The sequence below is a fragment of the Dysgonomonas hofstadii genome, from assembly GCF_014196915.1.
Classification (GTDB): Bacteria; Bacteroidota; Bacteroidia; order Bacteroidales; family Dysgonomonadaceae; genus Dysgonomonas; species Dysgonomonas hofstadii.
Map to the genome: position 1 here is coordinate 288358 of NZ_JACIEP010000003.1, position 115343 is coordinate 403700.

79 protein-coding genes and 3 pseudogenes (2 of these 82 only partly in view) are annotated in these 115343 nt (G+C 39.0%); 33 read left to right on the forward strand and 49 right to left on the reverse strand.

The genetic code is table 11. The features are described from left to right. Together GGR21_RS05575 and GGR21_RS05580 are read right to left on the reverse strand one after the other, a co-directional pair. Positions 1-3467, reverse strand: partial view of a SusC/RagA family TonB-linked outer membrane protein gene (locus GGR21_RS05575; protein ID WP_183306197.1) — the 5' portion only. The gene continues 49 nt to the left of window position 1, outside the view; 3467 of the gene's 3516 nt are visible here — the first part of the coding sequence; its start codon is at positions 3465-3467; the stop codon falls past the left edge of the window. A gap of 548 nt (positions 3468-4015) precedes the next feature. Further along, complete coding sequence (locus GGR21_RS05580; protein ID WP_183306198.1) at positions 4016-5878, reverse strand: outer membrane protein assembly factor BamB family protein; 1863 nt, start codon at positions 5876-5878, stop codon at positions 4016-4018. Between the two features lie 561 nt (positions 5879-6439). Between GGR21_RS05580 and GGR21_RS05585 the strand changes: the two genes are divergently transcribed. The 12 genes and pseudogenes from GGR21_RS05585 (at position 6440) to GGR21_RS05635 (ending at position 20629) form a co-directional block, all read left to right on the forward strand. Further along, positions 6440-7606: an exo-beta-N-acetylmuramidase NamZ family protein gene (locus tag GGR21_RS05585; RefSeq protein ID WP_183306199.1), complete on the forward strand. Its 1167-nt coding sequence runs from the start codon at positions 6440-6442 to the stop codon at positions 7604-7606. Positions 7607-7763: 157 nt separating this feature from the next. Further along, complete coding sequence (locus tag GGR21_RS05590; RefSeq protein WP_183306200.1) at positions 7764-9236, forward strand: sodium:solute symporter; 1473 nt, start codon at positions 7764-7766, stop codon at positions 9234-9236. An 11-nt stretch (positions 9237-9247) separates the two neighbouring features. Then, positions 9248-10714, forward strand: a complete 1467-nt coding sequence (locus tag GGR21_RS05595; RefSeq protein ID WP_183306201.1) for a glycosyltransferase family 2 protein — start codon at positions 9248-9250, stop codon at positions 10712-10714. A gap of 80 nt (positions 10715-10794) precedes the next feature. Further along, the gene (locus tag GGR21_RS05600) at positions 10795-11745 is read left to right on the forward strand and encodes a DUF4922 domain-containing protein (RefSeq protein WP_183306202.1); all 951 of its coding nucleotides are present in this window, start codon (positions 10795-10797) and stop codon (positions 11743-11745) included. 42 nt (positions 11746-11787) lie between these two features. Further along, complete coding sequence (locus GGR21_RS05605) at positions 11788-13086, forward strand: SpoIID/LytB domain-containing protein (RefSeq protein ID WP_183306308.1); 1299 nt, start codon at positions 11788-11790, stop codon at positions 13084-13086. A gap of 10 nt (positions 13087-13096) precedes the next feature. Further along, positions 13097-13597: pseudogene (locus tag GGR21_RS21020) on the forward strand (MFS transporter); the annotation flags it as partial. A gap of 561 nt (positions 13598-14158) precedes the next feature. Further along, positions 14159-14974: pseudogene (locus GGR21_RS21025) on the forward strand (MFS transporter); the annotation flags it as partial. Positions 14975-14990: 16 nt separating this feature from the next. Next, entirely contained in the window at positions 14991-16226 is a 1236-nt protein-coding gene (locus tag GGR21_RS05615) for an exo-beta-N-acetylmuramidase NamZ family protein (RefSeq protein WP_183306203.1), read from the forward strand. Positions 16227-16245: 19 nt separating this feature from the next. Further along, positions 16246-17415, forward strand: a complete 1170-nt coding sequence (locus tag GGR21_RS05620; protein ID WP_183306204.1) for an acyltransferase family protein — start codon at positions 16246-16248, stop codon at positions 17413-17415. Beyond that, positions 17412-18272 (forward strand): BadF/BadG/BcrA/BcrD ATPase family protein, encoded by an 861-nt coding sequence (locus GGR21_RS05625; protein WP_183306205.1) that lies wholly within the window; start codon positions 17412-17414, stop codon positions 18270-18272. Before GGR21_RS05620 ends, GGR21_RS05625 begins: the two co-directional genes overlap by 4 nt. Before the next feature lie 94 nt (positions 18273-18366). Further along, complete coding sequence (gene murQ / locus GGR21_RS05630; RefSeq protein WP_183306206.1) at positions 18367-19191, forward strand: N-acetylmuramic acid 6-phosphate etherase; 825 nt, start codon at positions 18367-18369, stop codon at positions 19189-19191. 160 nt (positions 19192-19351) lie between these two features. Continuing rightward, entirely contained in the window at positions 19352-20629 is a 1278-nt protein-coding gene (locus tag GGR21_RS05635) for a 3-keto-disaccharide hydrolase (RefSeq protein ID WP_183306207.1), read from the forward strand. A gap of 143 nt (positions 20630-20772) precedes the next feature. Here GGR21_RS05635 and GGR21_RS05640 read toward each other — a convergent pair whose 3' ends face one another. From GGR21_RS05640 to GGR21_RS05720, 17 genes and pseudogenes are all read right to left on the reverse strand, one after another. Further along, positions 20773-22074 (reverse strand): DUF3472 domain-containing protein, encoded by a 1302-nt coding sequence (locus tag GGR21_RS05640; RefSeq protein WP_183306208.1) that lies wholly within the window; start codon positions 22072-22074, stop codon positions 20773-20775. Positions 22075-22187: 113 nt separating this feature from the next. Beyond that, entirely contained in the window at positions 22188-22661 is a 474-nt protein-coding gene (locus GGR21_RS05645; RefSeq protein WP_183306209.1) for a hypothetical protein, read from the reverse strand. 56 nt (positions 22662-22717) lie between these two features. After that, positions 22718-25183 (reverse strand): phenylalanine--tRNA ligase subunit beta, encoded by a 2466-nt coding sequence (gene pheT, locus GGR21_RS05650; protein WP_183306210.1) that lies wholly within the window; start codon positions 25181-25183, stop codon positions 22718-22720. 251 nt (positions 25184-25434) lie between these two features. Beyond that, complete coding sequence (locus GGR21_RS05655; protein ID WP_183306211.1) at positions 25435-26514, reverse strand: family 43 glycosylhydrolase; 1080 nt, start codon at positions 26512-26514, stop codon at positions 25435-25437. 190 nt (positions 26515-26704) lie between these two features. Further along, complete coding sequence (locus GGR21_RS05660; RefSeq protein ID WP_183306212.1) at positions 26705-27703, reverse strand: DUF4973 domain-containing protein; 999 nt, start codon at positions 27701-27703, stop codon at positions 26705-26707. 19 nt (positions 27704-27722) lie between these two features. Further along, positions 27723-29810 (reverse strand): RagB/SusD family nutrient uptake outer membrane protein, encoded by a 2088-nt coding sequence (locus tag GGR21_RS05665; RefSeq protein ID WP_183306213.1) that lies wholly within the window; start codon positions 29808-29810, stop codon positions 27723-27725. 13 nt (positions 29811-29823) lie between these two features. After that, positions 29824-32901 carry a SusC/RagA family TonB-linked outer membrane protein gene (locus GGR21_RS05670; RefSeq protein ID WP_183306214.1) on the reverse strand — a complete coding sequence of 1026 codons (3078 nt, stop codon included), beginning with the start codon at positions 32899-32901 and terminating at the stop codon, positions 29824-29826. 24 nt (positions 32902-32925) lie between these two features. After that, a complete protein-coding gene (locus tag GGR21_RS05675; RefSeq protein ID WP_246348000.1) occupies positions 32926-34281 on the reverse strand; it encodes an IPT/TIG domain-containing protein in 1356 nt (451 codons plus the stop codon). A 170-nt stretch (positions 34282-34451) separates the two neighbouring features. Further along, positions 34452-35102, reverse strand: a pseudogene (locus GGR21_RS05680) (3-keto-disaccharide hydrolase); the annotation flags it as partial. A gap of 325 nt (positions 35103-35427) precedes the next feature. Further along, positions 35428-36855, reverse strand: coding sequence for a Gfo/Idh/MocA family oxidoreductase (locus GGR21_RS05685; protein WP_183306217.1), 1428 nt, complete (start codon positions 36853-36855; stop codon positions 35428-35430). A 24-nt stretch (positions 36856-36879) separates the two neighbouring features. Next, a complete protein-coding gene (locus GGR21_RS05690) occupies positions 36880-37704 on the reverse strand; it encodes an FAD:protein FMN transferase (protein ID WP_183306218.1) in 825 nt (274 codons plus the stop codon). A gap of 9 nt (positions 37705-37713) precedes the next feature. Next, the gene (locus tag GGR21_RS05695) at positions 37714-37956 is read right to left on the reverse strand and encodes a hypothetical protein (RefSeq protein ID WP_183306219.1); all 243 of its coding nucleotides are present in this window, start codon (positions 37954-37956) and stop codon (positions 37714-37716) included. Further along, complete coding sequence (locus tag GGR21_RS05700) at positions 37956-39239, reverse strand: Gfo/Idh/MocA family oxidoreductase (RefSeq protein WP_183306220.1); 1284 nt, start codon at positions 39237-39239, stop codon at positions 37956-37958. Before GGR21_RS05700 ends, GGR21_RS05695 begins: the two co-directional genes overlap by 1 nt. 164 nt (positions 39240-39403) lie before the next feature. Then, positions 39404-40513 carry a glycoside hydrolase family 88/105 protein gene (locus GGR21_RS05705; protein WP_183306221.1) on the reverse strand — a complete coding sequence of 370 codons (1110 nt, stop codon included), beginning with the start codon at positions 40511-40513 and terminating at the stop codon, positions 39404-39406. A 534-nt stretch (positions 40514-41047) separates the two neighbouring features. Beyond that, positions 41048-42070: a family 43 glycosylhydrolase gene (locus GGR21_RS05710; RefSeq protein WP_183306222.1), complete on the reverse strand. Its 1023-nt coding sequence runs from the start codon at positions 42068-42070 to the stop codon at positions 41048-41050. 2 nt (positions 42071-42072) lie between these two features. Then, positions 42073-44091, reverse strand: coding sequence for a hypothetical protein (locus tag GGR21_RS05715; RefSeq protein WP_183306223.1), 2019 nt, complete (start codon positions 44089-44091; stop codon positions 42073-42075). A gap of 22 nt (positions 44092-44113) precedes the next feature. Beyond that, the gene (locus tag GGR21_RS05720; RefSeq protein ID WP_183306224.1) at positions 44114-45064 is read right to left on the reverse strand and encodes a glycoside hydrolase family 43 protein; all 951 of its coding nucleotides are present in this window, start codon (positions 45062-45064) and stop codon (positions 44114-44116) included. A 247-nt stretch (positions 45065-45311) separates the two neighbouring features. Between GGR21_RS05720 and GGR21_RS05725 the strand changes: the two genes are divergently transcribed. The 3 genes from GGR21_RS05725 (at position 45312) to GGR21_RS05735 (ending at position 52071) form a co-directional block, all read left to right on the forward strand. Further along, on the forward strand, positions 45312-49310 hold the full coding sequence (locus GGR21_RS05725) for a hybrid sensor histidine kinase/response regulator transcription factor (RefSeq protein WP_183306225.1): 3999 nt from the start codon (positions 45312-45314) through the stop codon (positions 49308-49310). A 525-nt stretch (positions 49311-49835) separates the two neighbouring features. After that, positions 49836-50411 carry an NfeD family protein gene (locus GGR21_RS05730; protein ID WP_183306226.1) on the forward strand — a complete coding sequence of 192 codons (576 nt, stop codon included), beginning with the start codon at positions 49836-49838 and terminating at the stop codon, positions 50409-50411. A 34-nt stretch (positions 50412-50445) separates the two neighbouring features. Further along, positions 50446-52071 (forward strand): flotillin family protein, encoded by a 1626-nt coding sequence (locus GGR21_RS05735; RefSeq protein WP_183306227.1) that lies wholly within the window; start codon positions 50446-50448, stop codon positions 52069-52071. A 36-nt stretch (positions 52072-52107) separates the two neighbouring features. Here GGR21_RS05735 and GGR21_RS05740 read toward each other — a convergent pair whose 3' ends face one another. Further along, positions 52108-52776 carry a Pr6Pr family membrane protein gene (locus tag GGR21_RS05740; RefSeq protein WP_183306228.1) on the reverse strand — a complete coding sequence of 223 codons (669 nt, stop codon included), beginning with the start codon at positions 52774-52776 and terminating at the stop codon, positions 52108-52110. Positions 52777-52943: 167 nt separating this feature from the next. On the opposite strand from GGR21_RS05740, the gene GGR21_RS05745 reads away from it, so the two are divergent. Beyond that, positions 52944-53672, forward strand: coding sequence for a YebC/PmpR family DNA-binding transcriptional regulator (locus tag GGR21_RS05745; protein WP_183306229.1), 729 nt, complete (start codon positions 52944-52946; stop codon positions 53670-53672). A gap of 98 nt (positions 53673-53770) precedes the next feature. Then, on the forward strand, positions 53771-55027 hold the full coding sequence (locus tag GGR21_RS05750; RefSeq protein WP_183306230.1) for a type IX secretion system plug protein: 1257 nt from the start codon (positions 53771-53773) through the stop codon (positions 55025-55027). A gap of 380 nt (positions 55028-55407) precedes the next feature. On the opposite strand, the gene GGR21_RS05755 is transcribed toward GGR21_RS05750, so the two are convergent. From GGR21_RS05755 to GGR21_RS05770, 4 genes are all read right to left on the reverse strand, one after another. Further along, on the reverse strand, positions 55408-56583 hold the full coding sequence (locus tag GGR21_RS05755; protein ID WP_183306231.1) for a class I SAM-dependent methyltransferase: 1176 nt from the start codon (positions 56581-56583) through the stop codon (positions 55408-55410). Beyond that, complete coding sequence (locus GGR21_RS05760) at positions 56580-61067, reverse strand: translocation/assembly module TamB domain-containing protein (RefSeq protein WP_246348002.1); 4488 nt, start codon at positions 61065-61067, stop codon at positions 56580-56582. The genes GGR21_RS05755 and GGR21_RS05760 overlap by 4 nt, the downstream gene beginning before the upstream one ends. A 448-nt stretch (positions 61068-61515) precedes the next feature. After that, positions 61516-62175: a suppressor of fused domain protein gene (locus GGR21_RS05765; protein ID WP_183306232.1), complete on the reverse strand. Its 660-nt coding sequence runs from the start codon at positions 62173-62175 to the stop codon at positions 61516-61518. Positions 62176-62274: 99 nt separating this feature from the next. Beyond that, positions 62275-64056: an ABC transporter ATP-binding protein gene (locus GGR21_RS05770; RefSeq protein ID WP_183306233.1), complete on the reverse strand. Its 1782-nt coding sequence runs from the start codon at positions 64054-64056 to the stop codon at positions 62275-62277. Between the two features lie 316 nt (positions 64057-64372). Between GGR21_RS05770 and GGR21_RS05775 the strand changes: the two genes are divergently transcribed. The 8 genes from GGR21_RS05775 to GGR21_RS05810 all read left to right on the forward strand — a co-directional run bounded on the left by GGR21_RS05775 (position 64373) and on the right by GGR21_RS05810 (position 69982). Beyond that, positions 64373-65155, forward strand: a complete 783-nt coding sequence (locus GGR21_RS05775; RefSeq protein ID WP_183306234.1) for an ion transporter — start codon at positions 64373-64375, stop codon at positions 65153-65155. 188 nt (positions 65156-65343) lie between these two features. Then, entirely contained in the window at positions 65344-65967 is a 624-nt protein-coding gene (gene recR / locus GGR21_RS05780; protein WP_183306235.1) for a recombination mediator RecR, read from the forward strand. 9 nt (positions 65968-65976) lie between these two features. Then, the gene (locus tag GGR21_RS05785) at positions 65977-66414 is read left to right on the forward strand and encodes a hypothetical protein (RefSeq protein WP_183306236.1); all 438 of its coding nucleotides are present in this window, start codon (positions 65977-65979) and stop codon (positions 66412-66414) included. 21 nt (positions 66415-66435) lie between these two features. Further along, positions 66436-66891, forward strand: a complete 456-nt coding sequence (locus GGR21_RS05790) for a BT0820 family HAD-type phosphatase (RefSeq protein WP_183306237.1) — start codon at positions 66436-66438, stop codon at positions 66889-66891. A gap of 128 nt (positions 66892-67019) precedes the next feature. Next, positions 67020-67547 (forward strand): GNAT family N-acetyltransferase, encoded by a 528-nt coding sequence (locus tag GGR21_RS05795; RefSeq protein WP_183306238.1) that lies wholly within the window; start codon positions 67020-67022, stop codon positions 67545-67547. Next, positions 67544-68107 carry an L-threonylcarbamoyladenylate synthase gene (locus GGR21_RS05800; RefSeq protein WP_183306239.1) on the forward strand — a complete coding sequence of 188 codons (564 nt, stop codon included), beginning with the start codon at positions 67544-67546 and terminating at the stop codon, positions 68105-68107. The genes GGR21_RS05795 and GGR21_RS05800 overlap by 4 nt, the downstream gene beginning before the upstream one ends. Before the next feature lie 8 nt (positions 68108-68115). Beyond that, positions 68116-68691: a pentapeptide repeat-containing protein gene (locus tag GGR21_RS05805; RefSeq protein WP_183306240.1), complete on the forward strand. Its 576-nt coding sequence runs from the start codon at positions 68116-68118 to the stop codon at positions 68689-68691. 13 nt (positions 68692-68704) lie between these two features. Beyond that, entirely contained in the window at positions 68705-69982 is a 1278-nt protein-coding gene (locus tag GGR21_RS05810) for an O-acetylhomoserine aminocarboxypropyltransferase/cysteine synthase family protein (RefSeq protein WP_183306241.1), read from the forward strand. A 76-nt stretch (positions 69983-70058) separates the two neighbouring features. Here GGR21_RS05810 and GGR21_RS05815 read toward each other — a convergent pair whose 3' ends face one another. From GGR21_RS05815 to GGR21_RS05910, 20 genes are all read right to left on the reverse strand, one after another. Next, positions 70059-72938: a PD-(D/E)XK nuclease family protein gene (locus tag GGR21_RS05815; protein ID WP_183306242.1), complete on the reverse strand. Its 2880-nt coding sequence runs from the start codon at positions 72936-72938 to the stop codon at positions 70059-70061. 705 nt (positions 72939-73643) lie between these two features. After that, positions 73644-73910 (reverse strand): hypothetical protein, encoded by a 267-nt coding sequence (locus tag GGR21_RS05820; protein ID WP_183306243.1) that lies wholly within the window; start codon positions 73908-73910, stop codon positions 73644-73646. Continuing rightward, positions 73894-74154: a hypothetical protein gene (locus GGR21_RS05825; protein ID WP_183306244.1), complete on the reverse strand. Its 261-nt coding sequence runs from the start codon at positions 74152-74154 to the stop codon at positions 73894-73896. The genes GGR21_RS05820 and GGR21_RS05825 overlap by 17 nt, the downstream gene beginning before the upstream one ends. A gap of 173 nt (positions 74155-74327) precedes the next feature. Further along, entirely contained in the window at positions 74328-74987 is a 660-nt protein-coding gene (locus GGR21_RS05830; protein WP_183306245.1) for a hypothetical protein, read from the reverse strand. Positions 74988-75005: 18 nt separating this feature from the next. Then, entirely contained in the window at positions 75006-77300 is a 2295-nt protein-coding gene (locus tag GGR21_RS05835) for a hypothetical protein (protein ID WP_221232929.1), read from the reverse strand. Between the two features lie 24 nt (positions 77301-77324). After that, positions 77325-78077 (reverse strand): hypothetical protein, encoded by a 753-nt coding sequence (locus tag GGR21_RS05840; RefSeq protein WP_183306246.1) that lies wholly within the window; start codon positions 78075-78077, stop codon positions 77325-77327. 353 nt (positions 78078-78430) lie between these two features. Then, complete coding sequence (locus tag GGR21_RS05845) at positions 78431-78892, reverse strand: bactofilin family protein (protein ID WP_183306247.1); 462 nt, start codon at positions 78890-78892, stop codon at positions 78431-78433. A 15-nt stretch (positions 78893-78907) separates the two neighbouring features. Beyond that, entirely contained in the window at positions 78908-79513 is a 606-nt protein-coding gene (locus GGR21_RS05850; RefSeq protein WP_183306248.1) for a porin family protein, read from the reverse strand. A gap of 10 nt (positions 79514-79523) precedes the next feature. Beyond that, positions 79524-79928, reverse strand: a complete 405-nt coding sequence (locus GGR21_RS05855) for a hypothetical protein (RefSeq protein ID WP_183306249.1) — start codon at positions 79926-79928, stop codon at positions 79524-79526. A gap of 17 nt (positions 79929-79945) precedes the next feature. After that, entirely contained in the window at positions 79946-84298 is a 4353-nt protein-coding gene (locus GGR21_RS05860; protein WP_183306250.1) for a T9SS sorting signal type C domain-containing protein, read from the reverse strand. Positions 84299-84314: 16 nt separating this feature from the next. After that, positions 84315-84740 carry a hypothetical protein gene (locus GGR21_RS05865; protein ID WP_183306251.1) on the reverse strand — a complete coding sequence of 142 codons (426 nt, stop codon included), beginning with the start codon at positions 84738-84740 and terminating at the stop codon, positions 84315-84317. 12 nt (positions 84741-84752) lie between these two features. Continuing rightward, on the reverse strand, positions 84753-85190 hold the full coding sequence (locus tag GGR21_RS05870; protein WP_183306252.1) for a hypothetical protein: 438 nt from the start codon (positions 85188-85190) through the stop codon (positions 84753-84755). A gap of 36 nt (positions 85191-85226) precedes the next feature. Then, complete coding sequence (locus GGR21_RS05875; RefSeq protein ID WP_183306253.1) at positions 85227-86249, reverse strand: FimB/Mfa2 family fimbrial subunit; 1023 nt, start codon at positions 86247-86249, stop codon at positions 85227-85229. Continuing rightward, complete coding sequence (locus GGR21_RS05880) at positions 86242-87633, reverse strand: fimbrial protein (RefSeq protein WP_221232931.1); 1392 nt, start codon at positions 87631-87633, stop codon at positions 86242-86244. Before GGR21_RS05880 ends, GGR21_RS05875 begins: the two co-directional genes overlap by 8 nt. A 44-nt stretch (positions 87634-87677) precedes the next feature. Next, positions 87678-88178, reverse strand: coding sequence for a hypothetical protein (locus tag GGR21_RS05885; RefSeq protein ID WP_183306255.1), 501 nt, complete (start codon positions 88176-88178; stop codon positions 87678-87680). 54 nt (positions 88179-88232) lie between these two features. After that, positions 88233-90692, reverse strand: a complete 2460-nt coding sequence (locus GGR21_RS05890) for a Calx-beta domain-containing protein (protein ID WP_183306256.1) — start codon at positions 90690-90692, stop codon at positions 88233-88235. 14 nt (positions 90693-90706) lie between these two features. Continuing rightward, the gene (locus GGR21_RS05895) at positions 90707-92605 is read right to left on the reverse strand and encodes an OmpA family protein (protein ID WP_183306257.1); all 1899 of its coding nucleotides are present in this window, start codon (positions 92603-92605) and stop codon (positions 90707-90709) included. Between the two features lie 9 nt (positions 92606-92614). After that, a complete protein-coding gene (locus tag GGR21_RS05900) occupies positions 92615-93223 on the reverse strand; it encodes a DUF3575 domain-containing protein (RefSeq protein ID WP_183306258.1) in 609 nt (202 codons plus the stop codon). A gap of 30 nt (positions 93224-93253) precedes the next feature. Further along, positions 93254-94261, reverse strand: coding sequence for a hypothetical protein (locus GGR21_RS05905; RefSeq protein ID WP_183306259.1), 1008 nt, complete (start codon positions 94259-94261; stop codon positions 93254-93256). Between the two features lie 165 nt (positions 94262-94426). Next, positions 94427-95695 (reverse strand): FimB/Mfa2 family fimbrial subunit, encoded by a 1269-nt coding sequence (locus GGR21_RS05910; protein WP_183306260.1) that lies wholly within the window; start codon positions 95693-95695, stop codon positions 94427-94429. 617 nt (positions 95696-96312) lie between these two features. On the opposite strand from GGR21_RS05910, the gene GGR21_RS05915 reads away from it, so the two are divergent. Next, complete coding sequence (locus GGR21_RS05915; RefSeq protein ID WP_183306261.1) at positions 96313-97194, forward strand: helix-turn-helix domain-containing protein; 882 nt, start codon at positions 96313-96315, stop codon at positions 97192-97194. 321 nt (positions 97195-97515) lie between these two features. Here the strand turns inward: GGR21_RS05915 and GGR21_RS05920 are convergent, their stop codons facing one another. The 5 genes from GGR21_RS05920 to GGR21_RS05940 form a co-directional block, all read right to left on the reverse strand. After that, positions 97516-98787 (reverse strand): site-specific integrase, encoded by a 1272-nt coding sequence (locus GGR21_RS05920; RefSeq protein ID WP_183306262.1) that lies wholly within the window; start codon positions 98785-98787, stop codon positions 97516-97518. 356 nt (positions 98788-99143) lie between these two features. Beyond that, positions 99144-100529: a DUF1080 domain-containing protein gene (locus GGR21_RS05925; RefSeq protein ID WP_183306263.1), complete on the reverse strand. Its 1386-nt coding sequence runs from the start codon at positions 100527-100529 to the stop codon at positions 99144-99146. A 14-nt stretch (positions 100530-100543) separates the two neighbouring features. Continuing rightward, positions 100544-101458 (reverse strand): sugar phosphate isomerase/epimerase family protein, encoded by a 915-nt coding sequence (locus GGR21_RS05930; protein ID WP_183306264.1) that lies wholly within the window; start codon positions 101456-101458, stop codon positions 100544-100546. 301 nt (positions 101459-101759) lie between these two features. Next, positions 101760-103334, reverse strand: a complete 1575-nt coding sequence (locus tag GGR21_RS05935; protein WP_246348003.1) for a DUF6377 domain-containing protein — start codon at positions 103332-103334, stop codon at positions 101760-101762. 312 nt (positions 103335-103646) lie between these two features. Further along, positions 103647-104159, reverse strand: a complete 513-nt coding sequence (locus GGR21_RS05940) for a 5' nucleotidase, NT5C type (protein WP_183306266.1) — start codon at positions 104157-104159, stop codon at positions 103647-103649. 229 nt (positions 104160-104388) lie between these two features. Between GGR21_RS05940 and GGR21_RS05945 the strand changes: the two genes are divergently transcribed. The 7 genes from GGR21_RS05945 to GGR21_RS05975 all read left to right on the forward strand — a co-directional run. Continuing rightward, positions 104389-105138, forward strand: a complete 750-nt coding sequence (locus GGR21_RS05945) for a DeoR/GlpR family DNA-binding transcription regulator (RefSeq protein ID WP_183306267.1) — start codon at positions 104389-104391, stop codon at positions 105136-105138. Positions 105139-105372: 234 nt separating this feature from the next. Next, positions 105373-108201, forward strand: a complete 2829-nt coding sequence (locus GGR21_RS05950; RefSeq protein ID WP_183306268.1) for a TonB-dependent receptor — start codon at positions 105373-105375, stop codon at positions 108199-108201. A 27-nt stretch (positions 108202-108228) separates the two neighbouring features. After that, positions 108229-109458: a DUF4876 domain-containing protein gene (locus GGR21_RS05955; RefSeq protein WP_183306269.1), complete on the forward strand. Its 1230-nt coding sequence runs from the start codon at positions 108229-108231 to the stop codon at positions 109456-109458. Between the two features lie 9 nt (positions 109459-109467). Next, positions 109468-111060, forward strand: coding sequence for a DUF6850 family outer membrane beta-barrel protein (locus GGR21_RS05960; protein WP_183306270.1), 1593 nt, complete (start codon positions 109468-109470; stop codon positions 111058-111060). A 32-nt stretch (positions 111061-111092) separates the two neighbouring features. Beyond that, positions 111093-113288 carry a HEAT repeat domain-containing protein gene (locus tag GGR21_RS05965; RefSeq protein ID WP_183306271.1) on the forward strand — a complete coding sequence of 732 codons (2196 nt, stop codon included), beginning with the start codon at positions 111093-111095 and terminating at the stop codon, positions 113286-113288. A gap of 41 nt (positions 113289-113329) precedes the next feature. Further along, positions 113330-114196 (forward strand): hypothetical protein, encoded by an 867-nt coding sequence (locus GGR21_RS05970; protein ID WP_183306272.1) that lies wholly within the window; start codon positions 113330-113332, stop codon positions 114194-114196. Between the two features lie 14 nt (positions 114197-114210). Beyond that, a protein-coding gene (locus GGR21_RS05975) for an APC family permease (protein ID WP_183306273.1) crosses the window boundary here: on the forward strand, positions 114211-115343 show its 5' portion. 166 nt of this gene lie beyond the right edge of the window; the window shows 1133 of its 1299 coding nt (coding positions 1-1133); the start codon lies at positions 114211-114213; its stop codon lies off the right edge, out of view.

Genomic DNA, 115343 nt, shown 5'->3' on the forward strand with positions numbered 1-115343 from the left:
CCTGTACCGGTACGTCCCAGGTTATAGTTTGATGTATCGAACATGGAATAACCGGATTTTGCTTCAGGATCGATAGGTAAACCTCTCAGATTGTCAAAAGTGAAGAAGTTTTCGAGAGAAACATAAAAGCGTGCTTTTGAAATATACGCTTTTCTCAAGAGAGCCGTTGGAAGAGAGTATCCGAATGTTATATTCTTTATTCTCAGATAAGACATATCCAGCAAATAGCGGCTTTGTATCTGAAGGCTGTAGTTTGTATTGCCTCCTCCGTTGTTCCATGCACGTGGATAGAAAGCATCGGTACGGTCGGGACGCCAGTAGTCTCCGGCGATCGCTTGCGGTATTGCTCCGTCGGCAGCACTGAATCCCGGTATTGCCAGCTGGCCAGCTCCCCACATGCTGCGTTTTCCTATTCCCTGGAAGAATATGGAAGCATCGAAACCTTTATAATCCGCTCCCAGACGGAAACCATATTCGTAGCGAGGAGTTGTATTTCCGATTACCTCACGGTCACCCGGATCGCCAAACGTACCTTTACCCGGAGTAATATATCCGTCTCCATTCAGATCTACAAACTTAACATCTCCCGGACGGAATATTACAACACCACCTCCATCTTCGAAATAAGTCTGATAGACCGGATTATCTCCTGCCAGCATATACGAACGCTTGGATGTTCCGTCAATAATAATTGTTACTTTCTGAAGGTTGCCATCAGCACCTCTCACGAAATCTTCTTCCTGATACAAGCGGTCTGTTCTATATCCCCAAACATCTCCGTAACGGGCGCCTGTAGCCCATCCGTTGCTAATCAACCTGTTTTCCCAAGCTGTATTCTGGTCTGCTCCACGGGTAACATGTGTAACCGCATCGGCAAACGTAACTAATCCGTTTATAGATAATCCGTTACTAAATCTGTGGTTGAAGTCTAAAGATATTTCCCATCCTTTGGTACGAAGGTCACCATAATTACCCTGAGGTACAGCTACACCAAATGTTTCGGGTAGAGCATCTCCGGCAATAATCATATTTTTGGTATCGCGCTGAAACCAGTCTACACTTAATCCTACCCGGTCTTTCCAAAAACGGAAATCGGCACCTATATCCAATGTTTCTATACGCTGCCATGTAATATCCTGTGAAACAGCTGCAGGCGGCCTGTAACTCATTGTTACACCATCGGAACCCAACCATGTGGTTTTTTCCACAGTAGCCAGAGTAGGAACATAGAGTGAGTTTGAAACACTCTGGTCGCCGATACTACCCCATGATGTTCTTATTTTAGCAAAACTTAATACAGATTCTATCGGTTTCATAAATTTTTCGGACGACATGATCCAACCTCCTGAAAAAGAAGGGAACCACCGCCATCTGAGATGTTCAGGGAAAACAGAAGTACCATCATACCGTAAATTGGCTTCCAGCAAATATTTACTGTCGAATGCATAGTTAACACGGCCAAAGAAACCGAGTTGTCCATTCCAGTTTGCAGTGGAAGAAACTTTCTGCGTACCTGTTGCGAAATTAAATTGAGGATTTTCATAATCCATAAGGTCTAATTTCTCTGCATAATGGCTTCTCCAGTCATTTGTAACCCTGTTCATACCCGCCATGAACTTGAAAGCATGCGGATCTCCTATTTTCAGATTATAGGTTGAATATACATTAAAGTTATGGCTGTTTTTCCTAAGTGAATTGCGTGATATATAGCTTGTCTGCCTATCTGTAGGGCTTCCGCTGGCAGGGAAAGTTATCGTATTAAACATATATGCCGGCATACCTCCGTCAGTAGTCACATTACCTTCATCATCCACATATACCTGATTTCCGTCAGCATCCTTCCACAATACAGGAGAATACCATGCATCTCCGGCTGTAAATTTTGGTATAGATGCATCTGTAGCATCTTCTTGGGTATAATATGTGTAGTCGAATTCAAGATTCCAGTTTTTGGTAAAATTAACTGTTGCACCCAGATTTACGTTCGTATAGACATTGCGAAGGCGTGATGTTGTTGACGCTTCCAGTTCATAAGCCGGATTCCTAAGATTGTTTCCGTGTTGATCCTGTACACCAACCGGCATTAAACTGCCCCAGCGATATGCATATAGCCACGGGTCTGATGTAGTCGAGCCTGTGCTCGGATAACGCTTAACACGATCAGAATACATGGCGCCTCCCCGTATTGTCAGGTATTTGTTAATTTCGCTGGACAAACTCAATGTTACATTGTATCTTCTGAAATCATCTGTTTTGGCGGGTTTAGTCATACCACTCTGATCGAGTAATCCCAGTCCCAGATTATAGCTGACTTTTCCGCTTTTACCGTTCACCGACAGATTGTGTGTCTGTGTTGGAGTCCATTCTTTTACCAGAGCATCTACTGCATTATATGTACGTATTCCCAGTTTGTTACCTAGTTCATCCATATACCAGTCTCTACCATAAACTACAGGATCACCTGCTTTTACGGTTTTTCCGTATTTTTCAACCCATTCTCTGGATTTCTGAATACTTTCGGCTGTCATTTTCCACATATTTCCGGTAGCCCCCGTATTCGGATTCTCAGGGTTACGGCTTGTCCATGCATCCCAGGTATACTGTAGTCCGTCTATCGTCGCCATTTCCAGATCCTTAGCCCTATTTTGCCATGAAACGTTCCCCGAGTATGTTACGCTTACCGATTCAGCTTTGGCACCTTTCTTTGTAGTAATAAGTATTACACCAAATGCAGCTTTAGCACCGTATATAGAAGAAGCCGCAGCATCTTTCAATACTGATATATCTGCAACGTCATTCGGATTTACAAGCTGTAAACTAGGAACCTCTACGTTATCAACTAGAATCAATGGATTTGAACTTCCATTGGGAGAAGAAACCTGGCCGCGTATTCTCATTATCGGATCAGAACCTATTTCTCCTGATGGCACTGTGATATTCAAACCCGGAACTGTACCCTGAAGCCCACGCCCGACGTCGGCTATCGGTCTGCTTCCTAAAGTTTTATCTACATCAACAGAGAATACTGCCCCTGTCAGGTTTTCCTTTTTTTGCGCACCATAACCTACAACCACAACTTCATCCATCACTTTGGAGTCTTCCTGCATAGTTATATTTATAGTCTTGTTCGTTCCCACTCTGCGTGTAACAGTGGAAAATCCGATATATCTGAATTCCAGTATATCATCAGATGCTGCATTTATTGTATAATTTCCATCTACATCAGTAAGTGTCCCTTGTGTTGTTCCTTTTACGACAACACTAACGCCAATTAATGGCTCTCCCTTCGAATCTACTATTTTCCCTTTGATTAAGATTTTTGTTTGTTGCTGCTCTAAGGTATTCAGGTTTTTTGATTCGGCATCATTGGCATAGGTATTACCCATGGATGAACAAATCAACCCAATAGACAACAGACAAAGAATCTTCTTTGATAGTGTTTTTCTGTGTTTCTGCGAGTTATTCATAATACTTTGTTTATTAATTTATACTTTTTACAAGTAGATACAAGTGATTGAGGTTATTGCTTATTTTACATCAATTGTATTATAAAAATCCGGTCTTTTCTATATAGCAAAACCATATATCAGGCAGTTGCTTTACTGTCTGATATATGGTTTACAGAAATAGAAATTTGGGACGAAATAATATTTTCTATTATTTGTCCTTTTAAAAATATAGATTTTGTTACTCTCTCTCTCTCTCTCTCTCTCTCTCTCTCTCTCTAAGAAAACACAGTTAACTTCCAAATTTTCAGAAGAAAAAATGAAGTAAAATAACTTATAATTTTGTGTATTCTTAGACATAATCGCTATTTATTTTTTATAATAATTGATATTTTAATATCAAGTTCCGGTTTCAATAAAATTGTATCATAAACATTTTAACATAAGAAGACTTTTGACGTTTAATTAAGGTTTAAGGTATTTTCTTCATATAGATTATTTTTTTAATAGGTTTTACAAATATCTTTTAAATGTGTCCGTATTTTTATACCGAATAAGAGTTATCCTGTTTACTTTTCCTGATTGAATAATAAACCGACAATGCCTTCACTTGACGTGAATATACATGACTGGCCGTTTATTGGGACAACTGTGTTTACCAATGAATTGCCAACTTTGTGTTTCCATTTCATTTTTCCTGTTTTTGCATCCAATGCAAATATGATCCCGTTTTTGGTACTGCCAAAAACAACATTATTTTTTTCCACAGGCATAGACGGGGCATGATCGTATCCATAAGACACGTTTTGCGACCATATTTTTTGTGGTTCGTTACCCAATGCCGAGTAACAGACTACGCTATCCTGCATTGTTTTACTATATATTCTAAGATGATCCTCTGACAAACCGATAGTTTCCCTTACCATAGACTCTTTAGTACGCCAGACAGTTTCTCCTGTTTCTATATTTATAGCTGTCATAACCCTATCAGGAGCTGTAAAGAATACTTTTCCATGAGCTGCTACCGGCCAGACTGCTGCCGGAGAGAAATGCATACGGGTAAGGTCGCCATTCCATTTCCATAACAGGCTACCGGTATATTTATTTAGAGCATACATATAATTATCCCATGCACCAAAGATCACCTTATTGTCATATATCAATGGTTTGGTTTCTATATACCCTTTTACTTCACTGTATTCCCATACCAAATCCCCATTATATATGTTTATTGCTCTCATTGTATGATCGCTGGCTCCGATATATGCGATATCTCCATCAATAGAAACTGCTCCCAACACAGCTTCTTTAGCAAGATATTTCCAAATGAGGGAACCGTTATTCGCATTTATTCCATATATATATTTATCGGCTGAACCAAAAACAACAATATTTTTGGCTACAGCCGGAGTTCCTACTATGCGGTTATCCGATTTATAGTTCCAGATTATTTTGCCGTCTCTTAACGACAGACAGGAGAGTTGCCCGGTATCATCCCCCACATATATCTTATCTTCATATATAACAGGGGAAGAATAAATTGTATTCCCAATCCTTGTTATCCATTTTGCCTTTACATTGGGATATATTGTATTAACTGAGTCAGAAGGACGTCCATAGGTACTATTATCTTCCGTATAGTATTGTTTACCTAAAGTATAACTACCCCATTTTATTGGAGACTGATTTATTTTCTGTTCATATACTATTATAGAATCCTGATTAATTTCATATATTGAATATCCTCCCACCTTATCTGATTTATCTCTCAGATTTGAGCGGTTAATAAAGGCAGGTATTCCGTCATAAAAGAAAAGTCTGTTGCTATGATAATGCCCACCGAGAACCGCCTTTACATTATATTGTCTGGCTAAATCCGTTACTTCATACCAATTGTCTACATCACCATCTTGTAATGGATAATGAGTGACCAATATAAAAGGAGTACCCGGGTTTGCTGATGAAAATTCATTCCTGAGCCATGCTATATCCTGTGGCGCTACATGTCCGTCCATCATCCGTATTATCGGCCCTGTATTGAATCCCAGAAACATATATCCGTTATATTCAAATTTAAACCTGTCACTCCCGAAGATATGGCCAAAATCTGTAGCACCCGATTCACTCCATTTGGTTTCGTGATTTCCGGCTATAGCATAGTATTTAATATTTAAATTATCGAGTAAGTCTTTTGCTTTTTGCAACGACAGCCGATCACCTTCTTCTGTCAGATCTCCTGTCACAAGGACAAAACTAAGTCCGGGTGCTTCATTTATCTGGGCGACAGAACGCTTCAGGTCATTATAAGCCAAGGTATCCCTATTCAGGTGAGTATCTGTTATAAGAGCAAAACGAAAGCTTTGTCCCCATGATGCTTCACACAGGAAAAGGATTATTATAACTAATATTATATGACGTGAAAAGTTCTTCATAGACAATACTCTTTACAATTGATTATATAGACTAACACTTTTCTTTATGAGCTATACAAATGTATAAGAATTTTATATATCTTTTTTGAGTCATTTGTTTATTTTAATATATATTATATATAATTTGAACATTTTAATTATTATGAAAAAGATGCAACTGCAGCAAAATGAGAACTAATTATCTGTTTATAAATATGTTATAATTAAATACCCCTTATTAATCGTAAAATACATATCATTTTAATTAATTATTAAATAGTTATTTTTAATTTTATTAACCATAATATCAACAATACACTCAGCGGAAAGCATCAAGAAGAAGGTTAATCGCGATAGGGATTCAATCCTGGCTGCATCAAGAATATTTTTAAAAGATTTTAATATTTAATTTATGTATATGAATACAAATAATAGTTAATTTAATATTTTTGAAGATATCTTTTGACTGTTATTCAAATATATCGTTTTATATTTGTTCTTAATAAACTGGATAAATAATTCACTAAACACTCGATAAATGACCTGCATCTACGAGAATCGAGCAAAAATAATAGCTTTACTATGAAAAGAGCAATCATTTTATTTATTCTGACAACAATATCAATTATACTTTCGGCTCAAACCAGTACAATAAAAACAGGAGCTGAACAAACTGATCTTTATTTTCCACTGCTGAAAGGAAAACGTATAGCCGTAATGTCTAATCATACAGGCATGATACAAGATAAGCATCTGGTAGATATATTTGTTGAAAATAAACTAAATGTTGTCGCTATTTTTTCACCTGAGCATGGTTTCAGAGGAAATGCCGATGCAGGAGAACATGTAGCCAGTTCTGTAGACAAAAAAACAGGAATCCCTATCAAGTCTTTATATGACGGAAAAGATAAAAAGCCTAGCACCAGATCGATGGATATGTTTGATATACTTGTTATAGACATACAGGATGTAGGATTGCGTTTTTACACCTATTATATAACTATGGTAAGATTGATGGATGCTTGTGCCGAATACAACAAAAAAATGCTTATTCTGGATCGGCCTAATCCAAACGGACATTACATTGACGGTCCTATATTGAACATGAAGTACAAATCGGGTGTAGGATGGCTGCCAATACCGGTTGTACATGGTATGACCATGGGTGAACTAGCCCTGATGACAAACGGAGAAAAATGGTTGCCAAATAATCGCAAATGTGATCTCAATGTTATAAAATGTGCTAATTATACACACCAAACGCTCTATCAGTTACCGATTGCACCCTCTCCTAACCTTCCTAATATGAAGTCAATATACCTTTATCCTTCAACTTGCCTGTTCGAAGGCACTCCTGTCAGCCTTGGCCGGGGTACAGACTTTCCTTTTCAGGTGTACGGGCATCCAGATATGAAAGGTTACAGCTTCTCATTCACACCACGGAGTGTAGCGGGGGCAAAGAATCCACCCCTTTTAAACAAATTATGCCACGGAGTTGATTTAAGGAATGTAACAGATGAAGAAATATTCGCCAAAGGCTTTGACCTTTCATATATAATAGATGCATATAATAATCTGAATATAGGAGATAAATTCTTTACTTCATTTTTCGAAAAACTTGTAGGAGTAGATTATATTCGCAAAATGATAATAGAAGGAAAATCAAACGAAGAAATAAGAAAGATGTGGCAGGGCGATGTTGAAAAATTCAAACAGCAGCGCAAACCATATCTTTTATATGAAGAATAATATAAATCAGTAGTCAAAGGAGTCAAGTAGTTATCAGTTGCTTTGCAACTTAGTAGTAAAGTAGAAATAATACCACTTCACTACTCTAACTACTAATGAGTGAAACGAATGATAACTACTTGACTCCTTTGACTACTCTAACTACTAAAAAAAAAGAATGAATCCGGCTTTAGTGCTCTTAATCATAGCGTTCTACTTTGCTATACTATTTGCCATATCATACATCACAGGCCGCAAAGCAGACAATCAGGGCTTCTTCACGGGAAACCGCAAGTCGCCGTGGTTTGTCGTGGCTTTTGCCATGATAGGATCGGCCATATCGGGAGTGACATTTGTTTCTGTTCCCGGAATGGTTGCAGCCAGTGGTTTTTCCTATCTTCAGATGGTAATGGGATTCGTTGTAGGACAAATGATTATCGCCTTTGTACTGATACCGTTATTCTACAGGATGAATCTCACCTCAATTTATGAATATCTTGAAAACCGCTTTGGGATAGCATCATACAAAACAGGAGCATGGTTTTTCTTTATATCTAAAATGCTGGGAGCTGCTGTAAGGCTATTCCTTGTGTGCATCGTATTGCAATTACTGGTTTTCGAACCATTGAAAATATCATTCTTTATTAATGTAATATTCACAGTTGGACTTGTTTGGCTATATACATTTAAGGGCGGCGTGAAATCACTGATCTGGACAGATTCTTTGAAAACGTTCTGTCTGATTGTTTCAGTAGGCTTATGTATTTATTATATAGCATCCAATCTGGGGCTTAATTTTTCGGGAATGTTCTCCACAATTAACGAAAGCAGTTATTCCAAGACATTCTTTTTTGACGATGTGAATGACAGGAGATTTTTCTTTAAACAATTTCTGGCAGGTATTTTTACCGTTATTGCTACTACCGGACTCGATCAGGATATGATGCAAAAGAATATGAGTTGTAAGAATCCTAAAGACTCGCAGAAAAACATGGTAATCAGCGGCGTATTACAATTATTTATAAACCTGCTGTTTCTCATGCTTGGAGTACTACTTTATATTTACGCGACTAGAAATAGTGTTGCTATTCCCGAAAAAAGCGATGAACTATTCCCCATGCTTGCCACAGGAGGATATTTTCCTATGATAGTAGGCATATTATTCATCATTGGCTTGATCTCGGCGGCTTACGCTGCGGCAGGATCGGCACTTACAGCTCTTACAACATCATTTACTGTCGATATACTGGAGACAACTAAAAAACAAAAGACAGATGCCGAAATAGCCAAAACCCGTAAGCGTGTGCATATAGGCATGGCGGTTGTTATGGGATTGGTAATTATTATCATCAATTTACTCAATAATACTTCTGTGATCGATGCCGTATATATCCTCGCCAGTTATACTTACGGCCCTATCTTAGGCCTGTTTGCCTTCGGCATATTCACAAAGAAATCCGTAAAAGATAAATATATACCACTGGTGGCAATATTGGCCCCAATAATATGTTTCATATTCGACAAAAACTCGGAAGCATGGTTCGACGGATATAAATTCGGATACGAGATACTAATAATGAATGCTGTTTTGACATTCATTGGTTTACTTTTGCTAGTCAAGAAAAAAGAGATTACAATAAATACAAAATAACCTATTTAAAGATGAAAATTAATTGCTTTATACCCTTCCAAAATGTGAGTCAGGTACAGGAAACCGTTACTTCACTAAAGAGTTCGGAACTTGTAAATAAGATATTCCTGTTAACTGATAACGGCTGCAAAGATACTATTGCCGGTTGCGAAGTGATCGATATAGATTCGATCCGTTCTACGGCTACAATAAAAAAGATTGCCGCGAAAGCCGATGCGGAATATACACTGATTTATACTAAATCAGATCAGCTACGCATGGGGATGTTCGCCTTCGACCGGATGTTGCAGATAGCGAAAGATTCGGGTGCAGGACTAATATATGCCGATCATTACCAGATATCGGGAGGAGAAAAGAAAAATAGTCCTGTAATCACTTATCAAAAAGGAAGTTTACGCGACGATTTCAATTTTGGATCAGTGCTTATTTACAAATCCGAAGTATTGAAGCACGCAGCTTCGGAAATGGATAAAGAATATCAGTTTGCCGGTATTTACGATCTCCGTCTCAAAGTTTCGCAAAAAGCCGGACTGGTACACATCAACGAATACCTGTATACTGAAATTGAGAATGACAGCCGCAAAAGCGGTGAAAAGATATTCGATTATGTCGATCCTAAAAACAGGAATATGCAGATAGAAATGGAACAGGCTTGTACCGACCACTTGAAGAAAATCGGCGCATATCTGGCTCCTCAGTTCAAAAAAATAGAATTCAAACAATCGAATTTCGAATACGAAGCTTCTGTGATCATTCCCGTGCGTAACCGTATACGTACAATTACCGACGCTATACAGTCTGTATTGAATCAGAAAACAAACTTCAAATTCAACCTTATTGTCGTTGATAATTATTCTACCGATGGTACTACCGAAGCCATCGATAAATTCGCTTCGGATAAACGTCTGATACATGTCATTCCCGAAAACAAAGAACTAGGTATTGGTGGCTGCTGGAATGCAGGCGTGCACAATCCTAAATGTGGAAAATTCGCCGTGCAGCTCGATAGTGACGATGTATATTCCGATGAAAACACACTACAAAAAATTGTAGATGCATTCTACGAACAAAATTGCGCTATGGTAGTAGGCACATACATGCTTACTAATTTCGATATGGAAATGATACCTCCGGGCATTATCGACCATAAGGAATGGACACCAGATAACGGACGCAACAACGCCCTGCGTATCAATGGATTGGGAGCACCACGTGCATTCTATACCCCATTGTTAAGGGAAATAAAAGTACCAAATACAAGTTACGGTGAAGATTATGCATTGGGGTTATATTTCTCACGTGAGCACCAGATTGGGCGCATCTACGATGTGTTGTACCTATGCCGTCGCTGGGACGACAATTCCGATGCATCACTGGATATAGTGAAAATGAACGCACACAATACTTATAAAGACAGGATACGTACCTGGGAATTGGAAGCCCGTATCGCTTTAAATAAAAGCAAACAGGTAAATTAATGTTAGCAATGTGAAAGGGTGAGAGTTCAAAAAATACTACTCATGACTTGGCTCTCACCTTTTTATTTTTAATGGTAAATATGAATTTATTATCAAAAGACATACAAGATTTATTCGACTCGCAACTACAGGAGTGGCCTCTTGCAAAAGCCAATTTTGAAGCCTTGAAAGGTGTGGAGTCAAAGGATTTCGATTTCAGTGATTTCAAGATAAGGGTACAGTTCAATCCGGCACGCATACAATCTTCTGCGGCAAAGGTCGATACCAAATCCATACAGGAGCGCAAGTGTTTCCTTTGCCCACAAAATTTACCGGCTGAACAAAGAGGTGCTCCATTCAAAGACGAATATCAGGTATTGGTCAATCCGTTCCCGATATTTCCGGTGCATTTCACAATACCTGCCTATCAGCATATCGATCAGTTGATTTTCAACAGATACGGTGATATGCTCGATCTGGCAAAAGAAATGGACGGATATACCATATTTTATAATGGGCCTAAGTGTGGGGCTTCGGCACCCGACCATGTACATTTTCAGGCAGGTATAAAAGATTTTCTTCCAATAGAAAAAGAGATACAAAAAGTAACAGGAGGAGAACTTCTGTATCAATCAGATGCATTAAGTGTATATACAATCAAAAATTATCTGAGAAACGGATTCTTACTGGAAGCTGAAGTTAAAGAAGAGAGCATCGCATATTTCCAGAAAATATACAACCTATTGGAAATTAAAGATGGAGATAAAGAGCCGATGATGAACATACTTACATGGTATAACAATAATAAATGGCATAGCATCGTTTTTCCTCGTAAAAAACATCGTCCGGATTGCTTCTACGCCGAAGGAGATGATAATCTGCTGATAAGCCCCGCTGCCGTAGATTTAGGTGGCGTTTTCATCACACCATTGGAAAAGGATTTCAAGAAGATCACAAAAAATGATATAGAAAACATCTTAAAGGAGATATCTATCAGTGATGAGAAAATGCAGAAACTAAGTGAAAAATTAAAAGTGAAAAGTGAAGAATGAAATGCTTTTAATCTTGAAACTTGAAATTTTGAAATATAGAAAATTATGGAACCAAAGGTAACTGTTGGCGTTTTGTGGAACAAAGAGATAAAGTTTGTACTGAATACAAATTATTCCTGCTTAGGAAAAAGTATTCAGGGAGAAAACTCTGTAGTATTTGCTGACGGGCAAATCTTATGGAACGGTTCCTTATGTAAAGAATTAGTATTTGAATCACAAGATGCCGACGCTTCATTTACCATTAAAGATGTAGTTATAGGTATCGGTTTCCACTGGGAAAGAAAAGAAGACCAGCAATTTCAGGGAGCGCTGAAGCTAATCGTGGAAAACGATATGATAACAGCTATTAATTTGATTGGAATAGAAGGCTATCTGACGAGTGTTATCTCCTCAGAGATGAGCGCAACGGCGTCTCTCGAACTATTGAAAGCACACGCTGTAATCTCACGGAGTTGGTTGCTTGCCCAGATAGAAAAAAATAAAGAGATTCGGACTAATGAAGAAACATATACGACTTTCACCGAAAACGAAAGTGAAAGAATCCGCTGGTACGACCGCGAAGATCATATTAACTTCGATGTATGTGCCGACGATCATTGCCAGCGTTATCAGGGAATAACAAGAACTTTTTCAAATATAGAAATTGTAAAACAGGCCATTGACGAAACCCGTGGACAGGTCTTGAAATCGGGAGAAAAGATATGTGATGCACGCTTCTCTAAATGTTGCGGCGGTGTTTTCGAAGAGTTCCAGAATTGCTGGGAAGATACAAAATTACCATATCTGGTCAAGCGAAGGGATAGCGAAAATTCGATGGATATCCCCGATCTTACCAAAGAATTAGAATCTGATCAATGGATAACCTCACGTCCCGATGCATTTTGTAACACACAGGATAAAAATATACTCGGACAGGTACTCAATAACTATGATCAGGAAACCACCGATTTTTTTCGTTGGAGTGTGACTTATACTCAAAAAGAAATATCTGAACTGGCATACAAACGCTCTGGGATCGATTTCGGCACTATAGAAGAACTAATTCCGGTAGAAAGAGGAACATCCGGAAGGCTAACAAAGCTAAAAATCGTTGGATCTAAAAAGACAATGACAATTGGTAAGGAGCTGGAAATACGCCGTACACTATCCACATCACATCTTTACAGTTCAGCTTTTATTATCGACAAAAAAGATGATAAATTCGTCCTGACAGGAGCCGGTTGGGGGCATGGTGTCGGCCTTTGCCAGATCGGTGCCGCCGTAATGGGAGAAAAAGGTTATTCTAATGATAAGATACTCCTGCATTATTATGTGGGTGCAACTATTGAAAAACAATACTAAAGATAATACAATGAAAGAAAGCAAAAAATCGCCGTGGGCATGGATACCGAGCCTCTATTTGGCAGAGGGATTACCTAATGTCGCCGTTGTCACCATATCGGTAATAATGTATAAACGCATGGGAATATCCAACACAGATATTGCTTTATATACAAGCTGGCTTTATTTACCCTGGGTTCTTAAATTTTTATGGAGCCCCTTTGTAGATTTATTAAAAACAAAACGCTGGTGGATTGTAACAATGCAATTGCTGATTGGTGCCGGATTTGCAGGCATTGCTTTTACCATACCCGTACCATTCTTTTTTCAGGCGACACTAGCGTTATTTGCTTTGTTATCTTTTAGTTCTGCTACACATGATATTGCCGCAGATGGATTTTATATGCTTGGCCTGAATACTAACGATCAGGCTAAATATGTTGGGATCAGAAGTACATTTTTTCGTATAGCAACTATCATGGGACAAGGTGTCCTTATAATTCTAGCGGGATTCCTTGAGAGTCATACAGGGTACGATCCGATTAAAGTAAATATTGATGCATCTCCTCAGTACACTCAATCTTCATTATATATTCCTCAAATAGAAAATATCACATCGAAAGAGGGGGATATACATTTTATAATGGATAGACAGGATGTGCAAATCGGCACACAAATCATTAATGAGGATAGTTTAAAATTGATAATCAATAAAGTAAAACAAGCTAATCTCGAAAATGGATTTGTTATAAAAGAGAGTGCAAAAAAGGATGAAAAAGACGGATGGTGGAAAACAAATGTGTCAAAACCATTTGGTAATTGGATAAAAGAGAATTTCGGGGAAAAAAGATATTTTGAAAAAACAGATCAGGCCGGAAATATTGCTGTCGCTGCTGTCTGGTTATCACAACAACCGGAACAAGGAAAGGGTATTGTATTGAATACCACAATGAATAAAGGTGATAACAATATAAAGCTGATTGAAGGTGATAGATTCTCATTTAATGAAAAGAACTGGAACAAACCCGCATATCTGATTTTTCAGTTAGATCCTAAATTAAAAACTGCTAATAATGCAGAATATAAAGGGTTATCTGGAAATATTCCATTTGCTTGGTCTATTACATTTTTTGTTTTGGCGGGATTATTTATATTTTTCAGTTTTTACCATAGGGTCGCTTTACCTAAGCCGGCATCCGACAAACCGCATTCCCATATTACGGCAAAATCAATTCTTAAAGAATTTGGTACTACATTCGTTACATTCTTCAATAAGCCACAGGTTGCAACAGCAATATTCTTCATGCTCACATTCCGTTTTTCAGAAGCCCAGCTATTGAAACTTATAAATCCATTTTTATTGGATCCACGTGACATTGGCGGACTCGGACTTACTACGGGTGAGGTTGGATTTGTATATGGAACTATTGGTATTATAGGTTTGACAATAGGTGGTATAATCGGAGGGTTTGCAGCAGCAAAAGGTGGGCTTAGAAGATGGATATGGCCTATGACAATGAGTATGTTACTTACAATAGCAACATTTCTTTATTTAAGTTTTACACAAACAGATAATTTAGTAATAATCAACATTTGTGTCTTTATAGAACAATTCGGGTATGGATTCGGATTCACGGCCTATATGCTCTATCTGATGTATTTCTCAGATGGAGAACATAAAACATCCCATTATGCATTTTGTACAGGGTTTATGGCATTAGGCTTAATGCTTCCGGGTATGTTTGCCGGATGGCTGCAAGAGCAGTTGGGATATAATCATTTCTTCATCTGGGTGATGATATGCAGTATTATACCGATTATAGCTGTGGCATTACTAAAAATCGATCCTAACTACGGAAAGGCAAAAGAAGATATAGAAGAAAAAGCGGAAGCTACTAAAAATGAATAAACAAAAACAACATAACATGAGAAGACCATTAATAATACTATCGGTACTGTGTCTTTTATCCCTATCGGCTTTCAGCCAGAAGATAAAGATAAAAACGGGTATTGAAGTATTAAAGGAGCAAAAGTTCAAAGCGCTGGAAGGAAAACGTGTGGGATTGATTACCAATCCAACCGGGGTGGACAACAGCATGAAGTCGACGATCGACATCCTGCACGAAGCCCCTAACGTCCGGCTCGTTGCACTCTTTGCTCCCGAACATGGTGTCAGGGGTGACGCCCATGCAGGAGACCATGTAGAAAATGTAACCGACCCTAAGACAGGGCTTCCTGTCTACTCTCTTCACGGAAAAACCCGTAGACCGACTCCTGAAATGCTCAAGGATATTGATGCCCTTGTGTATGACATTCAGGATATTGGCTGCCGCTCGTTTACTTACATCAGTACGATGGGGCTGGCCATGCAGGCTGCAGCCGAGAACAATATCGAATTTATTGTTCTCGACAGGCCGAATCCTTTAGGAGGATTAAAGGTCGAAGGTGGTTTAGTTGACGATAATTTTATTTCCTTTGTAAGCCAATTCAAAATACCGTATGTATACGGATTGACCTGCGGGGAATTAGCCTTGCTACTCAACGGTGAAAACATGCTGGACAAACAGTGTAAACTTCAGGTAGTGAAAATGAAAGGATGGAAACGCAAAATGATTTATGAGCAAACAGGACTGCAATGGATTCCGTCTTCCCCTCATATTCCACAACCGGTTTCAGCTGTGTTCTATCCCGTATCGGGTATATTGGGTGAACTGGGATATATGTCTATCGGTGTAGGCTACACGATTCCTTTCCAGATGTTCGCTGCCGAATGGGTGAAAGCAGAAGATCTGGCCGGAAATCTTAACAGATTGCGCCTGCCCGGACTATATTTCAGACCGATGTACCTGAAACCGTTCTACTCAGTAGGACAAGGGAAACAGCTCGAAGGCGTACAGGTTCACATTATGGATTACGAAAAGGCCCACTTATCCGAGATTCAATTCTATGTGATGCAGGAAGTCGCAAACCTGTATCCGGATAAGGCCATATTCAATAATGCGAACGACAAACGTTTCAGAATGTTCGATCAGGTTTCGGGTAGCGATTTTGTAAGGCTTGAGTTTGCAAAAAACAATAAATTTGACGATATTCGAGAATTTTGGTATAAACACACAGAACCTTTTAAGAAAGTATCGAAAAAATACTATCTCTACAAATAAAACCTGAAAAGTTGGCATTATGGAAAAGAAACCAAGCAGCAGACTTTTGTCTCTTGATGTACTGAGAGGTATAACTATAGCAGGAATGATCATGGTAAATAATCCGGGATCGTGGAGTACTATATATGCGCCACTAGGGCATGCCCAATGGCACGGACTTACTCCAACCGATCTGGTTTTCCCTTTCTTCATGTTCATTATGGGAATATCAACATTTATCTCCTTACGTAAATTCAATTTTGAGTTCAACAAACCCACTTTGTTGAAGATACTAAAGAGAACTGTTGTTATTTTCCTCATCGGACTAGGATTGGGATGGCTATCACTATCTTTCCGCACATACCATCAGTTGTCAGGCGAAGAACTTGGATTCTTTGAACGCTTTTTCAGAGCCATTACAAACTTTGAGCATATCCGGATACTAGGCGTCATGCAACGGCTGGCTATTACTTATGGGGCTACGGCACTTATAGCCATACTGGTTAAGCATAGATATATACCATATATCATTGTAACCGCCCTTATCGGATATTTTCTGCTCTTACTGTTTGGAAACGGTTTCGAATTCAGCGAAAATAACATAATATCCATATTGGACAAAGCCATACTGGGAGCAAACCATATGTATGTGGATAGTGGCGTAATACTCGACCCTGAGGGACTTTTAAGTACCATTCCGGCTATTTGCCATGTACTTATCGGATTCTGTTGCGGCGAGCTGTTATTGTCCACCAAAGACAATTATGAACGTATCACACGACTATTTATTACAGGGGCGATACTTACATTCCTTGGCTTTTTGTTGAGTTATGGTTGCCCTATTAATAAAAAGATATGGTCGCCTACGTTTGTACTGGCTACATGTGGGCTGGCTTCTACCCTATTGGCTTTATTGATATGGATCATCGACATCAAAGGTCATAAGAAGTGGAGTGTATTTTTTGAATCATTCGGAGTAAACCCTTTATTTATCTATGTAGCCGCGGGAGTATTCTCTGTGCTTTTAGGTAATATTCTGTTTACTTACGATGATTCCATTATCAGTTTAAAAGGATTCTTATATAAAATCTGCATACAGCCATATCTGGGCGATTACTTCGGTTCGCTGGTGTTTGCCCTGCTGTTTGTCGGATTCAACTGGGTGATTGGAAACATATTGTATAAGAAGAAAATCTATATTAAGATATGATAATATTAGCTGACGGAGGGTCTACAAAGGTCGACTGGCGTTTTGTAGACGGAGATAAAGAGATTAAGCAGGCTTCGACCAAAGGCGCAAATCCTTTTTTCCGCACCCGCGAAGACATTAGCGAAGAAATACGGACTACCATTAAACCTATGCTTAACGGGCATAGAGTGGATTCAGTCCATTTCTTTGGCGCGGGATGTGCTTCTCCCGAGAAAAACCAGATTATAATAGACGCCATTACTGACAATATAAAAGCTTCACAGATCGAGGTCGACAGTGACCTCTTAGCTGCGGCCAAAGGTCTATGCGGCTCGAATAAAGGTATAGCGTGTATTCTGGGTACAGGATCTAATTCCTGTTACTATGACGGAGAAAAAATTGCGGACAATGTATCTCCGCTAGGGTATATTCTGGGAGATGAAGGCAGTGGTGCTGTCATTGGCAGACTATTTTTAGGAGCTTGCCTAAAGAATCAACTGACAAAAGGTTTAAAAGAAAAATTTCTGCAGGAATTTGATCTTACACCGGCTCTTATACTCGACAAAGTGTATAAGCAGCCTATGGCAAATCGTTTTCTGGCAAGCCTTTCACCTTTCCTTATCAATAATATTGAAGATAAAACCATTCAGAATCTCATATACGGCGCATTTAAAGATTTTTTTATGAAAAATGTGATGCAATACGATTATATGAACAATGAAGTGCATTTCACAGGCTCGGTAGCATATCATTACCGCGATATTTTAAGGAAAGCAGGAGAAGAATTAAATATAAAAGTTGGAAACATTGTACAATCGCCAATGGAGGGACTCATCAAATATTATGGGACGTTATTGGCGGTGACAAAAGATCTGTAGTTAATGGAGTCAAAGTAGTTAAGCCGGTAAAATTAACACCCCTTTAACTACTTTGACTTCCCTGGCTACTTTAACTACTATTAAATAATAAGAAATGACATTTGTTAAAATCACGGAACAATCCTCATTGTATGATAATCTGGAAAATAAATCCGTATTAGAATTACTGACCGACATCAACAAAGAGGATCAGAAAGTCGCATTAGCTGTAGAGAAAGCCATACCCCGGATCGAAGAACTTGTATCACAGATAGTTCCCCGAATGCAACAAGGCGGACGTATCTTTTATATGGGTGCTGGTACAAGCGGACGTCTGGGGGTATTGGACGCATCGGAAATTCCTCCTACATTCGGTATGCCAAACACTCTGGTTATAGGACTTATAGCAGGAGGTGATACAGCTTTGCGTAATCCTGTTGAAAAGGCCGAAGATAATCTGGAAGCAGGATGGAGAGACCTGCAGGCATACAACATAAACGATAAAGATACCGTAATAGGTATTGCAGCTTCGGGCACAACACCTTATGTTATAGGTGCATTGCACGAAGCACGTAAGAACGGGATTCTCACTGCATCAATTTCCAGTAATCCGGATTCTCCTGTTTCGCAGGAAGCTGATGTTGCCATAGAAATGATTGTAGGTCCCGAATTTGTTACTGGTAGTTCCCGGATGAAATCTGGTACAGGGCAAAAAATGATCCTGAACATGATTACCACAACCACAATGATAAAGCTGGGACGTGTTAAAGGTAACAGGATGGTAAATATGCAATTATCTAATGCTAAACTTGTGGACAGAGGCACACGTATGGTATCAGAAGAACTTGGACTGGATTATGATCAGGCTAACAGGCTTCTTTTATTGCACGGCTCTGTAAGAAAGGCTGTTGATGCATATCGTGAAGAAAACAGATATTGAAATGTTAATTAACTATTAATTATAACTAAACAAGCATTTAAGTACTTTCTTAATTGTATTTTTATGTATCTTTACTGTATCTATTTACATACTTAATAGTATATAAATGCTCAAAAAGAATAATTTACATAAAACCTAAGTCTAACAAAATTAATTAATTATGAAATTAACTTTTAAAAATCTGTTTGCATTTTGTGCTATTGCGGCAGTTTCATTTTCGTCATGCAATACAGGAGGGCAACAAAATACCCTGACTGAACAGGAGAAAGCTGACGGCTGGCAATTGCTATTCGACGGCCAAACAATGGCCGGCTGGCGCAACTACAACGACACTGTAATGACACAATCGTGGCATGTTGTCGATGGATGTATCCAGGCTAAAGGCGATGGTGACGACGCCAACGGTTATATCGTTACGGACAAACAATTCGAAAACTTTGAGCTTTACTGGGAATGGAAACTTTCGAAAGGAGGTAACAGCGGTATGCTATACCATGTAGTAGAACGCCCTCAATTTAAAGTACCTTATGTTACAGGTCCTGAGTATCAGTTGATAGACGAGCCAAATTTCGAAATCGCACTTGAGCCTTGGCAACGCCTGGGCGTAGACTATGCTATGTACCTGCCCGATACGGCAAAAATGAAAGTGAACCCTTATGGGGAATGGAATAATTCGAAAATAGTTTTCGACAACGGCCATGTGGAACACTGGCTGAACGGAGAGAAAATACTTGAATTCGAAGCATGGACAGACGACTGGTTTGCACGTAAGAACAGCGGCAAATGGGAAAATGCCCCTGAATACGGATTAGCTATGAAAGGCGTTATGTGTCTGCAGGACCATGGCTATCCTGCATCGTTCCGCAATATAAAAGTGAAAGAACTTCCCCGTAAGACTAAAGAAGTTGACCTGTTCAACGGAACAGATCTTACAGGATGGGATGTTTACGGAACAGAGAAATGGTATGTGAAAGACGGTCTACTTGTATGCGAAAGCGGCCCGGACAAACAATACGGCTATCTGGCTACACGTGAATATTACGATGATTTCGACCTGACTGTGGAATTCAAGCAGGAAGCAGACGGTAATTCTGGTGTATTTATCCGTTCGTTCATCGAAGAAGGTGTGAAAGTTAATGGCTGGCAGGTAGAAGTTGCTCCTAAAGGACACGGAACAGGTGGTATCTATGAATCTTATGGTCGTGGATGGATCGCCGAAATCACAAAAGACAAAGAAGAATTCCTTAAAGTGGGTGACTGGAACACAATGCGCATTCTTGTACAGGGAGATAAAGTAACCACATGGCTTAACGGCAATGAAATGATTTCCCTTGAAGATGAAAAAATCGGTAAGGGACAAGGCCGTATAGCTCTTCAAATTCACGATGGTGGCGGCATCAAAGTATTGTGGCGCAACCTGAAACTGAAAACTTTATAATATAGTAGTCAAAGGAGTGAGAGTAGTTAAAGATGTTAAAATCATAATAATGACCACCTTAACTACTAATAAAAATAGAAAAGAGAATGGCCATCACGGTTATTCTCTTTTTAATTGTTTTAATCTTAAAACCTATTATTAACTTATTTCGTCGGTAATTTCTTTAAATTAATTTTCGGACGGTCTTTTTCGTTTGCTGTCCGTTCGAAGGTTGCCCTTAAAATAGTATTTTCATCAAAAAAACCACAGTTTTGTAGGAAGAAACGGTTATCTTCCATCCCACCTTTATAATCCTGCCGCACTCCTGCCCCTGCCGTAGCATCATAGGTAAACCGGCCTTGTGTCAGCGAAATCCATTTACCTTTCGTGGTTACAGCCCACTGGTTACCGAAATAAACTTTACGGGTAATAAAGCCCTGATCGGGACTGAAGTTTTCAAGGAAAGAGTGCGCCCCTTTATACCATGTATCGGTTTTTGGACGGAGGAAACTGGCTATCAGTCTCCAGCGGTTTTCATCCGTGGCAAAAAAATAGGATGTAAATATCGTATTGCCTTTCCCATCGGGACGAATGCGGGTAAGGAATTTGTATGTTACTCCCGCTTTCCACATATATTTCAGATAGCTTTGTCCACCTGATCCTTCATTGCCGAATTCACCGATATGAACGTCTTCTCCTCTGGCTAATGTCTTTATCTGGTATTCTTCGGGAATTTCTTTCGGATTATGGGTTTCATAAGGACTCCATACAGAGAATAAGACTCTACGCTCAGTCTCCTTGTTGACCTGCATACCAAAATAACCGCCACTAAATCCGTTTGACATGAAGTACGAACCTATTACATCATTCCCTTCAGGGACAGTAACTTCATTGTAGAAATATTCAATATCTGTTTCTTTAGGTAATTCATATTTCATGTGCACAGAGGGACCACGACGCCCCCAGTAATGAGAGAAGTTACGGACGAAATATACAGGCTCTTTAGCTGAAGTTCCGCTAACGATAACTTCGGATATGCTTCCGAACGATTTGCCGGACTTCTCTAATCCTTGTATGTCTACTCTTACATATCCGGCTTTCTCGATTTTGACTTTCCCTGCCGGAACAACTGACCATGTCTCACCTGATATGTTTATTTCATTAGTCATTCCAGCAACAGACACTTTCACTTTTGAGTTGTCCTTAGCTTCGTTCTTTGTCCTTAGAGCAACATTCAGCTCACCGGGATTAGATAACTTAAACCAAAGGGAAAATACTATTTCTGGTTTATCCCATGCCGTTATACCGTTTTCTCCGATAATATCCGGAATTCGTTGCCCTGACGTGATGTATGTATTTCCTGTAAGAGGAATACTCACAATATTATCATCTGACAATGCTACTGTTTGTGCTGTCGAACCAAATGAGAGTAAAAAACAAAAAAATGCGAAAAATAATTGTTTCATTTATATTAGAATGTTTAGGATGATCGTTTGAACAAAGCAAATGTATAAAAAAAGAGAATGGGTGATTTGCTCATTCTCTCTTTCTTTTGTCTTATTTTGTTTTTCGGAAAGTTTTATTCTATAATTTCAGCATCTAATATACTCCGTATATCCTCTTTGACTTTCATACTTTCGAATTTGAATCCGCCATAAACCATTAAATAAAGAAATATCAACATACCGAATGGAGTCAGATAAATAATATCAAAGCCCCCTGTGATCATTGTTTTGGTCGAAACTATGGTAGCAAATAGTAGGAAACAAAAACAATATATGGAAAAGATCAGGACAAAACGGTGCAATCTCATTCTTACTCTTACCCTTGTGCCTGCATTATCCTCTGAAATATAGCCTTCGATTATGGGAGAAAAAGAGTTGCGATAGCTAATTATGCGTTTTATACTAAAGGCTGCATCTTTAGATCCCCTGCTTACATAATCGTACCGACCATCAGAATTTATTCTGATCAAAGCGTCATCAGCTGATAATATGGTTCTGTAGGTAATATCCTCTATGGGAAGTAGTTTTTTTATGTTCTTCGTTTTCATAGTATTATAGAAGAAAAGGCTCTTATTTCAAGAGCCTTCTGTTATATAATTATTTCTTATCTCAACTGTGCTCCCAATTCGCTTTCTAACGACTTTTGTATCTTCTGCATTATAGCGTCGATCTGCTTGTCATTAAGCGTTTTCTCTTCATCCTGCAATACAAAATTCACCGCATACGATTTCTTACCTTCAGGCAGGTTCTTACCCTCGTAAACATCGAACAAAGAAACGCTCTTCAATAACTTACGCTCGGCTTTATATGCGATTCTTTCAATCTGGTCGAATTGGATATTCTTATCCAACAACAAAGCCAAGTCCCGCTTAACTGCAGGGAATTTAGACATCTCACTGAAAGTGATACTATGTTTTTTTATCTCTTTCATCAAAGCATCCCAATTCAATTCGGCAAAGTATACATCTGTGTTTATATCCTGTACTTTCAACAGCTTCTTAGCCACAACACCGATTGTACCCAGCGACTTGCCTTTTCCTTTTGCCTGGATGTCGACTGCAGCACTGTATAGTTCATTTGAGAATTGCACATAATCATATCTGCTTTCGGGTATACCCAGACGGGTAAGAATATTTTCTACATAGGCTTTCAACTGGTAAACCGATGTTTTTTCATCCTGTGCCGCCCAACTATTACTGATATTGTTTCCGCTAAGCCAAAGTCCGAGATGATATTCCTCGCTGTATTCACGGAGTGTTTCACCTTCTACTTTTTTATCTGCATCGTAGAAATAGCAATTGCCAAATTCGTAGAACTTAATATCAGGATTCTGACGGTTACGGTTATGGGCAATACTCTCCAATCCTCCATAAAGTAAGGTTTGGCGCATTACGCTCAGGTCTGTACTCAGCGGATTCATAAGATGTACACACTGCTTTACCGGATATAGCTCCGATTCGACATAATATGATTCTTTTGTCAGTGAGTTGTTCATTATTTCATTAAATCCGCTTCCGGTCAATTGCTCGGAAATCAGATTCTGTAAATCATAACTCTTATCCGTAGGTGACTGATAAGATAAACTCGACATAAGAGTTTCGCCAATCTCCACATTGTTATAGCCATATATACGTAAAATATCTTCTATTACATCCACATCGCGCAATACATCTACACGATAGGTAGGAATAGCAAGTGTAAGGCTATCTTCGGTTTCTTTTTCTATAACTACTTCAAGGCTTTCGAGGATAGATTTTACCGTATTTTTCTCTATTACTTTACCTATCAGTTTATTTATCTTATCGTAAGTAACTTCTACCACAGGCTTTTGTATCGGATCAGGATATACATCCTGAATTTCACCTGTGATTTTACCTCCTGCTATTTCCTGAATCAGCAATGCAGCGTATTTCAATACATACATCGTATCATTCGGATCGCAACCCCGTTCGAAACGGAACGACGAATCGGTATTTAATCCATGACGACGTGCAGTCTTACGAACCCATGTCGGATTAAAATAGGCACATTCAAGGAATATATCGGAAGTGTTTTCCGTTACACCTGAATTCAATCCTCCAAAAACGCCTCCGATACACATTCCCTCTTTATCATTACAGATCATCAGGTCACGATCGCTAAGTGTGCGTTCTACTTCATCTAGTGTTGTAAATTTGGTACCTTCCGGCAAAGTTTTTACAATAACTTCTCCTCCTGAAATATAGGCCACATCAAATGCATGGAATGGATGACCGAAACCATGAAGCATATAATTGGTAATGTCCACTATATTGTTGATAGGGCGTTGTCCGATAAGCGTCAGTTTGTCTTTTAACCAATCAGGACTTTCCGTAACTTTTACACCCTTTATAGTAAGTCCTGCATAGCGTGGACAGGCTTCCGTATTTTCTACCTTTATAGTAATAGCTTTACCCGGATCATCTATTTTGAATTTCTCAACAGACGGCAGTTCCAATTTAGATTTTAATCCATTCTGCTTCAAATAAGCATATAGGTCACGAGCCACACCATAGTGTGAAGCACCGTCAATCCGGTTGGGCGTAATGTCTACTTCAAGCACATATTCGCTCTGTATATTGTAATATTCCTTAGCTGGAGTACCTACTTTAACATCGGCAGGCAATATGATAATTCCGGCATGACTTGCACCCATTCCTATTTCGTCTTCGGCACAGATCATTCCGAAAGATTCTACTCCTCTGATCTTCGATCTTTTGATCTTAAACGGTTCTTCTCCCGAATAAAGTGTTGTTCCAACTACTGCTACCACTACTTTTTGTCCGGCAGCTACATTGGGTGCCCCGCAAACGATTTGTAACGGTTCTGCTTCGCCCACATTTACAGTAGTCACGTGCAAATGATCTGAATCGGGATGATCAGTACAAGTAAGCACCTCGCCTATCACCAATCCTTCGAGTCCGCCTTTTATGGTTTCCACTTCTTCTACTCCCCCAGTTTCGAGACCAATAGAGGTTAAGGCTGCCGAAGTTTCTTCCGGAGACAGATCGAAATCGAGATAATCTTTCAGCCAATTGTAAGAAATATTCATACTACAAGTTCAGTATTATATTATTGTTGTTATTTATTTTCAAAAAAGTCTGTCAAAAATACAAAATATATTTCATTCGGCTGTAAAATAATTATCAATCTAAATATATTATAATAGCATACAGTCTTTTCAAGGCCAAGATAACGGGGATTAGGAAAAATAAAAACAGGCGCAGAATCATCTGCGCCTGTTTTATTTAAGTCTGTGTTTTAGTGGAAGAATCCTCTTTTATCGATTATCTGAAAAAAGCGTTAAAAGAAAACCGGAATTGAATTCACTGAATGTGACGGAGTACCATTGCCTACGATCGGCCATCCGTCATTATCCCAATCAACTCTGTCCAACATTAGATTACGGTGATTGCTTCCATTGTCAATAAAAGCATGGTAAAGAAACCAGTCTACTCCTTTATCATCTGTTATAATTCTCGAATTATGCCCCGGACCTCCAAATGTGTCGTTGCCTTTTATGACTATAGGCTGGAAGTTTGTCGGATTCCATGCATTAACAGTTTTCATATCTACTCCCGTCTTGCTCAAATATGGGCCTTCCAGACTTTGTGATCTTCCAACCATTACTTTATATGAGCTGTTCATACCTTCGCAACAAGCTCCTGTAGATGTAAACAGATAGTAGTAATTACCTCTCTTGTGAACATAAGCAGCCTCAAATGATCTACCGGCAATTAGTGTTTTTTTAGTCAGGTCTTTCACAGCCATACCATCTTCCGTCAATTCGGTCATGTATATCCCATAGAAACTACCCCAGAATAAATAACGCTTGCCATTTTCTTCGAAGAAACATGGATCAATTGAGTTGTGAACACCTATTTCCGAACTTACAAATAGTTTTCCATTGGAATTTCCAACAGGTGGGACAAATGGCCCCTGTGGTTTATCTGATACACCTATACCAATACCACATGTAGCACCTCCACCCCATTTAGATATAGAATAATACATCACATATTTTCCATCAAAATAGTTAATATCAGGAGCCCACATTCCGGTATCGTTCACTTTATCGTCCGTGAAGTCGGGCCTTTCAGTAAAAACCTGGCTGGAAGAATTTCCAATACGATCCCAGTTTATCAAATCGGTAGATTTGTAACCTCTCACAATCCCTGATGTTACATACATATAGAATTCTTTCCCCATACGGATAACTGTCGGATCGGCATAGCTGCCTACTACGATAGGATTTGTAAAAGACGATTTGTCTCCCTGTTTTAATGTTTTTGTATACTCTTTCGATTGAGCAGGGCTTTTGCCTGAACACAGACATAATGCAATGATAACAAAGAGTATATGATATATTAATACTTTTTTCATAATCTTCTTCAGCCATAGGCTGTTTGTTTCTTTAAATATAATTGAGTCGGTCTTTATTTGTATCTTTTCTTTGCAGATAGGACAATAAAAATATTTTTCGTATTTGTTCCTTCACAGGCATCTTTTGCAAAATTGATATGGGGCTACCATTTTTACAGATAACCCCATACAATCTAAAAACAGGTTGCTACTAATCCCATTCAATCTGCTGATCCTCGTCAGGAATCAATGTATTCAATCTACGCTCCATTCCCATGGTTCCACTCACCGAATATTTAATAGGAGTACCCGGGGTAGAGGTATAGTCTTCGAATGTATAACTTAAACCGATATTAATAAATATTTTTTTCAGATAAACTTTTGTTTCATCCATCGATTCGTCCATTGTATAATATGGTTCTCCGGTGGACTGGAAATTAATCAACGGATTATCGCTATAGACTTCCAACTTCTTTTTCTGGATATCAATTCTTTCATCCGTAAATTTGATATATATCTTATACATTTTACGATCGAGATAGTCCTCATCCCTAAGACCTGCATAAAAGAAGATTGTCTCCTCATCCACCACATAAGTTTTGATCTGCGGCATGGTCAAAGCTGTTTCTGTATCGGGTAACAGAAACATTTTCATTAAAGTCCCACTATATTTACCTGAATAATCATTGAACGGATTAATATACAACATCGCTCTTTGAAAGTACTTATGAGGATTGACCTGATAATCGTATGACGGATCATCGAGTATTTTCAACGGCAATAGCCATTTGTATGTCTGATCCAGATCACCTAATGAAAATTCGATAGGTATAGTAGATGTAGATTCACCGGCAGGAATTGTTACAGATTCGGGCATTGTGTAATACGTAGTTCCTAACTGCTTGAAATAAAGTTCGTCACGATGCCCAAATCCCTCTTTGTTCACTATAGCCAATGTATCAGGGTCTAAACCGACATGTATCGTTTGCTCCTTTGAGTTCTGATTGGAACCACTGATAATGAGCGGAAGTTGATACGTCACTTTTCCCTGAGATTTATAACGTACATATATCGGTGTCACCCCTAACGTATTAGGGTTCGCTTTGAATGAGGCTAAATATTTATATTGCTCATCTTCCCATTCGTTATTACATGATACACAGCATATCACTGCGCACACAGCTAAAAGCAGATAATATATATATTTCATTTTCTTCTGATTATAAGAGTTATTCCGGAGTAGTCCAGCCCGGATTCTGAATCAATTTAGGATTACGTCTCAGCTCGGTATGATGAATAGGCAGGAACCACATCTTACGGGCAAATATAGTCGGCAATGAAGCCGCCAGAGTAGGAATATGAAACTCTACTGCCAGATCTTTGGTCGCATAAGGATTACATCCGTATACCTGTGCGGCTTCCTCTACCGGAGCATCCATCCAGCGACGAAGGTCGAAATAACGGTGTCCTTCTGCAAATAATTCGATCTGACGTTCACGTTTCAACTTCATGCGGAACATATCCTGATTACCATATACATCATCTCCATAATCGGGAACTCCCGCACGGATACGAACAGGCTGAATACCTTTTTTCAACTCGCCGATATTGCGGCTAACGGTATGAGTCTTGCTTCCGTCCCACGATGGAATATTATGACTACTGGTTAATTCATTCAAAGCCTCGGCATAGATAAGCAGGACTTCGGCATAACGGATAGCCGGATCAACTTTTTTTGTAAACCTGCTCTTATCATAAGCTGTCGAAATGGTGTTACTTATATCATACGGACTTACATATTTCTTTATGCCAATACCGGTACGTAACCAGTAAGTTGCATTCGAATATCCGTTACCGCTTCCACGATAATAAAACACCTGTTGGTTTGCCAATTCATCTTTCGTAGCTTCTGCATTCAACAAATTCCATGTGCTTCCATTGTAAGCCACGGATGCATAAAAACGAGGTTCGCGTTTTGCATATTGTTTAGATACTCCTGTACCCAGTGAACCCAACTCAGGATAGTTGGAAAGATCACCAGCTGTAACAAAACCTGTTTCGCGAGGAAGTGTATTGAAACGGCCTGCATATTCCGGGATATCGGCATACACAGAATTCATACCCGCACAATCTGTTCCATCTGCCATATAATAGGCATCGCATTGCTTGAGTGTCATACCATGCGAACTGTATCCTTTGCCATGCAGACGAGGTAATTGGTGAACAACCATAGTAGCCACATCTTCTCCCGAACCATTCTGGCCACGGGTAAAGATAAGTTCAGGATTATCACTGGCTTCGAGGTCTCCATTGAAGACTGAACGATACGATTCGAAAGGATCTATGTTTTTATAACCAAGAGGCCAGTCGTTATTAGAAAAATTACCATCATCATATGGAGTAAGAGTATTCGGATAAGCTATATTATTACTGTTACTTCTCACATAAGCAACATACAAGCTATAACGGTTTATGTCCATCACATCTAAAGCCGCAGCGGCAGCTTTTGCCCATTTAGATTCGTCATAAGTAGCGGGAAGCAACGGTGTACCATCCGGATTTATCAAAGCTGAAGTCACTTCGGCCGGAGCTTTTCCGTTATACAAAGGGCTGGCGGCAAACAGCAAGACTTTCGCACGCAAGGCCAGCGCTGCCCCACGTGTAGGACGGGCAATTTCCTGTACAGGACGTTTATCTGGTGAAAGCAGTTTAGCTGCTTCTACCAAATCTGCGGTAATATAGTCCACACATTCGTCATATGTATTTCTGGCTTGTGCAATCTCGTCATATTCTTTCATATAATCTACAACCCCGCCATCGATAAGAGGTACCGGGCCATACAGGCGCAACATAATCCAATAGAAATAAGCTCTCAGGAAGTGGGCCTGTCCTTTGAAATCGGTAATTTCCGCGTCATCAAACACTTTACTTTCATCTATATGCTGCAGAAAGATAGATGCCTGGCGAATTCCTCTGTATGCATACTGCCAAACATATTGAGTTTCACCATGATCGCCACTTTCGGTATACTGTCCGCTTTTCCATCTTTTATATCCGTCCGATTCGTCACCGTAATACATATCGTCGGCAAAATTGAAAGGAATGCTCTTCTTGCTACATACATCCTGTAGATAGCCATTGCCTAAATATGAATAAGCATCAGCCAACCACTCATTTGTATAGTCTCTATTCTGGAAAACATCCTCTATAGACAGACGTTCATCAAATATGTAATCAGAGTCCAGATAGTCTGAGCATCCGCCAAGAGTCAGACTTAACCCTACTACAACAGATAATATTATAATTATTTTCTTCATATACTTTTAATGTTTATAGTGAAACTGAGATACCCAATGAAAGAGTTTTACTAAGCGGATATTTTTTCCCTGTGCTATTACCTAATTCAGGATCCCATAATTTAAAGCTGGTAAATGTAAGCAAATTGGTACCTACAAAGAAAACACGTACATTATTCAGATATAATTTACTCACCAGGCTTGTAGGTAACGTATAACCGACATCCAGTGTTTTCAGGCGCAAATAAGAACCATCCCTGAGCCAGAATGTTGAACTCTGATAGTTATTGCTATTTCCTCCGTAAGTCAAACGCGGATAGTCCGCATTCGGGTCTTCGTTCTCACCTAATACCCAACGGTTTGAGTTAGCCAGGTCGTCCAATATATTTCCCCAGCCGTCGCCTAAACTAAACATATGTACAGAAGAGCCGGATATCTGTACAGACGTTTTCCCTACTCCCTGGAAATGCACATTTACATCCAGTCCTTTCCATTTGGTAGAAAGCCCGAAACCGTAAGTCAGATTAGGTTTTGTTGTGGAACCAATAACTACTCTATCGTACTGATCTATTTTACCATCACCGTTGATATCCTTGTACTTGATATCCCCCGGCATTACTTCTCCAAATGTTTGAGTAGGACTGTTCCGGATTTCATCATAGTCTTTAAACAAACCCAATGCGACCAAGCCCTTAAGCTGATTTATACGATGGCCTTTATCCAGTGTGTATGAATAGATAGAATATTCTTCATCTTTTTCGAGAATCTCATTTTTACCGTAGGTCATATTACCGCGTAAAGTAAAATTAACGTTTCCTACTTTCTGCTTGTAGGCGAAGTTTCCGTCAAATCCATACGCTTTTACTTTACCTATATTCGCCCATGGGCTACTCTCTACACCCACCGACCAAGGGAGATAATTACGTTCCTGAAAAACATCATCACGTTTTTCGTGAAAATAATCGATTGTTCCAGAAAATCTGTCGCCGAGAAAAGAAAAATCGAGTCCTAAATCCTGTTTGGTGGCGACTTCCCAGCTAACATATGGAGAAGATATGACAGAATAGTATTTACCGGAATATGCTCTATCATAACCAAAGTCCCCAAAATTATAGACAGTGCTCGCTCTTGTAGCAATAGTGTACAAATAAGAGAAACGCATATCGTTGCCACTAGCATCTTTAAAATTATCATTTCCGGCTTTACCCCATGAATAACGTACTTTGAACATATCTATCCAATTCATATCTTTGAAGATAGACTCTCCGGCAATGTTCCATGCTCCTGAAAAAGCCGGAAAGAATCCAAAGCGGTTATCCTTATGATAGTTCTCTGATCCGGTATATCCGAAATTGAAATCGAAAAAATAACGGCTTGCATAATTGTAATGGAAACGTCCGGCCAATCCCTGATTACGGCGCGCCATCCCATTCTTAAGGTCATCTCCAAGATTTACCGTCTGAGTCTTAGAAGATTGGGTATATTTCAAAACTCCTCCTACATTATGATTGTTAAATCCACGCTCATAGCGCAATTCCCATTCAAAAAATTCATTTCGTTTTCCGGTACCACCAGAAGATTGTGTCATTTCCTGTTGCTTTGCAACTTCTGTAAATATAAGATTCCCGTTTTCATCCCTCGTTTTTTCGGCTCTGTACATGGCCGGCTGTTTGTAGCGTCTGATGGAATTACTATTCTCGGTATCGTAGCCAAAGCGCCCTGTAAAGAAGAGTCCTTTTGTTACGAAATCGAGTTTTTGCTCCAAAACCACGCTGGTCTGAATATTGTTGTCCCAGTTTTCCCTGAATCCGGTTTGGGTAGCCTGTGTCCATGGATTGAAACGGTCTCCGTTATCGTCTCCATAAGCAGGAGCATACCCATTAGAATAAACCTTTGGCGCCATTATCGGATTATATCCCATCAGTGCCGTCCAGATTGCGTCACTTCCTATTCCTGCATCGTTTTGCTTACGCAACGAACCGGAAACCCCCACTTTCAACAGGGTAGATTTTGTAATATCGATATCGACATTCAGACGGTAGGTGTATTTCTTGAAATTGGCATTGGTATTATAATCTTTCAATGAATTGTCTACCTTATACATACCCTCCTGGTTCTGGTAGCTTCCCGATATGAAATAACGGGCTGTTCTTCCTCCCCCTCTCATACTTAAATTGGCACGTGTACTCCACGAACCGTCACGCAACAAAATATCCATCCAGTCTTCGTCCGGATATAAATCTTTGTCAAGGCCTAAACGGAGTATTTCGAGCTCTTCAGGTTGATAGAGAACATCCTGGTTGCGTGAAATTCTTGCTTCATTAGCCAGGGAGGCATATGTATATCCGTCTGCAAAATCCGGAGTTTTGGTCAACATGCTATAAAACCCTTCTAGCTTTGCATTAATACTAATTTTCCCTTCATTACCACGCTTGGTATTAACAAGGATTACACCATTAGCACCTTTACTACCATAAATAGCAGTAGCTGAAGCATCTTTGAGTACAGAAAATGATTCTATATCTTCCACACTGACCTCATTCAGATCGCGCTCGAAGCCATCGACCAAAACCAATGCCGCGCTGCTGCCTCCGAATGTAGCGATACTACGCACCCAGAATTCGGATGTGCTACCCGGACGGCCATCTGTCTGCATAGCCATTATACCCGGAACTACACCGGCCAGACCATCGGCTATGGATGCACTCGGACTTGCTTTTAAGTCGTCTACATTGACTGTTGTGATAGCTCCCGTCACGGCTACTTTCTTCTGCACTCCCGTTCCTGTTACGACAACCTCGTTGAGCACACTCGTATCCGATTCCTTCATGATAACATTTACGACCTTTTGCTCTTTCACCAATATTTCTACTTTATCGAATCCGATATAAGTAAAAACCAGTGTACTATAAGCCGGTATTTTAATCCTGTATTTCCCTTCTATATCGGTTATGACTCCCAATCCGGCCATATTGCTTACAGATACACTAGCCCCGATCAAAGGTTCGTTGTTTGAGTCAGTTACAACACCGGTTATCTCTACAGCCTGCTGTGCGTAAGCGCTGACTGAAAACCCGAGTAACAAAATACATGTTAATAATAAGTTTCTCATATTTATTTTGTGTCTTTCAATTTATTATTCTTCATAAGCAATCTTACGGATACGATGGTTGTTGGTATCCCCTATATAGAAGCATTGCCTTTCTTCGTCATATATCATTCCGGCCGGAGCTCTGAAAAGGGCATCCAAGCGTAGATCACCATCTTTATATCCTTCAACTCCAGGATTGCCGGCAAAAGTAGAAACCCTGCCTTGTGGTGTCAATTTGCGGACTACATGATTCAATTTATCTGTAAAATAGAAATCATATTCATCATCCTCTCCTTCATAGTCCGGATTTTTGACGAAAACACCCTGTTGTGGTTCGTTCATCAGTGTATTACTACCTACTCCATCCTGATGGCCTTTTTTATTATCCTGACCAATTACCAGATAAGGTTCTGTGAAGGTTTTTGTTGTCCAATTATAATCGGTACGCATAATATACTGCCTGTTATTCACTATTATATAGGCATAATTTCCTGTCGGGTGAATGATAATAAAAATCCTTACTGAAGCATTCGGAACCCTGAATACGTTCACTGCGCTTGTCGAATTAACCTCACCCCGCCATACCATACCGGTATTATAGAATGCAAAATAATACTCTCCATTCACCGGATGTACAGCGGCAGCCCTGGTACCACGGCCATTCGCCAATGGAGACATCGCTGTAAAACCTGATGCACGGGTAAGCAGGTAATTGCCCGGTTGGGTATCATTGGATTGGTCATGGGTAACAATCATATCGCCATCCAATGTGAAATTTATGCAAGGTATTCCATTAGCAGAAGGTTTGGGTACACCCGAGACAAAAGTGCTTACATATTCTTTTTCAAAATCGACCATCCGGATCGATTTTTCATAACCGGTTATATACAAATGATTATGGTTCATCGGATCGAATGTAAACCATTCCATTTTTTCGAATCCGCCGCATGCGCCAAACGGGCCATTTATTATATCATACTTCGTGTTATTTTCGTACATCTCTCCCAAAAAAGAACTTACGAGCATCTTCTTTTGATAGACAAAAATTTCCTCAGCTCCAGCTGAAGCAATCTCGTCCCCTTTTTCATCGAGGATATATACTTCAATATCACCATCATAAGCCTTGGCTGGAACCATACAATACAGGGATTGATTGTTTACCCCGATTACCGGTGCATTTTTTCCGCCAATAGTTACTTTGATCCTTGACGGATCATTACCAAAATTATCACCGTAGATAACCAATCTTTGGCTGGCTCCTCCCTCTTTCGGAGTGAAATCAGAAACCACTACAGGTTTCGATGGATCGTAAGCTTGCGAATCCGTATCGGATTTATCGTCTTTGCACGATACACAAAGAACGATGAGCATCAACATCATCCACCAATGTTGAATTTTCATACTGTTTTTCATTTTCATAAAAATAGGGTCTAAATTAAGTTTGTTTAAATATCTCACTGTTATATTGAGTTCGGCACTAATGTGCTGTATGTATATTTTTCATAGGTACTAAGTGTCTGTTAAATCCTGAGGCAGATGTAACAATTCCATTTTGGTATTAGACACAAGTTTTATTCCAGTTCTTTGATTTTTATATTTTTGAAATATACTTCATCTCCATGATCCTGTAATAAGATATTGCCTTCAGCAAGATTCCCAAAATCGGGCCAGTTTTTATATTTACTGTATGCGACAAGGGCATTGAACATTTGATTGTTACGCTCATATTCTACGACTTTCACTCCGTTAAGCCAATGCTCTACCTTATTGTCTTTTACAATAACCATGGCAGTATTGAAATCATTTATATCGAACTTAAAAGAATTACCTCTTTTAGACGGGATCAAATCATACAATGAACCTAAAGTCCTGTTGCCTTTAGTTCCCAGCTTAGCATCGGGATGGTTATCATCGTCCAGTATCTGGAATTCGCAGCCAATTGCCGAGCCCTGGCCTTTGTTCATATCCGAGTCAACGAAATATTTAATACCGCTGTTTGCTCCTTTTGTTATTTTAAAATCAACTTTCAGAATGAAATTCTTATATTTTTTCACTGTAACGATGTCGCCTCCGTTGGCCGACTCTGCACCACCGCTTTTATGGACTTTCAGCACTCCGTCTCTTATACTCCACCCTTTTTGGGGAAATGAATTTAGTTTTGCTCCTCGCCAACCGTTAGTAGTTTTCCCATCCCATAGTAATTTCCATCCTTCCCTGACTTCTTGCTCCGTTAATGTATTAGATTGGTTCTCTTGAGCATTTATCATTGAAAAACAACACAATATGGATACAATAAATAATAATGTTTTTCTCATTTTCATCTGTTTTATGTGTTATAATTAAAAACCTCTTCCCTAATCAATTCTGAGTTGTAAACCTTTTGACCTTTGACCTTATCCTATCAAAAAAATGATAAACCTTTATCTTTTTTACAACTTAACCCAATGAGTTATTTTTTGAAAAAGAGCCGGGAAGAGGTAACAATTTGCATTGGTATTTTTTCCAAGAAGATTACCGGCTATAGTTTGTTTATTATTTAAATTCTGATCATATTTTATAGTATTGTTCCCAGTTTCTCCGTGGCGGCAAACCGGCTAAAAGAGCATTAGCAAAATGATTATTGGTAATTTCCTTCGCATTTCTATCTAATAATAGCGGCGTGTTCATCCGTTGAGCGATTACTCCCAGTGAGAATACCTGGCTAAGTGGTCCGAATACCCCGAATGGCGAACGGGTTTTCTCCTCTCCCATACAGGCCTTTAAAAAGTTAGCAAAATGATTGGACGGGCTCTTAGGCACCTGCGGTAACTTCGAAGCCATCTCCTTTGCTTTTTCTTCCGGAATTATAGATAATGTACTACCATGCGATCCTCCTTTAAAAATCAGGTCTTTTGAATAAATTATTTTCCCCGGATTCAACTTTCTGGCTTCCATTTTACCTCCTGCCACGGTTGGTATATTAGGGTCAAGTTCCGATGCTCCATATCCTTTGGGTAGTGACGGCTGATTATTTATCCCATCGTACCACATAATATCCATTGCCGGCATATCGCCACGTCTTGGGAAGCGGAATTGAATAGTGGAAGACATTGGAAAGAAATAATCATTATGCCCTTCCAACATTACTGGGTTAACCTCATAAGGCAGTCCCAAATCGAGAAATTCATGCACCGTATCAAGGATATGTGCACCCCAGTCACCAAGAGCTCCCATTCCGAAATCGTACCAACAGCGCCAGTTACCATGATGATATTTGTCGTTGTAATCATGATATGGCACTGACATCAGCCATGTATCCCAGTCCATCCCCTGCGGTATGGGCTGTCCCTCAGGCAGTTTATATATATTCGTATCCCATCCGTGCCATCTGCGTGGCGAATTCATGTGGGCAACGACTTCTGTTACATCTTTTATTATTCCGGCCTCCTTCCATGCTTTAAACTGGAAGTAATTTGCCTCGGAATGTCCCTGGTTTCCCACCTGAGTGACTACATTCGGATATTTCGCGGCGGCCTGCATCATCAGTTCTGCTTCGTAAAACGTACGGGCCATAGGCTTCTCCACGTACACATGTTTCCCCAGTGCCATGGCCATCATACAAATAGGAAAATGCGAATGATCGGGTGTTCCTACCGAAACAGCTTCGATCTCATTTCCCATTTTATCAAACATCTGGCGGAAGTCTTTGAATTGCTTCGCTTTGGGAAATTTTCCCATGATTTCACGGGTATGCTTAGCTCCCATATCCACATCACAAAGAGCGACAATATTTGCCAGACCTGTTTTTTCAAGCTCCTTTATTATATCGGCACCCCGGTATCCGACACCAATGCAAGCCAGATTGACTTTTCTATTGGCACCGTTCACTCTTTGATAGCTTTCGGCATTAAGAGCATTTACCGAGCCTATACCGCCTACAACAAGTCCTGCTGTTGCAGCTCCGGCTCTTCTTAAAAAATTTCGTCGTGTTATCATTAGTTTATATTTTATTTAAAAGTATTACAGACTATATACAGTAGCTTCGAATTGGCGTAAAATACCGGCTCTCTTTTCCGGTTCTGCAGCAAACAGGGCTGTTGAGAGTGCCTCCCCGTCGGCCGCGCTATTTGTTATTACCGATATACCATTGATTCCCTCTATATATTTTCCGGTATAGGGCGACTTTATATGCTTGCGGCAAGCCGTATGGTTACCTGATGTTGTCAGACATTTGTCGATTAGCACTATTTCTTTATTGCCGGTAGCGGTAGGAAAAGTCACACCAATTTTCCATCCATTTCCAAAAGGGTGATTTCCGATAGCCAAGACAGAACTGTTCCCTATATTTATAAGGGCATTATTTATATTTTTTTCTGCCAGTATTTCTTTTATCTGATCCAGTGCATAACCCTTAACAAAACCGGATAAATTCAGTTTCATGCCTTTTTGGTTTAATGTTACAGCCTGATCTTTTTTTGAGATCGATAAATGTTTTATGGTATCAGCAGTGTAATCGTCAGAATCTATCGAAATATCAAAATATCCGTCTGTCCTTTTGTTATGGGAAATACACATTTCTATCATGGTAAATAAATCGTTGCTGACAACTCTGGGTATTCCTTTTTCTGTATTATTTACAGCGGATAACTCACTGGAAGGATTGTAGAAATCACCTGTTTTTTCCAGTGCGTATAGCTTCCTGTATATATTCTCCGTTATTTGCATCAGTTGTTCTTCATCCTTACCGTTGAGGACAATATCGACTCTGGTATGCATAGAAATAAACCAAGCATAGAAAACCGCTTCTGTTTCAAATTGCTTATATATATGTTGTAGAGGAAGCATAAGCAAATATTACTTTTTAGTCTTAAAAGCACTTTTTAGTCCATAGAAAAGTACACGTATAGCGGTCCACACAAGATATATCGCGACAGAAGCTACAAACACATATCCCAATGAAGTAAAGAGCTCGCTAAAAAGTGTATTGTCGTACACGATTACAGCATACAGATTGATAAGGTTGGCTATAAAAAAGCAAATCAGCCAGGTTATAATCTCCGTTCTTTTTCGTTTAGATGTGATTACCGTGTCTTTCATTATATCAGAGATTTACGATGATTAAGATAATCGAGCTTAAATTCTTCGGGGAAAGTCAGGATCTCCCCCTTTTCGATGGCCATATCACCCAACAAAGTGAGTACACTGGCATAATACCCTTCCTCTGCAACTTTTGCCGGTTGCTTTTCTGTTATAACAGCTTCTGCAAAAGCGTTCAGCATCAGGTCTGTCCCATCTCCTTTCGGTTTTTCGCCTAGTATGTATTCACCTGCATTATCTTTCGCTGTCTCCGGCGCCCAGCTGGTACCGGCAAAAGGCAAGGTGTCGAATAGCTGGTGCTCTATATCATTGATCAGCCTCAGGAAGCCGGGAGCAGGAGCCGTATTTTCGAAATAATATTTTCCTTTTTCGGGTTCAATAGTACCCAGATGTCCGAGAATTTGTTCTTCCAGCCCGTAAAACTGATTGGATATGACGGACTCGAAAGTCAGTTTCTCTCCATTGTCGAATACGTACAGGCAACTGACATTGTCGTATACTTCCCTTCCGTCTTTCCAGTAAGTGATGGCTCCATGCCCCATCACTTTATTTGGAATAGATTGCAGTGCCCAACTGCCTATCTGCAATTGATGGCAAGCCAGCTCTGTCATCAACCCTTTGGAATATTCCCGATAGAGGCGCCAGTTTATTTGCCGCTCGAGTTGGGGAGAAGGTACAGCCCTCCGCCAGTCTCCGTTGCGGAACCAGAATGTACGGATGGCCTGTATATTGCCGAAAATGCCCGAATGGATCATCTCCATCGCCTTTATATAGCGGGGATCGAAGAGGCGTTGCTGCCCCGAAAAGAATACCTTTCCGGTAGACTTATGCTTATTATACATTGCAAAGCACTCTTCCATGGTAAAACCAATGCTCTTTTCGCAAAAGACATGCTTTCCCGCATCAAAAGCATCCAGGGCAATCTGGCAATGTGTATTGAGTGGGGTTGCGATAACCACGGCGTCGATAGCCTTATCCTCCAGTAATTTTCGGTAATCGCTATATACCTTAGCTTCAGGCGTTATTTTCAGAGCCTCATCTAATGATGGCTGGTACGTATCGCATAATCCGGTAATTTCCACTTTCGGATCGTTTGCCAAAAATTGCATCAGATATCTACCCCGAGACCCCGGACCGATAATTCCTATCCGTGCCACAGATCTATCTGTGTGTTTACTATCGGCAAATACCGATAACCAGGGGCTCGATGCAAAAGCAACAGCTGTCCCTGCCATACCTGCTTTCTTGAGAAAGTCACGCCTGTTTAATGTTGTATATTTCATAAAACTAACTGCAATTATGATAGATTGGCTACAGTCTGTAAGTCAAAATATTAGTAAGCAAGTTGATATTATAAATAAATGGTTTTCATTTTTTGCACTCAATGATAGATTCCTTTAAGATTGAGAATCAAAAAGTCAAGAGAACAATAATTCAGATCAACCGGTTACTTTTCCAGAAGAGCGGCAACACACCAAAGATACGGGGCTTGCCCATGATAGTCGCCGGTACGGCGCGGACGGTCATAATAATACTTTTTGTCGTTCTTTTTGTTTGTCCCTACACAAACTTCTCTTACGCCACCCCTGTCATCAATATAGTGTGTCAATACGATCCATGCTTTACGGGCTGCCGGAGCATATTCTTTAGCGTCTAGCCAGCCATTTCTTACTCCCACGATGAACGCATAAGTAAACATAGCCGAAGCAGATGTTTCGGCCCAGCAATCGGCTTCGTCGATCAATTGATTCCACATACCACTTGGCCTTTGATAATTCAGCAGACTTTTCATCATCGTATGATAGCCTTCCATAATGCGTGGCCTGTCTGCATTATCTTGCGGCAAATAACGGAGCAATTCTGCCATACCAGCGGCCATCCACCCGTTTCCCCGTCCCCAAAAGAACGGAACATCAGGTGCATGATAGAACAAGCCGTTAGGCCGTTGCAATTCATCCAGATACATGACCATTTCTTTCGCTGCCCGGTCTATATATTTACGGTCTCCGGTTACTTTATAGGCTTGTGTCTGGACAATAGTAATCATATACATATCGTCAATCCACAGGCGGGTTTGCCAGGTGTATCCTTTATCAGCCCAGGCTTTTTCCTCCGGTTTTGCATCCGTAGGCACTTGCCATTGAGTATCTGCATAAGGTATACCCAAATCCTTATACTGCTTTTCTTTTGTTATTTGATATAATTCCAATGGCAGACTCCCGAACATATTCAAATCGACATGATTCTTTATGGGAAGCAATTCTTTTTCGGATGTCATCAGAATATTAAACTTATTTTGCAGAAGTTTAAGGAGTTTATCATCTTTTGTTATTGCAGCAAATTTGAGGGAACCGTTCCAATAGAATGTTTCGGGGTAGCTAATCCATTTCCCCGCATGCAGGGCGTGCTTTGAATCCACAAAACGATAGGCCAAACGCTTTCCTACTTCTTCGGGAGAGTATCCTTTTGGAAAATCTTCCAGCATATCAGTTTGGGCATACAATAGTTGAGAGGAAAGGACGAATAATAACAAAAATATCTTTATATATTTTTCCATAGTGATTAAATAATTAGGTTTGTTTTTCATATATCTTTATCAAAATCCGAAATGTAAATAACCCTCATCCCGGATATTATCTATCCGAAACAAGGGTTTCTATATATTAAATAAGTAAAAATGTAAACAGTCCTGAAGAAATATATTTCCCGAGACCGTAAAATTGTCTATTTTTATTGGTTTGTTGCTCTCTCTCTCTCTCTCTCTCTCTCTCTCTCTCTCTCTCTAACAAAATAGAGCTAATTGCCAAATTTTCAAAGAGAAAAATGACATCTGAAAATGTTATATTATTTATATTATTATGTACTAATTTTTCGTTATTGATCAGCATCCGGTATTTATAGATTTAATTTAATTATTTTTCATGATTATTAAATAACACACACAACAGGAACGGCTCATATACACGTTAACTTCATTCAAAGAAAGAGTATTATTTGTCAAAAAAATAAAACAAATCAGTCATTAAAAGGGAAATTCTAGTCAGGTATGCCTAATTGGCAAAAAATACCGTTTTTGACTTATTTCTTTCATTCATTTAAATCCCGGTCTTTCAGCAGATAACGAAGGCGACGAACCTTTCACATAAGGCCAGTCCTGACTATCCCATTCGATCCTGTCCAGCATAAGCACTCTGCCCTTTGGTTTCTCCGTATCTATACCATGATAGAACAACCAGTCATTACCGTTACCGTCCTGCACTATTTCGGAGCAATGTCCGTTGCCGACAAAGCGTTTATTGGAACCAATTACCAATAAATACCCGTTATCCATCATATCCTTACCTGTTTTATCCACATAAGGTCCGAACAATGACTTCGAGCGACCGACAACCAGTTGGTAAGTACTTTTTACACCTTCGCAGCAAGTACCTATAGAAGCAAACAGATAATAATATTTTCCCCGTTTGTAGATATATGTCCCTTCAAAGGCGGTTCCGGCAATTTGCTGCTTTTCTGCTCCGGATTTCAGGCTCAATCCATCCGGGCTGAGTTCGATGGCATAAATACCCCGGAAGCTACCCCAGAAGAGATATTTTTTTCCTTTTTCTTCTATATAGAATTGGTCTATAGAGTTTTTAACATCGATCTCATTACTCCTGAATAGTTTTCCCTTATCGGTGAAAGGACCTTCAGGCCTGTCTGCTACGGCTACTCCTATACCACATGTCCATTCACCACCCCAGACAGACATTGAATAATAAAGTACATATTTTCCGTTTATGTAATTAATATCCGGAGCCCAAAGCCCGCCTTTAGGTTCGAATGCCGGGCGGGTATCCGGAGTAAAAGCTGTTCCGACAAAAGTCCATTCAGTCAGGTCTTTCGACTTATAGATAGGAATGTTACGAATATTTTCTGTTGCATACAGGTAAAAATATCCATCCTTCGCCTTGAGAATAGTCGGGTCGGGCAAACTTTCGCTTATCACAGGATTAGAGTAGTACTTGTTTTCATTATTTACACTGATGTTTTCCAGCTTTGTTTTGTTAGTTTTACAACCGGAACCCGTTATCAGTAGTAAACAAAGAATAGATAATAGAGTTCTTTGCATCATTATTATTTTTTACTGTTGAAATAATTTTCCACACGGTCGGGACTCAGCATTTGCCAAAGAGAAGCGACTGTCCACCCCGGAGCAAAAATATCATTGTAGAATCCTTTACCATTCTTTCCATAATCCCAGTTGGTATGCTGAACTACTTCGGGATAGTAACCAACTTTTCCTATATTGAACATATGTCCTTTTACCGGCATCAATTGCAGCATAGATGTTTTGATAACATTGGAAAATTCAGAGAAACGGGGTTCTTTCCTTTCCTTAGCCAACCAATCCAATACGGTGGCAAATTCGAAAATAAATACATCGATATGGTTGTTCTCTACAGATACATTTCCCCATCCCCGCGACTTGAATCCGACATCTCCTAACATCTGTCCTCCGGCAAAAGGTACATCCCACATGTAATACCACGAAAGGCAGAAATAAGCAGCCTGTTTACACAGATCGATATAATGCTGACGTTCTTTGTCTTTGGTTACCATCGACAAGTAGTACATAGCTGTGGAAGCATACAGGGAAGCCTCTTTGTCCTCACAGTTGGCATCGAGAGTAGAAGAGAAATAATCTGATTTGGAAACCAACTCTTTTTCGAGGTATACTGCTGTCAGTTTTGCAGCATCGAGGTATGTTTTATCTTTGAAATATGTGTATGCCATCGTCAGAGGCAGGGTGGCAGAAGGAGTGCTTCCTCCTGTGGCATCCAGAAGTTTAAATTTATCATCGAATTTACGGGGGAAAGACCCGTCTTTTTCCTGTAATTTGAGGAAATTAGCAAGGATAGTTTTAATTTTTACTTCCCATTCCGGATGTTTACGCCCTCTCTTCTTTTCGTAATCAAGATAGTTGAGTATAGCAAATACCCCTTCCGACTGACGGCGGATACTATAAATATCAGTTTCTGTATTACGAGCGTAATCTACGAACTCCCTGAAAAATCCGTTAGGAGTGAAGCCATATTGCAAATAACTGTCAAAGATAGAATTAGCTTTCCCTATGAGGTCATTATTGTTCGTTTCCTCACCATATTCCAGTGCATTGAAAGCATTTAAAAGCACGCGTCCGACAAAACCGATCTCTACCGAACCTGTACTTGCACAGTTATCAGTGCGCATATGTACTCCCGAGAAATATTTCAGATCGTATTTGTCCACATAGCTTTCAACAAAGAAATTAGACAATACCTTTTTGGCTAATGCAGTATCGTAACCGGTTTTCACAAGTTGCGGCCTGAATGTATCGTATGAATAGTTCCATATATCGGCAACAAAACCGGAAAAGTTCTCAGTTTTCGATTTCTTTATAATCCAAACTAATTCCCGGGTTTCATTTTTCTCTAATTTCTCGAAAGCCTGTACAGAAGGATTAAGTGTCAATTTCCGGATATAAGTTTTTGGCGCTTCAAAATAAGGAAACCCGAAAACCAGAGCTGAGGTTCCGTTAATATTACGGAATCCGGTAAATCCTATCGATGTTTTGCTATTAAGAATTATCTCACCAGCATTATGCGTGCTAAGGCTTTCATCTTTAAAGTCATCTATACGCAAAACTGTATAATAATCACCGGTCTTATTATTATAAATACCGGTTAAAGGAGTACTAAGACGGTCTTCCCTTACCTGCCAGCTATCGCTTGTGTGGAAGGACGGAGCTTCTTTTGGCGAACGCAGATTCCGATGATACCAGAAACCCGGCATATAAAATTCGCAATCATCATGAGACATTCCTGCAAGTTTATATACTTGCTCCAGATTATAATATACTCTTTCTGATGCAACCAGAGTAACCTTGACCTCTGTTGTGTTGCCATTACTTGTCTGACTCCGCTTTATTTGAACAGGAATCTCATTTTCAGCTTTTAACAAACCATCGGCCGATGACTGTAACTTGTAAGTAACAGAAGGATTTCCGGGTGATTTTAGACTAATACTGGTTTCAATCTGTAATGGTGTTTCTTCTGAATATATACAGGTATAACCTAGAATAGAGAACATCATTAAAAGCAGGAGTTTTTTCATGTTTTTTTATTATGGTATTATTTTATTTGCGGATTACCGGCTTCAATATATCTTTCTTAATTTGCATAACCGGGATATCATCGGATGTGAATTGTACACTAGCAATGCACATTTGCCTTGGATGGATGCGTTTCTGGTTACAGTGGGAGTGGAAGGCAATTCTCATATTTCCGGCTTTATCCCTGAACATCGAACTATGACCTACGCCGACAATACTATCGGGCTTTTGCAGAATCGGGTTTTTCTCATATTTAGTCCATGGCCCCATCGGAGAATCTGCCGTAGCATAGCCTACCCCATAGAAAGGACTTTCATAGCTATTGGCCGAATAGGTCATATAATATACTCCTTTATGTTTAGTGACAAATGCTCCTTCATTGACACGAGGCCAAACTTCTTCCCATGCCTGGGATACATTAATACATTTGGTCAGGGTAGACTTCCTGATGGTCACTAAATCATCTTCCAGTTCTGCCACCCATATGTTCAATCCGTCGTTGAACCGGTCGAAATACAAATACGGCTTCCCGTCATCATCTATAAATAATGAATTATCGATACATTTTTCATCAGAAATCATTGGTTGCATCATATCCTGTACAAATGGGCCGAACGGGGAATCGGATGTAGCAACACATATATGTTCGTCGGCTGAATAATACATAAAGAATTTTTTCTTTTCTTTTATATAATATACTTCAGGAGCCCAAAACCAGCGTTTGCCCCAGGTATCCTTTTTTGTTAAAGCTAACTCCGGTGCCTTTTTCCAATGCATCAAATCATCGGAAGTATATACTTCTATTCCATTCTCCGCATTTGTACCATAGGCATAATAGATATCTCCATGGAGCATTATGAATGGATCTCCCAAAAGAACCGGAGTCATATCTTCCGGGTTTTCCTTCCCATTATTTTGGCAAAAAATAAAAGTAAGACTTATGAAAACAATTATTAACGCGCCAAAAATTTTCATTTTAGATTTTTAAATAATTTAGATTAACAAATACCTTAGAGGGAGTTTATAAACGCTAGCAAAATTAATGGTAAGGCCAATATTCAATAATATACTTTTTAATAAAAAAAGAGTAAAATCAGAGCAGTCTGACCTGTCTGACTAAAAAATAACATTTATTGGCTATTTTTTACTACACAAAAAGACAGGGCGATAACAATTCAGATTTATAAAGATTTAATTTTACCAATGAAAAACTATCCTTATCATGAAATTAGTTAAATCTATTATCATATTTTCCTTAGTTCTTAGCTCCAGTTTATCTTTACTCTCACAGGAAAGCCTAGATTTTCATTTCAAAAAAATACAAGTCAACGACGGTCTTTCTGAAAATGCGATTTATTGTATTTTTCAAGATTCGAGGGGATTTATGTGGTTTGGCACCAAGGACGGTTTAAACAGATATGACGGAAATAACTTCCGGATATTCCGTTTTGATGCTAAAAACCCGGCCTCATTAGGCAATAATTTTATAAGATGCCTGATAGAGGGAGAAGGTGGAGATCTCTACATAGGGACTGACGCAGGCTTGTACATAATGAATACTGTCGAAGAAACATTCATAAAAGTGATCGGAACAACAACTGCAGTGAATACTCTCTATGCTGATCAAGATGGAAATATCTGGATAGGGTCTATCGATCAGGGTGTATTCAGGTACAATCCGGAGAGCAAAGAACTGGAACAGATGGAATTATCAAAATACAACCTCGATACAAATTCCAGCTGGGTTATCTATGGTGATTTGTCCGGAACAATATGGGTCGGTAACCGCATGGGATTACTCAGATATAATAAAAACACAAATAAACTCGATCCGGTAGAGTCTATGTTTGGCTTTTCAGAGAAACCTCACAATGAGATCATGTCAATACTGGAAGACAACAAAGGAAATTTCTGGCTGGGGACATGGGCGAACGGGCTCCGTTTATATGATAAACACACCGATAGCTATATATCATACCTACACGAAGAGAATACATCCCAGTATGTAACACATATAAGATCAATCTTTCAGTATGATGATAAATCTTTGCTAATTGGTTCCGACGATGGACTATATCTGTTTGATCTGGGAACAAAGAAATCGAAACGGATAGACAGACCCGAATTAAGGCATAGCCTGAGCGACCAGAACGTATATTCCATATACAGGGATAAAGAGGGAGGAATCTGGATAGGGACATATTTTGGCGGGGTTAATTACCTCAACTTATCACAATTGAATATCTATACTTATTATCCTGATCGCCGTCCCGGCACCTTATCGGGAAAAGCTATCAGCCAGTTTTGCGAAGAACCGAATGGAAACCTGTGGATTGCCACCGAAGATGGAGGGGTTAATTACTTTGACTCTCAAACCGAGAAGATCAGCCAGCCTATAACAACATCTTATCATAATATACATGCCCTGTTATTGGACGGGGATAATCTATGGATCGGGACATTTTCGAGAGGTGTAGATGTTTATAATACTAAAACAAAAGTCCTTTCCAATTACAGAAACAGAAGCGACAATAAAAACACACTGAACGACGATTGTGTCTTTTCTCTATACAAAACACGTGGGGGAGATATTTACGCCGGCACTCCTGCCGGATTGAATAAATATAACAAAAACACTGATAACTTTATTCCTGTAGAGTCTATTGAAGGTTTTATCTACGATATAAAAGAAGATAATTCAGGTAATTTGTGGCTGGCTTCATACGGGACAGGTGTTATAAAATTTGATATAAAAACAAATAAATGGATATGCTACGATGATATATTAAGTAAAGATAATCCCGTGGTAGGCAGCAAGCTAACCAGTGTGCATATCGATAGCCAGAGGAGAATACTCTTTTCGAGTGAAGGTCGTGGCATCTTTATATACGATGCCCTCAAAGACGATTTCACAAATATATCTGAATCCAACGGGTTGCCCAATAATGTTGTATATGGCATATTAGATGATCCCTTTGGTAATTTGTGGATCAGTTGTAACAAGGGATTAGTATGTTTTAACCTGTCTACACCTACCCATTCGACATTATATAACAAAGAAGACGGATTACAAAGCAATCAATTTAACTATAAGTCGAGTTATAAGGCAAAAAACGGCCGGTTCTATTTTGGGGGTATTAATGGATTTAGTTCCTTTTATCCACAAGATCTGAATGCAAGTAAAAATATAGTAATACCTCCTGTAGAAATTACCGGAATAAAATTGTTTGACAATTCAGACACCGAGCTGGAAAATGAAATCCAGATAAAAGTAAATAAAAGACAAAAAATAAAACTACCTTATAATAAGGCTTCATTTATGATATCATATGTCAGTCTTAGTTATATTGCACAGACCAAAAACCAGTATGCCTATAAGCTCGAAGGCGCCGATACTGACTGGAATTATGTGGAGAACAACAAGAATGTGACATATGTCAATCTTCCCTATGGTAAATATATATTTAAAGTAAAGGCGACAAACAACGACGGATTATGGAATGAGGCCGGATCGGAAATAGAGATTGAAATACTGCCACCATTCTGGCTCTCTCTGCCTGCTAAGATTTTATATTTCATACTGTTGATGTCACTGGCCTATCTCATCTTGTCATACTATTGGAAAAAGAACAAAGAAAAACAGGCACAACAATTGGAAGCATTTAAAACAGAACAGGAAACACTTGCCTTTAAATCGAAAATAGATTTCTTTACTACTATTGCTCACGAGGTAAGAACCCCGTTAAGTCTTATCTCGGCTCCTCTGGAAGAGGTTATAAACACAAATAAGGAGAATGGCGAAACAAAGCAAAACCTGCAAATCATCGAAAAAAACTGTAACAGGCTTACCGTACTCATCAATCAATTACTGGATTTCAGAAAAATGGATTCAACCCGGTATATTATAAATCCGGAAAGTATCAATTTAAAAGACTTTATATTTGAATTATACGAACGTTTCAAGAAAACGGCACAAAGAAAAGAAATCAACTTTACATTGGATTTACCAAAAAATGAAGAAATAAAAATTAATTCCGATGCAGATGCATTAATTAAAATAATAGGTAATTTGTTGACAAATGCCCTGAAATATACGAAAGACAAAATTAAATTAACACTGATCTGCAATAGCGACAACTCTTATACAATCACTGTGGAGGACAACGGTAAAGGTATATCCGATAATCATAAAAAACTGATATTCGACCCTTTTTTCCAGGTTCAGACCGACGACCGTAAAATTGGTACAGGATTGGGGCTTTCCCTTGCCAAAAATCTGGCCGAAGTGCTGGGAGGTTCAATAAGTGTTAAGGATGGAGAAAACGGAGGTTCTGTATTTATTTTTAAATTTGCAGATGTTGAACCCCCAATACAAAATGAAGCGGAAAAGGAATCTACACTGCCCGCATCAATAGAAGTAATAAAGCAACACGATAGCAGCGTTCAGTACAGTATACTGATAGTAGAGGACAACCCCGATATGGTTTCTTTTATAACCAGGGCTTTACAAAATGAGTATATAACCGATGCCTCCCAGAATGCAATGGAGGCTTTAATGAAACTTGAGGAGAAAAATTATGATATCGTTATATCAGACATAATGATGCCCGGCATCGATGGAATTTCTTTTGCGAAAAAGCTAAAATTAGATATTAATTACAGTCATATACCTATCATTCTTCTGTCAGCCAAAACAGAGAATGCTGTCAAGGTAGAAGGTTTATTATCGGGAGCAGATGTGTTTATTGAAAAGCCTTTCTCGGTGTCATACCTCAAGGCACAGATCATAAGTTTACTCGAAAACCGGAAAGCGATGCTCGATACCTTTAACCGCTCCCCTATGACTTCCTATTCTAATCTTGTCTCGAATAAAAGTGACGAAATATTCCTGAACAAACTGAATGAAGAGATAGAGCAATATGTGTCGGACGAAAATTTCTCGGTAGAATCGCTGACAGAGAGGCTTAATATCAGCCGTTCGAACCTGCAACGAAAACTGAAATCGATAAGTGGCCTTACTCCCGGCGATTATCTACGCAGCTATCGCATAAGGAAAGCCTGCAAGCTATTACTGGAAACGGATATGCGTATAAATGAAGTTGCCTATAGTGTAGGGTTCAGTTCTCCGTCTTATTTTGCAAAAGTCTTTCAGAAAAGTTACAATATGTCGCCCAAAGAGTTTATCAACAAATATATGAAGGATGACAAAAAAGAAAGCTGACATGTTCATTATGTACTGCAACAAGATTTCCTTACAGATAATGCCAGTGGGTAGTAAACTTTAATCGTTCTATTTTACTAACGCGCCTGCCGGATTGGGTGTCCGCACTGCGGAATGTATGCCGGAGTCGCAATGCGACGACGAGTGTTACCCTACCTTGTCTGGCGTCAGCCCGGTGGCATTAGTCCGCAGTGCGGGCACCCGTCAGGTGAAAGGGGCGTGAAACCAAATACTGTCTGAGCCGCAGGCGAGTTTATTTGGTTTAGCCCGTGAACCTGTAACGGATCGCACGAAGGATGAGCCACCAAAGCATTTTTGCATCCTTTTTTTGCTTAGGAAAAAAGGATGGCAAGCAATCTTTGATTGTGCGCAGTATAAAATAGAACTATTAAAAGTTACGACTGATTCACATTATTAAATAAAAATCTTTATATACCCATATCTTTTTGATATTGTATATCTCAAAAAAAATCTTATTTTTGTATTAGTCTAAAAACAAACTATAACTTTAATAAAAATACAACTATGAAAGAATTCTTCAGCAGCATGGATGGGATGCAACAGTTTTATTTTTATATAGCCATCGGCACAAGTATAATATTCATTATACAGACTATAATGACTTTTGTCGGAGCAGATGCCGATTCGGGTGTAGATGCTGATTTTGATGGAAATCTGGACGGTGTGGAAACACCTTTCCAGTTGTTTTCCCTGAGAAATCTGGTCAACTTCCTGCTAGGCTTCGGATGGACAGGAGTAGCTTTTTATAATACAATAAGCAGCAAGGTCCTTTTAGGTATACTGGCCTTTGTTGTAGGGCTCATTTTTATAGCTGTCTTTTTCGTATTGATGAAAGCCCTGATGAAACTCGCTGAAGATAACACCTTTAAATTGGAAGATACAGTTGGAAAAACTGCCGATGTATACATGACTATCCCCCCTGCGAGATCGGGAAAAGGGAAAATATTTATAAGCGTGCGTGGAACAACACATGAACTATCGGCGATTACCCCAAGTGAGGAAGCTATAAAAAACGGAGCTTTGGTCAAAGTTTTAAGTTTAGAGGGCGATATACTGGTTGTGGAACCTTTGATGAAATAACAGATTATTATAAACTAACTTTAATATTGAACGTATGATTGATGGAATATTTGATGGAGGAATAGGCATACTTATCGTAGTGGCGGTTGTTGTCTTTTTTGTCCTCTTGTTGGCCATGGTGTCAAGGTACAAGCGTTGCCCTTCAGACAAAATACTGGTAGTATATGGAAGAACAGGCGGGGCTTCGGCCAAATGTATTCACGGAGGTGGGGCTTTTATATGGCCAGTGGTACAGGATTTTGCATATCTCGATCTGAAACCGATATCGATAGAAGCAAACCTGACCAGCGCACTGAGTAAACAGAACATTCGTGTGGATGTACCGTGCCGGTTTACGATCGCCATTTCTACCGAAAAGGAAAATATGAATAATGCGGCTGAAAGGCTTCTGGGGCTGACGACAGCACAAATAAAGGAAGTAGCCAATGATATCCTGTTCGGACAGTTACGTCTGGTTATCGCAACCATGATGATCGAGGAAATCAACTCCGATCGAGATAAATTCCTGGACAATATTGCTAAAAACGTTGATACGGAACTCCGTAAGATCGGACTGAAACTGATTAACGTAAACGTTACCGATATTAACGACGAATCGGGATATATCGAAGCTCTGGGTAAAGAAGCAGCAGCTAAAGCTATCAATGAAGCTAAAGTAAGTGTGGCTGAGCAGGAAAAGATGGGAGAAACAGGTAAGGCTATTGCCGACAGGCAACGTGACGTACAGATAGCCGAAACCCACAGAGACAGAGACGTTTCTATTGCCATTGCCCAGAAAGACAAAGAAGTAAGTATTGCCGGAGCATTCAGGGACGAATCGATCGGTAAGGCTGAAGCAGACAGGGATACCCGTGTGAAAACGGCCGAAGCCAATGCCATAGCTGTGAAAGGTGAAAATACAGCTAAGATAGAGATAGCAGGTTCGGATGCTTTGCGTCGTGAAAAAGAAGCAGAAGCTGCCCGTCTAGCTGTAGCTGCAGAAAAAGTACAACAGGCAAAAGCTTTGGAAGAAGCTTATCAGGCCGAACAGAAAGCTGAAATGGCACGTTCGGAAAGAGAACGTTCTACCCAGATTGCCAATGTGGTAGTTCCTGCCGAAATAGAAAAACAAAAAGTGATTATAGAAGCACAGGCCGTAGCTGAAAGAATGCGTGAGCAAGCCAGAGGAGAAGCCGACGCCATATTCGCCAAGATGGATGCGGAAGCCCGCGGGTTATTCGAAATATTATCTAAACAGGCCGAAGGTTATAAAGGCGTGGTGGGCGCAGCAGGTGGAGATCCTGTGGCTGCATACCAGTTATTGCTGATCGAGAAATTACCTGAACTGGTTAAAACGCAGGTTGAAGCCATTAAGAACCTTAAGATTGACAAAATCACTGTTTGGGATTCTCCGGGTAATAATACGAATGGCAATACCACAACAGCAAACTTTGTTTCGGGTCTGATGAAATCTGTTCCTCCGTTGAACGATCTGTTTAATATGGCTGGAATGAGCCTTCCTTCATATTTAAAAGGTGATGCCGAGAATGCCGGTGTAACTATTCCTTTAGCTCCGAAAGAAGAGGTAAAAGAAGAAGACACAACTGTAGAAGAAGTGAAAGCTGAGCCTGTACAGGAGGTAAAAAGTGAAGAAAAGAAAAGGCCGGGTAAAGGAAAATAAGAATTTTATACGGTATATAATAGAGAAAAGACAGGTTTACAGCCTGTCTTTTTTATTTCGTGTGACAATCAATGAATCAATACCTAAAAGCAGATATCCGATCAATATAAATACAATGACAATTCCCGCAATATTCAGCATAACGGAAGATATCGGTTGAATGGTGAAATCGATAAACGGATAAGGATACGGGCTGGTTGTTGTCCCGATATTACCAAATAAAGGAGCCCTCAATAAAATATACACAAAGTATGTCAAAGGTATTATCAACCATACGAGAGGAGCAGACGATTTCAGATAACTTCTGTTTCTGTCGAATATAAAAAAGTCGATGATAGTCATTACGGGAACTATATAATGTACAACATAATTGCTTACTTTATGCAGGTTAATACCTGCGGGGCCACCTCCCCATACTGGATACAGCAGGAAATGATAAATCAGAAAAGTAAGTATAATACACATTGTCACACAATACTTAGTCAAGGGTGATTCTATAAACCGGACGAATTTTCCGCTTTCCGCCTGAACAGTATTAAAATAAAGCCTGATTGAAAAATAAACAACACAAAGGATATTACTCAACACCGTATAATAACTAAGAGTCCATAACTGCATCCTATCATAGAAAAAGCCTAACTGAATAAGAATTCCGAAAGTACCTGCAAGTATGTATAATATTCTGTATATGTTTTTTACCGACATATTAATTTCATATGATTGAAACAAAGTTAGAAATTAACATCCGGCCATGGAAATGAATTATAATATATATGCTATTTGAAATTCTTCATTCTTAATTTTTCATTCTTCACTTACTTTTTATACTTTTGCGTATCAAAATAATAACCGATTAAGAAATACATATATTTATGGGAAGAGCGTTCGAATACCGCAAAGCAACCAAACTGAAACGCTGGGGTAATATGGCCCGTGTGTTTACCAAGCTGGGAAGACAAATTACGATAGCAGCCAAGGATGGCGGGCCTGAACCGGATACCAATCCGCGCCTGCGTGTGCTGATGCAGCAGGCGAAAAAGGAAAATATGCCGAAAGAGAATGTGGAACGTGCTATAAAGAAAGCCACATCGAAAGACGAAGCCGATTATAAGGAAGTAAACTATGAAGGATACGGCCCTTTCGGAATCGCGATTTTTGTAGAAACGGCAACCGATAACCCTACCCGTACTGTAGCGAATGTGCGTAGTTATTTTAACAAGTTCGGGGGGTCTCTTGGAACATCGGGAAGCCTTGAATTCCTTTTCGATCATAAATGTGTATTTAAAATTTCAGCTAAAGAAGGTGTGTCACTGGAAGATCTCGAATTGGAGCTGATTGACTACGGTGTGGATGAAGTAGAACAGGATGAAGACGATATTATCCTTTATGGCGAATTCAAATCATATTCGGATATACAGAAATACCTGGAGGAAAATGGGTTTGAAATCCATAGCGCAGAATTTGAGCGCATACCAAACGATCTGAAGGAATTAACTAAAGAACAGCAGGAACAGTTGCAAAAACTTCTTGATAAGTTTGAGGATGACGATGATGTGCAAAACGTTTTCCACAACATGAAAGAAGATATAGAGGAAGAATAAGCCCCGGAAATATCATAATATCCAAGAAACTGCAAGACAAACCCATGCCTTGCAGTTTTTTTATTACATTTGCTTTTGCTGCCATAAAAAACAAGCTTATGAACAGATATACATTGATTATCATACTTATTCTTATCTGCAATGCTCTTGCAGCCCAACCTTACAGGACTCAGGCTATATCGGAGGAAATACATACCATTCAGGTGAACATAAACGGCAATCCGGCTATAAATCCTGTAATCAACCTGAACAGCAGCGATTATATCCACATAAGCTTCGATCGCCTGTCAGACGATTCTTTCAACCGCCTGAGATACCGGATACGCCATTGCGATGCTTACTGGAATCCAAGCACTTCAATCTCCGATATTGATTATCTCAATGGATTTAATGACAATCTGATAGATGATTACGATACTTCGGTAAACACCAGCGTAGACTATACACACTTCAGTCTGGCCATACCTAACAGGGATGCCGCGGTCAAGCTATCGGGAAACTATGTTGTAGAAATATACGAAGAAGGCAGGCCGGATGATGTATTGCTTACCGCATGCTTCTCTGTGGTCGATACTGCTGTGAGTATCGGCGCAACCGTTTCTTCAAATACCGACATCGATTTTAACCGGCACCATCAGCAATTATCTTTTACTATTCATCATCAGGGGTTCAATATCCGTGATCCCCGGTCAGAATTATTTGTTTTTGCATTACAAAATAACAGGCTGGATACCGAGCGGTCGAAGATAATGCCTACATATATCAATCCCAATAAAATTATATATGAACATAATAAGGAACTGATATTTGAAGCCGGGAACGAATACCGCCGTTTCGAGACATCCAGTTACCGCTACAACGGGATGAATGTGGCTCATGTGGAATATAACCGTCCGGGTTATACAATGGATATTGTTACCGATAAAGTGAGGGCAAACAGGTCATACAGTTACGACCAGGATCAGAATGGCAGGACTTTTATCCGTAGCAATGAAACTGATTACCCCGAAACGGAAGCCGATTACTTTACTACTAACTTCACTCTGGAAATGGATCGCCCTCTGGTTGAAGATATATACATCAATGGCGATTTCACAAATAATACGTTTTCAGACAAATACAAACTAAAATATGATCAAGACAACAGGGTATATCACTTATCCCTGCTTCTGAAACAAGGTTTGTATAACTATCAGTACCTGACAAAGGAGGGACGGAATTTTTCGACCGGAAAGGTTGAAGGTAATTATTTTGAAGCTGAAAATGAATATACTGTATATGTTTATTACCGTCCTGCCGGACAGCGTTACGACAGCCTGATCGGCGTACAGAACATACGATCGAGAGATAAATAGAATTTAGTATATAATATAGATTAATCGTTCAATTTTATACTGCGCACAATCGAAGATTGCTTGTGTTTCTTTTGGCCAAAGCCGCAAAAGGAACAAAAAACGCTTTGGTAGCTCGTCCTTCGTGCTACCCGTTACAGGCTTACGGGCTAAATTAAATAAACTCGCCTTCGGCTCAAACAGTATTTGGTTTCACGCCCCTCTCGCCTGACGGGTGCCCCGCACTGCGGACTAATGCCACCGGGCGAAGCCGTGAGTGGCGCGAAGCGACAAAACTTGTAACCCATAACTATCCGAAGGGCGTAGAAATACGAAGGCGAGGCAAACTCGTAACTTTTAATTGAACAATTAAATTCAACTATCGGCCGGAATAAATAATTTCATTATGCTTTCTCGCAGATAATCAGCACTTTCCTTTCATCAAAAAGCGTTGTGGCAAATATATATACTTCCCCTCCCTCTTTCAGTCCTGTTTTCTTTCGGATTTCCTGTACCGAAAGCGGAAAATTGCGAACAGTAATATTTGCCTGTTTTAATCCTGACAGGTGCTCTTTTATATCTTTTTTATTCAGCGAACAAACTGTCTTTACAATAAATTTACGACCGGGAAAATCGTTCTGTAATACGTCCGAAGTATAAAGATGGCTACTTGGGTGCAGTTTCTCCAAAGAAAAAGAATTAGCTATGCTTTTATATGCCCCGCCTTTCATTATAGAGGCGTTAGCTTCGTAAAGATATGCATATATCTGAGTTGAGTAACTCACCGATGCGCTGTTCTCATCTTCTTTCTGAAAAGTATATTCTTCTGTATTGTCTTTCAGAATATTGACACAATGATAAGTCGCTTGTCCTGCATCTTTTTGTTTCATGAATAACAACTCCTTCACTTCATTATTCACCGCTACTATATGCACATCCGAAATATTCCTCAACGAATTCAAAGCCAGTGAAATATCGAGCATAGGCGACAGTTTTATCATCGCCATTCCGCTTTTTTTTTCAAGCAGGTCTTCTATATCAAGAATATTAGGAGTACAATCTTCTATCCTTACAGTTTTCTTTCCGGTGTCATCCCTGCGTGCCGGATCAATATAGATAAGATCGACAGGCTGCATTACCGATAAGTAGTTTACCCCGTCTGCGTTGATCGCTGTAATATTATCAAGGCCTAATATATTGAAATTATGAGTTGCTATTTCGGCTAACTCTTCCTGTTGCTCGATGTATATGGCCTGTTCAAAATCAGCGGACAAGAAAGAAATATCCACTCCCATCCCGCCCGTAAGATCGGCCATTATATTACCTTTACACAAAGACCTTTTATATATAGCTGTCGCTTCAGATGAACTCTGTTCCAGCGATAAATGTCTGGGGTAAATAATATCTTCGGCTGCATACCACGAAGGTATTTTATCTTTAGCTATCCTACGACCTTTTATCTGACGGATAGCCGTTTCCATATCAATATCCGGATATTTTCCAGCCTGTAAAGCCAGCGAATGCACATCGTCCGTTTCATGCTCTTTTACGAACTGTTTTAGCCCGGGCGACAACTTCATTTCTTCCTTAGTTTGATGAAGTGGCTTAAAGCACTTCCTTTTTTCGTAGAATCGGGAATTACAGGAACAATTGTGTCTGACGGTTGTGTGTGCCTGCGCATAGGCCTGTATATACCGAACAGGTCTCTGAGGCTGTCGAAATCTTTTTTATAGACAATCCCTATACCTTGAGTCTGTATAGCTTTATCGGAACGTATGTAATAGTATTTTTCGTTATAATGGTTATAAGCCTTGATACGCCATGTACCTGCATTATTCAACAGGTATTCGATATCCACATCGGTAATCATGGCCTCTTTGTTCATATTCACATCGTTGCGGTAACCAAAGTTCCCGTTTATGATCAATCTGTCGTCCAGCAATTGGCTCGAAAGAATAAGCTCGGCTTCGGTATAAGTCATTTCCGTATCGCTGTACCGTATATTTGTACCAAGCTGCCATCTGTCGTCTATCTGTCCCACAATCTTAGTCAACTGATTGGACAGCGTAGCAGAAGCTACTGCTGCGAAATCGGATGTCGGATTGTCGACATTCGCTCCATGTGGCGCCCTGAATTTAGAAAGGATAAGCAGATAGGCAACCTGCTTGTTTATTTCATCTTCGGTGTTTATAATACTTTTCACCTGACGCTCCACTTCCGCATCGGTAGACGGAAAAGTAATATCGAGCCCGACAGTCGGACGACGTAAAGCCCCTGTAAGATTAAGCACACAATTGACTGGAATAGTACTTTGCCCTGTAGATTCAGCCAGATTTTTATCCAGGTCGTTCAGACTGGCATTTACTTTATAGATCGCATTCACATTGAGTACCGCCTGAAAAGGATCTCCGTCGAAGCGCACTGTACTTCCCTCCTGAATGGAAAACCGCCTTTCCATGAGACGCTGGAATGTAAAGTTATAACTTCCCCTGTTGATATGATACGTACCCGACAGACGTGGCGAAGACTTGGTATTCCACTGGAATTGCATGGCTCCGCTACCCGATCCTCTCAGTATATCGCCACCTACGGGGTCCATCACAAGCTCTACTGTAGCATCGGGAGTAGCATCGATATAGAAGTTCATATTGATTTCCATATCCGAGCTGGTTTTGATTGGTGCCAGTTGCATCGCCGTCTGTTCTGTATTTAGAGAATCCGGTTGATTTTTAGACTTATAAGTAATAAACGAATACTCACTCACCTCTTCTTCCATAAAGTTCATACGCACAAGTGTATTCTCCTCGGTACGCATGCGGATATCCACATCAACGACCTCTTCGTCTCCACTTATCGTACCATTACCGCTGGCAAACACTTTCCCATAGAATAAAGGATTCTGTAACTGCGAAGCGTTGTACAACAAGAAATTACTGGCAGTGAGGTCTACCTGATACATGAAATTACTGAAATAATCGTGGCTTACTTTACCGCTGGCCTGGGCTTTATTGTTGTGCTCGTCCAGCAAGGTTATATCATTAAAATAAATCAGGTCTTTTTTCAGATAGACGGTATCGGTAAAAGAATAACGGGTATTAAGAAAATTTATCCCCATACTTCCGTCCTGGATAAAGGCTTTTCCTTCGATAGTAACATCCGAGAAATTCCCGTGCAGATGCACATTACCTGTACCACGGCCATGTATTCCCTGAAATATACTTTCAGCATATTTATTCAGAAACCCGATATCTATACTGTCTGCATCGAAGTAGATAGATAAAGTCTGTTTCACCGGATCGAGTGTACCGTCCACCTTTGTCAGCTTGTTTTCTTTAGTTTTGATAAGCCCGTCCAGCATCACCATATTTTTTTCTTCGTCCAGCTCACTAAACAGATTCAGATTTCCAAGGTCCGTCCCGTTGAATTTAAAATTGGTGACTTCAAGCCTTGTGTTAGCGTAAGGCTTATTCTCAATAGTCGATACGAACAGGTTTCCTGTGGCTTCGCCACCGAACTGTAAAGCATCTATGGCCAGCGTTTCGAACACATATTGCAGGCTGATATTTTTTAGCTCGGCTTTGAGTATATCATTTGTATTCTTGGTCGAATACTTACCGTTTATCTTTACTTCCTGACTACCATCATCGTTATATATCCTGAAATTATCAACAGCATACATGCCTTCCTGTATCTGAATATGCGATTTCTCGAGCCTCCAGTTTGCGTTATTTAATAACAACTCGCTTGGCAGGGTAGTAATATCAATAGATAAAGGCCTGTTATCTTCACGGGAAAACAATGTGGCTATTGAAAAATCTCCTTTTGCTTTTTGCTTTCCGGTATTTACCAGCGAAATATTGGTCTCCAGCAGATTGTCTTTCAGATTTGAACGTATGGCTATATCATTCGAAACATTATTTTTTCCCATCACCATCAGGTTTATCCGGGCTTCAACTGCATCTTGCGGGTTTTTCAGAGATACATATCCCGATTTAACGTTCATCCCGGCAACCTTTACAGACGGTGTAAAAATCTCAACATTAAACTTATCCTGCCTGTTATTGTAAAAACCCACTATCTTGGAAGGGCTGAATATTGTAACGGGTAAATTCAGTATATTGCTCAGGCTTTCTGTATTATTTATCTGCAGATTAAAATCAAGTATATTATCTTTTTCTTCGGGTTTGATCTTATCTTTCGGTCTAATCAATGCTGGCAGGAACTCATGCAATGTCTGTTGTATACTGTTTATCATGGACGAAAACGAGTAACTTCCCTTAACCTCTCCGGTAAGAAGATCTGATGAGATCCTAAGGTTCCTGTCTTCCTGCGGCCCCGAGACTTCGACAAGCAGGTTGTCCATCTGGAATAATTTATCTTCCCGGATAAAATCTATAGAGTCTATACTGATATATCCTATCGCGTTATCTATATCCTTTCCCGTGAAATCAGCATCTATGGCGAACGACAGATATGTATGCGGCATTTTACGTACCAAATTAAGATTATCTAACTGGGCATTTCGTACTGATGCTGTAAAATTGAGCTTGGGATTATCTTTATCTGCCATATCAAGCAGTCCCTCGAGCCTAAGCATCCCGTTAGGATCGTCCATCGATACCTGCCCGTTGACAGATAATCCATCGTAATCTACATCCAGAGATATATCGTGATAAGTATAATCCTTATAGTAGAAGTCGTGTACATTTCCTTGCGCATTCCCTTTAATTTTTCCATAAGATGGTTTTTCAAGATCTACAGACAGGTTTAGGGAGGCCTTGTCAAGGTCTTTACTATTTAAGAGTGTCCCCAGATTAAATCCCGAAGTAGCTACTTTCCCTTGTACTGCAAAATCTATTCCTTTGCGGGGATTGAGGCCAAACAACACATCTGTACGCACGATACCCAATGCTGTTTCCAGGCTACCAAATGCAGTAAGCTGGCTCAGGTATCCCGATACATCTCCTTCGAAAGATATTGTGCCTAATCGTCTAAGCTCTTGCGGCAGGGATTTTCTCGTCTTCGAGAAATTATTTACAAGGCTTTCTATCTCTTCACTGCTTACAGTAAGATTATCTATACTGCCCAGTATATACATCTTATCCTTATTCCTAATATCTTTTATTTCGACATTCGACACCAGCTGCATCCTCTCCCCGTAATTGATTACAAGATTTTCGACCAGAAGATTATCGACAGAGCCGGAAATATGCCCTTCCAGTGTAACTTCATCTTTAAAATATTGCAATGCCGGAGTAAATGCAGCTATATCTTTCGGAGCAAAATGAGAATGGGCGATAACACAATCCAATGTAGCATAGTCAAGCACATTAGCCGTATCACTCGTCGGCAACAGATCAACTTCAAGTTTATTAAGTTCCAGTTTCGAGGATGGCAAATCGAGCTTAAATCCTCGCACAGAAGCTTTTTTCCCTTGTGTTATCAACCTGAAAACCAGATTGGATATCTCAAGGCCGCTTTTTTCTTTCAGGCTGATCTTCTTTACCTGTACATTCAGAGAATCGGAGGCCAGAGATTTCAGGGATAATTTTGCCTGAAGATCGGACACCTGTATGTGATTGACGTCGAAAGTATTTGTTTTGACCGGTTTATCTTTTACATCATAAAAGAATCTGCCATTCGATATATTCAGGGAATTGACTACAAATTCGACTTTACCCTTCGGTTTGTCATCTTTAGGCTTGAATGCATCCACAATGAACTGAATATTCATCGGAGATACGGAATCCTGTTTGGACAGATGAACATCGAAATCGCTCAGCCATGCCGAAGTGATAACAATACGTCCCTGCAGGAGAGCCAGCAAATCAACTCCGGCCGAGATCCGGTCGGCCATTAAAATTCGTTCTCCCTGTTGTCCGTTAAGATAGACACTATCAAGTTCCAGTGTGCTGAACGGAGAATAATAGAGACTGCCTATACCTAAGTCTGTATCGAGTTTTTTCTTCAGTTCATCTACTACAATATTCTTTGTATACTCCCTGAAAGCGGGAATATTCAACAACACAAAAAGAAGTATAATCAGCCCTGTGACTATACCCAAAACGGATAGGAATATTTTCTTAAAACGTCTAATAATATCCTTTTTTAGAGTAGCACAAAATTATCAAAAAAAAGCATCTTTCAATTACCTCGATGCAAGTTATATTATTGCTTTGCGGCACTATTAAGATAATTTATAGAATAAAAGCCAGCCTGATATCCGACAACCGTAGCTACAATAATAAGTATAGAAAAGATGTAATACAGATTCATGTATCACTTTTGCTTTTCTAATAATGCGGATCAGTGGTCAAAGGAATCAAGTAGTTATCGGTTGCTTAGCAACTTAGTAGTTAAGTAGAAGCAAAAATGTATTTAAACTACTTAACTACTCTGACTACTAATGATCAAAGAGAATGTTAACTCCTTTGACTCCTGATTTACATTATCCATAATTTTTTCATATAAAACACAGAATTAATGAAATAAGTTCACCTGGCACCTAATATTTACCTCCTCAACAAATCGGTAATTAACAGCGGATTATCAGTTTTTAACTCATCCAGCAATTTCAATACTTCATTATATACAGAACCTGCAGATGTTACCCGTTCCAATTCTTGGGACGTAAGTCCAACCATTTGGAGAAAAGCGATTTCACCGTGCGGAGTTTGTATCTTCCCCAGTTCGGGATCGAGGGTAAAAGCCACTCCTACAATATCTATATCGGCTTGCGAATTAAGCCTGATTGGTCCGTTTGCAGGTATCACATGTCCCTCTTCGAACCACCGGCCGCTTTTTATAACATAACGGGCCAGATTATTCATCATATTAATAGCCCATGTGGGGTCATCCTTATCTTCCTCGAAAAGCTTTAGCCGCATAGTGAATTCGAATCCCCATTTACTGAATTCTCCTCCTACGGCTTCTTCATTGTAATATAATTCCGACATACCGTAACTAACCAGATGACGGTGAAATTCCTGTTTCTGAGAATCATATACACTTACCCCATCCAACGGATCTTGCCCGCCCAGCATATAGTGAAGTGGTGGCGCATAATGGCGGGGTTCAGTATTTCCGTATATTCCAGCTACTTTTTTATCTATTTCGAGCCAGCCGACAGCTTCATCTTCATCGTATAAGTCTTTGTATTCTTTTTGAGTCATAAAAGCTATATTTTATCTGTTGTAATTCTTTCAATTGCCATGCCTTTTAAGGCGTGGATAAAATTACCCATATATTCCTCCACTTAAAAGTAGAGGCAATTAATCATCCAGTGTTTTCGATATTTTATCAATATTCAGACTGCGTGCCATAGCATCGAATATCTCTTTGTATGTACCTTCCTGATGATATATTTCATCATGTGTACCAGATTCCACCACACGGCCGTTTTTCATCACAAAGATACAGTCCGAATCTATGATCTGCGATATACTGTGAGAGATAATAATCACCGTACGGTCTTTTTTTATAGCGTCAAGACTGTTTTTAATCTGCTCGGTCGCCACAGCATCGAGGCTGGCTGTTGGTTCGTCCAGAAAAATGATCGGCGGATTTTTCAGGAACATACGCGCAATAGCTATTTTCTGCTGTTGCCCGCCCGACAGAGCCAAAGCAGAAGTCTGGTAACCATTCTCAAAGGTTATTATCTGATCGTGAATATACGATTTTTTTGCGGCATCAATAACCTCTGCTTCGGTAGCATTTGGTTTACCATAGCGGATATTTTCTTCTATTGTACCATTAAATATATGATTTTTTTGCAAGACAAGGCCAATATTTTCCCGCAAATAAGCAGTATCGTATTTTTCCAGCGAAACTCCGTCCAGTAATATTTCTCCCGAATCGGGACTATAAAATTTATCCAGTAGATTTATCAGTGTGCTCTTCCCTGCGCCTGAAAGTCCGACTAAGGCCGTTGTTTGTCCCGGATTGATCTCCATATTAATATCATAGAGGGTTTGCACCTCATTGTCAGGATAAGTGAAGTTAACATTCCTGATTTTGAACTTTCCCCGTATATGTCCTCTATAATCCCCTGAATGTTCGATCTGATGATCTGCTTTAAGTATATCAAAAAAGCCTTCGGAATAGATAAGCGCATCGTTCATCTGGTCGTAAATGCGGTGTAATTGCCGGATGGGGGCAGACACGTTATTAAAGAGCATGATATGGAACATGATAGCCCCGATTGTCATATTCCCTATCAACACGAAATAGGCTGTCAGAATGATAATAAAAACAATACCGATCTGATCAATAAAACTTTTCAATCCGTCAAATAAAAAACTCATTTTACGGGTTTTCATCTGTTCATCGGTCAGGTGGTTTTGAAGCGACATCTGTTTATCGCTTTCGATATTTTCACGGATAAACGATTTTATAACTGTGATAGATTCCAGGATACCGAGAATACCCTGGCTTTTGTTTTCCCTCAATTCTTTTATATTACGCCTCGAACCGCTCATTTTTATTGCCTGTTGACGACTGACAATGTAATAGATAGGGATAATGCACAAACCTACAAGTCCTACATAAAAGTTAGCATTGAACATCATTAACAGCGCCACTATGGAGTTGGCAAACAAAGGGAGAATATCTATAAAGAAATTCTGCACCAGTCGTGTCAGGCTTTCCACTCCTCTGTCTATGCGGGTTTGCAGTTTTCCGGGCTGATTTCCACCGGATGTAAAAAAAGCGAGTTTGTATGTGAGTACTTTATCTATTACAGCCTGAGCCAGATCTTTAGCAATAAAAATACGCAGTTTTTCGCCATAAAATTTCTGTCCGAACTGGATAAATGAATTGATCACTTCCTTGCTAATCAGTATAACCGATATAGTAACCAGTATCGAAAACCCCTCCTGCAAGCCTTTGTGCGCTTCTACCAGAGCATTAATCTCATCTACGGCATATCGTAGCACCCATGCGTTAACCTGCGCCGTAAGTGAGCCTATCAATGTGAGAACAAGAGCAAGAACTACCAGCCAGCGGTATGGATATACATATGGCTTCAGATTTTTGAATAATTGAATTAAAGACATTTGTGCATATTTTTTGCAAAGATAATTTATATAAATCTGAGTATATAAAGCAAACGCATCAAAACTTCAAATTGTTCTCCGGGTCTTGCCGCAATGAATTCTTTGGTGTCTGTTCGTGTGTAATGAAATAAGATTAGGTTTATCTATACTGGAAAACCACGGCTTCCCTGCCCCGTGGGGGGACCAGAGGGAGCTTGAATCTGTCAGGTTTGTCAGGTTTTTATTTAGTTACGAGTTACAAGTTTGTTGACTGTTAACTGTAAAGAATGTTTATCTTTGGAAGATAAATACTCATTTGGCACATTAAGATTCTGATATGCTTAAACTTTTACTGAACAATCGTTTTATAGGAGGTATTATTTTATTTAATACACTGGTGACCATACTATTGACGTTTAATACACCATTCAATGGTATACTTGAGATTACGGATTATCTCATCACGTTACTGTTTCTTATCGAAATCATCTATAAGATACATTTCTATAAATCGGATTTCTTCAAGAGTGCGGCAAATGTATTTGATATGTTACTTGTGTTACTGGCATCGGTTTCCTTATTCCTTATATTCAGTGACAAAAACCCTGCCGATTACAATTATATCCTGTTGCTCAGGGTTTTCAAATTATTCAAATTCATACGGTTCGGTAAATTCATACCTAATTTCTCCAAGTTACTCAGGGATTTCGGCAGAGCGATAAAAGCCTCTCTCAGTCTGATAATAGGGGCATTTATAATGATGGTCATTATCAGCACCATCCTCACTTATATATTTAAGGACTCATACCCTACCCTTTTCGGCAATCCGTTCGAGTCGGCATATACTGTTTTCCGTATGCTGACAATCGAAGGATGGTATGAAATCCCCGACTTTATGGTTGCGGATATACCATACTGGTCATCGGTCGCCATCAGGGTGTTTTTCTCGTTATTTGTTTTTGTAGGAGGGATGCTGGGTATGTCGTTTTTCACATCGCTGATTGTCGATGAACTGGCTTCAGACAACAACGACGAACTGATTAATCATGTAAAGAGTTTGGAAGAAAAAATAAACGAACTGTATGAAATAAATAAGGAACTGATGAACAGGCTGAAATGATTTAAGGATTATTTTGTCATTCTGTGTGTAACGAAGAATCTCTATTTTCAAAAAAAAGATCCTTCACTCTGTTCAGGATGACAATCTTTAACAAAGTCAATATCTTAAAATAACTTTAAGCAAATATAAAAAGACGGCGAAATAATCAATTATTTTTATCTTTGCGCTTCGATTATCAGAAACTAGCAATGAATCAAAAATATCCATCGGCTTTACTTGAAAATGCAGTCAACGAATTTGCCAAATTGCCCGGCATAGGACGAAAAACTGCATTACGGCTTATTCTACACATTTTGCGGCAGGATAATGCGATGGTAGAAAGTCTTTCGGAAGCCCTTGTAAAACTGAAGCATGAAGTAAAATACTGTAAGGTATGCCACAATATATGCGATGATGAGGTATGCCCTATATGCCTCGACAAGTCGCGGGATTCATCAACTATCTGTGTGGTGGAAAACATCAAGGAAGTGATGGCCATAGAGAATACAATGCAATATAAAGGACTATATCACGTGCTGGGAGGAATTATTTCGCCGATTGATGGAATCGGGCCTGCCGACCTGGAAATAAGCAGCCTGATAGAACGCGTGTCTCTTGGCGGGGTCAATGAAATCATTCTGGCTCTGAGTACAACAATGGAGGGCGACACAACTAACTTTTATATTTACAAGAAACTGGCTCCGTTCGACGTGAAAGTATCCATGATAGCACGTGGAATATCAATAGGCGACGAAATAGAATATGCCGATGAAATAACATTGGGGCGCTCCATTCTCAACCGTACTTTATTCAACGAATCATACCGTATGTAAATCTGATCTATGACTGACGAATATAAAAAATTACGTAAAAAATTATTGGCGATATTCTGGACAAATATGATCTTGTCCGTTGCGGCTCTTTTAATTCTGATATACATTAAAGGAATACTCAATCTGCATAATGGCGGCAATGTCCTTTTCGAGCAATATTCTATAATATTCAGTATTATAGCAATACCTGGAGCATTAAAGTTATTCCACTCGCAATCCAAAAAGATAGAATTACTGGAGGGTGAAATTTTCCTGAAAAAGTATTTCAATTCATATATCTTGCGCCTCCTTATTTTAGATGCCGTGATCATTCTGAATCTGGCGGGAATCTATTCTTTTAATTCCCTGAATGCAGTATATATGACTTTAATAATTATATTTGCTTTAGCATTTTGCTATCCGGGCAAGAACGCCATTCAAAACAAACACAACGAAACGAAAGAATAATATATAATTAAACAAATAGACATGGTAATAGCTGTAGATTTTGACGGAACAGTAGTAGAGCATGAGTATCCTAAAATAGGGCGCCCTATACCGTTTGCAATAGAAACCTTACTACAACTTCAGAAAGAAGGGCATACACTGCTGATGTGGACTGTCCGCGATGGTAGTCTTTTGCAGGAAGCTGTTGACTATTGCGAAAGTAAAGGTCTTAAATACTATGCTGCCAACAAAAATCATCCCGATGAAGATGTTACAGTAGCAGCACGGAAACTGAACGCCGATCTTTATATTGACGATCGTAATTTAGGAGGATTACCCGATTGGGGGGTTATCTATCATGCCATCAAAGCTATGGAAAAAGGAGAAACCTCATTTGAAAGAATAATGATGTCGTCCGGCGAAAACCAACGGGTACGCCGCCGCAAGAAGAACTTTTTTATCCGTCTGGGTGAAATGTTCGAGAAAGACAGGTATTAGGGAATTATGAATTATGAGTTATAAATTATGAATGAAGAATTAACTTATAACTTATGATCGCCTCGCCTGCGCTTCGGTAATTGCTTTGTATTCTTAATTCTTCATTCATAATTTATAATCTTTCTACAATGCTTTTAAAAAATTCGCAGATAGCATTACGCGCTGTTGAGCCCGAAGATCTGGATACTCTCTACAAATGGGAGAACTCAACTGCCTTATGGATACATGGCAATACGCTTGCTCCTTATTCGAAACTCGTACTGCGTCAATATATAAACGATGCTTTGGAGATGGATATTTACCAGAGTAAACAACTGCGTCTGATGGTCACCTATACCGAAAACGGAGCCACAATAGGCACTGTCGACCTGTATGATATAGATGCCCACCATCGCCGGGCCGGAATCGGTATATTAATAGACGAGGCCTACAGGCAGAAAGGTTATGCATTCCAGGCTTTGCAACTGATGGCCGATTATGCATTCAGTTTTCTATACCTGCACCAGATATATGCCTACATTTCAATATCAAACACAAAAAGTATAGCTTTATTTGAGAAATCGGGCTATAAGAAAATCGGTGTATTAAAAGACTGGATACAACGTACCGATAAATTCGAAGACGTTAAACTCTATCAACTGATCAATATAAAATGAATGAAGATATAAAAAAAGCCTTTGACGTACTGGTTGCGGGAGGTCTTATACTCTACCCTACCGACACCATTTGGGGAATAGGATGCGATGCCACAAATGAAGACGCCGTACGCCGCGTTTACGAACTGAAAAGGCGTAACGACAGCAAAGCTCTTATCACCCTGCTCGACAATCCTGTAAAACTTGATTTCTACATAGATGGCGTACCCGATGTGGCCTGGGATCTGATAGAACTGACCGATAAACCACTTACCATAATATATGACAATGCCCGTAATCTTGCAACTAACCTGATAGCAGAAGACGGTAGCATTGCTATTCGTATTACGAAAGAAGAATTCTCAAATAAGCTGTGTCAACGCTTCCGCAAAGCGCTTGTCTCTACATCGGCCAACATTAGCGGAGAACCATCACCTGCGAATTTCGATGAAATAAGCGATGAAATAAAAAGCGGTGTAGATTATATAGTTAGTTACAGACAAGACGATACCACTAAATCAAAGGCCTCAAGCATTATAAAGCTTGGAAAGTCGGGAGAAGTAAAAATAATAAGGGAATAAGTTGAACAATGGCCGGGCAATACACTGAGGATATAAAATTTGAAAACCAATCTTTTACCGGAGGTTTGGAGAAAGAGACTTTCGATAATTGCACCTTTATCAATTGCGATTTTTCAAATGCAAAGGTACTTTCATGTACATTTACCGATTGCATCTTTACAAATTGTAATCTTGCGATGACTAACTTTACACAATCGACTATGGATAGTGTCGAGTTCAAGCATTGTAAGATATTAGGGGTAAAGTTCAATCACTGCAATGACTTTATATTCAGTGTAAATTTTGACAACTGTATATTGGATTACGGTTCTTTCGAGAAACGCAAGATGAGCAAAACAGCCTTTAAAGACTCATCTCTCAAAGGTGTTGATTTTGGGCATGCTGACCTCGAACAAGCCAAATTCATCAATTGTGATCTTAGCGAAACTATTTTCTATAATACGAATATACAAAAGGCTGATTTTACTTCAGCCTATAATTATATAATAGACCTTGGCCAGAACCGGATAAAAAAAGCCCGTTTTTCGAAAGACGGACTGACAGGGCTTTTAAGGCATTTCGATATTGTAATAGAAGAAAACTAACATATAAACTGAAATGAAAGAAGAAAAGAAAAACCTGGAGACAATATGTGTTCAGGCCGGTTGGACTCCTAAAAAAGGAGAGCCGCGTGTATTGCCTATCTACCAGAGCACAACGTTTAAATACGAAACCAGTGAACAGATGGCTAAACTCTTCGACCTAGAGGAAAGCGGCTATTTTTACACTCGCCTGCAAAACCCGACAAATGACGCCGTTGCCGACAAAATATGCCAGCTCGAAGGTGGAGTAGCCGCTATGCTTACCTCGTCGGGACAAGCTGCTAATTTTTATGCGATCTTCAATATATGTTCGGCCGGAGATCACTTTGTAAGCGCATCGGCTATATACGGCGGCACATACAACCTGTTCTCCGTTACATTGAAAAAACTGGGAATCGATGTTACTTTCATCGATCAGGAAGCTTCGGATGAAGAGATAAAGAAAGCCTTCCGGCCAAATACTAAAGCCCTCTTTGCCGAAACTATCGCCAATCCGGCAATGAATGTACTGGATATAGAGAAATTTGCCTGCATAGCCCAATCTCAGGGCGTGCCACTGATTATTGACAACACCTTCCCTACCCCGATCAATTGTCGTCCTTTCGAATGGGGCGCCGACATAGTCGTACATTCCACTACCAAATATATGGATGGCCACGCTACCAGTGTTGGCGGTGCTATCGTTGATAGTGGAAATTTCGATTGGGATGCCCATGCTGATAAATACCCGGGATTGACACAACCCGACGATTCTTATCACGGCCTGACATATACAAAAGCGTTTGGCAAAGGAGCCTATATAACCAAAGCGACCGTGCAACTGATGCGCGATCTGGGTTCGATACAATCGCCTCAAAATGCTTTCCTGCTCAACCTCGGACTGGAAACGCTACATTTGCGTATGCCTCGTCATTGCGAAAATGCGCTGAAAGTAGCCCGATACCTGCAATCGCGCCCCGAAGTGGCATGGGTAAATTATCCGGGACTGGAAGGCAATATATATTATGACCGTGCCCGTAAGTATATGCCGAATGGAACCTGCGGTGTGATGACATTCGGACTGAAAGGCGGACGAGACGCATCTGTCGGGTTTATGGACAGGCTGAAACTGGTAGCCATAGTAACCCATGTGGCCGATGCCCGTACATGCGTATTGCATCCCGCGAGCCATACCCACCGTCAGTTGAGTGACGAACAGCTAATTGCTGCAGGTGTAGCTCCCGATCTCATCAGATTATCGATAGGGATAGAAAATGCAGATGATATAATAAAGGATATAGAGCAGGCATTTTAATCAGACAATTTGAAAATTAGCAAATTAGCCAATAATAAATATCATTTTCGAATATGCTAATATGCTAATTTTCAAATCATTTCTTACAGATATTAGTAAATATACACCAGCGACAGGCATCGCCCGTTGGCGTCTGGTCGAAGGGGACTTCAGGATTAAAGATTTCTTCGAGACAAGCATCGAAGTGCGTTTTAAATTCTTCCTGATACTCCGAAAAGTCAGTAATCCGCACATCACCCCTACCCGATTTGTTTATAACATCGGGATCGAATTTCGAATCGAACAGATTGCGGAGATAATAGATACCCGGCTCCAGTATTTTACCCGGGTTGTCTACCAGGTATAGATGGGAATACATAAAGACCTGCATTACAGCTTTAGGACGGTCTTTCAATTCTTTATCGAAAAGATCTTCCATATTTTTATAGCGAAGAATACCTTTTCCAGTTTTATAATCTATTATTCGTAAATTACCTCTTACCTCATCTACCCTGTCAATAATACCTTTCAGGGAAACAATCCGCCCCGATGGCATCAGATAGCTTGCCCTGATCGGTTCTTCGGAATTTAAATAAACGAATGGAGTTAATTTTGCATCGGTAAGTAATACCTGCTTAATATATTTTCGTAAAACCTCACCTGTCAGATAGTTCTGCCCTGTCAGTCGCTTAATTTTATTCGTTCTAAAATAGTTTTCAGAAAACGAACGCTCTATATATTCTGTCAACAACCTATCATTCGCACATATTTTATGTAACAAATCAGCTGTGACCATCTTTTCTTTGAAAGGTTCGTAAAGCCACTCCATCACTTTATGGAATATCGTCCCGAACATACTGGCCTCGACGGTTTCCGTTATCTCATCTTCTTCAGCCATGTTTTCCACCACCGAGAAATAGAACTGCAACGGACAATTCAGATAAGTATTTATAGCACTGGCCGATAACCGTTTATCCCCGCCCTGTAGAAAAGCATCCATTTTTTTCATCACTTCCGGCGTCTTATGGATAGAGATAGCCAGACTTTCGGATGAAGCCACTTTATATACAGCAAGTTTCTCCCTGATATCGAACGAATCGGCATACAAGTGTTTTATCTGATTGTAATAACGGCTCACTTCACCCGACTGTAACCCTTCGGTACGGGTATCATATAAAAGATAAATCCGTTTAGCCCGGTTAATCATCCGGTAGAAATGATATGAAAATATACTATCCTGGTGTTCGTATGTTGGTAGGCTGAATCCTTTACGTAAATTATAAGGTATGAATGAACTGGTGGCTCTTTTGAGCGGAAATATACCTTCATTCATCGACAGGATGATCAGATTATCGAAATCCAAGGCACGGGTTTCCAATACTCCCATTATCTGGAGTCCGGACAAAGGCTCTCCGCTAAAAGGAACGCTGATACCAACAATCAGTTTTTTCAGTAGCTTCAGGTAGGTCTCTACTGTCATCTCCGGAAAGATATTCTTCAGTGATTCGTTCATTTTATTTATTGTTTTGTAATACTCAACAATAAATTCACCCTCTATATCTGCCGAACGGCTAATAGTCTCATCTCCGACAGAATTTGTTGACAGCGACATTTTCAGGTACGATAATATTGCCTGCAGATAATCAGGTATATCAGCCCAGCCGGTTATAGCCTTAAAAATAAGACTTAACAACGGATGAGATTGCAATTCCTGTTCAGAAACCACTACTCTGTTATACTGTACTATATTTTGCCTCAATAATTTTGCCTGTTCGCCTGCTATATTTACCACATATCTGTGATTGAGTATAGACAAAACCGGACGATAATAAAAACCCGTATAGTTTTCAGATCTTCTTATATTTCGCTGCAACTCAAAAATATGCTCCATCAGTCCGGCAATGGAACTGTTAGCCAGGCTATATCCCATCGTCACATTTATTTTGTCTATTTCCTGAGGTATGGAATACAGGGTGGGTAACAATAAATTTTCGTCGGGTAACACCAGCGCCGTATTCATAGCCTTATCTGACGACGTGATCTGCTTTTCTTCTATTAACGATTTTATAACAGAATGCACATATTTTGCCTGTCCTGCCGATGATGGTATACCAATGACTTCCAACACGGGCTTTTCCATACTTAATTCTTCTGGCTCTAATGATAATTGAGAAGGGAATTGGACTTTATTCCTGTCTATAAAGAATGACGCTTTATTTTGCGGATCGCGCACCAATGGCGAGGAATAATCCCAATAGAAGTCGGCTATTCCCCGTCTGTTCAGATATTTTAGAAATTTTTCTTCTGATGTGCTGTGACCGTTCAGTCCAACAAATATGATCTTTTCGAATGGTAATGATACATCCGGATCGTTCGAATAACGTTCTACAACATCCCTGAATATCATACCTTCATATGCCAGTCCGCGTTCCTGCAAAGTTTCCCGCAAAGAGCTGTAAAGGTGATAAAGTACCTCCCACATCTCCAGAAAGTCTTTCTTTTTGTCATTCTCTCCTATCGGCAAAAAATTTGACCAGAAACGACGTATAGCTTCTATTTGTGTTTCTGTAAGAAAATCGAATCCGGCATCTATTTCCTTCAGGTCCTTTATATTGCGAAACAACTGTTGCGCATCAACGAGATATTTGTCTACATCGTCGAAATCGTTCAGAAGCATTTCCCCCCAATAGAGAAATTCGTCGAATGTTTCTGATGTCGCGCTTATCTGCTTATAAATATCATAAAGCGTGAAGAGCATCTCTATGCGATCTGCTTTCTTATATGGACTGAGCTTTTCGAAAAGATCGGTTACAGTCAGTATCCCGGGTGAAAAGACCGGTTTGTTGGCAATCTGAGCCAGATATTGCTGAAAAAAGATTCCGGCCCGCCGATTGGGAAAGACAAATGTAAAACGGCTGATCTGTGAGCCATAATTCTTATAGTAAGCCTGTGCAACATTATATAGGAATGGAATCATTTTTCTATCTGTATTATTTATAGTAATGCAAAAATAACAAATTATATATTCATTTTCCTTTTTTCTAAGCACACCAGTTCATTATTTTCAGCCAAAACCTGACACATCTGACACATATTTTAGTTTAATAGTTTTTAAGTTTTAGCTACACTCTGTTCCGCTGAACGCTGTTTCTAGCTTGCTAGTTTTATTATTTATAAACCAGTATACTTTTACTGGCACACTATAATGTTAAAACCTGACACTTCTGACAGATTTTCTCGCAAAGTCGCAAAGACGCTAAGTATAATTCTCAGGTTTTTGTATTTCACATTCATAACTTATAACTCATAATTTATAATTACTTTACTTACATAGATAAAGTTCCCAGAGAAAAATGCAGATTCAATTACTGATCCGTATATACAAATAAAAGAGGAGCGAGAAATCAGATTCTCTCCTCTTTTAAATAAAGATTGTCCCACCCTAAAATAGGTTGACAAAAAATCTATGTTTACAGAAAAAAATTATTCTATCTCTTCACCATATAATTCGTCGCTTGTAGGAGCTGTTACTAAACTAAAGATAATACATACCCAGGATATTAACTGGTATGTCAATAAAATATAAAACCATGTATTCATTGTTTGTCCTCCGAAAAATTATCGTTACTGAAATCTGTTGATATGAGAAAATTTCTGTCTAAATTCTATTATTTAATATTGTCTACGAGTGAAAATGTTTACGCGTGCAGGATAAGCTGTCATCCATATTCAGGGTGTCTGCCGGAACCGGAGTTTTCCTCCATTCTGGTCTTTCGTTCCTTATAGAATCTGTTTTTTTCAAAAGACTAGCCTCTCCTTTCTTATTATACATAAAAATGAAGACCAAAAGTGCTCCGATAAAAAACACAGGATAAACGACAAATGTGAATAAAGTATATAGATTCAGCTTACCAAACATAACCTTATTTCTATTAGTTGGAATATTCATTTTTTAATGGATTAACTTTTTTATTACTCTCTCCGCCGGCAGGTAAAGAATCTGACAACAAATAGTCGACCTGAGCAATACCATTATCTATTTCGTCTGAATGCGTTTTTGTATTCTGATCATTATCAACATACTCTTTTTTAGTTCCAGTTCTGTCCATTACCAAATGAACCCCCATCATAATGATAAAGGCAATCATATAGGATAACATCTTGGTTTTCCCTTTAAGAGTGTTCTTTTTCATAATTTCAATTTTATAGATTTTACTCTAAAAAAACACTCTATTATTGTGATCTGTGTTGTGTATTTGTGTAATGACGCATCAATAGTTAAAGGAAGTAGGAACCCGGATAAGAATAGAAAGGATTGACAACTTTAGACAAATCAGGGGTTGGGTTCCTACTTTTTCCAGCTTAGCTACTTGCGCCAGTTTCTTGCTTGCTTACGCAATCGGTCAAGCGAATTCTCGTTCGATTGTACCGTATCTTGTCTTACTGCTTTTGGTTTTTCTCCTTCGATTTTTGCATTAGTAGTCACCTTCTGTTGAGGTAACTTCGCCAGGAATTTATTATAAGCCTGTTGCAAATTGGTGGCCTCCTGAGTATTCAGATCAATGTTTTGGTAACCCTGAGCATAATGAACCGTGAAATTCTTTATAAGCGTATTGCTCAGGAAGGATAAATCTCCTGTGAAAATCACCCTTATATCTGCCGTTTTCTGGGCAACAGTACTCATTCTACGGGCTTTGGCATATCTTGCTGCCTTTAGTTCATATTTGCCGTTATTGGTAACACAGTCTAGCTTCTCGTTCTTGTAATACTCCACAGGTACCGCTTCTTCGAATATGGCATCGGTAAACATATACTTTAACGAAAGATGCAAAAACTTAGAACCTTCTTCCGATATAAAACGGACAGAAATCATCGGTTCTTTAAAACGGGGCTTTTTCTGTAATTTCCCCAGCGATATTGTTTCCCATTCCGAGCTTATCGAATTATTTTTAGATTCGCCCTGAGAAAAAGCGGTCAGAGTAAAAGCCGTGAACACTAATACTAATATAGTCCTGATACGGTTCATTTTGTTTCTATTTTTATGTTAATACTTACTCAAGCGTGGCCACAGGTTAACCCTGTTTGCCAATTCACTAACTTCCGAGTCGAGCCTTATCCTGTCATAAAGATTAGGATCGAGTTTACAAGCGTTTATCAGCCTTTTGGAAGCCTCTTTATCATCTTTTTTACGGGCAAATATGATAGCCGAGAGATATTCATTCCGGGCCGATTCGGGTAGCCTGTCCAATACCCCCTGAGCTTTATCATTATATCCCATACAAACCAGACACAATGCTGTATTATAATCGCCATAATTAGCCAGCACCTCCAATGCGTCCATATATTCCCCGTTTCTCAACATCTGGATAGCTTCGGCATAATCTTCCCGGAAAGTTTCCCGTATTGTATCTTTTTCTATATCCGTCCGGCTAAGTTCAATATAATAGTCAACCCTGTTCAGTTTTGGATATATCTCATCAACTATGATCTTATAATCTTTGGGATATAATTTCTTTATAGTTTCTTCCGTCTGATCCGGATAGACCGCAGTGGTCAGGGTGTCGATGATCGCCTTGGCGTTAGGCAAATCGGTATGTGCCTGTATTTCTTTTACCAGCGATCTCCAGTCTTCTCCTTTCGGTTTGACGACCACATGAGCGCCAGTCCTCCTCTTCAGGTAATCGGAAATGGCATTTCCTCTCTTCTCAGACTGTTCATAGTTAGTTTCCCAGTCTCCTCTGAGGTCTACACTACATTCCATAATGATGCTATCTACCGAATATTCAGGCCTTGATGTATATGAATCATATGCTTCTAACAGCTTGTCCAGAACACCTGAATTAATGCTCTCTTCATATTGATGTGATTTCCGTGTCTTATAAACCGGATAGATAGTACCTTTATCAAAGAGATATTTATGTAATTTTTTCCGCTCGGTGACAAGGCTGCCATCTGCCAATTGCGACAAGGAAGCAATAAAATACGTCAACGTGTCGGACGCTGGGAATGCAAAGACTGTACGATCTACGGCTTCAACCCTCGATTCCATTACTATTTTCAGGTTCTTCATCCCCGGCCTCACAGTCCATGGCTGCTGATAATGATAAATTATATCATCTTCGGCCGTGATAAGAGTATCTACTTTTAACCCTCTTGAATCGGAGCGGTACGGGAATTCAACTATTTCATTAAATATCTCATCCTTCCGGTTCATATTCAGTTCATTCAGTACAATTTCATCTATCAGATAATGATGTTTCGCTATCCTCACAGAGTCTTCCTCCGTAAATGCTTTTGCCTGAATATCACCCAATTTCAGCCCCTTACTATGTATTTCCCTGTATTTGCGTGGCACATGGCTCCGTTTCAATATACTGTCTTTCTGCGTATGTATGTTAAGATCTATAGTAACACTATCGAGCCAGTGCAATGAAAATCTGCTTTTCAGAAAACTAACATAATCTTTTTTGTATTTCTCTTCGTATTTTTCGTGAATACCATCCGAAGGCTTCCCTTTATCTTTATTCTTTAAGACCTGATTTTCTGCTTTTCTCCAATATTTACTGTACATATGCTTTTTATGGCGCAAGGCAAGAGCTTCCATACTGAGGAATTCCATTTCGTTCATCTTCCGCCAATTCTCATATCCCATTATCATGTCGTATTGTTTACGGTAATCGTCATAGTTGCGCCGTTGCACTTTATGGATTTCCTTAAACATACTTTTCCAGTTCACAAACAGGGAATCGTAAGCTGAAGGATCGACAATCGTTGACAGGAAATCTTCGTAAGCTTCATAATCTGCTATTTGCTTATCCCTGAAACCTTCTCCTACTAAAACAACCGTATCTAACTGACAAATCGAATCGCCGTCTATTAATTTTGGAGCCAACACCAAACGCCAGTTCGGATCGAGAATATCGACGGGTGCGATAATATTAAAATCTAAATTTACTTTACCATCACGCTCGGGCGCAAAATTAGATTTAACCTTGATAACGACTTCCGATAGTTTATAAACCTTGCTTGTATCCAGTTTCTCGGCCTGACTGGCAAATACCTCATTCTCGTCCAGTGTCTGGTCTTCAACATTCGTAAATGAGACTTCTTCAGCTATTGTTCTGGGGCCGCTTTGTCCTTCCAGCCCGCCACTGTTCAGAAAATCAATTTCCGGCTTTGTGGTTTGCATAAAAAGCCTTTCTATTTCCAGCTTGCCATATCCCCTCTTGTTCGAAGAGCAGGAAGTAAACACAAGCAATACGACCAGCACAATTGCCAATAAAACTATAACAAATGATAATATATTAGATTGAGTACTTGTTTTGATGTTTTTTTTCATAACACAATTTATTCCTTATACATTTTACTTAGGGGCTATACTTAGCCTTAGTCTCGGTATTTTGATTCGTATCTGTTCACTTCTCGAAGTTCCCGGATAACCCAGATTAACTTCCGTTATATTAGGAATGGCGTCTTTATATGTATATTCGGGATCGCACAGGTATTCTTCTTCAACAACCCAGTTCTGGCCGATATTTCGTGCGTTTTTTGTATCTTCTGTTGTATTTCGCCTATACAAGACATATTTTCCCTGCATTTCTCCGGCTTCGTTTACTTTGCCTTGTGCTTCATATCTCAAATTTCCTAACTCGAAATTGAATGAGCCGGCCAGTGTATCGTTTTTTACAACCAGTTTCAAATTATTAGCCAAATAGGATTCGACCGGAACCATGGATACTTTTCGTCCTTTACCTTTTATGTATTCACTTTTCCGTTTCCATTTATATTTTTCGCAGTTGATAGTAACAACTCCGTTCAATCTGTTTTCTACAAATGTTGCTGTTATTTGTTCCCGGCCCGACCAGCTACTTCTGTCATTCTGGGATATAGACCATTGTCTTTTATATTTTCCATGAAGTATTTTTTCCCCTTCCGGATTTTTATAATACTCATATGTGATAACACAGCCTGTATTTCTGTCTTTAAACTCTTCAACCAGAATCTTCCGACCCGGGTCAGGCTTATCCTTTTGCCTGCCTTTATCTCCATCCACATTCTCAAATGTGGCTATGGCCAAGGTAAATATTGATATTAAAATAATTCTGCTACTTGTCATTTCTTTTCATTTTTATTTCTTTTCATTTTACCTAAGTTACAACCTGATAAAAAAGTAGGGTCATGTGAACTTCACAGCCTTATGACCCTTTGGTTAAAACATATTCACACTGAAGACAAACTTAGAGTCTTAATTCATAATTATTTCATCAATACGACCTGTCAGGAGTTTCTCCCATTGACACCTGACATCGCAGTTATTTTTTTTCAAGTCCTGCATTATTCACCCTTTCGCTAACCTTCCCCTCTGGGAAGGTTAGTTTAAGGGCTGATTACAAAGGCTTCACAGCTAACATAATCACAAAAAACTTTACAAAACTACACGGCGCAACCCGAGGTTGCGCTTTTTCTTTATTAATATTCTTCTACCACTTTATCAACAGCCGGGGCGGATGGAACAATATCATTCGAGTTAAAGCTATTATTAAGGGAAGTCTCTGTCTTTCCTTCGGTCTCCATCCTGCAATTGCCAAAAAAACTGGCCCCGGCTTCTATTTCTATATTATAAGCTGTTATTTGGCCTTCGTAATGAGAAGAAGTTCTTAGGATCACGATATCGGAAACCGTCACATCGCCGAGAACTTTCCCTTTGACTTCGACCGATTTGCCTGTAATCTTCCCTTTTACACACCCTTCTGTGCCAATAACAACCTTTCCTTTGCTATTAATATCTCCTTCTACATTGCCATCTATTCTCAAATCATCTTCTATACAGATCTCTCCTTTAAGTGTAGCCGAACCGGAAATAACACTGAGCGATTGTAAAGCCGGGTTCTGAATAGCTGAGCCTTTATATGTTTTATTTTTATTGAACATCGTATATTTTATATTTTAAAAAAGATAATTTAACGCGATTGAGCATCCTCTATTCTTCACGGATACAAACTGATCTCCGAGTGACAAATCCCTTTCCGAAAAGCCATATTCATAATTGGCGTTCAGTGCTATACTGGATGTCAGATAAACTCCGATACCTGCAATAGCTCCATAATCAAACCTGTTACTACTTCCGCTGTATTTCAATGAATTACTGGAGTCATTGTCTTTTATTCTACCCGATATCGCACAAGATGCATATAGTCCGGCATGCAGAAATGGTTTTATCAGACCTTTAGCAGGACGCCATTCGATAGTAACCGGTATTTTCAGATTATCTTCCGAGAAATGGTATGTAATACCAGTACTATTGCCCATATCGTTTTTAAGACTGAACTCCTGCATAAAATAGAGCAAACCTGTGCGAATGCTTAAAGATTTTATATATAGAGGCTGCCGGAAAGTCACCCCGCCCTCAAAACCTGTTTTACGGCTTATATCTACACCGGGATATTCAATTCCGGACGCATTTACCCGTATTCCGGCCTGCACTCCGAAGCTTTGTGAAAAAGCATTGCAGGTGCTGGCGAGTAATAGTATTATGATCAATCGTATTTTCATATTCTTCTTATTAATTCAGTAACATCTCTAAATTCAGGCGTTGGATATTATAAGAGGTATCATCAATAGCCGGGTAAAGATTCTCCGTAAACATGGATATTACGCTCTCTTTCCAGTGCTGGAATCCCCTGCAAGTAGTGCGACAGCCTATCAGCATCTCGTTTTCGGAGCTTTCCAAAACCGTTAACTGCGGATTATATAACTTTAATATCTCGCATTTCACAATAGCTATCATCATACTTTCCCGCTCCTCTTTCACATCTTTTACTTTAACAATGTTATCTACATTGCAAACTGAGAACAGATTGAAAGCCGAACGTTCGAAGGCGACCCAGTACCTATTGACTCTATACAGACGGATATGTCCGTCATTATGCTTTTCTTTTTCTAATATCTGCCAGATGTTGCTGTCCATAGTGTTTTCCTTTTTGTTTATAGTGCCATTATCTTATCTATTTTCGTTCCACCGTTTTCTGTGTATACTTTCACTATATATACTCCCTGAACCAAGGATAAAGACCTGGTATACATGGTTGTACTTATTTTATTATCCGAATATATCTTACGGCCAAGGATATCATATATCTGTATTTCTTTTATAGTAGAGATTGCATTTACTTCCAGCTGCTTATCTCTATATGCTATGCTTATTCCGTTTTCATATCCAAACAACTCTTCGTCAGATAATAATTGCAATGCAAATCTGTCTTTATCGATATAATTGTCTTTCGACTCCACGTTACGTTGAGTAAAGGAATATGTACTGTATAGAATCAGATCCTGTTTTGTTCCCATATATTTATCTACAAGCACAGGATGTATTCCGGTTGCTGTATAGAAATTTTCAACATTTTCGAATATAAGCGATTGTGAGTTTTTCGCATCGGAACTCTTAACCCCTATACCGATCTCGCGTATTCCTTCCTCATAAGCCTGAATCAGGTTATAATCGCTGTTGTCAGGAGAAATGAAGAAAGTCTCAGGAGTAGCATGTCCTTGCGAATAAATCATTTTCTTAACATTCGTTGCGGTCTCATCTGTTTCTGCTGCTGCAAGAACTGAATAATCTCCTTCCAGATTGTCGCTACTAATTGATTTGAGATACAAAGAGCGCCCTAGTCCTCCCGGAGGAACGGATAAAGAGAGTCCAGCCAAAGCATAGGTACCTTCGAGAGGGAAAAGCAAATCGATGTCATCACTTATCAGTGTAACTATAAATGCATGTAGTGGCGGGATTTTTCCGGCATCGTCGAATTCATAGCGATTCCATATCTGAGTTTCGCTATTGAAAAGCAGGTAACCTTCCGATTTATCCAGTTTAGTAATGCCATTTGCATCAAAGAACTGTTTGGCATTGATCGAAGCCATAAACGGATTACCAACCATTACTTTCTTATCGCTTGTACTGTTCTGGCTTTTCACTTTCTTCAGTTCGTAACCAGGAACACTAGATGGTACACCTGTCACGGTAATATTAGGAGTTGTACCATTATTGTCTTCATATATAAAGCGATAGGCTTCTTCTCCACGCTTCATTATACCTACAGGAGAATGTATAAGTTGCAAGGTCTGCGGATTGAAATAAAAGAATTTGCTTTCTTTTGTAAACCTGTCATAAAGGTGTCCCGGATAATACGCGGCTTTCGCACTGTTTTCGAAATACGGGATTTCAATTATACCCTGCAGTCCTTCCAGATTACAATGATCATCATAACCTTTCAAATTGTCGTACAAGGCTACTTTCACAGCAATAGCATTATTCGTTTCACTTAAAGGCTTATCATTTGTAGAAAATGTCTTATCGAAGTTTCCGACTACTATTTCTCCAGCTGAGTTTCCTGTTTCCGGATGCGACATGGCAAAACCTGCCTGCCATGTTAACGGATATCCGGCAAAGGCAAAATCTCCTGTGGCCATACTCTTCAATGGAGCCGCCAATGCATACCACATATCCCTTTTCTTAGCCGCATAAGTACACGTATTGCCTGTTGGCTGATCTCCATGCGAAACGCCAGAGAAGCCGTCATAATAGCCCCAGTTATACTGAACATATGCTTTCTCATAAGTCAGCTTATGCTGATATATCAGTTCTGCACCATAAGCAAAGGTTATATTACCACATACCGGCTCACCACATACATCGACAGGAGTTTTATCCGGATGCAATGACGGATAGTTTGTTATACCGCCCGGTATATAGACATTGGAACAGCCAACAGGTATCATATTTAACGGTGCTCCGTTCACATCTACCCAGTTATCGGGATTGTTCCAGTTATTATCTGTCGCGTTTTGCTTCCAATAGAAAGTCAGGCCATCCGGCACAATGTTTATAAGGAATGTATTGCTGGTAGCTTTAGTTCCATACGAATCTGTTGTTATTCGTTGAAAATAAGTCGGCGAAGCTGTTAATGGCACCGGAGTGTAACTCTGACCATCACCATTAACTGTAATATTTGACCAGTTTGTTCCATCAGTGCTGATCTGCCATTGATAAGAATAGCTACCGCTGCCACCAGTAGAGACCTCACCTTTTATCTCTGAAGGTGTCTGATCTTTACATACAGATGGATTTCCTTTTATTGCTCCCGCATTCAAAGCATCGGCAATTATATATGGACCAAAAGCGCCATTATCTTTCAATGGGTTTGATATATCCTCGCTATGTGCGTAAACGACTCCCGATGTCACATACCAATGGATATAATAAACGCCTTTAGCCATATCAGTGAACGATACATTCGTTAAACTATTCACTCCGTTCCCTGTAGGTATAGTAAAACTTTTCCAAGCGGAACTGTTACTGTGAATGTTAGGATTGGCAGCCAGAGCATCTTCATATCTTGGGTGGGTTGTGATCAGGTATCTTGCCTTCACATCCAACGGATCGTAATTGACGCCCGTAGTTCCATGGTTAATATTTAATGTGAGATCTACTGTCTGTGTAGCCGGGAATGTATTGTCCACGAACTTCACCGGTGAAGCCGTTACTTTGATATGCTCATTAATTCCTATATCATTTTTAACAACCCTCTGCTCACCTATCCTGCGGATATAACCCGGTAGTGGAGTAGTACCCCAACTTCCTCCTATCAATAAAACATCGGAGTAGATACCAATCAGTTTATATTCCTTGAGTGGCAGGACAATAAAATATTTATCACCTTGATTTAACTGCGCCGGAGGATTAATAAGCTCAGTTACACTATCCGCTGCGAGGAAAACCATAGTTTCAAAATCTACGCCTCCACCCTGTAATCTGAACTCCAGATTAGTCATTGGCTCCAAGTCATTATATTCCATCTTTATCGTATGGGCATTTCTCCGGGCTTGCTGCGCGGTATACCCTTCTTCAAGCGGTGTAGACGGATAATCTGTAAAAGAAATATTCATTTGCAGAAGAGGTAAAGCGATTGTTGTCGCTGCCGTTACCTTTTGTCTTACTGGCATAAAAGGACGTCCAAGATATGCCGGAATTGTACTGAAAGCATCCGTGAAGAAAGTCGTTTCCTGATCAAACTGTCCATGCAACTCAAAATCTCCACTAGTAGCATCAGTTCTGCCCACTCTCACTTTTTTCAAGTCATACGTAATACCCAATGTGTTAAAAACATCCTGTATTGTAGTCGTACCTTTTACAATTGTTTCGCTAAGGTCGAGGTAAATATCCGCATTCTTCTCTTTAAAATTTAAATCAGAACCGTTAGGTAATGGCTGGGTATGTATTGTAATAAGAGGTTTGTTAGGGTCATTCATATAGGCAACAGTCTGCGAACCGTTAAGCCCTAAATTTGCTAGTGTTGCTAAGTCAGCTGCCGAAATTTGACTTAAATCCATAAAATTCGTTTCTCCGCCAAAAGCCGTTATATCCGAAGGGGGTAAAGCAAGTATCATACTATTATCGGCATAATATTGTAATCTTACACCATATCCATCGGGGCAACCACTACCTATACCTGCTGAGTGTGTCGCCGTACGGGCATTTACGACTCCGCCATATACTACAATTATCCCATCATAAAAAGTATACCATCCGCCACCAATACCGGCACCGTGTCCTCCCCAGGCTGTAATAGTTCCACTGGAAATAATAATATTCCCCCCGGATGCGAATCTCTGGCTATATTCAACACCATTGTTAAATATCTGAATTTTTCCCTGATTACTATTTGTACCTGTACCAGCGAAATTCTTGGAACCAATTCCCGCTCCACCGTTTCCATAATTCCTGTTAGTGCCGTCCCCAGGTTGTTTAATAGTAGATTTAGCTATAAGAACGCCACTGGTATTGTCATTCGGATCTTTAGCGCTGATATGAATCTGCGCTCCCCGGTCTACCTGAATAGCACAATATTCGGAAGTAGCATTGGTACCGCTAGTATTATCCGGGAAAAGGTAAAATTCATTCGTTCCATCCAAAATGAAGTTAACTATGGTAAGAGGATTTAAATTAGATTTTTTTGTATCTTCTGTCATTGTTGTTCCTGTGAAATATCGTCCTTTGACAGTCATACACGAACTGGACTTTGCATTCGCACCTGTTCTCGTTATTTTTACATTCTGCAATGTTATGGTCCCTACATAACCAGACTCGATTGTTATCGTATTGCTTGTAACAGTACCATTACCAGTAATAACATATTCCACATTAGGTGTACTGGGAATAACTATATTTCCCGAATTAATATTAAGTTGTGTCGGAGTCTGTGCGTTAATTGTCGCTACTGCTGTAAATTCCAGCAACAGAACAAATAATATTTTGTATAAAACAGCAATATGTTTCATGTTTCCTTACGTTTATTTATTTTCGTTTGTAAACCAGCAAGACAACTGTTTCCTTTGACGAATCGTCTATGTCATTACCGGTGAATTCCAAATACAATTTATCTTCAAGTATTGCCCATTCAGTGATAAATAATTTCCCGGATGAAAGTTCAAAAGCAAGATAATCTCCATCAACCACATATTCCACACTTTTTGTCTGGTCTTCGTCTTTAAATAATACTGTTTCCTCTTTAACCTCTATTTCAGCATAAAACTTCATATAGCTATTAATAAGGTCAAAATGTATTCTGGATTCATTACAGGGAATAGAAGCTTCTTCCCATACCCATTCTCCTTGCAGCGACTTTATATCATTTTTGGTTGTCTGTGCTATCGCAAACCACGATAAACTGCAAACTGCAAGCAACAAACAAACTCTTAATCGTATTATTTTAGATTCCATAGAATTCATTATTTATTTTCGTTTATAAAGCAGTAAGACACTCATTTTTTTTGAAGCATTGAATATATCTTTTGTCTTATACTCCAGATATAATTCATCATCAATTATCGTCCATTCGGCAATGATAGATTCTCCTGAAGGAAGATCAAAACCCAGGAAACTTCCTGCTAGATCGCATCTTGATACCTGAATCTGATCATTGTCTTTAACCAATAGTACCTTTCCCTTAATCTCTATTTCAGAATAAAATTTTATATAGTCATTGTCAAAATCAAAACTGGTTTCGTATTCGTTAACGGGTATAGATGCAGCTTCCCATCTCCATTCCCCTTGCAACAGCTTTAGATTTTTGTCAGTATCATCAATATTAGCCCGTCCTATAGCAAACCATGACAAACAGCTGAATATGAACAATAAAAAAACCTTTAGTCGTATTGTGTTAACTTTCATCGATTTTACCATTTTATTTAACTAATGCTCTTTATTTTATTCAAATGTTACTTCCTGATCCACATCTACCCAATCCTTAACTGTTACTTTCAGATCAAGATTTGTTCCAGGCTCGCCCCGGAAGTTAAGCTTCAGCTGGATTATACTGTTCACCTTAGGCACATGTGAGATTTCAATGGGTGTTTCGGTCTTCCCAAAATAGCTCTCGCCTTTGAGTGGCATACTTATTTTAAACCGTAACTTATGGGTTGTTATATCAAGAGCATCCAGGCCTCTGTGAGCAGGCACAATAAAATTTACTGTATCGGCTACCAGTTCGTTATTCGTATCATATTTGAAATTGAGGTATTCTCTGATCGGTGTATTTCCCGAATTATCCGGATTATCTTTATCCGGATAATATCCACCAGCCCAGTTTAGTGTTGTTGGAACACTCAGTAAGTCGACAAATGCATTATTGTCTTTTACCCCTGCGGTTATGTTGTCAAAACCTGAATATTCCTCAAGTATGACTTGTATTTTCGCAACATTCCTGTCCAATGTTGCCTGTACTTCTCTTTTGTCTGTTTCTGTTATTACTACACCCGGCAATGATGCATATCTAAGCTCCGCCGGGGTCTGAGACAAGAATTCTTCTGCCGGAGTAGTGTATTCTGTTTTCCACATCGGATTACTGTTATCCCCTCCATATGGCGGAAGAATTATATCTCCCTGTATATCTTTATCGCACGTCAAAAGAACAAGATTCCATGTACCAACATTCATGTAAGTGGAAAGAACATTCCCGTTTTTGGTCACGTTCCACTTTCTCTCCACGAACTGGTCATTATTCCTGAATACATATATCAGGGCATTGCTCATAAATACAGGATTAGAACCCGACTTAAGAGACATTGTCACATTTGGCGCAGGCTGAGAAGAATCATCCTCATCAGTCACTTTATCACCGTCGCATCCTGACAAAAGCAAGAGCAAAGTGAGTATGATGACTTTCATACATGCTTTGAAAACCGAAATCAGGCTGTCAAAAGATAAATATATTGTTCTGCTTTTATTCATAATCATTTGTGTTTTGGCTGTAAGTATCTCCTGTCCAAGGGAAAAGATTTCGTCCTACAGTTTCCGTTATTTCTATATCCTGATTAGCTGTCTGTAAACTTTTCAGCGGAACAGGATTCTCTCCATACAAGCTACCAAGGCCTTTAATCTTAGCTGAAATCTTATATTGATAATTGCGCTTGATATAATCATGGTCGGCAGTCTTACTCGTACTGGTAGGAGCATTAACTTCCACCGCATAATAGCTTTTTACGGTTTTAGCAATATTGTCTTGCGAACTCATGAAATTATACCTGACTCCGATCACAAAATAGGTAGGATAATTACTGTCTTCATTTTCGAATGTATAGAACCACAAGGGTGTTGCATTCTCATTGATATCATAATTCGGAGTTGTTATAGCTTCCTCTAAAAAATCAGTGTACAGGCTTTGTGCATGCAAATCAGTTATACGTCCCTGATTCATCAGGAAGGAGTAACCTGCATCACATCCATGTCCGAATTTTTCAACAAATCCGGGCTGAGTCCCAGCTGCAAATTTGGATGTGGTTTTCACGTTCATCAAAAATATAGAATCGATATGGTACGTATAATCATCCGATTTATATGTAGTTCCCTCGAAAGGTAGTTCTGTAGGTAGCTCAAATTCAATCTTTTCTATGGCAACTCTCGCAGCCAGACGCTCTATATAGAACGGTTGGGTACCTTTCGGAGTCCACCCGTCATTTTGATTTACGCCATCCGGGCGACCATTGTTATCTGTAAATCCAATATAATGATGGTCATACAGATTGTTAAATTGCACATCCGTTATAAAATTGCACATCGTGAGATTCGTTTTCAGATCAGATGGATTCAATCCTCCGATCGGTAATTCCTCATCCGGGTTAGTTACATTCCCGGGATGAGGTGAACGCCCCTGTGTAGATAAATTTTCATATTTTTCGAGAAACTGTTGAATATTCTCAACAGAACTGAAATACTTGTCCGGCGCATTAGCGATAACATAAATATCACGTTTTCCGGCCGTTAGTTTTATGTCTTTAATTGTATCTATCTCTATGTATTCTTTGTCATATGTTTCATTGACCACATCTCTTGTTTTGCGGATAACATATCCGTATCCGTCTTTTGTCCCTTCTTCTCTTTCTCCAGCCGACTTGAATATTAATACTTCAAGGCTATAAACTTTGCTTTCCGCATCTTTATCCTGATTACCTGCAGACTTTTCTCTTCCCTGCTGGCTGGCATTAAGTAATATTGAAAGGGATGTCTGTTGTTTAGAACCGTCAACAACAGGTATGGTCTCATCGTCGGAACATGAATACATAAGCGTCCCTGCCAATATAATTACCAGCAGATTTATATGTTTCTTTATATTCATTTTTTCCATTTTATTATCTTTTGTTTCTAGTCTAGTTCTGTTTGTTAATGAAAGGTATAGTAAATATTGCACCAGGCTATTTTAGCCTTTTTGTCTTTCAGCAGAGACAGAGAGGATAGTCCGGCATAATTGAAAGCACCCCAGCACGTTTCATTACAATTCAACGAACGCTTCTTCTTTACGCCCCAGATATCCCCTATCCCTGTAAGCCCCTGTATAATGGTCAGTTTATTCCTGTTTCCATAGGCAAAGGGTATCCATTTATCGAGTTCGGGAGATAGAATTTCCAAGACTCCGTTATTCAGTCGATATATATGGTAATGTTCATAAGGTGTAATTTTCAGCCGGGTATCATCTATAAAAACCAATCCCATTTCTTTATACAGATTTTCTTTCTCCTTCATTTCATCGGCCCATAGATCGTGAGGTTCGACTCCGGTAGTGTCGCATGTAACCGCCCCCTTACGAGAGCCGGTATACATAACAAACTCTTGTACATGCGCATACCTGAACGATAAAAGCAAAGGAATATCTATCTGTTTCATTTCTTACTATTTTAGGTTCAACTATAAATGGCCCGGCCTTCCATCATTTTTTTATTATTCTACAATGGAGAATCCTGCAGATGCTTCAGTAGGTGAGATCAATATATCCGGTGCATTATCCGGTTTGCTCACTGAATCTATTCCTACTACTAGTTTCTTTATACCTGTATTTTGTACATTATGCAATATAATACCATTCAGATTTATAGCACTACGGTTACCATCACCCCATATACGCAGATCGTGGCGGTTTGTAAATACAAAGTCCTTACCTTCTTCTGCTGTTGTCTGAGCGTCTACCGAACATGATATAGAGATATCTCCTCCTGTTGCATTCGTAAGCAAAGCACCGTCCGAAGCTCTTATCAGAGAAACTTTAAAGAAGCCGGAAACAATATTATTCATTCTTCCATGATCGCCCAATGAGCTTATAGCTATATGTGCCGGTTGATCGACTATAGTACCTGTACAACTCAATATCGAGCTTTCGAAATTGATGTTGGCATCATTGATCGCATATATTTTTCTGAAATCAACTACAACTGATTTTGGTAACTCATAGCGGGTATCTACCAATGTTCTGACATTGAATTTTCCTGAAGCAGCACCTCTTCCAATGATCACGCGAGGACTAACACCCATATCGAAATCCAGATTATCGGCTGTTCCTTTTCCATAAATACCTTCTACTATGATATCCGAACCTGTCGCATTGATCAACGATTCTCCGTTTGTTTTGAATATTCCCAGTTCATACTCAACATCCTGTGTTCCTTCCAGTCCGTCGCGGGTACCCATAAGTTTAACCAGTACCTCCTGATCTTCAATATCCCCTACTCCGGTAGCTTTCACCAAATAACTCTGTTCTACATTCGCCAGATGCAATTCGAACATTTTGCGACCTTCCATCAGATTATTAGCTTTCACTGGTACTTCAACATCCTGTTTCACCATATAGCGCGCAGTTCCGTCGTTAGAAGGGACAAATGACAGACTACCTTTAACAGGGGTGTAATTATCAACCTTGTTAGCTGTACCGTCCTGAGTAAGATATTCTACCCTGACAGGGATAGGAGCACCCTGATCTGTTGTTGGGTAACCTGTTAATGTGACAGTGAAAATTGCTGTAGTATAACCATTTACAGGTTTGTTGATTTTAACGTCTGATACATATAAACCATGTCCCAGTTTCACTAAACGGTTTTTCATATCCTTGAACAAAATATCACCGTTAGTAGTGAACAGTATTTCTTCAAAAGCCTTCTTATCATCTTCGATAGCATACCGGTCGAACAAAAGTTCTCCTGCCGAAGACAGCATACATACGCGCCCACTCGATCTGCTTGTCAGGAATATACCGTTTGCATTCATATGCACCTGATCGAAATTACCATCAGTCGCTTTTTGATATATCTGACGCCCATCCTTAGACAGCCCGATAATAGTTCCACGCCCCCTTTCGGAATCGAAACCGACAATAACCGCTTCTCCTGATACCGGATCCATTTCCATGCCGGAAACGGCTCCTTTCAGGATATACTTTTGCAAGTCGGTTCCATCGTTACGCAACAGTGAATAGTAACTTTTGTCTGTGGCATTACCACCAACCAGAACATTTCCGTTCTTAGCTAATGATAAATATTGTAATGAAGTTTCGCCAGAGGCGGGAACTATTTCTTTACTGAATATGATATCTCCTTCAGGACGCAATTTAACAACACGGCCTCCGGCCATCGAGCTATTTCCTATCAGGAATATATGGTCGTCTTCAGCTGTGATCATTTTGCACATCTGAAACTCAGGTTCAGGTAATTTAGTAACAAAAACAGGCTTACCATTACTATCTAGCCTTACTACAGCCGAAACGGTTCCGTCTTCAGCAGTGAAAGCTGCATGGATATATTCCCTGGAGCTACCAAGCACATCGAATCCGATGCACGGACCACCTTCGTCTGATACGTATTTGTAAACAACCTTACCGGAAGCGTCAACCTTAACCAACATACCGGCACGGATACCACCCGGACGAGGTTCATAACCACCAAGGACAAAACTACCGTCTTTTAGTTGCTGTCCGCAGAACAATTCGCTGCCCGCCTCACCAACAATAGCATCTTTCAGTATTTCTCCGGTTTCATCTGTTATAATAAACCGCCCGTACACACCTTTGTCTTTCTTTTTCGAAAGCCAGTCCTTGGACTGTCCCAATATCAATAGTTTACGGTCTCCTGTGTGATAAGTGTTATTTACAGATTCAAAACCTTTTGATAATGTGCGCGAAGACACAGCTTTTCCATCCCGGCCAATCCAGGTCGTAGTTGTTACTCCGCCGTTATTACCTATCAGGGCTACTTCCCCATTCGTAACAGGGCAGGTAAACTGGTACGTAATTCCTTCACCATACGTCCTGTCATAAACAACCGGCATATATTGAGCCTGGATCTTAACTAGCGGGTATACCGATGATAGTATTAAAACTATCAGAGTGGCATATAATTTCCTTTTTAACTGCATTGTGGTATAAATATTTATTTTGTTATTGCTTTTATATCTACTCGCCGCGCTCCCTGATTAAGTTTTATCCTGTTTTCCAATGAAAGGGACTTATAAAGAGCATTACCGGAAAATTCACCGTTGCTATATCCCGGCATCAGTTCGGGAAAATCAATATCGACCGGGATTTGCCCCATGCCTTGCACTATCAGTTTTGCTGTTATACCATGGTTTTTCATCCATTGACTTACTTCGGTAGCCCTTTTTTCAGATAAAACCAGATTATACTCCTCTCCTCCGATCTCATCGGCAAAACCTTCCATAATCAATGTATCCACTTTACTGAGGTCTGATTCTTTTCGCCATGTATCGAGAGCATAAAGAGATTCTGCATCCAACTTGTAAGAATTGAAGTCAAAATAGAGACTCAGCATGTGTTCCATGAACCGACTGCTTGGCAACTCTTCCTTCATAGGGATATTGACTTTGTTTTCTTCTTTCATCACATCGATAGCGCCATTAGTTACGGCTTTGGCCTCAGTCATACCAAACAGCATATTGCTTTTTCCTCTTTCTGCTTCATTACGTTCGAAGTAGAAAATATCGTCTTTATTAGCTGTTTTTCTGTCCGAAACGATATAGCCGCGGTTTTCATCAATCTGAAGCAGGCTGAAATCGTTATGGACAGTATTTATAGGATAGTCGAAATGAACGAGACTACCTACAACGGCCTGTCCGTCTTCGTATGTAATACCATATACATCGTATCCACCAAAACCTACATGCCCGTTGGAAGAAAAGATTAACATTTCATTAAATAATCCGGGCGATATTTCATCTCCTTCGGTATTAACCTGAGATCCCAGATTAACAGGATCACCCCATGCTCCTTTTTGATCGTTCCAGTGAGTAACATAGATATCATAGCCACCAAAACCACCCGGCATATCCGAGGCAAAAAGCAACGAACGGTCGTTATTGAACAAGAATGGATGAGAATAAGAACTACCTTCCTCTTGAGGAAAAGCTTCTTTGAAAGAAGACCATCCTTTTCTCTTCTGATCATAATCAGAGTAATATAATCTGGTCTGGAATGTATTCAGCCCCTGAGCAGACATTCCTATTCCTTCTCCTTTTCCGTAATAAACCTGCGTTACCACCATCCTTGTCATATTATTAGCAAAAGACAGAGGGCCGTTTTGCAAGCTGTAAGGAATCATATCCAGCAGCCTTTTTTTGGTATTTCCTTCATTTTTAATCGAAAATTCAGAATCTTCTGCCAGAGAGAAATAATTACTACGATGGTAAAATTTCTTATTAGGGTCATGGAACCGGCTCTTACTGCTGGCGTAGAAATATTCACCTGCTTTCACTCCGATCCAGAATTCCGAATTCGGACTATTTACATTATCGAGCCCGCGTACATTGAACTCTGGTGTACCTATTGGCAAAAAACCACCTTCATAGTTAAGGGCATGTAAGATATTCTGATAACGTTGATCGGAATGATATGCATCGCGATAAGCGTATCTCCGGGCAAGGCCAATGGCCTTCATTTTTTGTCCTGAAAATCTCAGGGCATCAAGATAGTTACATACATCTACCGGAGTTAACAGTTCGCTCGATATAGCCATTGCTGTTTCGTAGTGAGGAACAGCTGATACATAGTCCAATAGAGTCAGATATAACCGCCCTACTTTCAGATGTAATACCGCACTGTACTCAGCGCTTAACGAATGTTTAAAAGCCGATTCGTAAATAGTCATAGCTTCATCGAAATCCTGACGGACAAACTTTCTGTCGGCCTTGGCCTCGACTCCTTTTGCCCTCCTGTCTCCTTCCGTCTCATTTTTTCTGTCCTCACCCATTATAGACAATGAGGCGAGACCCAGAAGGACCAGAAAAGCGATTCGTAATAATATTTGGTTAATCATAGTAATTTCTTATCTGAATATATTGTATACTAACGATATTCCTATTTTGGTAGGACCGATGTATGCTTTTGTTTTTTTGATCTCTTCGGGAAAATCGGCAAACTGACCGCCTAACTGGTATTTATCATATTGCAGATGGGCATATCCCAAGCCTATATTGGCATCTATACGGAAACGGCTCGACAGGTAAAATTTATACCCGGCAGTGATACCGGCCGACATTCCCCAGCCTTTGCGACGATAACTGGTCTTTTCCTCGTCGCTGTTCTTCAGTCCGATATTGAAGTTCCCGGCCATAGCATAAGGACCCACATAAAAACCATCCCAAAGGTCGTTTGTATAATAATATTTAGGATTCACGTAATACCTGAAATCGAGGCTGCCGACAAGTACGCGGAAGACTTCTTCATTCTTCTTAAACATATAAGGCATCCACATGACATCTGTATTTATTGTAAGTTGCCGCCCAACTGTCCATTCTACTCCGATATTCGGATTACCGGTCAGGAGAAATGGTGCATTTGTTTTGATCGCCTGGGCATTTGCTCCGGGATTGTAACAAAGGAACATCATCAACAGTACCGCTCCCGTAGAAATGTATTTGATATAATGTTTCATTGAGTTAAAATATATATTAATGAATATTCTTTATGCATCTATACCACCGCTACCAGAACCGGATCCTCCTTCTACTTCAATCTGTGGATTCCAATCCTCAATATCATCCAGGTGTAATATCTGAATATTGTTACCATCAACCTCTACGACAAGAGTCTCATTCATATGTAAAACCAGCGGATTCTTCGCTTTATCTACTACTGCAATAGACATTTCGTATATAGTTTCACCAGAAAGTCCAATGAAACTGAGAGTTAAATCAATAGGTATATTCTGATATTCTTCTTCTGTCAGATCGGGTGAAGGGTAGTAATAGTTCTGGATCCCGAAAGGGAAATCTTTATATTCTAAATCGAACACCGTCGATACTAATTTCATTTTATCGCCTGGTGTTTTTCTGGAGGAACGTGTAAGGTCAATGCTTGTTAGCTTTGACAAATATTGAGTAGTTCCGATACCTGTAGCTTCTATTCTTACTTCTTTTATATTAGCTTTTGTCAACTGGGAATTAACCTCTGTGAGATTTTTGAATGCGACACATATACGCCCTACATATTTAGACTCTAATAAGGCCGTATCGGAAACAACAGGTCCGGGGAAATTAATTGTCGTATTCTTATAATCGACATAAATTGCAGATGGTTCTTCATAAGTTCCATCCGTAGATTGTTTCAGATCAAATCTAGCTTCGCTGTATGTGTTGAGGTCTTGAAAATATATATCCTGTACATTTGTAAAGCAATAAACGTTATAATTGCCGGGATAAAGTCTAAAATTGAAGTTTCCCAACAGACTTCTCGCATTCTCTGAAAAGGGATTGTGAGAATATCTTTCCTTTTGTAGTACATCATTGTAAATAAAGATGCTAAGGTCTTCTATACCATATGTTTCTGTTCTTAAGTTCTTGTCCGCTTTAGGAACATAGATCTCATAATTCGTCTCATCCTCGAAATAGTCATATGTACATGACGGGACAAGTAGTATTACTAACGAGATAACCAGCAAGTAAAGAACCTGTGAAGAATATCTTTTATTCATTTTTTAAATAATAAGATTACATCTGGATATATTACCTGCCATACCGGGATTTTTACTGATAATTACATCGGTAATTATCCCGGCTGAGATGGCAAGTAAGAATGTTTAATTAATCTTTAAAGTTCAAGTAGTTTATGAAAAACTGTAAGTGCAATACTACACAGTTTATACATCCATTGGTTCGGTTTCAATAACAGAATTCCAATCTTCCGGTGTGCCAACTGTAATTTCAAGTTCACCTTCTCCTTCAAAAGGAGTAATTTTACCTTCTCCCTTTGTTTTGATGGAAATTTTCACTTCGCGGATTGTGTTACGAGAGAATACACCTTTGATCGTACCTTTCCAGTATACCGGTTGTGCAACTGCAGCTACACCATCTTCAAACTCATATCCGGCTTGTACCCATCCTGTAAGACGAACTTTATATCTGTTTTCTGCCTTAATATCGCCTCCGCTAGTAAATGTTCCGTCAGCTATTTCTTTCTTTGTAGCATTTGGCAATACCTGGATATCTTTCCACATAGTATATATATCTGTTCCTTCAGTACCTAGTATAGTTACTGCACCGCCAGCCGGATTCTTATAGCCTGACACCGGATCTGCTGTATTGTAAGCATCTGTGCCATATGCACCTATTATTATCCTGTTTGGATTAAATGAAACAGCATCGTATATACCGCCATTGAATGTATCGAACTGAAGACCAAGACCTACAGGCATATTTTCGATAGATATAAGACATGAAGAATGGTTGAAACTTACTTCATTCAATTTTGGAGCTGTAGGTTTAACTTCTTTATCAACAAGGATGCGAGCCATTGAAATTTCACGTTTCAGAGCTAAAGTTCCTAATGTATTCTTTTCGCCCTCTTTTACTTCCACACCAGTCTGATAGGCAGTAAACACCTCTGATGATGCTTCATACGGTTTATAGCTGGCGTTAGTTGTCAGGAATGTATGTTCTGTAGGAAAACCTGCTGCTCTTTCTTTAAGATCGATATAGATTTCGGAATTTACTTTCTTTCCAACAACATTGTAACGATCCAATTCAACCCATGCACTACTGGAAGAACCACCTAAAGTAGTTGCTACATTATCAGAAGTATAATTAATATTCGCTACAAGAGCAAGAGTATATGTACCCGCAGGAACATCATTCCAAGAGAATGTCGCATTAGATGTAGTTGGTTGCACAATACGGGAGTAAGCAACTGAACCATCAGTTCTATACAATAACATTTGAACTTGTTTCACATTGTCCCAACCAGTAATAGGAATTGCTTTTGATACCGAATTTTTGTTTGTGATACCATCAAAAGCTAAGGTAGTAACAACTTCCCCGGTACCAGTAGGATTGTTCAGAACATTCTCATCGTTGCTACAAGATGTTAGCAGCAAAACGGCAGAAGTCAAACTCAATAATACTTTTTTCATTTTTTAATTTTTTAATGTTTAAGTAAACTTGTATATAGTTAAAGCTATGTGTGTGTTCAATTTTTAGGATGTGCTTTTTAGGGCCTATATAGAATACAGGCATATAATACTTTTCATCAGAATCAAAATTCTTCTGGCAAGTAATCCTTTATTGAAGCTTAATCGTGCTGGATAGTATTAACTGCAATTCATGATTCGATTATGGCGACAATTCCTTTTGTAGCCAATTCCCCGCTTTATCCGTCCGCCGATAGTTTGTCAATTTCACACAATGTTTGTCAATTTAACACATTAGTACTACATTTCATAAACAAATCCCTATCTTATTCATAATAAATATAATACTTTCGAATAAATGTTCCGTCACTTACGAAGTGACAGATTATAAAGACAAAAACAGCTAGATACAAGGAAATAAAAGGAAAAAGCTAATATCACACTTCCAGATGTTTTACAAACTGCCGAACAAATTATTTACCCGGACGGGTGAATAATTATGGGTTTCTCCCATATTGTGTTATAATACACCACTTTACAGCAATTTCCATGCAGGGGAAATAACAAAAAGCAAAAAATTTTTACAAACAATTGTTAAACTCACTGTAAAATTGCGTTTTATGGAACTTTTATACTCAGAAGAACATCTGAGCTGCATTAACTATGATAAAGGGGAAAACCCTATTATTGAAGCGGTTTCTATTGAAAAAGGTAAATTGTGGGAGAATGTCCCACTGGGAAATAAATTAATTTTCGTGCTAGACGGGGAGATTTTATTTTCTTTGGGTAAGTTTACTAATTGCCAAATTAGAAAAAGTCAAATACTATATCTTCCTGCTGGCTATAATTTCTTATGCAAAGCAGTAGAGGATTGTAGCTTGCTTGTTATGTGTATACAAGGGCAGGCCCGTTTTTGTGATGATTATAATTTTACGGATCTTGAAAAGGATATTTCGCAAGTGTCGAAGTACTCTAGTGCAACACAAGTAAAATTAGGCACGTTAGAAATAAACGAGATCATGGAGAAATACCTTGATGTCTTACTGGAATACATAGATGCCGGCGCTAATTGTAAATGCTTTTACTTAATAAAAATAAAAGAATTATTCTATATATTCAGATGGTTCTATCCCAAGGAGGTTTTAGTTGAGTTCTTCCAAAATGCCTTGAAAGGAGGGAATGACTTTGCTACATATATTATGGATGCCTGGTATAAATACAAATCGGTAGGAGAATTGGCTGAGGCTATGAATTATACAGTATCAGGCTTCGAGAAACGGTTTAAACGGGTATTTGGAATATCACCTTATAAATGGATGATAAATCAAAAAGCAGAAAGGATATTTCATCAATTGAGAACAACAGATTTAACTCTAAAGCAGATAAGTTCTAATTTTGGTTTTACTTCTGTATCACATTTTAACGACTTTTGTAAGGCAAATATTGGTAAATCGCCGGGAGATATAAGAGAAAAGAGTCGGATTGGCGGAAATCTGGAATAAACGGGTGTCTTTTTAAACGGCCTTGATCTATAAATTTATATAATTTTGCTTCATCGAATTTTAATATGACTGTCACTTCGTAAGTGACGGAATACAGTCTACACTTTTTTCATGTTATAAATGTATAACTTTAACATTTAGATAGCAACATTAGTACACAAACTTTAACATTTAAATGCTAAATTACAATTAGCATTACTGGGTTCTGAAAAAATGCAAATTTCAGGACAAAGCATCTTCTGCCTGTCTGTGCGAAGACAGGTAAAGATAAATAATGTAGTCTTTTTTTATAAGTTGTGTAAATTTTAATTTTAAGACCTATTAATACTTTGGAAGGTATTGTCTCTTCGTGGTCATACCTATGGCAGCCGATACAATATCATTAGCCTGGTCTAAAATAGAGCGGTCTAATGCCGCCAGATAAGTATAAGTTGTTTTTTCATTAGAATGCCCCAGGCTCTCACTTATCACCCATATAGGCAAGTTTTCCTTTTTAGCCATTGTTGCCCAACTATGGCGCGAAACATGCGTAGACAAGCATCTATTGATACCGGCCTTAGCTGCCAGAGACTTTAAACACCTGTTTTGTTGCCGTAGCCCACTTTCATAATATAGCCTCTTGGATTTATTATTATTCCGGATAATAGGAAACAGATAAGGGGAATCCTTTACTTCTCCGGCAAAACTGTCAATTAACAACTGCAGTTTTGATGTGATCTTGACTTCTATCAACTGGCCTGTTTTCTTTCTGTAATAACGGATAATCTCTCCATGTATATTATCTTTTCTCAAATAGGCCATATCTACAAAACTCATACCCCGGGTATGAAAACAAAAGAAAAATATACGCCATGCTTTATACAAACTTGATTTATCCATTTCCGAGGTTTTCCCTTTGTCGAGGAAACCGGAAAATTCAAGATCGTGTAGGCGTTGAATCTCTTCCGCACTCAAAGCCCGTTTACGAGTCTTATCTACTCCGGTGTATACATCCAGAAACGGATTTTCATTTTTGGCCTCAATATAGCCTTTCCGTATTGCTTTGTTGTAAATAGCCCGTAGATTACGCATATAAAATGAGATTGTATTCAATCGCCTCCCTTTTTCTTTTAACGAACGTTCATAACTTTTAATAAGGAAGCAATTGATATGAGATAAAGGTATATCTCTCCCGCTGTTGAATTCAATAATTCCACAAGTTACGGTCCAATAGGCACGGGCCGTCCGTTCTTGCCCCAGGCGAATCAGCTCTCCGGATAGTTGGCGTACAAAACTTTTCAGACCAATATCGGTTAGATTAAACTGGAAATGAGAAATAATTTCCTGAAGTCCGTAGGCGCCCTCCTTCTCAAGAGAGCGGATTGTCTGTGCAAACAGGTGTCTGCTTTGCTGCAGATACTCTTCAACCTGGCGTAAGTAAGACTCTCTGTCAGGATGCTGATGTATAACCTGTTGTCGGGAAGCACTCCATTCATTCGGATAAAGTTTGAATGGCGTACTCAACTGCTTGACCTTGCGCTTATGGATAAACCTTAAGTTCAAGCTACCGGTATAACCTCCACCTCGGGATGAGTACCGATAAATAAAAGACATAGTTGCCATGATTTTAAAAATTTATGTTTTAACTGCTGTATAGATCCAATATTGGGTCAAATTCTTGTAAATATACCGAATATCTGATGCCATACATACAATTAGCTGATAATATTTTAACTTTTATCGTGTTAGCAGTTATATTATCATTAACATTTTATAATATATATTTGTTTTTCTGTTTGGCGTATATGTTTGTTTATAGTTCCTTTTATCCCTTTAAAGTTATTTTTGACAACAAGAAATGCTTCCGGGTAAGATAAATACTCAATTTAAAACATCAGAAAAGCCGGTAGATTAACTTCTACCGGCTTTTCTGAATTTTATATTATAAAAACAATTTTTATTTTTTTATCTTATAGTTTTATCTTTGGCTTGTACATGTTTTGCTGTGTCAAACCACATTCATTTTTCATATATATAGAATATTCCAGCCGCCCCACCTCTGGGCTTATATTGTTTGAACCGAAAGTAAATTTTATTCCGGCATTTTTTGCTTTTATAATAATCGCTTTATTCGGAATCTTGTATAATTCATTTATCTCTAAAGCCATATTACTTTTAGCGAGTGCATCGATTACCTTATTCATCCTGTCTTCCGTCCAGAATTCATCGTAACGGTCGTTTAATTGTTCAGGCAGGAAAAACGGGTTAACAAATACGTCAGCAGGCTCTTCCAGCATATCACAAGTTCTGTCAACAATCATGTCCATATATTTTTGCTCGTCGTCAATCATCACTTCTTCATTTATCCACAGACGCACCCGGCGGCCTTTCATATCATTAAATGTAAGTGCATCGGTAAAGACGAAATCAAATTCGTTCCTTGCCTTTTCCGAAAATGTAGTCACCCACTCGCGGCCTTCTCCCTGCATGGCAAGTATAAAGGGTTGGTTGCGCATTGTATCGAGGAAATTAAATACTTCATCATCATTTGTGATCGGAAAACCGATCCCGCAATTAGGAGCAATGGCATAATTGATACCCAGTTTTCTCGATTGCTTTGCCGCAGCTTCCTTTGAGAATCCTCCTTTTAAATGGACATGATAGTCGAGAACAGGAAAATCGTCCTGATGAAGACGGAGTATATCATCATTTTGCTCATCTTTGGCAATCGCCAGTTGTGCCGGTATATTTATATCCTTTCTGTCAAGCGTTTCAATAGAGATATTTTTAAATTCGATACTTCCATCCCCTCTGCTAGCCAGCAAAATCGTCCCGTTTGAAAGAACAGATTTATCGTTCGGAGATATACGTATTGGATTTTTAGGTTCCAGATACTCTACAACAGGCTCTCCATCTATTTTTACCGTTATCGACTGACCTTCTACCCGGATATTCATTGTAAACCATTGATCATCCTTTATCCGGCTTTTAGTAAGGTTTCGAACCGACAGCAAACTTCCTGTCATTCGCCACCATACCGGATCTGCCACATCATTATTAATCGCTATCCGATAGCCCTTACCGGAATCGTCAGTGTGAAAATTTATATAACCTTTTCCATTCTGTGTGGAACGCATCACCAGTTCCAAGTCAAAATCTTTATAATTCCCGTCTTTAAGAATAGCATAAGAATCCTGACCAGAAAGGATTAAAAGACTGTCTTTTATAGAAACATTGCCTGAAGTCTGCCAGCTTTTATTGTCAACTCCACCAAATAATAGCCTGCTTTTTGAATCAGCACATGAGTTCAACCAGATGAAACTTAAAGCGAATAATGCTGTTATAACCCTGTTCATAAATCAAAATTTAATTATTTACTATAGCTTGCTTTAACAAATTGGGCATCGAGTAAGTAATCCAGGCTGGTTTTAATACTTTCTTCAATTGTAGTTGAGTATTTTTCAACTTCTACAACGATATGTTTCACACCTGCAATTTCAGCATTCTTAAAAATAGCATCAAAACCGACCATTCCACTCTGACCTATTTCTCTATGATCTTTAATGTGCAAGACTGAAAATCGGCCAGGATATTTTTTGAAATAATCGACCGGACTATTTTTCCCTATCACCACCCAATACACATCCATTTCAATAAATACATATTCCGGATTGGTATTTTCTATCATATAATCCATCATAACCACTTCATCTTCCACTTTCTGAAACTCATGTGCATGATTGTGATATCCGTATTTCAGGCCATTGGCCTTGCACCTTTTGCCTATTTCGTTATAATAGTCACAATACGTTTTCAAGTCTTTCACTGTAGCCGGTACATCCAGCCAGGGAGTAACTATATAAGTCATTCCGGCTTCCTTATGCGCTTTAATTGCTGTATCCCACCATTTTAACGACTCTGTAAAATCACCGGAAACCAACTCTTCATGTGTTAATGATTTTGTACAGTGAGACGATAGCACTTTCAGACCTGCGGCTTCGACATCCTTCTTAAATTCCTGCGGAGTACGGCCATAGAATTTTCCATCATTATACCCGGCGGCTTCTACAGAGGTATATCCCATTTGTGCCAATTCTTTGAGAATAGCAGTATAGTCGTTCTGATAGCCTCCTGTTTGGCCTACATAGCTACCTATACGATCTCTGACAGAATAAAGTTGTATAGCTATATCTTTTTTTATTTCCCCTTTCTTTTGGGCCTGAAGTGTGTGCGGCAGAATTATTAAAGATGCTAACAATGCCAATAAATAAAATTTGTTCTTCATGATATTCATATTTTTTTTAACTGTAAATGCTAAAATAAACTCCAAAGGAGAGCGTTTAGTCTCCCCGATGGAGTTCCAACCAAAAATCCCAATGCATTTGTATATTTCTTATTTTGGTATTTCTCATTAAGAAAAAACGTTATATGAATAGTTTTTTCCTCTTATGACAAAGCTAATTCCAAATAATATTGGTGAGAATTACTGTTGCTTATTTTGTAGAAACAAAAGCGTGCTATCTACTTAGTATACAGCAAATAAAATATTTTTCAAATAAAAAAAATGTAGATCAGTTAGAATGGTTTCACCGGGTTTTACGATTCATTGTTCCTATTTTCATGACTGTATCTTCAAACTCTTCACGATTTGCGGCAGCTTTGTTTCTCATTTTTGTACGATAGTTGTAGATTGTACTCATAGAACAACGCAGAAACGCTGCAATTTTGGTGCTATCTGTTATGCCTAGACGTAACAACGCATAGATACGCAACTCTTTATTTAATAGATCTTCAGCTTTAAGAGTGATTTGTTCATCATCAGCCAGCAAGGAATTAAAATCGGAAACGAATGTAGGGTACAGGCTTAGGAAAGTATTATCGAAATGCGCATATAGTTCATCCAGTTCTTTATCGACCACCGTGGTCGATCTCAATTTTTTAATCAGTTCTTCGTAATTCCTGTTTATTCCCAGTTTATAAAGGGTTTTACGATGATCTTCCATTTTATCGATATAGGTCGAACACAGATCCAAAAATTGAGCAATATATTGTTCCTTTATCTGATTAGATTCCCACAATTGTCCATTCCTTTGATTCAACAGATCATTGGTTCCATTAATCTCCTCATTCAGGCCAAGCAACTTTTTATTCGTCTCTGATAATACCTCCTTTATACGGGACAATTTTTTCATTTGCTTGTAGACGTAAGCCACTAGGAGTATCAGGAATACAGTCAGTATACTTATCAGCATAAGATAAGTCTTTAATGTGCTGTTCGTTTTCGCCTCCTTTGCCTGATACGAAGCATTAATTATTGAATAAAACTCCGACATTTCGGCTGTACGAAACTGAACTCCCGAAAACACGGCATCTTCAATAGCCGACTGCGTGTATTTAAAGGCTTTGGAGATATCCCCGCTGTTATAGTATATCAATGCCAGGCGCTGAAAAGAAGCATTTTCCTTGATCGAATTTTTTATATCGGCTATAGCCGACATTGTATAGTACTTTTTTTCCTGTTGGGCATCTCCTTTTATTCCGTTTATTATTCCCAGATAGTGAGTGATCATCGCATATTCGGGGCTATCGATATCTTCGACATCAAGCAGATCGTTCAGCAAATCCAACGCCTTATTCGTATTACCCTCAGTGATACACCTGTGGGCAATATTAATTTTATATAGAAAAGAAGAATGCTCTAACACACTCAACAATGAATCCCGGTATATTTCGACCTGATGATAGTATTTACTCTGATTGCTTGTAACACTATAATGTGAATAGAAGTGCATGTAGGTTTCATAAAAATCGGGCAACAGGTCTTTCGGTAGTTTATGAGAGTCAATCCTCATCAGTATTTTTTCCGATTCCAGTAATTTGCCGGAATAGGAATAAACACTGGCGAGATTAATGTCTGCGTTATATCTTAAGCTTCGATTATCCAATGATTCCGCTATTTGTACATTTTTTTCCGCATAGTGTATCGCCGAATCCAGTTTATACTTCTTATATTCATGATACAATTTAAGGTTTATCTCATATTTGTATTCTAAAGACGAGCTTTTCTTTTCCAATAATTTCCTCAGGCTATTGATATCCTTTTCCTTTTGCTCTGTAAATTGTTCTTTATTATTAATTATATGATCTAAATAATCGGACATAGATTTCAGTTCATCCTTTCCATATAACGTAACGGAAAAAATGAAAAAAATGAGAGGGATTATGTAATACTTTTGATATCTGTTTCTTTTGTTACTCATGGCCCTATCCGAATATAACCTTACTTCAAATTCCATCTATTTCCCGAAATACAAATGTATCCGATTATATCCAGACTGGAACTGATATTTATTTCCATACAGATTCGGGTTTACTATAGAATCTATATAGTAACTGCAAAAATAAGAGTATTATCGGATATTTAATTATTTTATTATCCATCTGTTTTATCTTATACCCCACAATAACATTATTTATAATATATTCATTATCTCTTTCCAGCTGTTTATCCTTGTATAGTGGTCTGATTCGATCAGTGTATTGTGCGGTTGAGTAAAAATAATCCTTTCCCCTTCAAAGAAATCCAGATTCTTAGGATGATCGTCAATCATAATATTTCCTCTGATAGATTTTTTCTCACCACATAAAATAATTTGCTTCCACGAAATAAACGGATAATACTCATTGAGCCAATCCACTTTTTCAGTGAGACTTTGAGGAAACTCTGTGGCAGAAGATACAATCAGAACATTATATTTGTCATTCAGATATTTAAGCCCCTCGATACTACCATCTATTACAGGTGCTGTTCTGAAAAACCCTTCAGACATTACATGTTTCTTCCCATTCGGGAAAGCATCCAATTCCAATATACCCACAAGTTGCTCCGGGTTTATAAGTTGACCTGTATCTCTCTCTTCAAACAACTGAAACTGACGATAAACATCTGCCAACACTCCATCCATGTCTACTAATACCTGTTTCATAATAACTCTTCCATTTTTAACTTTATTAAATATTTTTTGTATCGCTCAAATCAATAATTCCAGATATTCCGGAATGCGTTTTTTTACCCGATTCTTAATTCATATTCTTCTGCACAGCAAAAACACGCACAATACCGCAATTATCAGTAAAAAAACATCAACATTTTGTTGATTTTCTAAATAAATATACGGATATTTGCGTAATTACGCAACATTATAATGCGACATTATGCTTAAAGAAGAAAGGCATCAGTATATATTAAACCGGATAAGTAAGGATAACCGGATATATGTTACTACTCTCAGTATAGAGTTGGAAGTTTCGGATGATACATTGAGGAGAGACCTTGCAGAATTAGAGAACAAAGGCCTGTTAACCAAGGTGCATGGAGGAGCCATTGCCAAATCAGGAATCTCGATAGAATTTACCGACAGATTAAATACTGCTACAGCCGTAAAGCAACAGATGGCAGCTAAAGTAATACCATTATTTAATGATGGCGATGTTATATTGATGGATGGTGGTACTTCCAATCTTGAAGTAGCCCGCCAGATACCTAAAGACATGAAACTGACAATATACACAAACAGTTTTCCGATAATAAACGAACTCTTCAACCATCCTTTGCTGGATTTGGTATTTTTGGGAGGCAGAGTATTTCTATCATCCCGGGTTACACTGGGCTTGTCTGTTTTCCAGGCATTGCAGACTATAAATCCGGACTGGGTTATTATAGGGATTAGCGATGTTCATCCGGAAAAAGGATTAACGAGCCCCGACAGGGAAGAGGCCATGATAAAGCGTAGCATGATAGAGCGGGGAATTAAACGGATAGTACTTGCCGATAGTTATAAGTTAAATACTGCGAGACCATACCATGTTGCTTCTTTAGGAGATATAGATTATATTGTTACAGAAGATGACAGAGTCGATTATATCAAACAACACTGGCCAAAATATTCATATGAGGTGATATAAGCTATTCTGTTTTTTTCTGGACTGATCATAGAGATATCTCTGAAATCCGTTGATAAAATGAATTTTTCAGAGAAACAGTAACCTCTCCCACCTCATTTTTTTATCCCGCCCAAACCAATTAACTATTTTTCACCATTAATAACAAAAAAGAAGATTATAATACCTATTTATAGGTATTGGCTAAGTTGTAAATAATACATAAATTCGCAACTCATAAACTAATTTATACTAAAAATGAATTTTCGGTTAATTATTTCTAGAACTATTCTGGTAAACATACTAGTTCTGTTATTCACTATTACCTGTATTCCTTTGCATGGGCAATCAAATTCCAAAACGGTTACTTTCAGAGGAAAAGTCTTAGAAAAAGGTAGCCAGACACCTCTTGAAGGGGCTACAATTGCACTTCCTCAATATAGTCTATGGGCAATAACTGAAAAAGACGGAACTTTCAGTATCAGAAATACTCCTGTCGGACAAGCTGATTTAGTTATCAGCATATTAGGCTATATATCTATTGAGCAAAAGTATACCATTCCGGAAGACGATTTGATTCCGGTATTTTTTTTGGAGCAGAACACTCTTCGGTTAAAAGAAATAGAAGTATCTGCACGCACAAAAAAAGAAGGGGCTACTCCTGTTACGAATATTTCGAGGGCAGCAATAGATCATATACAAGCGACATCGCTGGCCGATGTCCTTAACCTGCTACCGGGCTCTGTTCCTGCAAATCAATCATTAGCATCTGCAAATACAGTAGCATTGCGCAATTTCGTAGACGCAAATACCAATAGTGGCGCTCTGGCAAAATCATCACAAGCTATGGGTAGTATGGGTACATCGATTATCATCGATAATGCTCCGGTGAGTAATAACTCAAATCTACAGATTCTGGCCCCATCCGCAGGAGTCGGAGCCAGTTTTGAATCGGTCGCAGGTAATGGTGTCGATCTGAGGCAGATATCAACTGACAATATCGAGTCTGTCGATGTGATTCGAGGTATTGCCTCCGTACAGTATGGTGACGTTGCTTCAGGTGCAGTAATTGTACGGTCGAAAGCTGGTAAATCACCATTGCAGGTGAGATTCAAGATGAATCCCAATATAACACAGACTTCTGCTACGGCAGGGCATAGCCTTGGAGGAAATAATGGAAACCTGAATTTTTCATTCGATTATGCTCATTCTTTAAATAAAGAAACCGAAGCAGCAAATACATATAACAGATATACCGCTAAGCTATTATATTCTAATACATTCTTTAAAAAGCTACGTGCTAATTTTAGCCTGGATTTTATATCGGCAAATGACAGAATGAAATTGGACGAAGATGATGAAAGCCTGGCACGCAAGAAATCTTCTGATAATACTTCCATACGTTTCAATGCAAATGGCTCTTATCTATTTAATAAGGAATGGTTAAAAACCTTACAATATACATTTTCTACCTCGTATACTGATCAGAAATCACATTACGAAGAGAAAAAAAGTAATGCTGAAAGTATATACTCTACAGCAATGAGTGACAACAGCGTCGTAGGGGCTAACCCGAACCAACACATTTATGACATATATGGTGATCAGTTAACAAACTGGAACGGTAATGACCAGAATGCGTATGCATTCAGCACAGTAAACTCTTACCTGGCAGCCTATAATGTGAGAGGTAAAGAATGGAATACCTTCGCGTCGGTTAAAGCAGTTTTTGCTAAGGACTTTGGCGGAGCCAGTTATCGTTTTATTGTCGGAGGTGACTTTAAATCAGAAGGGAACAACGGTGAAGGAAAAACCTTTGATGATATACTCAGACCACCCTCAACTAGCAATGGAAAGGCTATCCGGGAACGCGCTTATAAAGATATCCCTTTCATGCAGATATATGGAGCTTATATAGAAGAGAACCACAGGTTAGATATTGACGGAAGAGAGTTAGAAATGCAAATAGGATTACGTCTGGATAAGCAAAAAGATATAAGAGCAGAGGTATCGCCCAGAGTAAATGTTTCTATGGAAATATTGAAAAAGAAACTATTCATAAGAGGTGGATACGGTGAGATCACAAAATCAGCTCCATTAATGTATCTATATCCGGAAAACGCTTACTTCGACATTTTGAATTATACAGATAAGGCAACAAATGTAGAGAATCCCCAATACTTAATGACGACACGTGTATTTGATACACGCAATTATGACTTAAAACTAGCAAAAAACAGAAAATCGGAAGTAGGCTTCGACCTATTTATGGGCCGTAATTCTCTAAGTGTCACTGCATATTATGAGAATATGAAAAACGGATATAATTTCTTTGATAATTATGTGCCAATTGCCTATGACAAATATGTAGATAATGGAACCGGACTGGAATTCGATGCGGCTAACAGCAGGGATGTTTTTGTAAGATATAGTAAACCCGGAAATTCTTTAAGTATAGAAAGCAAGGGTTTTGACTTTGACCTGAATATTGCACGAATTGATGCAATACGCACTAGTTTTGTTTTGTCAGGCGGATATATAGAAACAAAATCATACAATCGCGATGAAACATATTATATCAATAATGACAATTTGAATTCACAATATGTGGGTGTATATGAGGCTGGATTTGAAAAATATAAACGAACCCGTTTTGCGACCAATCTTCGTGTGATACATAATATACCGGAACTGGGATTTGTAGTTTCGTTATCGGCTGTGACCACATGGACAAACAAGAGCCAGAAAATGGTGACGAATGATAGTATACCGATTGCCTATATATCTTTAGCTGATAATAACAGGTATGAATTTAATCCTGATGATGCAGATGAATCCAAATTTTCATCAATAGTCTGGAAGAATTACCGGTCAAACAATCGTTTCATAGCAGAAACAATGCCTGTCCTGTGGTGTTTCAATCTGAATTTAACTAAAGAAATAGGGAAAAACTTATCGGTATCCTTTTTTGCAAACAATTTATTTTCGTACCGTCCGCGTTATCGCAAAAAAGGAACTGATACCTATAATACGCTCAATCCAAGCTCGTTCTTCGGGATAGAGCTATCGGCAAAAATCCCATGGTAAATCTAAAATAAATAAAACAAAAATAGAATGAGAAATTATTTAAAATATTTATTTGCTGCCTGCTGTATGCTGCTTATTCATAGCTGTGCCGATAATCAGGAAGCCGCATTTAAAGAAGTGAATACCAAAATATTACTAAAGCTCAACAACTTTACAGGTGATTTGGAGAATCCGTTGAGTATAAAAGTAACAAATCATAGTGGAATAGGTAATGAAGTATCTTTTACACGAGAAATTTCACACATCGGAGATGAAATACAACTAACCAATCTGATACCCGGAATATATACATTCACTATATCCGGAAAATTAACTCCGGAAGAAAGCCAGGAGATTTTTGGTGTTAATTCCGAATTGTTGATAAAAGCGAATAAGACATCGGTGTATGTTTATGACTATACAGAAAATGAATCCATTGAATTAAATTTAGAAGCTTCGACCGTATCTTCATTGGTTTTTAAAGAAATCTATTATGCCGGAACAAAGTACGAAGCTGTTGTCGGGACAAAGACCAATTATTTTTACGAGCAATTCTATGAAATATATAACAACTCGGACGAAGTTGTATTTTTAGATAGTCTGTGTATATCGAATGTATATCCGACCTCAGGAGTTCCTGCAGAATTTGATCCCAGCCTGAGTGACTATCTGTTCGGCATGTCAGTATGGATGATTCCCGGAACAGGGGAAGATGTTCCGTTAGATCCGGGTAAAAGCATTGTTATTGCCCTGTCAGGACGTAATCATAAGGAAGTAGATGAATCGTTATTGGATCTTAGTTCGGCCGATTATGAAGCATATGTTCTAAAAATTGATGGCTCTGCCCCGTTAGATTACCCGGTACCCAATATGCTGTCTGCATTCTGGACTCAATCTGCGTCTGTAAGACAATGGTTGACATCTGTAATGGGGTCAGGGATGGTTATTTATAAATTACCTTATACGTTTGATGAGACTGATACAGCGAAACCGTTAAATTCAACAGCCGCCACAGTGTATGTCAAGATTCCTAAGTCTGCAATCCTCGATGCGGTTGATTGCCTGAGGGATGATACGAGGTACAATGAAAAACGCTTTCCTGCGTCTTTAGATGCCGGCTATGCAACAGTAACAGAAACCTATAACGGAAAAAGTATATCCCGTAAAATACTGCAAACAACAGCGGATGGAAGAATTATATTTCAGGATACGAATAATTCTTCTGAAGATTTTGAAGTACAGGATACACCACAACTCAGAAGACATCTGAATAACTAAAAGAATTTAATGAAAATGAATATATCAGCACAATTTAAAAATATTGCCATCGTTTTTTCGACAAGCTGTATTTTATCAATTCCACTTTCAGCTCAGGAACAAGATTCTGTAAGTATAACTTCGGACAGACTGGAATTATATAAAAGTTCCAATTTATGGATTAACACGTTAAATTCCGCTGGGCTAAATCTATCCGAAACTTTTAGTTATACAGATGCCAATGGAGGATATACGTACACGAAAGGAGATTTTCGCCGTCAGCAGGAAGGCAAGAAAAATAACGGTTTCTTGTTCAATGCAGAAGGAGCAACTACACTAAAAGGTGCTTACTTATGGGGAAAATTCTCTCTGGAAACAGAAAAAAAACGAGAAGCCCGTTTCAATGCATCAATTATTGATCCGTTTCGGGGAATGCCATATATAATAGCCGACGATCGAAGTTCCGATTGGAGGCTTCAATATTACAATCTGGAAACAAAAGTATCGACTCCTAAATTATTTGATAAATTTTATGCAGGTATTGGTATTAACTATAATGTTTCTACCGGAGCTAAACAACTCGACCCAAGGCCAGAAAATAAATATTATTCACTGGAACTAACTCCTTCGATTGTGTGGACGATTAATGACAAACATAATCTGGGAGGTGTTTTCTATTATAAGAATATGCATGAGATAAGTGAAATTGTATTTAAGAATTCCTACGAAAATGCTACATTCTATTATCTGGAAGGGCTAGGATCTTTTACGCAAACAACAGGAACTGGCCGCCAGAGAGATTATAGAGGAAATACATTTGGAGGGGAGTTACAATATTCAATTCAATCTGAAAAATCAGATTTTCTATTATCTGGTGGATACATATATAGTTATGAAGATGTGATTGACGGATCATACAAAATAATAAACGACGCCAGAACTGCTAGTGATAATTATTTTGGCAATATAGCTCTGGTTTTTAAAGGAGAAAAACACAGACATAAATTATTCGCTAATGCATCATATCAGAATATAAACGGAATATTTTATGACAAAGTAAAAGATCCCAATGATCCTGTGGTAGGACAGATAATACTATACAAAAAAACGCGGTCGAAATTTAAAACGACTCAATTTGACTTGGGATATGATTATTATAAACTGCGCGGTACAGGTTATTTATGGCATACCGGAACAAAAGTTACTTACGTAATGCAAAAAGACAATTATTTATTACCTCAGCCAGATGTCGCATCGTCATTTCAAAATATACACAGATATGATTTCGATATTCATGGAAAGTATAACATAAACAAAGGGTTGCCTTTTAACGGGCAATTGCTTATTGGTGCATCGGCTATTTATTCCCTTGCTGAGGATTGTGAGTTAAATTATGGAGGCCCTAACAAAGATCATATAGTAATCAATGAATTATTAAATAAAGATTTCTTATTTTTGAGTGAAAATTATTGGAAACTGATGTTTGACGCCCAATATTCCATTCCTCTAACAATAAGTAATAGAGCCGTCAATGCTTATGGAAAAGTAAATGGCTATGTTGTTCCGGAAGTAAATAATAGCAAGCGTGCGAACCTCACTGTTTCAATAGGTTTTATTTTATAATGGATATACAACTTTAATTAACATCAAAAAAAATGAATAAGTTATTAAATATTTTCGCGTTATTACTTTTGCCTGTTTTCTTATTTGGACAAATAAAAACTATCTCTCCAAATGGAAAATTTGAGACTTCATTTGCGATTGTGATAGACAGCAAAACATATTCGGCAACAAAAGATGCTGTCGACGCTTATAAAAATACCCTACAGAAAGAAGGACTTGGAGTATATATTTTAATTGATGAAGTAGGCGATGCCGATGCTATACGGAATAAACTTATCGAATTGCATGGAGGAAAGCCGGAATTGGAAGGATGTGTACTGATCGGGGATATTCCTGTTCCAATGATAAGAGATGCGCAACATTTGTCCAGTGCTTTCAAAATGGATCAGGAAATGAAATGGGAACGGTCATCCATTCCATCCGACCGGTTTTATGATGACTTCAGTCTGAAATTTAATTTCCTGAAGAAAGATGAAAATAATCCTTTATTATACTATTATTCTCTGGATCCGAATTCAGCAATGCGTCTGCGATCAAATATCTATTCGGCACGTATTAAACCAATTGTACGCAAAGGTGCTAAAAGTCCGTATGAACAAATCAATGATTATTTGCGGAAAGTTGTAGCAGAACGCAATAATACAAACAAAGTGGACAACCTGATGATGTTCAGGGGGCATGGTTATAATTCCGAAGCAATGGAAGCCTGGTCTGGTGAGCAAATTTCATTACGCGAACAACTTCCCAGTGTGTTCAAAGCAGGTAGTAAAGCTAAATTTTTGGCATACGAAAGCCGTTTCCCTTATAAATTTAAGCTTATAGAAGAAATTCAGAGAGAAGATCTTGATATAGCGCTATTTCACGAACATGGTAGCCCTGACTTACAATACATAAACAGCTACCCGCTAGCAAAGAATCCGCAGGAAAATATAGAAAGTGTAAAGTATTATACCCGGGGAAAAGTTGCGGCAGCAGTTAGACGCAAAAAAGATAAAGAAGAACAGAAAGATTACTATGCCAATTATCTGGGCATTCCCCGCGAATGGGGTGAACTAACCGATTCTACGACGATTGCAGATTCTATTATTGCTCACAATATGGATATCCATCTGGAAGATATATATAATGCAAAGCCAAATGCTCGTTTCGTAATGTTCGATGCATGCTATAACGGGTCATTTAACAATGATGAATACATTGCTGGAGCCTACATCTTCAATGAAGGGAAAACGATAGTAACATTAGCGAACAGTGTAAACTCTTTACAAGATAAGTTTCCGGATGAGCTGATTGGTCTATTAGGTGAAGGTGTCCGTATAGGATTATGGGCAAAACATATCAATTATCTTGAAACTCATATTATCGGCGATCCTACTTTCAGGTTTGCCCCGGCTGAAAAAAATATTGACTTGAATCAGGCGTTAACGTTAAAGAACAAGGATAATAATTACTGGTTAGCTCTTCTGAAAAACAAGAGTGCTGACGTACAGGCCATCGCTATTCGTAAATTATTTGATAATGAATATTCCGATATTTCAAGATTACTGAAAGAAACATACTTCAATTCAGAATTTGGTTCTGTACGTTTAGAAGCAATAAGACTTTTGATTAAATTGGATAATGAAGATACTGTAGCTGTTCTGGAAAAAACCGTATCAGATCCTTATGAACTGATTCGCCGGTTAGGTTTAGAATATATTGGCAAAAATGGTGATCCAAGATTGGCTGGTGCTGTTATCAATTCTATGATTTATGACAATACATCCAAACGTGTAATGTTCAAGGCTAGTTCTGCGATTGGTTTCTTTGATCCAGAAATTACAGAAGCTGCTCTCAAGAAAGCGATTGACGAGAATACAAACTTATTGAATAAAGATGAAGTTTATAAAGAAATATTGAGTTCTATAAATTCACGAAAAGAGTCGACCGACCGATATATAGTAGAAATAAATGATCCGGCTTTAAAGTTGAAATCACGGATGTCATCAATACGATCTATCCGGAATATGACAACCCATTATAAATTGCCGGAATACATTAAGTTTGCGGCAAACGTAAACGAAGATCCTGTACTTCGTACTACTATGCTGGAAGCCTTAAGCTGGTATTATTGGTCATATCGCCGCAATGATATTGTAAAACTTTGCGATGATATTCTGAAATCATCAGAAGACAGCCCGCTTAAAACACAGGCTCTAAAAACTAAAAACATGATATTAAGTAATTAAAAACAACTAAAATTCTGTCTTTTAAGCAAAAACAAATCCATATGAAGTACCTGTCACTCTCGATAGTTCTGGCATTTTTATTCCTTGTTGCATGTAATACGGCAAAGGATATACATACATCAGGATCTGATAATTCAGTATTAAATGCTTATGAACGGCATTTGATTGACTCCATTCTACAATGCGGATTAGATAATGAAGCCTTGTTTACATTATTAGGCGATATAAAACCGATGAGTTCGTTGGTTACTTTTACTTTTCCTGTTGCAAATACCGATAGTGCAAAAAGAGTAGATGGGAATGTATTAAACCGTAGTACACATGGTATGTACCTCGATCGGATGCAAACAATTCAGGAAGCTGTAAACAAGCTGAATATACCAGATCTACAATTCATTATGGTGCCTTACATTTCTTCCAGAGGGAACAAAAGAACTATCCAGCTAAGTGTAGTAAGAAAAAGTTCTTTAGATAAACTATTAAAAGAAAAAGAAAGTTTCTACGGACAGTTTGGTTTGGTTCCCGGCACAGACCCCGTCGTAGTAGTCACTGCGATAGAAGGTAATGGAAAATTTGAAAGATGGCGTGGTTATGGATATTTATTCGGTTACCCTGATTATGCTGTTGATTTTTTCAATCAAGCTGCTATTGATTCAGAAAAACAGGGTGAGACTGCGAAAAGAAATGCCTTTAGGATACCAACCTATAATCCTAAATATAGTAATTTTGTCTATACCTATCCTATAGATCATGTTCCAACAGCAGACGTAGATTCAGTCCTCTATCACAGATCAGTCAAAATTTTAGAAGAGTATAAGAATATTCGTAATAATTATCTGAATGCGGACAGTAGCGTACAATCGTATAGATTATTGCGCGATTACTACAAAAGCAAAATTAAAAAATAAGCAACAGTTGCTTAATGACTAAAAGGCAGGTAACCAAAATAAGTATATATACAGGAATGTCTATTGTCGTGGCCAATATGATTGGGACAGGGGCATTTACAAGTTTAGGGTTTCAATTAGTAGATTTAAGTAATACAGGAGCTATCCTGTCACTTTGGATATTAGGTGGATTATTAGCTCTTTCGGGTGCTTTTAGCTATGCCGAAGTAGGAACGGTAATCAAACGTTCGGGAGGCGAATTTGCTTTCCTCTCACAGATTTATCACCCCGTTATAGGATATCTTTCGGGGTGGATATCGCTTACTGTTGGTTTTGCAGCTCCAATAGCCTTAGCTGTTATTGCATTTACCGAGTATTTCCCAATATCGACAGCTTATCCTAAACTTATAGGTATCCTACTGATAGCCGGCATTACTCTTATTCATAGTTTTAGCCTCAATTCCAGTTCAAAGTTTCAGAATATCACCACATTACTAAAGGTATCACTAATAGCGATACTTATTATTACCGGTCTGGCGCTTCCCGCAGGAACTGAAAATGCAATAAATTTCGAAAAGCCTTATCTTGGTGAAATTACCTCAACCGCTTTTGCGGTAAGTCTCATTTATGTAAGCTACTCATATTCAGGATGGAATGCAGCAGCTTATATTACCGAGGAATTTAAAAATCCAGTCAAAGCACTACCTATAGCCCTGATCGGCGGAACACTTGTTGTAACTCTACTATACACCCTATTACAATTTGTTTTCCTAAAACATGTTCCGTTAGCAGAACTAACAGGAAAACTAAATGTAGGTACCATTGCGGTACAGCATATGCTGGGAGATCAATTTGCTAAGCTCTTTGGTGTTGCAATATCTCTATTACTAATATCAGGAATAAGTGCAATGGTTTGGGTTGGTCCACGGGTAACCGCAAGCATAGCAAAAGAGTATTCTCTATGGAAATATTTTAAAGACAACGCTAAAGGCATACCGGTAAAAGCCCTTTGGCTACAGTTCTTAATAAGCGTTATATTAATATTATCCGGTACGTTTGAGCAAATTATGATATATTGTGGAGTTTTACTCTCTGTTTCTTGCCTTTTAGTTGTTATAGGAACTTTCATATTAAGAGTAAAAAACAAGGATTCATTATCAAAAGGATT

Excerpts from the sequence above, each read along its gene's own strand:
- GGR21_RS05690 (WP_183306218.1), bottom strand. The coding sequence starts at position 37,704 with ATGCTTCCTCTACAACATATATATAAGCAATTTGAAACAGAAGCGGTT.
- GGR21_RS05785 (WP_183306236.1), top strand. The coding sequence starts at position 65,977 with ATGACTGACGAATATAAAAAATTACGTAAAAAATTATTGGCGATATTC.
- GGR21_RS05835 (WP_221232929.1), bottom strand. The coding sequence starts at position 77,300 with ATGAAAAAAAACATCAAAACAAGTACTCAATCTAATATATTATCATTT.
- GGR21_RS05660 (WP_183306212.1), bottom strand. The coding sequence starts at position 27,703 with ATGAAATATATATATTATCTGCTTTTAGCTGTGTGCGCAGTGATATGC.
- GGR21_RS05710 (WP_183306222.1), bottom strand. The coding sequence starts at position 42,070 with ATGATGCAAAGAACTCTATTATCTATTCTTTGTTTACTACTGATAACG.
- GGR21_RS05705 (WP_183306221.1), bottom strand. The coding sequence starts at position 40,513 with ATGGAAAAATATATAAAGATATTTTTGTTATTATTCGTCCTTTCCTCT.
- GGR21_RS05805 (WP_183306240.1), top strand. The coding sequence starts at position 68,116 with ATGGCCGGGCAATACACTGAGGATATAAAATTTGAAAACCAATCTTTT.
- GGR21_RS05625 (WP_183306205.1), top strand. The coding sequence starts at position 17,412 with ATGATAATATTAGCTGACGGAGGGTCTACAAAGGTCGACTGGCGTTTT.
- GGR21_RS05755 (WP_183306231.1), bottom strand. The coding sequence starts at position 56,583 with ATGAAGTTGTCGCCCGGGCTAAAACAGTTCGTAAAAGAGCATGAAACG.
- GGR21_RS05855 (WP_183306249.1), bottom strand. The coding sequence starts at position 79,928 with ATGGACAGCAACATCTGGCAGATATTAGAAAAAGAAAAGCATAATGAC.
- GGR21_RS05815 (WP_183306242.1), bottom strand. The coding sequence starts at position 72,938 with ATGATTCCATTCCTATATAATGTTGCACAGGCTTACTATAAGAATTAT.
- GGR21_RS05870 (WP_183306252.1), bottom strand. The coding sequence starts at position 85,190 with ATGAAAGTTAACACAATACGACTAAAGGTTTTTTTATTGTTCATATTC.
- GGR21_RS05580 (WP_183306198.1), bottom strand. The coding sequence starts at position 5,878 with ATGAAGAACTTTTCACGTCATATAATATTAGTTATAATAATCCTTTTC.
- GGR21_RS05890 (WP_183306256.1), bottom strand. The coding sequence starts at position 90,692 with ATGCAGTTAAAAAGGAAATTATATGCCACTCTGATAGTTTTAATACTA.
- recR (WP_183306235.1), top strand. The coding sequence starts at position 65,344 with ATGAATCAAAAATATCCATCGGCTTTACTTGAAAATGCAGTCAACGAA.
- GGR21_RS05775 (WP_183306234.1), top strand. The coding sequence starts at position 64,373 with ATGCTTAAACTTTTACTGAACAATCGTTTTATAGGAGGTATTATTTTA.
- GGR21_RS05715 (WP_183306223.1), bottom strand. The coding sequence starts at position 44,091 with ATGAAAAAACTCCTGCTTTTAATGATGTTCTCTATTCTAGGTTATACC.
- GGR21_RS05585 (WP_183306199.1), top strand. The coding sequence starts at position 6,440 with ATGAAAAGAGCAATCATTTTATTTATTCTGACAACAATATCAATTATA.
- GGR21_RS05875 (WP_183306253.1), bottom strand. The coding sequence starts at position 86,249 with ATGAATAAAAGCAGAACAATATATTTATCTTTTGACAGCCTGATTTCG.
- GGR21_RS05590 (WP_183306200.1), top strand. The coding sequence starts at position 7,764 with ATGAATCCGGCTTTAGTGCTCTTAATCATAGCGTTCTACTTTGCTATA.
- GGR21_RS05795 (WP_183306238.1), top strand. The coding sequence starts at position 67,020 with ATGCTTTTAAAAAATTCGCAGATAGCATTACGCGCTGTTGAGCCCGAA.
- GGR21_RS05670 (WP_183306214.1), bottom strand. The coding sequence starts at position 32,901 with ATGAGAAACTTATTATTAACATGTATTTTGTTACTCGGGTTTTCAGTC.
- GGR21_RS05750 (WP_183306230.1), top strand. The coding sequence starts at position 53,771 with ATGAACAGATATACATTGATTATCATACTTATTCTTATCTGCAATGCT.
- GGR21_RS05895 (WP_183306257.1), bottom strand. The coding sequence starts at position 92,605 with ATGATTAACCAAATATTATTACGAATCGCTTTTCTGGTCCTTCTGGGT.
- GGR21_RS05595 (WP_183306201.1), top strand. The coding sequence starts at position 9,248 with ATGAAAATTAATTGCTTTATACCCTTCCAAAATGTGAGTCAGGTACAG.
- GGR21_RS05765 (WP_183306232.1), bottom strand. The coding sequence starts at position 62,175 with ATGACTCAAAAAGAATACAAAGACTTATACGATGAAGATGAAGCTGTC.
- GGR21_RS05900 (WP_183306258.1), bottom strand. The coding sequence starts at position 93,223 with ATGAAACATTATATCAAATACATTTCTACGGGAGCGGTACTGTTGATG.
- GGR21_RS05800 (WP_183306239.1), top strand. The coding sequence starts at position 67,544 with ATGAATGAAGATATAAAAAAAGCCTTTGACGTACTGGTTGCGGGAGGT.
- GGR21_RS05735 (WP_183306227.1), top strand. The coding sequence starts at position 50,446 with ATGATTGATGGAATATTTGATGGAGGAATAGGCATACTTATCGTAGTG.
- GGR21_RS05880 (WP_221232931.1), bottom strand. The coding sequence starts at position 87,633 with ATGAATATAAAGAAACATATAAATCTGCTGGTAATTATATTGGCAGGG.
- GGR21_RS05865 (WP_183306251.1), bottom strand. The coding sequence starts at position 84,740 with ATGGAATCTAAAATAATACGATTAAGAGTTTGTTTGTTGCTTGCAGTT.
- GGR21_RS05770 (WP_183306233.1), bottom strand. The coding sequence starts at position 64,056 with ATGTCTTTAATTCAATTATTCAAAAATCTGAAGCCATATGTATATCCA.
- GGR21_RS05850 (WP_183306248.1), bottom strand. The coding sequence starts at position 79,513 with ATGAAAATACGATTGATCATAATACTATTACTCGCCAGCACCTGCAAT.
- GGR21_RS05860 (WP_183306250.1), bottom strand. The coding sequence starts at position 84,298 with ATGAAACATATTGCTGTTTTATACAAAATATTATTTGTTCTGTTGCTG.
- GGR21_RS05640 (WP_183306208.1), bottom strand. The coding sequence starts at position 22,074 with ATGAAACAATTATTTTTCGCATTTTTTTGTTTTTTACTCTCATTTGGT.
- GGR21_RS05740 (WP_183306228.1), bottom strand. The coding sequence starts at position 52,776 with ATGTCGGTAAAAAACATATACAGAATATTATACATACTTGCAGGTACT.
- GGR21_RS05820 (WP_183306243.1), bottom strand. The coding sequence starts at position 73,910 with ATGAATATTCCAACTAATAGAAATAAGGTTATGTTTGGTAAGCTGAAT.
- GGR21_RS05950 (WP_183306268.1), top strand. The coding sequence starts at position 105,373 with ATGAATTTTCGGTTAATTATTTCTAGAACTATTCTGGTAAACATACTA.
- GGR21_RS05720 (WP_183306224.1), bottom strand. The coding sequence starts at position 45,064 with ATGAAAATTTTTGGCGCGTTAATAATTGTTTTCATAAGTCTTACTTTT.
- GGR21_RS05675 (WP_246348000.1), bottom strand. The coding sequence starts at position 34,281 with ATGAAAATTCAACATTGGTGGATGATGTTGATGCTCATCGTTCTTTGT.
- GGR21_RS05840 (WP_183306246.1), bottom strand. The coding sequence starts at position 78,077 with ATGACAAGTAGCAGAATTATTTTAATATCAATATTTACCTTGGCCATA.
- GGR21_RS05790 (WP_183306237.1), top strand. The coding sequence starts at position 66,436 with ATGGTAATAGCTGTAGATTTTGACGGAACAGTAGTAGAGCATGAGTAT.
- GGR21_RS05645 (WP_183306209.1), bottom strand. The coding sequence starts at position 22,661 with ATGAAAACGAAGAACATAAAAAAACTACTTCCCATAGAGGATATTACC.
- GGR21_RS05945 (WP_183306267.1), top strand. The coding sequence starts at position 104,389 with ATGCTTAAAGAAGAAAGGCATCAGTATATATTAAACCGGATAAGTAAG.
- GGR21_RS05730 (WP_183306226.1), top strand. The coding sequence starts at position 49,836 with ATGAAAGAATTCTTCAGCAGCATGGATGGGATGCAACAGTTTTATTTT.
- murQ (WP_183306206.1), top strand. The coding sequence starts at position 18,367 with ATGACATTTGTTAAAATCACGGAACAATCCTCATTGTATGATAATCTG.
- GGR21_RS05615 (WP_183306203.1), top strand. The coding sequence starts at position 14,991 with ATGAGAAGACCATTAATAATACTATCGGTACTGTGTCTTTTATCCCTA.
- GGR21_RS05700 (WP_183306220.1), bottom strand. The coding sequence starts at position 39,239 with ATGAAATATACAACATTAAACAGGCGTGACTTTCTCAAGAAAGCAGGT.
- GGR21_RS05885 (WP_183306255.1), bottom strand. The coding sequence starts at position 88,178 with ATGAAACAGATAGATATTCCTTTGCTTTTATCGTTCAGGTATGCGCAT.
- GGR21_RS05935 (WP_246348003.1), bottom strand. The coding sequence starts at position 103,334 with ATGTCCGATTATTTAGATCATATAATTAATAATAAAGAACAATTTACA.
- GGR21_RS05810 (WP_183306241.1), top strand. The coding sequence starts at position 68,705 with ATGAAAGAAGAAAAGAAAAACCTGGAGACAATATGTGTTCAGGCCGGT.
- GGR21_RS05600 (WP_183306202.1), top strand. The coding sequence starts at position 10,795 with ATGAATTTATTATCAAAAGACATACAAGATTTATTCGACTCGCAACTA.
- GGR21_RS05695 (WP_183306219.1), bottom strand. The coding sequence starts at position 37,956 with ATGAAAGACACGGTAATCACATCTAAACGAAAAAGAACGGAGATTATA.
- GGR21_RS05920 (WP_183306262.1), bottom strand. The coding sequence starts at position 98,787 with ATGTCTTTTATTTATCGGTACTCATCCCGAGGTGGAGGTTATACCGGT.
- GGR21_RS05655 (WP_183306211.1), bottom strand. The coding sequence starts at position 26,514 with ATGAAAAAAGTATTAATATATCATATACTCTTTGTTATCATTGCATTA.
- GGR21_RS05685 (WP_183306217.1), bottom strand. The coding sequence starts at position 36,855 with ATGATAACACGACGAAATTTTTTAAGAAGAGCCGGAGCTGCAACAGCA.
- GGR21_RS05940 (WP_183306266.1), bottom strand. The coding sequence starts at position 104,159 with ATGAAACAGGTATTAGTAGACATGGATGGAGTGTTGGCAGATGTTTAT.
- GGR21_RS05725 (WP_183306225.1), top strand. The coding sequence starts at position 45,312 with ATGAAATTAGTTAAATCTATTATCATATTTTCCTTAGTTCTTAGCTCC.
- GGR21_RS05965 (WP_183306271.1), top strand. The coding sequence starts at position 111,093 with ATGAATAAGTTATTAAATATTTTCGCGTTATTACTTTTGCCTGTTTTC.
- GGR21_RS05915 (WP_183306261.1), top strand. The coding sequence starts at position 96,313 with ATGGAACTTTTATACTCAGAAGAACATCTGAGCTGCATTAACTATGAT.
- GGR21_RS05930 (WP_183306264.1), bottom strand. The coding sequence starts at position 101,458 with ATGAAGAACAAATTTTATTTATTGGCATTGTTAGCATCTTTAATAATT.
- pheT (WP_183306210.1), bottom strand. The coding sequence starts at position 25,183 with ATGAATATTTCTTACAATTGGCTGAAAGATTATCTCGATTTCGATCTG.
- GGR21_RS05635 (WP_183306207.1), top strand. The coding sequence starts at position 19,352 with ATGAAATTAACTTTTAAAAATCTGTTTGCATTTTGTGCTATTGCGGCA.
- GGR21_RS05905 (WP_183306259.1), bottom strand. The coding sequence starts at position 94,261 with ATGAATAAAAGATATTCTTCACAGGTTCTTTACTTGCTGGTTATCTCG.
- GGR21_RS05665 (WP_183306213.1), bottom strand. The coding sequence starts at position 29,810 with ATGAAGAAAATAATTATAATATTATCTGTTGTAGTAGGGTTAAGTCTG.
- GGR21_RS05970 (WP_183306272.1), top strand. The coding sequence starts at position 113,330 with ATGAAGTACCTGTCACTCTCGATAGTTCTGGCATTTTTATTCCTTGTT.
- GGR21_RS05620 (WP_183306204.1), top strand. The coding sequence starts at position 16,246 with ATGGAAAAGAAACCAAGCAGCAGACTTTTGTCTCTTGATGTACTGAGA.
- GGR21_RS05960 (WP_183306270.1), top strand. The coding sequence starts at position 109,468 with ATGAAAATGAATATATCAGCACAATTTAAAAATATTGCCATCGTTTTT.
- GGR21_RS05955 (WP_183306269.1), top strand. The coding sequence starts at position 108,229 with ATGAGAAATTATTTAAAATATTTATTTGCTGCCTGCTGTATGCTGCTT.
- GGR21_RS05910 (WP_183306260.1), bottom strand. The coding sequence starts at position 95,695 with ATGAAAAAAGTATTATTGAGTTTGACTTCTGCCGTTTTGCTGCTAACA.
- GGR21_RS05745 (WP_183306229.1), top strand. The coding sequence starts at position 52,944 with ATGGGAAGAGCGTTCGAATACCGCAAAGCAACCAAACTGAAACGCTGG.
- GGR21_RS05830 (WP_183306245.1), bottom strand. The coding sequence starts at position 74,987 with ATGAACCGTATCAGGACTATATTAGTATTAGTGTTCACGGCTTTTACT.
- GGR21_RS05825 (WP_183306244.1), bottom strand. The coding sequence starts at position 74,154 with ATGAAAAAGAACACTCTTAAAGGGAAAACCAAGATGTTATCCTATATG.
- GGR21_RS05845 (WP_183306247.1), bottom strand. The coding sequence starts at position 78,892 with ATGTTCAATAAAAATAAAACATATAAAGGCTCAGCTATTCAGAACCCG.
- GGR21_RS05925 (WP_183306263.1), bottom strand. The coding sequence starts at position 100,529 with ATGAACAGGGTTATAACAGCATTATTCGCTTTAAGTTTCATCTGGTTG.